This is a genomic window from Staphylococcus sp. GDX7P312P (genome assembly GCF_008385775.1).
Classification (GTDB): Bacteria; Bacillota; Bacilli; order Staphylococcales; family Staphylococcaceae; genus Staphylococcus; species Staphylococcus haemolyticus.
This window is the reverse complement of record NZ_VUKI01000002.1, coordinates 1-115,343: the sequence shown is the minus strand read 5'-3', so window position 1 is coordinate 115,343 and position 115,343 is coordinate 1. Positions and strand designations below refer to the sequence as shown.

At 33.1% G+C, this 115,343-nt stretch carries 127 protein-coding genes and 1 pseudogene (1 of these 128 running past the window's edge); 17 read left to right on the top strand and 111 right to left on the bottom strand.

Features of this window, described 5'->3' with window-relative positions:
• The 9 genes from F1592_RS01075 to F1592_RS01035 form a co-directional block, all read right to left on the bottom strand.
• A protein-coding gene (locus F1592_RS01075) for an aminoacyltransferase (protein ID WP_053017705.1) crosses the window boundary here: on the bottom strand, window positions 1–534 show its start. 726 nt of this gene lie to the left of the window's left edge; 534 of the gene's 1,260 nt are visible here — the first part of the coding sequence; it begins with the start codon at window positions 532–534; the stop codon falls past the left edge of the window.
• A gap of 272 nt (window positions 535–806) precedes the next feature.
• Window positions 807–1,538 (bottom strand): tryptophan synthase subunit alpha, encoded by a 732-nt coding sequence (trpA, locus tag F1592_RS01070; RefSeq protein WP_053017708.1) that lies wholly within the window; start codon window positions 1,536–1,538, stop codon window positions 807–809.
• A complete protein-coding gene (trpB, locus tag F1592_RS01065) occupies window positions 1,531–2,742 on the bottom strand; it encodes a tryptophan synthase subunit beta (RefSeq protein ID WP_053017709.1) in 1,212 nt (403 codons plus the stop codon). Before trpB ends, trpA begins: the two co-directional genes overlap by 8 nt.
• 1 nt (window position 2,743) lies before the next feature.
• On the bottom strand, window positions 2,744–3,370 hold the full coding sequence (locus tag F1592_RS01060; protein WP_053017710.1) for a phosphoribosylanthranilate isomerase: 627 nt from the start codon (window positions 3,368–3,370) through the stop codon (window positions 2,744–2,746).
• Window positions 3,367–4,149 (bottom strand): indole-3-glycerol phosphate synthase TrpC, encoded by a 783-nt coding sequence (gene trpC / locus F1592_RS01055; protein ID WP_053017711.1) that lies wholly within the window; start codon window positions 4,147–4,149, stop codon window positions 3,367–3,369. The genes F1592_RS01060 and trpC overlap by 4 nt, the downstream gene beginning before the upstream one ends.
• Window positions 4,133–5,149 (bottom strand): anthranilate phosphoribosyltransferase, encoded by a 1,017-nt coding sequence (trpD, locus tag F1592_RS01050; RefSeq protein ID WP_053017713.1) that lies wholly within the window; start codon window positions 5,147–5,149, stop codon window positions 4,133–4,135. Before trpD ends, trpC begins: the two co-directional genes overlap by 17 nt.
• Entirely contained in the window at window positions 5,124–5,723 is a 600-nt protein-coding gene (locus tag F1592_RS01045) for an anthranilate synthase component II (protein ID WP_053017715.1), read from the bottom strand. Before F1592_RS01045 ends, trpD begins: the two co-directional genes overlap by 26 nt.
• On the bottom strand, window positions 5,720–7,129 hold the full coding sequence (locus F1592_RS01040) for an anthranilate synthase component I (protein ID WP_053017717.1): 1,410 nt from the start codon (window positions 7,127–7,129) through the stop codon (window positions 5,720–5,722). Before F1592_RS01040 ends, F1592_RS01045 begins: the two co-directional genes overlap by 4 nt.
• Before the next feature lie 502 nt (window positions 7,130–7,631).
• Window positions 7,632–8,669 carry a M42 family metallopeptidase gene (locus F1592_RS01035; RefSeq protein WP_053017719.1) on the bottom strand — a complete coding sequence of 346 codons (1,038 nt, stop codon included), beginning with the start codon at window positions 8,667–8,669 and terminating at the stop codon, window positions 7,632–7,634.
• Window positions 8,670–8,821: 152 nt separating this feature from the next.
• On the opposite strand from F1592_RS01035, the gene F1592_RS01030 reads away from it, so the two are divergent.
• The gene (locus F1592_RS01030) at window positions 8,822–9,913 is read left to right on the top strand and encodes a prephenate dehydrogenase (RefSeq protein WP_053017720.1); all 1,092 of its coding nucleotides are present in this window, start codon (window positions 8,822–8,824) and stop codon (window positions 9,911–9,913) included.
• A gap of 73 nt (window positions 9,914–9,986) precedes the next feature.
• Here F1592_RS01030 and F1592_RS01025 read toward each other — a convergent pair whose 3' ends face one another.
• Window positions 9,987–11,249: a Y-family DNA polymerase gene (locus F1592_RS01025; protein WP_053017722.1), complete on the bottom strand. Its 1,263-nt coding sequence runs from the start codon at window positions 11,247–11,249 to the stop codon at window positions 9,987–9,989.
• Window positions 11,250–11,401: 152 nt separating this feature from the next.
• Between F1592_RS01025 and F1592_RS01020 the strand changes: the two genes are divergently transcribed.
• Window positions 11,402–11,590, top strand: coding sequence for a 2-hydroxymuconate tautomerase (locus tag F1592_RS01020; RefSeq protein WP_011275837.1), 189 nt, complete (start codon window positions 11,402–11,404; stop codon window positions 11,588–11,590).
• A gap of 88 nt (window positions 11,591–11,678) precedes the next feature.
• Here the strand turns inward: F1592_RS01020 and F1592_RS01015 are convergent, their stop codons facing one another.
• Window positions 11,679–12,656, bottom strand: coding sequence for an LCP family protein (locus tag F1592_RS01015; protein WP_011275838.1), 978 nt, complete (start codon window positions 12,654–12,656; stop codon window positions 11,679–11,681).
• A 146-nt stretch (window positions 12,657–12,802) separates the two neighbouring features.
• On the opposite strand from F1592_RS01015, the gene msrA reads away from it, so the two are divergent.
• A complete protein-coding gene (gene msrA, locus F1592_RS01010) occupies window positions 12,803–13,309 on the top strand; it encodes a peptide-methionine (S)-S-oxide reductase MsrA (RefSeq protein ID WP_037537128.1) in 507 nt (168 codons plus the stop codon).
• Window positions 13,310–13,382: 73 nt separating this feature from the next.
• Here the strand turns inward: msrA and mprF are convergent, their stop codons facing one another.
• The 6 genes from mprF to parE all read right to left on the bottom strand — a co-directional run bounded on the left by mprF (window position 13,383) and on the right by parE (window position 24,540).
• Complete coding sequence (gene mprF / locus F1592_RS01005; RefSeq protein ID WP_053017724.1) at window positions 13,383–15,905, bottom strand: bifunctional lysylphosphatidylglycerol flippase/synthetase MprF; 2,523 nt, start codon at window positions 15,903–15,905, stop codon at window positions 13,383–13,385.
• Between the two features lie 241 nt (window positions 15,906–16,146).
• A complete protein-coding gene (locus F1592_RS01000; RefSeq protein ID WP_037537130.1) occupies window positions 16,147–17,376 on the bottom strand; it encodes an AI-2E family transporter in 1,230 nt (409 codons plus the stop codon).
• Between the two features lie 77 nt (window positions 17,377–17,453).
• Window positions 17,454–18,308: a glucose PTS transporter transcription antiterminator GlcT gene (gene glcT / locus F1592_RS00995; protein ID WP_149809347.1), complete on the bottom strand. Its 855-nt coding sequence runs from the start codon at window positions 18,306–18,308 to the stop codon at window positions 17,454–17,456.
• Between the two features lie 161 nt (window positions 18,309–18,469).
• The gene (gene alsT, locus F1592_RS00990; RefSeq protein WP_011275843.1) at window positions 18,470–19,927 is read right to left on the bottom strand and encodes a glutamine transporter AlsT; all 1,458 of its coding nucleotides are present in this window, start codon (window positions 19,925–19,927) and stop codon (window positions 18,470–18,472) included.
• A gap of 216 nt (window positions 19,928–20,143) precedes the next feature.
• Window positions 20,144–22,543 (bottom strand): DNA topoisomerase IV subunit A, encoded by a 2,400-nt coding sequence (gene parC, locus F1592_RS00985; RefSeq protein ID WP_053017915.1) that lies wholly within the window; start codon window positions 22,541–22,543, stop codon window positions 20,144–20,146.
• Window positions 22,540–24,540, bottom strand: a complete 2,001-nt coding sequence (parE, locus tag F1592_RS00980) for a DNA topoisomerase IV subunit B (protein WP_053017914.1) — start codon at window positions 24,538–24,540, stop codon at window positions 22,540–22,542. Before parE ends, parC begins: the two co-directional genes overlap by 4 nt.
• A gap of 202 nt (window positions 24,541–24,742) precedes the next feature.
• On the opposite strand from parE, the gene plsY reads away from it, so the two are divergent.
• Together plsY and F1592_RS00970 are read left to right on the top strand one after the other, a co-directional pair.
• Complete coding sequence (gene plsY / locus F1592_RS00975) at window positions 24,743–25,351, top strand: glycerol-3-phosphate 1-O-acyltransferase PlsY (protein WP_011275846.1); 609 nt, start codon at window positions 24,743–24,745, stop codon at window positions 25,349–25,351.
• Between the two features lie 169 nt (window positions 25,352–25,520).
• On the top strand, window positions 25,521–25,820 hold the full coding sequence (locus tag F1592_RS00970) for a HesB/YadR/YfhF family protein (protein WP_011275847.1): 300 nt from the start codon (window positions 25,521–25,523) through the stop codon (window positions 25,818–25,820).
• 250 nt (window positions 25,821–26,070) lie between these two features.
• On the opposite strand, the gene menI is transcribed toward F1592_RS00970, so the two are convergent.
• The 3 genes from menI to F1592_RS00955 all read right to left on the bottom strand — a co-directional run bounded on the left by menI (window position 26,071) and on the right by F1592_RS00955 (window position 31,274).
• The gene (gene menI / locus F1592_RS00965) at window positions 26,071–26,541 is read right to left on the bottom strand and encodes a 1,4-dihydroxy-2-naphthoyl-CoA hydrolase MenI (RefSeq protein ID WP_011275848.1); all 471 of its coding nucleotides are present in this window, start codon (window positions 26,539–26,541) and stop codon (window positions 26,071–26,073) included.
• Window positions 26,542–26,635: 94 nt separating this feature from the next.
• A complete protein-coding gene (gene acnA, locus F1592_RS00960) occupies window positions 26,636–29,341 on the bottom strand; it encodes an aconitate hydratase AcnA (RefSeq protein ID WP_053017913.1) in 2,706 nt (901 codons plus the stop codon).
• 295 nt (window positions 29,342–29,636) lie between these two features.
• Window positions 29,637–31,274 (bottom strand): BCCT family transporter, encoded by a 1,638-nt coding sequence (locus tag F1592_RS00955; RefSeq protein ID WP_037537134.1) that lies wholly within the window; start codon window positions 31,272–31,274, stop codon window positions 29,637–29,639.
• Window positions 31,275–31,462: 188 nt separating this feature from the next.
• Here F1592_RS00955 and mscL point away from each other — a divergent pair, with 188 nt between their 5' ends.
• The gene (gene mscL, locus F1592_RS00950; protein WP_033080045.1) at window positions 31,463–31,816 is read left to right on the top strand and encodes a large conductance mechanosensitive channel protein MscL; all 354 of its coding nucleotides are present in this window, start codon (window positions 31,463–31,465) and stop codon (window positions 31,814–31,816) included.
• A gap of 54 nt (window positions 31,817–31,870) precedes the next feature.
• On the opposite strand, the gene sbcC is transcribed toward mscL, so the two are convergent.
• The 71 genes and pseudogenes from sbcC to F1592_RS00625 all read right to left on the bottom strand — a co-directional run bounded on the left by sbcC (window position 31,871) and on the right by F1592_RS00625 (window position 88,172).
• Window positions 31,871–34,906, bottom strand: a complete 3,036-nt coding sequence (gene sbcC, locus F1592_RS00945; RefSeq protein WP_149809346.1) for an exonuclease subunit SbcC — start codon at window positions 34,904–34,906, stop codon at window positions 31,871–31,873.
• A gap of 4 nt (window positions 34,907–34,910) precedes the next feature.
• Entirely contained in the window at window positions 34,911–36,035 is a 1,125-nt protein-coding gene (gene sbcD / locus F1592_RS00940) for an exonuclease subunit SbcD (protein WP_053017910.1), read from the bottom strand.
• 479 nt (window positions 36,036–36,514) lie between these two features.
• Window positions 36,515–36,982: a CcdC family protein gene (locus F1592_RS00935; RefSeq protein ID WP_053017908.1), complete on the bottom strand. Its 468-nt coding sequence runs from the start codon at window positions 36,980–36,982 to the stop codon at window positions 36,515–36,517.
• Window positions 36,983–37,657: 675 nt separating this feature from the next.
• Window positions 37,658–38,002: a hypothetical protein gene (locus tag F1592_RS00930; protein WP_149809441.1), complete on the bottom strand. Its 345-nt coding sequence runs from the start codon at window positions 38,000–38,002 to the stop codon at window positions 37,658–37,660.
• A 171-nt stretch (window positions 38,003–38,173) separates the two neighbouring features.
• Entirely contained in the window at window positions 38,174–38,434 is a 261-nt protein-coding gene (locus F1592_RS00925) for a hypothetical protein (RefSeq protein WP_149809442.1), read from the bottom strand.
• 943 nt (window positions 38,435–39,377) lie between these two features.
• Window positions 39,378–41,102, bottom strand: coding sequence for an N-acetylmuramoyl-L-alanine amidase (locus F1592_RS00920; RefSeq protein ID WP_149809443.1), 1,725 nt, complete (start codon window positions 41,100–41,102; stop codon window positions 39,378–39,380).
• Between the two features lie 14 nt (window positions 41,103–41,116).
• Window positions 41,117–41,404 carry a phage holin gene (locus tag F1592_RS00915; protein ID WP_149809444.1) on the bottom strand — a complete coding sequence of 96 codons (288 nt, stop codon included), beginning with the start codon at window positions 41,402–41,404 and terminating at the stop codon, window positions 41,117–41,119.
• A 53-nt stretch (window positions 41,405–41,457) separates the two neighbouring features.
• A complete protein-coding gene (locus F1592_RS00910) occupies window positions 41,458–41,934 on the bottom strand; it encodes a hypothetical protein (RefSeq protein ID WP_149809445.1) in 477 nt (158 codons plus the stop codon).
• Complete coding sequence (locus tag F1592_RS00905) at window positions 41,916–42,335, bottom strand: hypothetical protein (RefSeq protein WP_149809446.1); 420 nt, start codon at window positions 42,333–42,335, stop codon at window positions 41,916–41,918. The genes F1592_RS00910 and F1592_RS00905 overlap by 19 nt, the downstream gene beginning before the upstream one ends.
• 56 nt (window positions 42,336–42,391) lie before the next feature.
• The gene (locus F1592_RS00900; protein WP_149809447.1) at window positions 42,392–42,715 is read right to left on the bottom strand and encodes a hypothetical protein; all 324 of its coding nucleotides are present in this window, start codon (window positions 42,713–42,715) and stop codon (window positions 42,392–42,394) included.
• A 40-nt stretch (window positions 42,716–42,755) separates the two neighbouring features.
• Window positions 42,756–42,932, bottom strand: coding sequence for a hypothetical protein (locus tag F1592_RS13560; RefSeq protein WP_188294660.1), 177 nt, complete (start codon window positions 42,930–42,932; stop codon window positions 42,756–42,758).
• A 2-nt stretch (window positions 42,933–42,934) separates the two neighbouring features.
• Window positions 42,935–43,306, bottom strand: a complete 372-nt coding sequence (locus F1592_RS00895) for a hypothetical protein (protein WP_149809448.1) — start codon at window positions 43,304–43,306, stop codon at window positions 42,935–42,937.
• Window positions 43,299–47,969, bottom strand: coding sequence for a phage tail spike protein (locus tag F1592_RS00890; protein WP_149809449.1), 4,671 nt, complete (start codon window positions 47,967–47,969; stop codon window positions 43,299–43,301). The genes F1592_RS00895 and F1592_RS00890 overlap by 8 nt, the downstream gene beginning before the upstream one ends.
• An 18-nt stretch (window positions 47,970–47,987) precedes the next feature.
• Window positions 47,988–49,463 carry a distal tail protein Dit gene (locus F1592_RS00885; protein ID WP_149809450.1) on the bottom strand — a complete coding sequence of 492 codons (1,476 nt, stop codon included), beginning with the start codon at window positions 49,461–49,463 and terminating at the stop codon, window positions 47,988–47,990.
• Complete coding sequence (locus F1592_RS00880; protein ID WP_149809451.1) at window positions 49,464–55,403, bottom strand: peptidoglycan DD-metalloendopeptidase family protein; 5,940 nt, start codon at window positions 55,401–55,403, stop codon at window positions 49,464–49,466.
• Between the two features lie 16 nt (window positions 55,404–55,419).
• The gene (locus F1592_RS00875; RefSeq protein WP_223197194.1) at window positions 55,420–55,752 is read right to left on the bottom strand and encodes a hypothetical protein; all 333 of its coding nucleotides are present in this window, start codon (window positions 55,750–55,752) and stop codon (window positions 55,420–55,422) included.
• Window positions 55,753–55,772: 20 nt separating this feature from the next.
• Entirely contained in the window at window positions 55,773–56,300 is a 528-nt protein-coding gene (locus F1592_RS00870) for a hypothetical protein (RefSeq protein ID WP_149809452.1), read from the bottom strand.
• A 288-nt stretch (window positions 56,301–56,588) separates the two neighbouring features.
• Window positions 56,589–57,395, bottom strand: a complete 807-nt coding sequence (locus F1592_RS00865; RefSeq protein WP_188294659.1) for a hypothetical protein — start codon at window positions 57,393–57,395, stop codon at window positions 56,589–56,591.
• A gap of 42 nt (window positions 57,396–57,437) precedes the next feature.
• Complete coding sequence (locus F1592_RS00860) at window positions 57,438–57,842, bottom strand: minor capsid protein (protein ID WP_149809453.1); 405 nt, start codon at window positions 57,840–57,842, stop codon at window positions 57,438–57,440.
• Window positions 57,839–58,327 (bottom strand): HK97 gp10 family phage protein, encoded by a 489-nt coding sequence (locus F1592_RS00855; protein WP_149809454.1) that lies wholly within the window; start codon window positions 58,325–58,327, stop codon window positions 57,839–57,841. Before F1592_RS00855 ends, F1592_RS00860 begins: the two co-directional genes overlap by 4 nt.
• Complete coding sequence (locus F1592_RS00850; protein ID WP_223197193.1) at window positions 58,320–58,649, bottom strand: hypothetical protein; 330 nt, start codon at window positions 58,647–58,649, stop codon at window positions 58,320–58,322. The genes F1592_RS00855 and F1592_RS00850 overlap by 8 nt, the downstream gene beginning before the upstream one ends.
• A gap of 8 nt (window positions 58,650–58,657) precedes the next feature.
• On the bottom strand, window positions 58,658–59,023 hold the full coding sequence (locus F1592_RS00845) for a hypothetical protein (RefSeq protein ID WP_149809455.1): 366 nt from the start codon (window positions 59,021–59,023) through the stop codon (window positions 58,658–58,660).
• Between the two features lie 10 nt (window positions 59,024–59,033).
• Entirely contained in the window at window positions 59,034–59,330 is a 297-nt protein-coding gene (locus F1592_RS00840; RefSeq protein WP_149809456.1) for a hypothetical protein, read from the bottom strand.
• Window positions 59,331–59,344: 14 nt separating this feature from the next.
• Entirely contained in the window at window positions 59,345–60,406 is a 1,062-nt protein-coding gene (locus F1592_RS00835) for a major capsid protein (protein ID WP_149809457.1), read from the bottom strand.
• Between the two features lie 26 nt (window positions 60,407–60,432).
• The gene (locus tag F1592_RS00830) at window positions 60,433–60,798 is read right to left on the bottom strand and encodes a hypothetical protein (RefSeq protein WP_149809458.1); all 366 of its coding nucleotides are present in this window, start codon (window positions 60,796–60,798) and stop codon (window positions 60,433–60,435) included.
• 13 nt (window positions 60,799–60,811) lie between these two features.
• Window positions 60,812–61,459 carry a phage scaffolding protein gene (locus F1592_RS00825; RefSeq protein WP_149809459.1) on the bottom strand — a complete coding sequence of 216 codons (648 nt, stop codon included), beginning with the start codon at window positions 61,457–61,459 and terminating at the stop codon, window positions 60,812–60,814.
• A 259-nt stretch (window positions 61,460–61,718) separates the two neighbouring features.
• Window positions 61,719–61,877, bottom strand: coding sequence for a hypothetical protein (locus tag F1592_RS13555; protein WP_188294658.1), 159 nt, complete (start codon window positions 61,875–61,877; stop codon window positions 61,719–61,721).
• A gap of 2 nt (window positions 61,878–61,879) precedes the next feature.
• Window positions 61,880–63,583 carry a phage minor capsid protein gene (locus tag F1592_RS00820; protein ID WP_149809460.1) on the bottom strand — a complete coding sequence of 568 codons (1,704 nt, stop codon included), beginning with the start codon at window positions 63,581–63,583 and terminating at the stop codon, window positions 61,880–61,882.
• Window positions 63,584–63,596: 13 nt separating this feature from the next.
• Window positions 63,597–65,405 carry a hypothetical protein gene (locus tag F1592_RS00815; RefSeq protein WP_149809461.1) on the bottom strand — a complete coding sequence of 603 codons (1,809 nt, stop codon included), beginning with the start codon at window positions 65,403–65,405 and terminating at the stop codon, window positions 63,597–63,599.
• A gap of 104 nt (window positions 65,406–65,509) precedes the next feature.
• Window positions 65,510–67,954 (bottom strand): phage terminase large subunit, encoded by a 2,445-nt coding sequence (gene terL, locus F1592_RS00810; protein WP_149809462.1) that lies wholly within the window; start codon window positions 67,952–67,954, stop codon window positions 65,510–65,512.
• Complete coding sequence (locus F1592_RS00805; protein ID WP_149809463.1) at window positions 67,947–68,441, bottom strand: helix-turn-helix domain-containing protein; 495 nt, start codon at window positions 68,439–68,441, stop codon at window positions 67,947–67,949. The genes terL and F1592_RS00805 overlap by 8 nt, the downstream gene beginning before the upstream one ends.
• An 11-nt stretch (window positions 68,442–68,452) precedes the next feature.
• On the bottom strand, window positions 68,453–69,073 hold the full coding sequence (gene folE / locus F1592_RS00800) for a GTP cyclohydrolase I FolE (protein ID WP_398575149.1): 621 nt from the start codon (window positions 69,071–69,073) through the stop codon (window positions 68,453–68,455).
• A complete protein-coding gene (gene queE, locus F1592_RS00795) occupies window positions 69,063–69,791 on the bottom strand; it encodes a 7-carboxy-7-deazaguanine synthase QueE (RefSeq protein WP_149809464.1) in 729 nt (242 codons plus the stop codon). Before queE ends, folE begins: the two co-directional genes overlap by 11 nt.
• Before the next feature lie 104 nt (window positions 69,792–69,895).
• A pseudogene (gene queD / locus F1592_RS00790) lies at window positions 69,896–70,291 on the bottom strand (6-carboxytetrahydropterin synthase QueD); the annotation flags it as partial.
• A complete protein-coding gene (queC, locus tag F1592_RS00785; RefSeq protein WP_223197192.1) occupies window positions 70,291–71,007 on the bottom strand; it encodes a 7-cyano-7-deazaguanine synthase QueC in 717 nt (238 codons plus the stop codon). The gene queC and the pseudogene queD, both read right to left, overlap by 1 nt.
• Window positions 71,001–71,810, bottom strand: a complete 810-nt coding sequence (locus F1592_RS00780; protein ID WP_149809466.1) for a hypothetical protein — start codon at window positions 71,808–71,810, stop codon at window positions 71,001–71,003. Before F1592_RS00780 ends, queC begins: the two co-directional genes overlap by 7 nt.
• A complete protein-coding gene (locus F1592_RS00775; protein WP_188294657.1) occupies window positions 71,810–72,400 on the bottom strand; it encodes a ParB N-terminal domain-containing protein in 591 nt (196 codons plus the stop codon). Before F1592_RS00775 ends, F1592_RS00780 begins: the two co-directional genes overlap by 1 nt.
• A 12-nt stretch (window positions 72,401–72,412) precedes the next feature.
• Complete coding sequence (gene queF, locus F1592_RS00770) at window positions 72,413–72,913, bottom strand: preQ(1) synthase (protein WP_104948310.1); 501 nt, start codon at window positions 72,911–72,913, stop codon at window positions 72,413–72,415.
• A 15-nt stretch (window positions 72,914–72,928) separates the two neighbouring features.
• Entirely contained in the window at window positions 72,929–73,393 is a 465-nt protein-coding gene (locus tag F1592_RS00765) for a hypothetical protein (RefSeq protein ID WP_104948309.1), read from the bottom strand.
• Window positions 73,394–73,903 carry a Holliday junction resolvase RecU gene (locus F1592_RS00760; RefSeq protein ID WP_137028909.1) on the bottom strand — a complete coding sequence of 170 codons (510 nt, stop codon included), beginning with the start codon at window positions 73,901–73,903 and terminating at the stop codon, window positions 73,394–73,396.
• On the bottom strand, window positions 73,896–74,168 hold the full coding sequence (locus F1592_RS00755; RefSeq protein ID WP_149809468.1) for a hypothetical protein: 273 nt from the start codon (window positions 74,166–74,168) through the stop codon (window positions 73,896–73,898). Before F1592_RS00755 ends, F1592_RS00760 begins: the two co-directional genes overlap by 8 nt.
• A gap of 12 nt (window positions 74,169–74,180) precedes the next feature.
• Window positions 74,181–74,306 carry a hypothetical protein gene (locus tag F1592_RS13925; protein ID WP_262926627.1) on the bottom strand — a complete coding sequence of 42 codons (126 nt, stop codon included), beginning with the start codon at window positions 74,304–74,306 and terminating at the stop codon, window positions 74,181–74,183.
• Window positions 74,307–74,995: 689 nt separating this feature from the next.
• A complete protein-coding gene (locus tag F1592_RS00750; protein ID WP_149809470.1) occupies window positions 74,996–75,175 on the bottom strand; it encodes a DUF1381 domain-containing protein in 180 nt (59 codons plus the stop codon).
• 4 nt (window positions 75,176–75,179) lie between these two features.
• Window positions 75,180–75,311, bottom strand: coding sequence for a hypothetical protein (locus F1592_RS13920; protein ID WP_261793729.1), 132 nt, complete (start codon window positions 75,309–75,311; stop codon window positions 75,180–75,182).
• A gap of 72 nt (window positions 75,312–75,383) precedes the next feature.
• The gene (locus tag F1592_RS00745) at window positions 75,384–75,809 is read right to left on the bottom strand and encodes a dUTP diphosphatase (RefSeq protein WP_149809471.1); all 426 of its coding nucleotides are present in this window, start codon (window positions 75,807–75,809) and stop codon (window positions 75,384–75,386) included.
• Between the two features lie 13 nt (window positions 75,810–75,822).
• Window positions 75,823–76,047, bottom strand: coding sequence for a hypothetical protein (locus F1592_RS00740; protein WP_059748525.1), 225 nt, complete (start codon window positions 76,045–76,047; stop codon window positions 75,823–75,825).
• A 2-nt stretch (window positions 76,048–76,049) separates the two neighbouring features.
• On the bottom strand, window positions 76,050–76,274 hold the full coding sequence (locus tag F1592_RS00735; RefSeq protein ID WP_137028929.1) for a hypothetical protein: 225 nt from the start codon (window positions 76,272–76,274) through the stop codon (window positions 76,050–76,052).
• A 10-nt stretch (window positions 76,275–76,284) separates the two neighbouring features.
• Window positions 76,285–76,503 (bottom strand): hypothetical protein, encoded by a 219-nt coding sequence (locus F1592_RS00730; RefSeq protein WP_059748523.1) that lies wholly within the window; start codon window positions 76,501–76,503, stop codon window positions 76,285–76,287.
• A 13-nt stretch (window positions 76,504–76,516) separates the two neighbouring features.
• Window positions 76,517–76,888, bottom strand: a complete 372-nt coding sequence (locus tag F1592_RS00725) for a hypothetical protein (protein ID WP_149809472.1) — start codon at window positions 76,886–76,888, stop codon at window positions 76,517–76,519.
• Window positions 76,870–77,328 carry a hypothetical protein gene (locus F1592_RS00720; protein WP_149809473.1) on the bottom strand — a complete coding sequence of 153 codons (459 nt, stop codon included), beginning with the start codon at window positions 77,326–77,328 and terminating at the stop codon, window positions 76,870–76,872. The genes F1592_RS00725 and F1592_RS00720 overlap by 19 nt, the downstream gene beginning before the upstream one ends.
• Window positions 77,329–77,409: 81 nt before the next feature.
• The gene (locus tag F1592_RS00715) at window positions 77,410–77,922 is read right to left on the bottom strand and encodes a single-stranded DNA-binding protein (RefSeq protein WP_149809474.1); all 513 of its coding nucleotides are present in this window, start codon (window positions 77,920–77,922) and stop codon (window positions 77,410–77,412) included.
• 17 nt (window positions 77,923–77,939) lie between these two features.
• Window positions 77,940–78,554 carry a hypothetical protein gene (locus F1592_RS00710; protein WP_149809475.1) on the bottom strand — a complete coding sequence of 205 codons (615 nt, stop codon included), beginning with the start codon at window positions 78,552–78,554 and terminating at the stop codon, window positions 77,940–77,942.
• Window positions 78,555–79,511, bottom strand: a complete 957-nt coding sequence (locus F1592_RS13550) for a hypothetical protein (protein WP_188294656.1) — start codon at window positions 79,509–79,511, stop codon at window positions 78,555–78,557.
• Window positions 79,508–79,903, bottom strand: a complete 396-nt coding sequence (locus F1592_RS00700; RefSeq protein ID WP_149809476.1) for a hypothetical protein — start codon at window positions 79,901–79,903, stop codon at window positions 79,508–79,510. The genes F1592_RS13550 and F1592_RS00700 overlap by 4 nt, the downstream gene beginning before the upstream one ends.
• 12 nt (window positions 79,904–79,915) lie before the next feature.
• The gene (locus F1592_RS00695) at window positions 79,916–80,095 is read right to left on the bottom strand and encodes a hypothetical protein (RefSeq protein WP_137028937.1); all 180 of its coding nucleotides are present in this window, start codon (window positions 80,093–80,095) and stop codon (window positions 79,916–79,918) included.
• A 12-nt stretch (window positions 80,096–80,107) separates the two neighbouring features.
• Window positions 80,108–80,449, bottom strand: a complete 342-nt coding sequence (locus F1592_RS00690; protein WP_149809477.1) for a hypothetical protein — start codon at window positions 80,447–80,449, stop codon at window positions 80,108–80,110.
• 19 nt (window positions 80,450–80,468) lie between these two features.
• Entirely contained in the window at window positions 80,469–80,795 is a 327-nt protein-coding gene (locus F1592_RS00685) for a DUF2482 family protein (protein ID WP_149809478.1), read from the bottom strand.
• Window positions 80,796–80,945: 150 nt separating this feature from the next.
• A complete protein-coding gene (locus F1592_RS00680; protein ID WP_188294655.1) occupies window positions 80,946–81,230 on the bottom strand; it encodes a hypothetical protein in 285 nt (94 codons plus the stop codon).
• A complete protein-coding gene (locus tag F1592_RS00675; RefSeq protein ID WP_149809479.1) occupies window positions 81,169–82,437 on the bottom strand; it encodes a DnaB-like helicase C-terminal domain-containing protein in 1,269 nt (422 codons plus the stop codon). Before F1592_RS00675 ends, F1592_RS00680 begins: the two co-directional genes overlap by 62 nt.
• Window positions 82,424–82,807, bottom strand: a complete 384-nt coding sequence (locus F1592_RS00670) for a hypothetical protein (RefSeq protein WP_149809480.1) — start codon at window positions 82,805–82,807, stop codon at window positions 82,424–82,426. The genes F1592_RS00675 and F1592_RS00670 overlap by 14 nt, the downstream gene beginning before the upstream one ends.
• Window positions 82,797–83,612 carry a DnaD domain protein gene (locus tag F1592_RS00665; protein WP_149809481.1) on the bottom strand — a complete coding sequence of 272 codons (816 nt, stop codon included), beginning with the start codon at window positions 83,610–83,612 and terminating at the stop codon, window positions 82,797–82,799. Before F1592_RS00665 ends, F1592_RS00670 begins: the two co-directional genes overlap by 11 nt.
• A 2-nt stretch (window positions 83,613–83,614) precedes the next feature.
• The gene (locus F1592_RS00660) at window positions 83,615–84,112 is read right to left on the bottom strand and encodes an HNH endonuclease (RefSeq protein WP_188294654.1); all 498 of its coding nucleotides are present in this window, start codon (window positions 84,110–84,112) and stop codon (window positions 83,615–83,617) included.
• A gap of 5 nt (window positions 84,113–84,117) precedes the next feature.
• The gene (locus F1592_RS00655) at window positions 84,118–84,351 is read right to left on the bottom strand and encodes a transcriptional regulator (RefSeq protein WP_104948288.1); all 234 of its coding nucleotides are present in this window, start codon (window positions 84,349–84,351) and stop codon (window positions 84,118–84,120) included.
• A gap of 255 nt (window positions 84,352–84,606) precedes the next feature.
• Entirely contained in the window at window positions 84,607–84,888 is a 282-nt protein-coding gene (locus F1592_RS00650; RefSeq protein ID WP_149809483.1) for a DUF1108 family protein, read from the bottom strand.
• A complete protein-coding gene (locus F1592_RS00645) occupies window positions 84,888–85,700 on the bottom strand; it encodes a recombinase RecT (RefSeq protein ID WP_149809484.1) in 813 nt (270 codons plus the stop codon). The genes F1592_RS00650 and F1592_RS00645 overlap by 1 nt, the downstream gene beginning before the upstream one ends.
• 145 nt (window positions 85,701–85,845) lie before the next feature.
• The gene (locus F1592_RS00640; protein WP_059748590.1) at window positions 85,846–86,796 is read right to left on the bottom strand and encodes a YqaJ viral recombinase family nuclease; all 951 of its coding nucleotides are present in this window, start codon (window positions 86,794–86,796) and stop codon (window positions 85,846–85,848) included.
• Between the two features lie 102 nt (window positions 86,797–86,898).
• Window positions 86,899–87,033, bottom strand: a complete 135-nt coding sequence (locus tag F1592_RS13915) for a hypothetical protein (RefSeq protein ID WP_261793730.1) — start codon at window positions 87,031–87,033, stop codon at window positions 86,899–86,901.
• Window positions 87,033–87,302 (bottom strand): hypothetical protein, encoded by a 270-nt coding sequence (locus tag F1592_RS00635; RefSeq protein ID WP_149809485.1) that lies wholly within the window; start codon window positions 87,300–87,302, stop codon window positions 87,033–87,035. Before F1592_RS00635 ends, F1592_RS13915 begins: the two co-directional genes overlap by 1 nt.
• A 99-nt stretch (window positions 87,303–87,401) precedes the next feature.
• Window positions 87,402–87,578 carry a hypothetical protein gene (locus tag F1592_RS13545; RefSeq protein WP_188294653.1) on the bottom strand — a complete coding sequence of 59 codons (177 nt, stop codon included), beginning with the start codon at window positions 87,576–87,578 and terminating at the stop codon, window positions 87,402–87,404.
• A 58-nt stretch (window positions 87,579–87,636) separates the two neighbouring features.
• Window positions 87,637–87,855, bottom strand: coding sequence for a helix-turn-helix transcriptional regulator (locus tag F1592_RS00630; RefSeq protein WP_223197191.1), 219 nt, complete (start codon window positions 87,853–87,855; stop codon window positions 87,637–87,639).
• 86 nt (window positions 87,856–87,941) lie between these two features.
• The gene (locus F1592_RS00625; protein WP_107635894.1) at window positions 87,942–88,172 is read right to left on the bottom strand and encodes a helix-turn-helix domain-containing protein; all 231 of its coding nucleotides are present in this window, start codon (window positions 88,170–88,172) and stop codon (window positions 87,942–87,944) included.
• 175 nt (window positions 88,173–88,347) lie between these two features.
• Between F1592_RS00625 and F1592_RS00620 the strand changes: the two genes are divergently transcribed.
• The 4 genes from F1592_RS00620 to F1592_RS00605 are packed head-to-tail and all read left to right on the top strand — an operon-like array spanning window position 88,348 to window position 90,717.
• The gene (locus F1592_RS00620; protein ID WP_104948282.1) at window positions 88,348–88,749 is read left to right on the top strand and encodes a helix-turn-helix domain-containing protein; all 402 of its coding nucleotides are present in this window, start codon (window positions 88,348–88,350) and stop codon (window positions 88,747–88,749) included.
• A 22-nt stretch (window positions 88,750–88,771) separates the two neighbouring features.
• Entirely contained in the window at window positions 88,772–89,104 is a 333-nt protein-coding gene (locus F1592_RS00615; protein WP_107635895.1) for a helix-turn-helix domain-containing protein, read from the top strand.
• Between the two features lie 58 nt (window positions 89,105–89,162).
• Complete coding sequence (locus F1592_RS00610) at window positions 89,163–89,615, top strand: ImmA/IrrE family metallo-endopeptidase (RefSeq protein WP_149809486.1); 453 nt, start codon at window positions 89,163–89,165, stop codon at window positions 89,613–89,615.
• A gap of 1 nt (window position 89,616) precedes the next feature.
• Entirely contained in the window at window positions 89,617–90,717 is a 1,101-nt protein-coding gene (locus F1592_RS00605) for a site-specific integrase (protein ID WP_149809487.1), read from the top strand.
• Window positions 90,718–90,803: 86 nt separating this feature from the next.
• Here F1592_RS00605 and F1592_RS00600 read toward each other — a convergent pair whose 3' ends face one another.
• The 4 genes from F1592_RS00600 to sosA form a co-directional block, all read right to left on the bottom strand.
• Window positions 90,804–91,040 (bottom strand): YneF family protein, encoded by a 237-nt coding sequence (locus F1592_RS00600; RefSeq protein WP_059748503.1) that lies wholly within the window; start codon window positions 91,038–91,040, stop codon window positions 90,804–90,806.
• A gap of 220 nt (window positions 91,041–91,260) precedes the next feature.
• Window positions 91,261–93,249, bottom strand: a complete 1,989-nt coding sequence (gene tkt, locus F1592_RS00595) for a transketolase (protein ID WP_033080042.1) — start codon at window positions 93,247–93,249, stop codon at window positions 91,261–91,263.
• Window positions 93,250–93,349: 100 nt separating this feature from the next.
• Window positions 93,350–93,577: a DUF896 domain-containing protein gene (locus F1592_RS00590; RefSeq protein ID WP_149809488.1), complete on the bottom strand. Its 228-nt coding sequence runs from the start codon at window positions 93,575–93,577 to the stop codon at window positions 93,350–93,352.
• A 123-nt stretch (window positions 93,578–93,700) separates the two neighbouring features.
• Window positions 93,701–93,934: a DNA damage-induced cell division inhibitor SosA gene (gene sosA, locus F1592_RS00585; RefSeq protein WP_149809489.1), complete on the bottom strand. Its 234-nt coding sequence runs from the start codon at window positions 93,932–93,934 to the stop codon at window positions 93,701–93,703.
• 142 nt (window positions 93,935–94,076) lie between these two features.
• Between sosA and lexA the strand changes: the two genes are divergently transcribed.
• Window positions 94,077–94,700 carry a transcriptional repressor LexA gene (lexA, locus tag F1592_RS00580; RefSeq protein ID WP_053017907.1) on the top strand — a complete coding sequence of 208 codons (624 nt, stop codon included), beginning with the start codon at window positions 94,077–94,079 and terminating at the stop codon, window positions 94,698–94,700.
• 229 nt (window positions 94,701–94,929) lie between these two features.
• Here lexA and F1592_RS00575 read toward each other — a convergent pair whose 3' ends face one another.
• The 5 genes from F1592_RS00575 to F1592_RS00555 all read right to left on the bottom strand — a co-directional run bounded on the left by F1592_RS00575 (window position 94,930) and on the right by F1592_RS00555 (window position 99,297).
• The gene (locus F1592_RS00575) at window positions 94,930–95,955 is read right to left on the bottom strand and encodes a CAP domain-containing protein (RefSeq protein ID WP_053017906.1); all 1,026 of its coding nucleotides are present in this window, start codon (window positions 95,953–95,955) and stop codon (window positions 94,930–94,932) included.
• A 14-nt stretch (window positions 95,956–95,969) separates the two neighbouring features.
• Window positions 95,970–96,947: a GMP reductase gene (gene guaC, locus F1592_RS00570; protein ID WP_037537140.1), complete on the bottom strand. Its 978-nt coding sequence runs from the start codon at window positions 96,945–96,947 to the stop codon at window positions 95,970–95,972.
• Window positions 96,948–97,093: 146 nt separating this feature from the next.
• Entirely contained in the window at window positions 97,094–97,363 is a 270-nt protein-coding gene (gene rpsN, locus F1592_RS00565; protein ID WP_011275862.1) for a 30S ribosomal protein S14, read from the bottom strand.
• 180 nt (window positions 97,364–97,543) lie between these two features.
• Entirely contained in the window at window positions 97,544–97,693 is a 150-nt protein-coding gene (gene rpmG, locus F1592_RS00560; RefSeq protein WP_001265708.1) for a 50S ribosomal protein L33, read from the bottom strand.
• A gap of 89 nt (window positions 97,694–97,782) precedes the next feature.
• The gene (locus F1592_RS00555; RefSeq protein ID WP_053017904.1) at window positions 97,783–99,297 is read right to left on the bottom strand and encodes a catalase; all 1,515 of its coding nucleotides are present in this window, start codon (window positions 99,295–99,297) and stop codon (window positions 97,783–97,785) included.
• 215 nt (window positions 99,298–99,512) lie between these two features.
• On the opposite strand from F1592_RS00555, the gene F1592_RS00550 reads away from it, so the two are divergent.
• Entirely contained in the window at window positions 99,513–100,967 is a 1,455-nt protein-coding gene (locus tag F1592_RS00550) for an amino acid permease (RefSeq protein ID WP_053017903.1), read from the top strand.
• A 139-nt stretch (window positions 100,968–101,106) separates the two neighbouring features.
• Entirely contained in the window at window positions 101,107–101,421 is a 315-nt protein-coding gene (locus F1592_RS00545) for a hypothetical protein (RefSeq protein WP_011275865.1), read from the top strand.
• Window positions 101,422–101,507: 86 nt separating this feature from the next.
• On the opposite strand, the gene F1592_RS00540 is transcribed toward F1592_RS00545, so the two are convergent.
• From F1592_RS00540 to F1592_RS00525, 4 genes are read right to left on the bottom strand one after another with little or no spacing between them, the layout of a single operon-like run.
• On the bottom strand, window positions 101,508–102,311 hold the full coding sequence (locus F1592_RS00540; RefSeq protein WP_037537143.1) for a Cof-type HAD-IIB family hydrolase: 804 nt from the start codon (window positions 102,309–102,311) through the stop codon (window positions 101,508–101,510).
• A 52-nt stretch (window positions 102,312–102,363) separates the two neighbouring features.
• On the bottom strand, window positions 102,364–103,281 hold the full coding sequence (thrB, locus tag F1592_RS00535) for a homoserine kinase (RefSeq protein WP_037537144.1): 918 nt from the start codon (window positions 103,279–103,281) through the stop codon (window positions 102,364–102,366).
• Window positions 103,282–103,283: 2 nt separating this feature from the next.
• Window positions 103,284–104,345 carry a threonine synthase gene (thrC, locus tag F1592_RS00530; RefSeq protein ID WP_053017902.1) on the bottom strand — a complete coding sequence of 354 codons (1,062 nt, stop codon included), beginning with the start codon at window positions 104,343–104,345 and terminating at the stop codon, window positions 103,284–103,286.
• A 5-nt stretch (window positions 104,346–104,350) separates the two neighbouring features.
• On the bottom strand, window positions 104,351–105,628 hold the full coding sequence (locus F1592_RS00525; RefSeq protein WP_149809490.1) for a homoserine dehydrogenase: 1,278 nt from the start codon (window positions 105,626–105,628) through the stop codon (window positions 104,351–104,353).
• 198 nt (window positions 105,629–105,826) lie between these two features.
• On the opposite strand from F1592_RS00525, the gene F1592_RS00520 reads away from it, so the two are divergent.
• Window positions 105,827–107,209 carry an aspartate kinase gene (locus F1592_RS00520; RefSeq protein WP_107609987.1) on the top strand — a complete coding sequence of 461 codons (1,383 nt, stop codon included), beginning with the start codon at window positions 105,827–105,829 and terminating at the stop codon, window positions 107,207–107,209.
• A gap of 65 nt (window positions 107,210–107,274) precedes the next feature.
• Here the strand turns inward: F1592_RS00520 and F1592_RS00515 are convergent, their stop codons facing one another.
• Window positions 107,275–107,856 (bottom strand): hypothetical protein, encoded by a 582-nt coding sequence (locus F1592_RS00515; RefSeq protein WP_037537148.1) that lies wholly within the window; start codon window positions 107,854–107,856, stop codon window positions 107,275–107,277.
• A gap of 286 nt (window positions 107,857–108,142) precedes the next feature.
• On the opposite strand from F1592_RS00515, the gene F1592_RS00510 reads away from it, so the two are divergent.
• The gene (locus F1592_RS00510; RefSeq protein WP_053017899.1) at window positions 108,143–109,000 is read left to right on the top strand and encodes a hypothetical protein; all 858 of its coding nucleotides are present in this window, start codon (window positions 108,143–108,145) and stop codon (window positions 108,998–109,000) included.
• Between the two features lie 62 nt (window positions 109,001–109,062).
• Here F1592_RS00510 and nucI read toward each other — a convergent pair whose 3' ends face one another.
• Window positions 109,063–109,599 (bottom strand): thermonuclease NucI, encoded by a 537-nt coding sequence (nucI, locus tag F1592_RS00505; protein ID WP_053017898.1) that lies wholly within the window; start codon window positions 109,597–109,599, stop codon window positions 109,063–109,065.
• 167 nt (window positions 109,600–109,766) lie between these two features.
• On the opposite strand from nucI, the gene F1592_RS00500 reads away from it, so the two are divergent.
• Together F1592_RS00500 and F1592_RS00495 are read left to right on the top strand one after the other, a co-directional pair.
• Complete coding sequence (locus F1592_RS00500; protein WP_011275874.1) at window positions 109,767–109,958, top strand: hypothetical protein; 192 nt, start codon at window positions 109,767–109,769, stop codon at window positions 109,956–109,958.
• Window positions 109,959–110,198: 240 nt separating this feature from the next.
• Window positions 110,199–110,378 carry a hypothetical protein gene (locus F1592_RS00495; RefSeq protein ID WP_011275875.1) on the top strand — a complete coding sequence of 60 codons (180 nt, stop codon included), beginning with the start codon at window positions 110,199–110,201 and terminating at the stop codon, window positions 110,376–110,378.
• Window positions 110,379–110,532: 154 nt separating this feature from the next.
• Here the strand turns inward: F1592_RS00495 and F1592_RS00490 are convergent, their stop codons facing one another.
• The 5 genes from F1592_RS00490 to cls all read right to left on the bottom strand — a co-directional run.
• Window positions 110,533–111,135, bottom strand: a complete 603-nt coding sequence (locus F1592_RS00490; protein WP_149809491.1) for a response regulator transcription factor — start codon at window positions 111,133–111,135, stop codon at window positions 110,533–110,535.
• On the bottom strand, window positions 111,132–112,229 hold the full coding sequence (locus tag F1592_RS00485) for a sensor histidine kinase (protein WP_107610040.1): 1,098 nt from the start codon (window positions 112,227–112,229) through the stop codon (window positions 111,132–111,134). The genes F1592_RS00490 and F1592_RS00485 overlap by 4 nt, the downstream gene beginning before the upstream one ends.
• The gene (locus tag F1592_RS00480) at window positions 112,230–112,967 is read right to left on the bottom strand and encodes an ABC transporter permease (RefSeq protein ID WP_053017896.1); all 738 of its coding nucleotides are present in this window, start codon (window positions 112,965–112,967) and stop codon (window positions 112,230–112,232) included. It lies immediately after the preceding gene.
• 3 nt (window positions 112,968–112,970) lie between these two features.
• Window positions 112,971–113,837, bottom strand: a complete 867-nt coding sequence (locus F1592_RS00475; protein WP_107610041.1) for an ABC transporter ATP-binding protein — start codon at window positions 113,835–113,837, stop codon at window positions 112,971–112,973.
• A 188-nt stretch (window positions 113,838–114,025) separates the two neighbouring features.
• Window positions 114,026–115,343: cardiolipin synthase (gene cls / locus F1592_RS00470; protein WP_149814150.1), on the bottom strand; the 1,318-nt coding region annotated here is incomplete at its 5' end.

The window sequence follows — 115,343 nt, the reverse complement described above, 5'->3', positions numbered from 1 at the left end:
TAGACTATCCATTCCATTTAATATATCTTTAGATGTTTTATTTTTTAAATCTAAAACAGAATGATATCGGATTTGTTTAATCGGATCAAAACCTTTTGTAAAGCCTTCGTGTTTAAATCCGAGATGCTTCATCTTATCAAAGAACCAATCATTACCAGCATTACCTGTAATTTCACCATCATGATTTAAATATTGGTATGGTAAATAAGGGTCAACTCGAACATAAAGACAATTATGCTGTTTTAAATACTTTGTTAACTCATTAAAGAAAAAGTGAACAAGCTCTCTATTATCATAATCAATTACAGGTCCTCGGTTAGAATAAAAGTACTTGAAAAATTTCATGACTGGTACTGCTGTCAACATGCAGGCTGCAATGACCTCATTATCTTTATTTTTTATACCAACTAAGTGAGTTTCTGTTTTATTTGCAACTTTCATCTCATAGTTTTCAGTCATTTGTGTGAAATGACTATATGGCATCTTATCTGTATAATTGCCAAACTCTGCAGCTGTTAAATTTGTAAACTTCATTATTTATTGCTCCTACTTCAAAGAATCTTTATCTACTTTTTAGTTCGAAATTTAAATTATAATTTTCAATAATATCTTTATCTTCAACCAAAAATTTATTTATCCAGTTTCATTAAGTATACAATAGATATTAACAAAACTAAAATACAAACCATTTATTAGATTGAAATATTTTGCAAAATAAATGAATAGAGATTAAGACATCAAATATCGTCTTAATCCCTAGTAAACTTCTTCTATACATTATATATCCACCAAGGTACATCTTATACCTAAAGCGTATCTAGCGTTTCTCTTACTTGTTTCAAATAGTTAATCGTATCCTCGTTATTATCTTGACAAAAGCGTTTTACAATTTCACTACCAATGACTACGCCGTCAGCAACAGTAGCTAAATCCTTTATATGGTCTTTAGTTCTAATGCCAAAACCTGCAACTACAGGTATATCCGTATATGCTTTTAGATGTTTTAATTTATCTTTTAATTGAGGATGAAACGTTCCATTTTTGCCTGTTGTTGCATTCATAGTTACAGTGTATATAAACCCTTCAGCATGCTTTACAATTTCTTTTATACGGTCATCATTTGCAGTCATTGATATGAGAGATATCACTTTAACATCAAATTTGGATATTTTATGCTTTAATTTTTGAGTTAATTCGTAAGGCAAATCCGGAATAATCACGCCGTAAACACCTACTTTTTCACATTCTTTAAAGAATGCTTCTTCACCATAAGAAACAATGATATTGAAATACGTCATTAGTACATATTTGCAATTAATTTCATCTTTGTTTTTGGATAATTCATTAAAAATGTAATTAATGGTCACGCCTTGCTTGATAGCTCGGTTGCCTGCTTCCATTATTATGGGACCATCAGCTACTGGGTCAGAGAATGGTACACCAATTTCTATTATATCAGCACCATTCTCATCTAAGATTTTCATATTTTTAATAAATGACTTATTCCCCATAATATATGGAATAAATAATTTAGTCATGTGATTCACCTCTTGTTTGCATATAGTGTCTAATTGTTTCCATATCCTTGTCACCACGACCTGAAATAGTAACTACTAAAATTTCATCTTTATTCATTTTAGGTGCTAACTTTTCAACATAACTAAGTGCATGTGCACTTTCAATGGCAGGTATGATTCCTTCCATTTTGCTGAAGCGGATGAGCGCCTCCATTGCTTCTGTATCAGTGGCATGTTTATATTGCACACGTCCAATATCGTGATAATATGAATGTTCAGGACCTATACCTGGATAATCCAAACCTGCAGATATAGAGTGTGCTAATTCTACTTGTCCATATTCATCTTGAATTAAGTACATTTTTGAACCATGAAGTACGCCCGGACGTCCTTTTCCAATTGCAAGTGCGTGCTTAGCACTATCAATCCCTTGTCCCGCAGCCTCTACACCATATAATTTGACCTTATCTCTAATAAATGGATAAAAAGTCCCTATTGCATTAGACCCTCCACCTATACATGCAACAACTGCATCTGGTAATCGACCAGTTTTTTGAAGTAATTGTTCTTTAATTTCTTGACCTATAACACTTTGAAAATCTCTGACCATCGTTGGAAAAGGATCAGGTCCTAATGCCGAACCTAGTAAATAGTGTGTATCTTCAACATGACTTACCCAATACTGTAATGCCTTGTTTACCGCATCAGAAAGTGTTCCTTGACCTTCATCCACTGCTTCAACTTTAGCTCCTAATAATTCCATACGAAATACATTAAGCTGTTGACGTTTGATATCTTCTCTTCCCATAAATACGATTAATTCCATATCAAATAGCGCAGCTACTGTGGCACTTGCTACACCATGCTGACCCGCGCCCGTTTCAGCAACTAGTTTATTTTTGCCCATACGTTTTGCCAATAAAGCTTGCCCTATTGCATTATTAATTTTATGTGCGCCGGTATGATTCAAATCCTCACGTTTTAAATATATTTGAGCTCCACCCAACGCTTCACTATATGATTTTGCATAAGTCAATGGGGTTTCTCTACCTACATATTCTTTCAAATAATAAGTTAATTCATCTTGAAATGATTGATCTTGTTTAGCCTTGTTATACGCTTGTTTTAATTCAATAATTGCTGGCATTAATGTCTCTGGAACATATTGCCCACCATATTCTCCGAAAAAACCTAATTCATCTGCTTCAGTTTGTATATTATACATATTATAATTCTCCCTTCACTTGTTGTATCACAGTTAACATTTTATTTTTGTCTTTCATACCATTCGTTTCAATGCCGCTTGAAATGTCATAACCTAAGTGATTCAACTTCAATGGTTCAATTTGTTTTATCTTATCAACATCAATACCTCCAGCAATTAAAAACGGTATAGATTGATCTAAGCCCTTAAGCAATGTCCAATCAAAAGATTGTCCAGTCCCACCATATTGCTCTGATGGCGTATCTATAATAAATAAGTCAACATGCTCTTTGAATTGGTCGATATCATTTATTATATTTTGGGTAGCTGGTAAAGCTTTAATTATCTTAATATTCTTAAAATTTAAACGAAGCTGTTTGATAAAATCTATCGTCTCATCACCATGGAGTTGGATGGCATTAATATTAGTAGTATTAATAATTTTCTTTATTAATTGCAATGTTGGATTAACTAATACGACTACTCTATCTATTTCGTCTGGCAACAATCTAGATAGTTTGTTTATTTGTTCAATTTCCAAATGTCGTTTACTTTTGGGATAGTGTATAAATCCCACCATGTTTATATTGAGTGGTCGAATGCTTAATGCTTCTACTTTAGTTTTTATGCCGCAAAATTTTAAAATCATTGTTTCACCTTTTTTAATTTAAGTGAGGGTATAAAATGTTCTAACTCATTACAATTCATTAAGGCTCCACCAACTAATAAGCCATCGATCCCACTTTTTACTATTTGCTTAACCTCTTGTTGTGAATGAATTCCACTTTCAGATATATATAAATAGTTCTCTTTCTTACACTTAAGTATTTGATTAGTATGTTTAACATCGGTGTTGAATGATTTTAAATCACGATTGTTTACCCCAATGATTTGTGGATTTAACTGATAGGCACGTTGTAACTCAATACCATCATGTACCTCTACTAACACTTCTAGTCCCTTAGAACTTGCATATTGATAGAGTTGTCGTAACTTTTCGTCGGTAAGAATATTTACAATGAGTAAAATAATTGAAGCACCTGCTTTTTGTGCAACATCAATTTGAAGCGGATCAATGATGAAATCTTTACATAAAACAGGTAATTGTGTTGTTTCTGATATTTGCTGTAATCTTTCAAAGCTACCACCGAAATATCGTTCGTCTGTTAATACGGAGATAGCATTTGCTCCATAACGTTCATAATCACTTACTTGTTTAAATATATTTGTTTGTTGAAAAGCTTTTACAGATGGACTCTTTGATTTAATTTCAGCAATTAATGTTAAATTGTCATTTTTAATTAAAGCATCCGTTAATCGTGATTTATTTTTATGTTTGACCTCTTTCAAATTTTGTAATTTATCATGATAATAGCCGTCTTTTAATAATTGCTCTTTATAATCCACTATTTCACTTAATATCGTCACAGATATCACCTCTCATTTTCATAAATTGTTCCATCGCTCGACCACTATCAATTAAGAACGTAGCTAAATTTATTCCAGATGCTATCGTATCTACCTTTTCAGAAACGTATAACGCAAGTGCAGCATTTAATAAAACAACATCTCTTCTACAAGTTTTATCATCTCCACTTAAAATATCTAATGTAATCATTTTATTTTCTTTTGGACTGCCTCCTTGTAAATCTTGATTACTTGCAATCTTCAAACCATAATCTTTAGCATTTATAAAATAATGCGTTATGTCTCCATTTTCATTTAATTCATAAACTTCATTGTCTCCTGAAAGCGTAGCTTCATCCATACCATTTGCTCCATGTAACACTATTGCCCTTCGTCGCCCTAAATCTTTCAATGTTTGTGCTATCATGTACAATCGACTTGGGTCGTACACTCCTAACACTTGATAGGTCAATTTAAATGGATTGATAAGTGGCCCAACTATATTAAAGATGGTCGGTATAGAAATCATTTTTCTAACAGGTTGAATATATTTCATTATTGGATAAGACTCCATTGCGCTAATGAATGCCAATCCCTGTTCTTCAATTTGTAATGGGACTTCTGAAACTTTTGTCGTCTTTATTCCCAATTCATTTAACAAATCAGTACTCCCTGAATGGGATGTTATACTTCTATTTCCGTGTTTAATGACTGGAATACCAGCGCTTGCTACTACAAAAGACACTGTTGTAGAAATATTGAAACTGTTCGACTTATCCCCTCCTGTACCGCATACACACATACTTCCTTCATATGTTGGTTGATTAGGATACATGGTTTGAATTAAGCTATTGACGACATAGGTTAATTCTTGTTGTTTAATTTCCTTTTCCGTAAATCGCCTTAATAAGTCGACCTTGTCTTCCACATCAATTTCAGGATTAGTTAGATAGGTTATGAATTGTGTTGTCTCTGATTGCGTTAAAGTTATGTCATTATCCAATTGTTTTAGTAATCCCATTCAAATTCACCCTTTCTTTTACAATACGAATGAAGTTTTCAATAATTTGTGAACCAAACTCAGTAGCAAATGATTCTGGATGATACTGTATACCGAAATGAAGATATTGTTTGTCCTCGAAGGATTGTATTGAATCTGATGTTCTTCCAGTAATGATTAAATTCTTAGGGAAAGACTTCATCTCACTTACAAGTGAATGATATCTCATAATTTTGAATTGGTGCGGTATCGTCAAATAGAGTTCTGACTCGTTTTTAACTTCAAGTGTATCTACCTTTCCATGCATGACTTTCTCTCCTTGAATAACTTTGCCACCGTAGTAGCACGTTAATGCTTGAGCACCTAAACAAATACCTAAAATTGGTAAAGCATGATATTTATCGATAATTTTTACCAATTCATCGCCATCTAAAGGGTGACCAGGACCCGGAGAAATGATTACCCCATCAATTTTCTCTAAATAGTTCAATACATCTTTATCATCTGGATATTTAATTATCACTTCATCAATTTGACTAACTATATCAACCAAGTTATACGTAAACGAATCGTAATTATCTATAATTAATATCATGGTGTTACCTCCAATAAGCTTTTTGCTTTAAGTCGTGTTTCTTCAAGTTCCTTTTCAGGTATAGAATCGTACACAACACCACAGCCTGCCTCAACATTAACAGTGTCGTCATCAATCAACATGGTTCGTATTGCCAATGCAAAATCTAAATTTTGATTACAATTGATATAACCAACGCCACCGCTATAGACGCCTCTTTTATATGGATAGGATTCATATATGCGTTGAATAGCTCTTAGTTTAGGTGCTCCCGATACTGTCCCAGTTGGTAAAAGACTTGCTATGATCGTCATTGGAGATATATCTTTTCTAATTTTTCCTTTTACTTCACTAACGATATGCATGACATGTTCATATTTTTCAATCACCATTAGTTTTGATATCTCAGATGTCCCTGTAATACTCACCCTATGAATATCATTTCTACCTAAATCTACAAGCATGCTATGTTCGCTTATCTCTTTCTCATCTGTAATTAACTGGTGTGCATTACGTTCATCTATCTCTGGGGTAGTGCCACGTCTAATCGTTCCTGCAATTGGATTAGTTATCACTTCACCGTTGTGCACTGCTACAAAGCTTTCTGGTGAACTTCCAACTACAATCTCATTTTCCATGTTCATGTAATACATATATGGACTAGGGTTCTTACGTTTTAAATTTTGATAAAGCTGATAACTCAATTGGTTTTTATTTTTTCCGAAATGATGTTGGTAGCTATATATTCTAGAAGGTACAACTTGAAACATATCTCCTTCAGTAATCCGTTGTTTCATTTGAGTAACAATATCGATAAATTGTTTATCAGAAATATTTGCTTTTATCTCTGATCTCTTAGGCACCATTTTATTATTCTCTTGGTAAACTTTAATTTGAGACAATGCTTGAATTCTATGCTTCACTCTTAATTTTAATTCTGCATTACTTGCTTTTGAAAATTGATTAGAAGCAATCACGTATAATTCATCCTTGTAATGATCAAATACAAATACATCCTCTATCATGTAGAAAGACACATCTGATATTGTTTTCATACTCTTAATAGCCACTCGTTTTAAAATTGGAAATTCTTGTCGCACTAAATCAAAACTACACGTTCCCATAAAGCCAGAAATAAATGGCAGTTGCTTTAATTTTTCATCATTTATGACACAATCAAATTGATTGATGAATGTTTTTAAATAATTATATGGCTCAGTAGTTATAACTTTATCTTCTTTCAAAGTCTTAATAATTAATTCATTATCGTTTAATTTGACGGTGCCATAATAATCGAATGCAACGATAGAGTATCTGCCTTTTAATTGTTGTTGACTTGCGCTTTCAAATATAATTTTACGTTCATTCAACTGTCCTAAAGCTTCAGGCGTTATGTGAGCTTTCAATACTTCATAATAAAATTCCATTTTCTCATCCCTTTCACTAAAAAACGTCAGCCTCCTTATGTAAAGGACGCTAACGCGCGGTACCACCTTAATTAACGCAATATTCCGAATAATCGGAATATTAAGCGTTCACTCAGTCTTATTGATTTGTCTTTCAGCATAAACCCAAATTCATGATAAGGGGTGTTGATTTGCATCTACCATCAACTTTCTGTCACTACCTTACTCACCACTACTTCAATTATGCCTATTTAATTGTACATAAAAACACCACAGCATACGCGCTTTGCTCTATAAGGACGCGTTACCGTGGTGCCACCTTAGTTAACAATACTTTGTTCACTCATACTTTATTAAAGTTTAAAATTCTAGACCCAATTCAATTAATATGTTGTGCCAATTTACATCACCCATTGGCTTTCTATTTGCTACAAATCATATTATCTACTTCATTCATAGAATTGTTTGATATTTCTTATAATTCAGTATAATACAAAACTCTATTTTATTTGTCAACAATCAATTATAAATTTATTGGCGATAAACAATATGCGTATAAAAGATTTTGAGTTGCATCAATAGACTCAATATGAGTTCTTTCAAGCGCGTGAGATGATTCTATACCAGCACCAAATAAACCATGACGAATGTCTGCACCTGCTTTTAGTGCTGCTGATGCATCAGAACTATAATAAGGATAAATATCAACTTTATAAGGTATGTCATTAATTTTACATAAATTTATTAAATGTGATTTTAATTCTCTATGATAAGGACCTGATCCATCTTTAGCACAAATCGATACAGTATATTCATCTGAGGTTTGACCATCGCCTAGCGCTCCCATATCAAATGCAATAAACTCTACTATCTTATCCGATATTGATGCATTTGCACCATATCCTATTTCTTCGTTATTAGAAATATAAAACTGAGTCGTATGTGGTAATTGCGTTTCTTCTTGTTTAAGTTTCTCAAGCAGTTCTAGTATCATTGCTACACTTGCTTTATCATCTAAGTGTCTTGATTTAATAAATCCTGATGATGTAATTTCAGTTCTGGGATCAAAACTTACAAAATCTCCCACTTCAATCCCTAAATCTCTTGTCTCTTGATCAGACGTTGTTTTTTCATCGATACGAATTTCCATATGTTCCCCATCTCTAGGTATTTCATGATTATTTCTGTAAACATGGACACTTGTTTCATGCAAACAAATCGTTCCTGTATATACTTGTCCTGAATCAGTTTGTATCTCACAATACTCTCCTTCAATCGCGTTATATGTAAATCCACCTATTAAACTAATAGATAATCGACCATCTTCTTTAATTTCTTTTACCATCGCGCCTAGTGTATCTACATGGGCAGTAATGCATCTTTGTTGTTCATCATTTTCACCTTGTACTTCGATAATTAAGGCACCTTTATTTGTTGTCTTAGTATCATAACCTAACGCTTCAACTTTGTTCTTAACATAATTAATTGCTTCCGTAGCATTACCAGATGGGCTATTAATTTCTGTAAGTTCTTTTATTGTTTTCAATACTTTTTGCGTCATCATTATCTCCCCTTTTTTAAAATAATTATTGATAACATTTTATCGTATTTATAGAACTATCACTATTAATTCATTCATTTTACTATTGTTTATCTGCACACTCTACCTTACAATGTACATATTCTGAAAATTTTGAAATAAGGTGATTCATCATGAAAAATATTTTATTTATTGGACTCGGTTTGATTGGTGGCAGTTTAGCAAGTAATTTAAAATATTATCAACCTAATCTAACAATATCAGCATTCGACGCTGATAAAGATCAACTTGAAAAAGCATTATCAATAGGAATAATTGATAATAAAATTGAAGACTATAGTGAAGGCGTAAAAAATGCAGATATCATCATTTACGCTACCCCAGTACAACAAACTGAATTATACTTAAAAGAATTACCTAATTATCAAACACAATCTCATTTAATTGTAACTGATACTGGTAGCACTAAATCCAATATTCAAAGCTATGAAAAGTTTCTCTTAAACAACAACATTCATCTTGTAGGTGGCCATCCTATGGCTGGAAGTCATAAATCTGGTGTTCTTAATTCAAAAAAGCATTTATTCGAAAACGCTTATTACATTCTCGTTTATGATGATGCACGTAATGCTGAATCGGCTAAAAAGCTACAAACATTGTTATCAACTACATCGGCAAAATTTATAACAACATCGGCACAAGAGCACGATTATGTTACTGGAGTTGTGAGTCATATTCCACATATCATCGCTTCAAGCTTAGTTCATTTGAGTGAAACAAACTCAAAAAATCATAGTCTAGTAACACAATTAGCAGCTGGTGGTTTTAGAGATGTCACACGTATAGCTAGTAGTAACGCAGATATGTGGAGAGATATTTCGTTTAGCAATCAAGAAAATATATTACACCTATTAGAAATGTTGCAACAACAGTTAGATTCAATTTCATCCCATATTCGTTTAAATGATACTAACGAAGTCCATAATTTCTTTTCAAGTGCTAAAAAATTTAGGGATCAACTGCCCGTTAAACAACAAGGTGCACTAAGTATTGCGTATGATCTCTATGTAGATATTCCAGATAAATCAGGTATGATTAGCAAAGTAACTTCTATTTTGAGTTTACATAATATTTCTATAAGTAACTTAAAGATCCTTGAAATTCGTGAAGATATTTTAGGTGCTTTGCAAATTAGCTTTAAAACTCCTGAAGATCGTGAACGAGGTATTAAGGCGCTCAGTGATTTTGAAACATACATTCTATAATAATGTCCTCCTAATACAATGAAGTGCGCTCGATTTCTTTTAAATGCTCACTTCATTGATAGGAGGATATATTTTACATTTTATGCCCTGCCATTAAGCCCAAGCGACCATGCTTTGTTCCAGCATCAGTGTAAGATATCGCTTTAGATACGATTCCCTTACCATATTTATTTTGTAAGTAATCAATGGTTTTAGCTAGCTTTTCATCTCTTCTTCTTTCATATTCGTCTATAAATAAGTTAAGCTGGCGGTCTTCCTCATTAATAAGTTGAGTCAATGATACGCTCAATGTTCGATACAGTGCATTCTTATCACACAATTGATTCGCATAATAATTGACTACTTTATAGATGTCTCGTTCTAAGTTTGTCGCATCTGTTAGTGTATATTGCTTATGAACACCACCGCCTTCTGTATAACCAAATGAAAAGTGAATTGTTCTTGCCAGTTGTTTACGTGCTCTTATTCTACTAGCAACGTCTTCAATTAATTCTTGCATTACAATTTTCGACTCCTCAAACCGATAATCTCTCATCAGTATTTGGCTTTTACATATGGATGGATTAGTAACATTATATTTTTCTCTCAATTTACTTTGATCAATACCATTAGCATGTAAATGCATATCTACCCCTAATACACCAAAATCTCTTTTAAGAAATCTGTATGGATATTGAGCTAAATCTCCAACAGTTACAATCCCTTTCTTATTGAGCTTTGCTTCTGTTTTCTTGTTAATGCCCCAAAAATCACGTAATGGCGTAATTTTCCACATCTTTTGTGGGACATCATGATATCTCCATTCTGTAATACCATTGGATGTATGTTTTGCTTCAATATCCATTGCGACCTTACTTAATAACATGTTTGATCCTATACCAATAGTGCAATATATCCCTGTTTTATCTTCTATTTCCTTTTGTAATCTTTCTGCAAATGATTGTACAGTAGAGTTAAATCGATGATAGCTATCAGTCACATCTAAAAAGAATTCATCTATACTGTATTGATGTAAATCTTCTCCCGGTACATATTTAAGCGCAATTTTAGAAATTGCTATTGAAACTTCTAAATATTTTCTCATGCTAGGATTGATAATATAAATATCATTACGATGCGGAATCTCGAATAGTCTTGACCCTGTTTTGATACCAATTTCTTTTAATTTAGGTGTGGCTGCTAAAACAACCGATCCTTGTCTTTTAGTGTCTGCAACTACTGCTAACTTTGTTTCTAGAGGATCCAATCCCTTTTGGATACATGACACACTAGCAAAAAAACTCTTTTGATCGATACATAATATGTCTCTTTCTTCCAATAAATTATAATCATACATGCCAAGATACCTCCCTTATTCATTTTTATTATATACGAACACTTGTTCTATTTCAATAAAAATAAGAACTAATGTTCTCAAATTTCTTTTGGAGTACTGTCCTAAAACATGCTATACTATGGATGAAATTACTAATTCAAGGAGGAAATAAGATGCCAATCATCAATGTTAAATTGTTAGAAGGACGCTCAGATGAACAATTAAAAAATTTAGTAACAGAAGTAACAAATGCAGTTGAAAAAACTACAGGAGCTAACAGAGAGGCAATTCATGTGATTATTGAAGAAATGCAAAAAAATCACTATGGCGTTGCAGGAGTTAGAAAATCAGACGCAGAATAAAACTTTGATTAGTTTACATAATAATATTATGGTATTTATTGAAAGCGTAAAAAAAGAGTGCACCCAATTGAGTGCACTCTTTTACGTTTTAGTTATTTAGAAATTCTTTGACAGCTTTTTTATTTTTCTCCTTATCAATCTCTAAGGCACTGCCATCGTTATTTGTATTAATATTCTGGTACGAATTATTAATTGGAACCGTAAGAGATTCTACGTTCTTATCTCCTCTTATACCGTAACTAATACCTGTTTGGAAGATAGCTGAATTTGGCATACTTGTATTAATATAGCCCCTTAATATACCAGCTACTTTAGGCAATTTTATTACTGAGCTAGGTGTAACTAACTCTTTTTTCAACGTCTGCATAACTTGTTGTTGACGTCTAACTCGCCCAAAATCTCCTTCCTCATCATGTCTAAATCTCGCATATCCAAGTAATTCTTTACCGTTTAAACGATGATGACCTTTTTTAAGAGATACGCCAATATTTTCAGACATATCTTTTTCTACGTCCATAGGAACGCCATTAGGTTCTAATTCATCAATCATCTTTTCAAAGCCCGTAAAATCAATGACTGCATAATATTCAGGATTAATACCTAAATTCTTATTTAAAGTCTTTCTAAGAAGTTCAGGTCCGCCAAGTGAATAGGCTGCATTAATTTTATAATTCTGATATCCAGGTATTTCCGCATAAATATCACGCATCACTGACATCATTTTCATTTTCTTATGAATATAATCATATTGAACTACCATGATGGAATCTGAACGCGACTTACCACCGCTAGCTTTGTCAGCACCTAACACAAGTACAGAAATCTTACCGTCATTTTTTACTGGTCCATTAAACTTATGTACTTTGATATCTTTTGCATGTTTCTCAGCGTAATTAACACCACTACGATAACCATGGACAATATAGATAATAGCTGCGATTAGCAATATCAATATAATCAAAATGATAAAAGGTAATTTACGTAGTTTTTTCTTATTCCGTCGTTTAGAAGGTGTCTGTGCGTCTGCTTGTCGTCTGTATACTGTCTTATCCTTCTCTTCTGTCATATTTACCTACCTTACGTCTAGTAAAAATCTTCAAAATTGTATATCTATGTACTATAATTATATATAATTAAATTATAGAAGTTGCTTTAAAAAATCAAGTAATTTTTAAATAAATGGTACTAAGGTCCAATGAAAGGATGGCATAAATGAATATTAATACAGCATATTTTGCTGGTGGGTGTTTCTGGTGTATGACCAAACCTTTCGATCAATTCGATGGTATAGAAACAGTAACATCTGGCTATATGGGTGGTTCAACTCACAACCCTACTTATGAAGATGTGAAAAGTGGGACCACAGGACATTATGAAACTGTAAAAATTGAATATGATGTTGCATTGTTTTCTTATAATAAATTATTAGAAGTATTTTTCTCGGTTATTGATCCCATTGATGATGGTGGCCAGTTTCAAGATAGAGGTTCACAATATAGAACAGCTATATTCTACACGAATGAGGATCAAAAAAGACTTGCTGAGCAATACGTTCACCAACTCGAGCAAACAATTCATTCAGAAAAAGCAATAGCGACTAAAATATTATCCGCTTCAACTTTTTACAAAGCAGAAGAATATCATCAAGATTTTTACAAAAAGAATCCTGAGCGTTATGCTCAAGAACAACAAGACCGAGCAAACTATAAATCCAATTAAAGTTTTAAATAATTAAAGGCACCCTTCAAAGTGATTATCACCCATTCACTTGTTGGATGCCTTTTTTTAACAATTATTTATGACGAATAACTCTCATTACTTTTAACATACTATACCATAGTGAACTATCTTTTCTATAAACCAAAAATCTTGGTTCCCAATTTGGACTATATTTTTCTTTGTACTTACGTAGTCCTTGAAAGCGATATAGACCATTGAAGTGTTCAAATACACGCCCAGCTACACGCTCTCGAGGATAAGAGTAATTTAATTGACCTACATTTGATAAAGTTGCCATACCCATGTTAAATGCTTTATAGCCTTTATCTTTACCCCAAAGTAACATATGTAGATATAGGCCATCCATTAAAGGTAAATCTAAATCAGGTAACCAACGAATTAAATCTACTGAAATAGCTTCATTATAATAAGTAGGCATTAAAGTGCAAAACGCAATGACTTTACCTTCTTCATTCTTCATTATTCCAATAGGTGCTTGTTGTAAATACTCTTCTGTAAATTGACCTACTGAAAAATGCATTTCATTACGTCCATCTAGCCATTGATCACTAACTTGTTTTAATTGAAAAATGAGATCTTTCGAAAAAGGTGGCTCTAAAATTTCAAATTGAATATTTAAATCATCAAATTTATTAAGTGTTGCTCGGAAACCACGACGTTTCTTTCCTGATGTCGTAAATTGAGTTAAATCTATAATGGCCTCTTCACCAAGTTTGAAAAACTGATTACCAAAATTATGATATAGCGGCATAAAGCGATCTGACACTTGATAGAATATAATGTCATAGCCTAACTTTTCACCGTAGTTATAAAAATCAATAAGTAAAGACTGAAACGCCTTCGTATCACCGATTGGATCTCCTAACACAACAAGAGCGTTACCTTTGTAGCGATACATTAAAAAAGCTTGTTGCGCTTCATGCATAAAGACATCTTTATCTCCACTATAGATTAAATGACTTAAATAATTGCCACCATACGTTTCAATAATTGATTTACATCTCGATAAATCTTCTAATTGGTGTGGTCTAGTGTATCTAGACCCCAATAACCATGCGACGATACCTACAAGTATGACTACTACAAGAATCGTTAACCAGAAATAATATTTCAATAAAGAAGTATCCATTTCAATGTGGTAAATATCAAGTGCATATAAAGTTTCTGAAATTATAAAATGATTAATATACAACACTAGCATACTTAAAATAATTGTAAAAATTAAACGTTTTAATCTGAATGGTCGTTTCATCACTTTAGAACGACGATAAGCGAGAACAAGTAATACAAATATTAATAAAATCCATGATAAAAGAATTAAAGATGCATAAGTATATACTGTTGCACTAAATATTAAAACAAGTGAAATCATTACAAACAAAATAGCACGTCGGCTTTGTTTAAATACCCCTCTAACATTGATAAGTAATAATAAGCAAGCACTTGTATGCACAGATAACATAATATAATATGCGAAATGATGATCATCGTATAAACCATCATAAACAATTGTAATGTTATTAATAAAGAAAACAAAACTTGTTATTAGTACTAACGTAGCTAAGGCAAATGACGGAATCTTAGCAACAATATCTTTTTGATAAGAGAATAAAAAAGATGTTACATCTCTTGCAGGTACAAAATATTTAGATTCTTCGAAGTATTTTCGCGCAGATGATCCAAACTCAAATGTAGATAAAACAAGTGCAATAATAACTGGTACAAAGTAATAAGCGAAGCGATATAATAATAACGCTAATAATACTTTTTCTTCAGGAACACCTAAAGACTTAAGACCTAATAATACAACTAAATCGAAAGCACCGAAGCCACCTGGTATGAAACTAACCAATCCAGAAAGAGCAGCAATGATGAATATACCGATAACAGTCGTGAATGCTATGTTAATATCTACAATAACTGTTGATAAATAGAGTACTGTCGCAGCTGCCAGCCACTCAAAACTTGATACTAATGTGCAATAAACACCTAAATATTTATTGTTACGATCAATAGGGTTAATCATGGTATAGGCAATAAATAAAGGTAAAAATAATGCAACAACATATAAAATCCATCGAACCCAACTTACTTTATTTATTATATGAGAAGCATCAAAGATATGTAACACGACAAGGATTGATAAAAGACTCAAACCCGTTAACATAGAAATCAGTATGATTGAAATGGCATGAACTAATTTTTTTCTATCAGTTGTATAATTTTTATAAATAAATGCTCTAAATCCAGCCCCTATAAATCCACCAAAGCCAACAATGGCATTAAGTGCATTAATGATATAGCTAATTTTAAAAACCCTAATAAGCGGTATATCCAGTTTTAACCCTTTTACTAAGATAAGATCATACAAACTTAGTAAAATCATAGCTGAACCACCGCAAATGAATAAGCCAACTAGATACCAACGATTAATTTTGCTAAATGCTTCAAGTGTTTGTTTAAAATTAATGTGTGCTAATTCATGATATAGCGTTGCAACAACTGCTATAAATAAAACTGCAGCAAAAACAAATTTGAGTATTGATAATAATCTATTCTTAAGTTCTTCAGTCATGTCATACCTCTACCTTTACCTACGATTATTTAAAAATATATCATACCTTCATTTGAATGAACATATGAATATGTATAACTCATACTAACAGTATTGTAATGTGTGTAAGATTAAATACTTTTAAAAAAAGGACGGGAATGAGACAGAATCCAAAATGAATTCATTATCTCATTCCCGCTAAGGTAACTAAAACTGAGAAAGCTAGATAAACTGGCTGTTACACTTAATACTCGTTTAAAGTTTATTCAGCTTGAGTATATTCTTTAGTTTCTTCTTTTTTAATTTCATATTCTCCTGAATCATCACCATAATAGTTGTTATAACGACGTTTAAATAATAAGAATAGGTGTGAGACTAATACTTTAAGTATTGCATAACCAGGAATACCTAAAATAACACCAACAATACCTAATAAATTACCAGCACTCAATAAGATGAAAATAATCGTTAAAGGATGAATTTTCAATGTTTTACCCATAACATTAGGTGAAATGAAATGTCCCTCAATAAATTGAACAAGCGTCCATACTACAATTAATTTCAATAACATGAATGGCGATGTAATAATCGCTATAATGATGGCTGGTGAAATAGCAATCGTTGGTCCTAGGTAAGGTACAACACTAGTAACAGCAGCTATACAAGCAAGTACAAGACCGTAATCAAGACCAATAATTGAATAGCCTATAAAGAGTAAGATACCAATACAAAATGAAACAATAATTTGACCTTGGATATATGATCCAACTTGTACACTCATTTTTTCCATTAAATCATGGTAATCTTTTCTAAATTTAGGTGGCATAATCTTCGTTGAATACTCTTTAAATTTGTGACCATCTTTTAACATGAAGAATAATACAAAAGGTGTTGTGACAAGAACTACACCTACATTAACAATAGCTTCTGCAAAACTTCTAATTTTAGTTCCAAATCCATCAAAATAACTCGAAACCATAGAAGGTATCTTATTGGAAACTGAGTCTAACCAATCTTGTATTTGAGTATAAAATGATGATAAGAAAGAAAAATGTGTGACTTGATCTATTGCGTTATTAAATTTATCTACATATTTAGGGAAGTTGTTAGCTAAACGTGTGATTTGATCTCCAATAAGCGGAATTAATAAATTAATAATTAATGTCGCTCCACCAACAATAGCTAAAAATACAATAATGATTCCTAGTAATCTTGGAATATTATATCTCTCCATCAAATTAATCACTGGATTAATAAGATAAAATAAAATAAGCGATAAAATAATTGGTGCTACAATTGTATTAAATATGATAATAAATGGTTCAAAAACATAAGAAACTTTATCAAATATAAATATTACAATACCTATGAGCACTAATGAAAGCAAAGCAAATAATAAATCTTTACCGCCTAAGAATTTCATAAAACGCGTTTCTGTAAAACTAAATTTTTTTGCGTTTTTTTCTTCAACTTGCTTATTTTCAATTGCCATGTTTTTCACCATACCTTAACTTACTATTAAAACTAAAGCTATTTTACATCATAACACAAAAAATAATTAAGTGTTCCTTAGTTATGCGATGAACTTATTTGATTTTCAAAATGATAAATATGTAAAGCAAGATACACAATTTCGGAATCATCGATAAGAATATTCAAGTGCTTTTGAATCATTTTTGAAATTTTAAAAGCAGTATTATATGCATTTGGGTAATGATTTTTAACCATATCTATAAAAACATCTTGAGCATATATATATTCTTTTTTATTAAGTCGTCGAATTAAAAATTGAATATGTCTTATAAAACGTTGATATTGAACCGTATGATTATCGATTTCATGATTTAAATCATTTTCAATAATAAGTATACTTTTACTAATCAATTTATTGATCAAAGACATCTCATGTATCGTTAAATCCTCTGTGTTTGAAGCAATGTGTAATGCAATAAATCCAATTTCATCAGGTGGGAACTTAACATCTAGTCGTTGATTCAATTTATCAATAACTTGACTTGCAATAGCATACGCACCACTATATAAATGTTTGGTTTCGATAGCAAATGGATTACTAATAATTTGATTTTGTTTTAATCTTTTATATGCAAATATAATATGATCAGTCAATGCAACAACAAGGTTTTTATCATCTGTAGTATGAGTTGTACTTGTAATAAAATTGACTGCTTCAATAATCGCTTGTAGAACATCTTCATCGGCAATTTCAACTAAAGATTTGTAATATTCTTGTTGTTGTTTTTGCTCTAATTTATAAACCTTTTCTATTGAAGCACTTTCATCTAAGGTCATTCCAGCCTTTTTATTAAAGCCAATACCTTTTCCAATGAGTATGACCTCTTGATTATTATAAGTGCATATGATGACGTTATTATTTAAAGCTTTAGAAATGGTATACTCACTCATCATAATCACCTTTCTCTGTAATATATGAATTATAAATCTATTTATTAAAAATGAAAAGATTTCTAACTTAATGTAAAAACTCCTTTCAACGTTTTGAATGAAAGTTTCAACACATTGAAAGGAGTATGAATAAATTCTATTTTAATCAATCACTAAAGCGATTATTTTTTAGGTAGTTGATTTTCTCTACCCCAAGTTTCAATACCAAATAAGTTAATTTCAAGATTCTCTGGTTTAAACACAGGTTTCATACCAGCTTTACGTTGTTTTTGGTAATCTTTCATTACAGCTATCGCTATATTTGAAAGACCAATTATAGAAATCAAGTTAACAATTGCCATTAATCCCATGAATAAATCGGCAGTACTCCATACAGTTTCAGTTTTTACTACTGATCCAACAAATACTAATAAGACAACTAAACATCTAAAAACAAACATAACTACTTTGTTTTTAGATAAGAACTCTATGTTAGATTGACCATAATAATAGTTACCAACAACAGAAGAAAATGCAAATAGCGTAATTGCGATTGTTAAGAAGATACCTCCAGCTGAACCTAAATGTTCATTTAATGCTGATTGTGTAACTTGAACACCTTGAGGTGCATTTTCTCCAAATTTTAATCCTGAATATAAAAGAATCATAATCGCTGTTGCTGTACAAACTAACATTGTATCGAAAAATACACCTAGCGATTGAATTAAACCTTGTTTAACTGGATGTGGCACTGCCGCTGTTGCTGCTGCGTTTGGCGCAGAACCCATACCAGCCTCGTTAGAGAATAGACCACGTTTAATACCTTGAAGAATCGCTGCACCTACAGCGCCTCCTGTAACTTGCTCGAAACCAAATGCACTCTTAATGATTGTGCCAATCATCGGAACAATTTGATCGATATTTAATAATAAGATAACTAAAACCATACCGATATAAATAATAGCCATGATTGGAACAATCAATGAAGATAATGTCGCGATACTGCGGACACCACCAAAGATAATTGCTGCAGTAATAACAGCTAAAATAATTCCTGTTACAACTGGACTTACGTTGTACTGTGTATTTAATGATTCTGCAATCGTATTAGATTGAACAGTATTAAATACAAATGCAAATGTTATTGTAATTAATATTGAGAATAAGATACCTAACCATTTTTGGTTCAAACCTTTAGTTATGTAATATGCGGGACCCCCTCGGAATCCACCTTCTTTGTCATGAACTTTATAAATTTGAGCTAAAGTTGCCTCCATAAATGCACTTGCAGCACCGATAAAAGCAATTACCCACATCCAAAATACTGCGCCAGGACCACCTAGTACAATTGCCGTAGCTACACCTGCAATATTACCAGTACCAACACGGGAACCAGCACTAATTGCAAATGCTTGGAATGGCGATATACCTTTTTCACCACTATTCAATGTTTCAGGTTTTTCAGTTAAAGCTCTAAACATTTCCGGCAACATACGTAATTGCACGAATTTAGAACTAATAGTAAAGAAGAACCCTACAGTTAATAGCAATCCAATTAAATATTGCGACCAAATTAAATCATTACCTACCTGAACAATTGTTTTAAACCATCCAGGTATTAAATTATCAAAATCACTCATTAAATCCCTCTCATCTACAATAAATTAATATCCTAAGATATACTACAAGAGATTTATACTGTATTGAATAAACCCAATAAAATAATACTAGTACATATTACGTTTGAGTGTTATACAACATCAATATAAATCTCTTGAAAGATTAAAATTGGTTAAAATAACAAGTTCAATTTTATCATTCTCCTTTAAAATTGAAAATATAATTTTTATAATCCATTAGTCGATTGTCATATCTAAGACGTCTCCAAACTCTTTAACATCAACAACAAATGACCCATTTGTGTATTGTTCAGATAAATGAATATCAGTGATTTGTCCTTCTTCAGAGTGACTTTCAGAATATAGAGTATACATACTTTCATCTTTAACAACATAACCTGCAACAACACGATGTGGATTTTTCTTCAACTCTTTAAGTAATGTAATACCTCTTTGTGCTCTTTTAGCTTGTTGTAAAATCTTATAGCTAATTCGTTTTACAGCACCTCTTTGAGTAGCCATTATAATTGAGCTATCACTATCTACAACATCCGTCATAATGACAAAATCTTCATCTTTTAAGTTGATAGATTTCACCCCAGATGCTCGTAATCCCGTATCAGATAGTTCTTCACTTGAATACGTCAATGACATACCTTTATGTGTTAATACATTGATGAGTTGATCTTCATTTAATCGAATGACGTTTATTAATTCATCATTATCTTTAACTTTCATAGCAACTAATGGTTTATTGTAACGAGTCGTTTTAAATAAGCTAACGTTACTTTTTTTAATCATTCCATTTCGAGTCGCTAGTACATAAAATGCGTCATCTTTAAAACTTTGTTCATTGTAAACATCAACTACAGTTTCATAATCATCTAGGGGAACAATTTGAGATACATGCTGTCCAAGTTCTTTCCATCTGATATCTGCTAATTTATGAACCGGAATGAATAAATACCTTCCTTTATTTGTAAAAACAAGTACCGTATCTTGCGTGTTAACTGTTTGATATTTGAGTAAACTGTCTCCATCTTTAAGCCCTACTTCAGTGACACCACTGGCATTGAAACTACGTGTAGATGTCCGTTTAATATATCCTTGACGTGTAATACTTAAAACAACATCTTCACTTGGAACCATAACTTCTTTATCAATTTTGATTTCTGTAATTTCCGCTTCAATTGATGATAAACGCTCAGATTTAAATCGTTTTCTAATATCAGTCAATTCACTTTTAATTACTTGTAATAATGCATCATGATTATCAAGAATATGACGATATTCTTTAATCAAATTAGCTAACTCATTATGTTCATTTTCCAATGCAACGATATCTGTATTAGTTAAACGATAAAGTTGAAGCATAACAATAGCCTCTGCTTGAGCTTCCGTAAATTCAAATTCAGCAACTAAATTGTCTTTAGCATCTTTTTTATTTTTAGAGTTACGAATTAACGTGATAACCTCATCCAATATTGATAGTGCTTTCATTAAACCTTCCACAATATGCATGCGTTTTTCAGCGTGATCTAAATCATATTTCGTACGATTTGCCACAACTTCAATTTGATGATTTAAGTAACTATCAATAATTTGGCGAATACCCATTAATTTTGGACGACCGTCACTAATTGCAACCATATTAAAGTTATAGGCAATTTGTAAATCAGAGTTTTTGAATAAATAGTTTTTTATAGCTTCTGCATTTACATCCTTTTTCAGTTCGATTGCTATTCGTAATCCAGTGCGATCAGTTTCATCACGGACTTCGATAATACCATCTACTTTTTTATCTGCTCTTAACTCATCGATTCTTTTGACTAGTGAACTTTTATTCACTTCATAAGGAATCTCAGTAACGATAAGTTGTTGACGACCATTACGAAGTGTTTCTTCATCCACTTTAGAACGTACAACAATTTTACCTTTACCAGTCTCATAAGCTTTCTTAATGCCATCCACGCCTTGAATAATACCGCCAGTAGGGAAATCTGGACCTTTTATATATTTCATTAGTTGAGTGACAGTAATATCAGGATTATCGATATATTTTAATGTTGCTTGAATTACCTCTGCTAAATTATGCGGTGGGATGTCAGTCGCATAACCTGAAGAAATCCCTGTTGAACCATTAACTAATAAATTAGGAAACCTTGCTGGTAAAACCATTGGTTCTAAAGTTGTATCATCATAGTTTGGAACAAATGCAACAGTTTCCTTGTTAATATCTCTGACAAGTTCTTCCGATAATTGGCTTAACTTCGCTTCAGTATAACGCATGGCTGCAGGAGGATCATTATCGATACTTCCGTTATTACCATGCATTTCAATTAAAACATGACGTAATTTCCAATCTTGACTTAAGCGCACCATTGCATCATATACTGATGAGTCGCCATGAGGATGATATTGACCAATAACGTCACCGACTGTCTTCGCACTCTTACGGAAATTCTTATCATACGTATTCCCACTACTATGCATTGCGAAAAGAATTCTTCGTTGTACTGGCTTCAAGCCATCACGAACATCCGGTAATGCACGTTCTTGAATAATATATTTACTATATCTTCCAAAACGATCGCCTATCACATCTTCAAGTGATAAATCTTGAATTATCTCACTCAATTTGTTTCCTCCTCAGTATATTCTTCAGTTTCTAGTACTTGTACTTCAGTATTATCTAATATACTCTGATCTTCTTGCATGCCAAATTCAACGTGACTTTCAATCCATTCACGACGTGGCGCAACTTTATCACCCATTAAAGTTGTAACTCGTTTAGATGAACGCATTTCATCTTCAATTTGAACACGAATTAATGTTCTAGTTTCAGGATTCATAGTTGTTTCCCATAACTGTTCAGGGTTCATTTCACCTAGACCTTTATAACGTTGCAACATAAATCCTTTTCCTAATTTCTTCTGAAGTTTTTCAAGTTCATCATCAGTCCATGCATATTCAACTTGCTTAGATTTACCTTTTCCCTTTTCCAATTTATATAATGGCGGTAATGCGATAAATACTCTTCCAGCTTGTACAAGCGGTTTCATATACTTAAAGAAGAAGGTTAATAGTAATACTTGAATATGCGCACCATCTGTGTCGGCATCAGTCATGATAATAATTCTATTATAATTACTGTCTTCTATTTTAAAGTCGTTTCCAACACCAGCACCAATTGTATGAATGATAGTATTAATTTCTTCATTTTTAAAAATATCTTCAAGTCTTGCTTTTTCAGTATTAATAACTTTACCTCTTAAAGGTAAAATCGCTTGGAATTTTCTATCTCTTCCAAGTTTAGCTGAACCGCCTGCTGAGTCACCTTCGACTAGATATAATTCATTTTTCTCAGTATTTTTACTTTGAGCAGGTGTTAACTTTCCTGATAATAAAGTGTCTTTACGTTTATTCTTCTTACCTGAACGTGCATCTTCACGTGCTTTACGCGCAGCTTCCCTAGCTTGTTGTGCTTTAATTGCTTTCTTTACTAGAGATTTAGAAAGTTGACCTTTTTCTTCTAAATAATATGGCAATTTATCAGAAACTACTGAATCAACAGCACTACGAGCTTCTGAAGTACCCAATTTAGATTTAGTTTGCCCTTCAAATTGTAACAATTCTTCAGGTATGCGAACTGATATAACTGCTGTTAAACCTTCACGGATATCATTACCGTCTAAATTTTTGTCTTTTTCTTTCAATTCATTGATTCTTCTTGCGTAATCGTTGAACACACGTGTCATTGCAGTTTTAAATCCTACTTCATGTGTTCCGCCGTCTTTGGTACGTACGTTATTTACGAAGCTTAATATACTCTCTGAATATTGATCATTATATTGAAAAGCGACATCTACTTCTATACCATTTGAAGCACCTGTAAACATAGTTACGTCGTGAAGAACCTCTTTGCCTTCATTTACATAACTAACAAACTCTTTAATCCCCTCTTCGTAAAGATAAACATCTTCACGTTCTTTGCCATTACGTAAATCTTTCAATGTTATTTTAAGATTCTTTAATAGGAAGGCAGATTCTTGTAACCTCTCACTTAAGGTTTCAAAATTAAATGTAGTTGTAGCTTTAAATATTTCGGGATCTGGTTTAAATGTAACTTTAGTTCCTGTTTTTTTTGTTTTACCTGATTTAACTAATCCAGATGCTGGCACTCCACCATTTTTAAAGCTTTGCTTGTAAATATTCCCGTCTCTATGTATTTCTACTTCTAACCATTCGCTTAATGCGTTAACTACAGATGCACCAACCCCATGCAATCCACCTGATGTTTTATATCCGCCTTGGCCGAATTTACCACCGGCGTGCAATACCGTGAATATAACTTCTACAGTAGGTTTACCTGATGCATGCATTCCTGAAGGCATACCACGACCATTATCTTCAATAGAAATACTATTATCTTGATTTATTGTTACATTTATTTCATTACCATATCCGTTTAAAACTTCATCTACGGAGTTATCTACTACTTCATACACTAAATGATGTAGTCCTCGTTTATCAGTAGATCCTATATACATACCTGGACGCTTTCTTACAGCTTCCAATCCCTCTAATACTTGAATAGAATCATCTGAGTAATGATTTGAATTTTTTGTTGCCAATGCGTTCGCCTCCTACAAACGTACGTTCGTTTTAAAAACTATACAATAGTTATTCTTATATAAATTGGTCTAAATTGCAAGCGTGAGTTAAAAACTAATCTATTTAAAGTTCCTGTTAAGAACAAATTTTTAAAATTGGTCGTTGTTATCTATTAGATTATGGTAAAATATAGCTACGTTATTAAAGGATGTGTAAAGTTATATGATGATAGTAGTCATGCTCATATTAAGCTATCTCATCGGTGCTATTCCTAATGGATATGTTATAGGAAAGCTTTTTTTCAAAAAAGATATTAGACAATATGGCAGTGGTAATACTGGCGCAACTAATAGTTTTCGAGTTCTAGGTAAACCAGCAGGATTTATTGTAACCTTTTTAGATATATTTAAAGGATTTATTACTGTGTTCTTTCCTATTTGGTTTCCAGTGCATGCAGATGGACCGCTTAGCACGTTCTTCACACATGGGTTAATTGTAGGTTTATTCGCAATACTTGGCCATGTATATCCAATATATCTTAGATTTAAGGGTGGAAAAGCTGTAGCTACAAGTGCTGGTGTTGTCTTAGGCGTAAATCCTATCTTGCTACTTATATTGGCAATTATATTCTTTGGAGTATTATATATATTTAAATATGTTTCACTCTCAAGTATTATTGCAGCAATTTGTTGCGTTATTGGCTCTCTCATCATACAAGATTACATATTATTTGGGATGAGCTTACTCGTTTCAATAATTTTAATAGTAAGACATCGCACCAATATTGTAAGAATTTTTAAAGGCGAAGAGCCAAAAATAAAATGGATGTAAATCCAATACCGATAATAATGCATTAAGCGTATCAATTCGCTTAGTGCTTTTTTATATCTTCATTGAAATTTTATGGATTATCTCAAAATATGAATATGTTATAATTCTAAGAGTTCCATTTAAAAAATAAAATCCAAGTAATAGATAAATAAGGTAGGAGGATAATGTAATGAAAATTAAACTAACAGATCAAGCTGTAGAATGGTTTAAAGATGAACTAGACTTACCTGAAAATAACAAAGTTTTACAGTTTTACGTTCGCTATGGTGGTGAATTTCAACTTAAACAAGGTTTCAGTCCTGCCTTTCGCGTTGAACCAAGAGAAGATGTAGAAATTGGTTACGAAGAAAATTATAATGATTTGATATTAGTCGTTTCAGAAGAAGATCTATGGTATTTTGAGGACAATGAAGTCCTCGTTGAAAAAGTAGATCATGATGATGAAATTGCCTATTCTAAATTGAAGTAAGTCATAAAAACCGTTGAATTTAACTAATCATATATATAAAAGAACTGAGAAGACGCTCCCATGTAGCATTTCTCAGTTTTTTTAATACATATTAGTGATAAATCTAAACGCTTGAAATCACAATAAAAATTTTAAAGGTAAGGTAAATGATAGTCGGCCCCCCGAATAGAGAGTTTCGCCCTGAAATTCTTCAAGCAAAGTAAGCTGGGGTTAAATTAATACATTCCTCTCCCTAAGTCTTAAATATTATCTATATTTCAAGGTCGCTTGATTGTGTCACTTCAAAATCTTTTCCATCTTGATTTAATTTATCTACATGACTATAAACCTTATGCCATTCTGGGAAGTAACGGTCTAATCTTATTGGTCGAAAATTACTTGATTTCATACAAATTAATTGAGTTGAACCAGTTGTGGCAAGTTCTCCATTCTCATTATATACTTCATAACAATAAACTGATTTAAGTCTTGAATATTGCTCAACCCATGTTTTAATTGTCACTTTTTCAGGATAAAAAATTGATTTTCTATATTTTATTTGGAGGTCTACAACTGGAGAAATGATGCCCTCTTTTTCCATATCTGCATAACTAAAACCCAACTTTCGGATATAATCTGTTCGTGCAACCTCAAACCATGTTGCATAATTACCATGATAAATCACACCCATTTTATCTGTTTCTTGATATCTAGCTTCAATTTCAGTCATACTGTATATCATTCTTAAGTACCTCTTTTCCAAAATCATTCATAATTCATATTAACATAAAAAAGCCATGCCAACATAAAGTCAGCATGGCTTTAAAGTTCATATATTATTGCGCTAATTTATTTCTAAGAACCATTTGTAAAATACCACCATGACGATAGTAATCTAATTCTACTAGTGAATCAAATCGTACAATCGCTTCAAAATCAACGACTTCACCATTTTCTTTTTTAGCATGTACTTTCACAGTATCACGTGGACTTACTGTTTCGTCAATATCAACAGAAATAGCTTCTTTACCATCTAATCCTAAAGATTCTGCTGATTCATCATCTTTAAATTGTAATGGTAAAACACCCATCATAACTAAGTTAGAACGGTGAATACGTTCATAGCTTTGAGCGATGACAGTTTTCACACCTAATAAGTTTGTACCTTTTGCAGCCCAGTCACGAGAAGAACCCATACCGTAGTCGTTTCCTGCTAAAACAGCTAAACCAGTACCGTCTTCTTTATATTTCATAGCTGCATCATATATAGGCATTACTTCATCTGTAGGCCAGTAAGTAGTGAATCCGCCTTCAGTACCTGGCGCTAATTGGTTTTTAATACGAATATTAGCAAATGTACCTCTTACCATTACTTCATGGTTACCACGTCGAGAACCGTAAGAGTTAAAGTTTCTAATAGGTACATCATGATCTAATAAATATTTACCAGCTGGTGTGTCTTTACCAATTGCACCGGCTGGAGAAATATGGTCAGTCGTAACAGAATCGCCAAATTTACCCATAACTCTTAAATCTTTAAGTGGTTCAATTGTACCAGGCTCTTTTGATAAACCTTGGAAGAATGATGGATTTTGGATATATGTTGAATTAGGATCAAAGTCATATAATGGTGCATCTGTTACATCAATTTCATTCCACATTTCATTGTTATTATACACGTTTTTATATTCTTCTAAGAATAGTTCAGGTGTTACAACACTATCTACAGTATCTGCAACCTCTTGAATTGTTGGCCAGATATCGTTTAAGTAAACATCTTGACCGTCTTTACCTTTTCCAATTGGCTCATTTTGTAAATCAATATCAACTGTACCAGCTAATGCATAAGCTACTACTAATTGAGGAGAAGCTAAATAGTTTGCTTTAACTAATGGATGGATACGACCTTCAAAGTTACGGTTACCAGATAATACTGATGTCACTAGTAAATCTTCTTCAGCCACTGCTTTTTCGATTTCAGGTAATAATGGACCAGAGTTACCAATACATGTCGTACAGCCGTAACCAACTAAGTTAAATCCTAAGTCATCTAAATATTCTTGAAGACCTGAATCTCTTAAGTATCCAGTTACAACTTTTGAACCTGGTGCTAATGAAGTTTTAACAAATTCAGGAACTTTAAGACCTTTTTCAACGGCTTTTTTAGCAACTAATCCTGCACCTAACATAACATATGGGTTAGATGTATTTGTACATGATGTGATTGCTGCGATAGCAATATCACCTGTTTTCATTGTCGCAGTTGAACCGTCAGCAAAATTGATATTTGCTTTTTTATCAAATTCACTTTTATCTAGTCCATGTCCTTGGTTACCAGCAGGTGCTGTAACAGATTTTTCAAATTCTTTCTTCATATCACTTAAGAAAATTAAATCTTGTGGACGTTTTGGACCTGATAATGAAGCTTCAACAGTAGATAAATCTAAGTCGATGACATCTGTATATTCTGGGTCTTCTTTATCTACAGTGAAGAACATATTATTTTGTTCTAAATAAGCTTTAACTAATTCAACATGCTCTTCTTTACGTCCAGTTAATCTCATATATTTAAGAGATTCTTCATCAACTGGGAAGAAACCACAAGTTGCACCATATTCAGGCGCCATGTTAGCGATTGTTGCACGATCTGCTAATGGTAAGTCAGTTACACCAGGACCGAAGAATTCAACAAATTTGCCAACTACACCTTTTTTACGTAGTTCTTGAGTCACACGTAATGCTAAATCAGTAGCTGTTGAACCTTGTGGTAATGAATTAGTTAATCGAACACCAATTACTTCAGGGATTGGGAAGTAAGAAGGTTGTCCTAGCATACCCGCTTCAGCTTCAATACCACCAACACCCCAACCTAATACACCAATACCATTGATCATTGTAGTATGAGAGTCAGTTCCTACAAGTGTGTCAGGAAATGCCGTCTGTTCTCCATCAACATCGCGAACGTGTACAACATTTGCAAGATATTCTAAGTTTACTTGGTGAACAATACCAGTTGCAGGGGGAACAGCATTATAGTTATCAAATGCTTTAGTCGCCCAATTTAAAAATTGATAACGCTCATAGTTACGTTCGAATTCTAATTTCATATTTCTTTCTAATGCATCTGGATTAGCATAGCTATCAACTTGAACAGAGTGGTCAATGACTAAGTCAACTGGCACTTCTGGGTTGATTTTATTAATATCCCCACCAACATCGTTCATTGCTTTACGTAATGATGCTAAATCAACAACTGCAGGAACACCTGTGAAGTCTTGCAGAATAACACGAGATGGTTTGAAAGGTACTTCACCTTCATTTCCTTCATTGCCAAAGTTACCCAACGCTTTAATATGTTCATCAGTAATGACAAATTCATCTTCTTGTCTTAATACTGATTCTAATAAAACACGAATTGAGTAAGGTAATTTACTTATTTTTGTTAAACCTTGTTCTTCTAAACTTTTTAAATCATAGTACGTATATGACTGGCCATTTGCTTCAAATGTCTTTTTAGCTTGTTGCTTAATGTTAGAAGTCATTTATATATCCCCCTTGAATATTAAAATTCATATTTATATGCCTTTAAATAAATTGTATAATTATATGTTTTTCAAAACAACTGTATATACCTACATTTCACGTGATTTTGCTTTCGCATTTATAATCAGTGTATATAAGTTATTCTTATCATATGCGCCTACCACTATAAGTAAATATTATTAATTGAGAATGATTTTCATTAATATATAACATGATCTTTTTAAAATTCATAAAAAACCCTCAAGTACTTATAAAAGCACTTAAGGGCAATAATGTTATTATGATGACTTCATATTATTTTTCAGCGTTTCTTCTTGATTCACGCTTTTCTAAAATATCAGATTCATAATCTTGTTGTTGATATTTAACATAATCTTGAAGTCTATGTTTGTTTGGTTGAAGTGTTAATCCTAAGAATTTACGTTCTTGGTTTGCATCTTTATAGAAACTGATCATCATCATTATAACTACAAAGGAGAATGGAAACGCACTTATAATTGCCGCACTTTGAATAGCGTTTAATGCGTCAGCACCGTTTCCGCCACCTGCTAGTAATAAGATGAATGCGATTAATGATTGAGAAACACCCCATGTTACTTTCACAGCACTAGAAGGTTCAAGAGAACCAAATGTTGTTTGCATTCCCAACACAAATGTAGCTGAATCGGCAGATGTGATAAAGAATGAAGCAATTAGTACTAATGCTATAAGTGATAATGCCATTCCTAATGGAACGTGGTGGAATACACCGAACAACTGAGTTTCAGGTGTCATTTTAAATAATTCAGGGTGTTTTTTACCTGTTTCAATACCTAACACACCAAATACACTGAACCATAAGAAACTTACGATTGCTGGTACTAGTAAAACACCTGAGATAAATTCACGAATTGAACGTCCTTTAGACACACGTGCAATAAATACACCTACGAATGGACTCCAACTTAACCACCAACCCCAATAATAAAGGGTCCATGAAGACATCCATTCACGTTTTTGACCATTTAATGCTGCAGTGTCAAAACTGTTGAATAAGAATGAATTTAATAAGCTACCAGTTGAACTAGTAAACATATTTAAAATAAGTACAGTAGGTCCAATAATTAAAGCAATAATCATTAAAACAGTACCTAAACCAATATTTAAGTTACTTAAATATTGAATACCTTTACTTAAACCAGACCATGCACTAGCAATAAATAATATTGTAACTACTACAATTATAATAGATTGAACCCATACATTATTTGGAACACCAAATAAGTAATGAAGTCCACCATTAATTTGTAACGCTCCCATACCAAGTGAAACGGCTACACCTACAACAGTCGCAAATACTGAAAGAACGTCAATAATTGTTCCTATAGGTCCTTCCACTTTGTCTCCTAAAATAGGGCGTAGTGTACGAGAAATTAAACCTGGTTCATTTTTTCTAAATTGTGCGTAAGCTAAAGCTAATGCAACTACACCATATACAGCCCAAGCATGGAATCCCCAGTGGAAAAATGTAGAACGTAATGCTTCTGTATATGCTTCAGTAGTTTTAGGATCGGCATTAGGTGGCGAGGCAAAATCTGCCATAGGTTCAGCTGCACCGTAGAACACTAAACCTATTCCCATACCGGCACTAAATAACATCGCAAACCATGAAACAGTATTAAATTCAGGTTTATCATTAGGTTTACCTAGTTTAAGTTTACCGATTGGACTAAAAATTAAAAAGATACAAAAGAACACTATTACAGTAGTCAAAATCATGTAATACCAGCCAAGCTTTTCAGTAATCCAACTACTGATGTCGCCTGTAATTTTACCGAATTGCTCAGGTAAAAATGCACCGATTAATACAACAATGGCTACTACGATAGCACTGTAAATAAAAACCGATGAAAACTTCTTGTTTTGTTTTGTTTCTTCAGAAGAAGAATTCATAATTTACTTACCCCTTTCCTATATTAAATTTAAAAATTAGTTTGAAATAACTATGAAGTAATTTAAGACGCTATATTAAAGGATAACAAAGCCTTTATACAATATCAAATTTCTTTTAAATTAAACATTTACTAAAATATTTATATGTTGTATAATATATTTTATTCTTATGTGAGGGGTATTGAACTATGTTTAAAGAATTTAAAGAGTTTGCTCTTAAAGGTAACGTGCTAGATTTAGCAATCGCTGTAGTTATGGGTGCAGCATTCAATAAAATTGTTACATCATTAGTTACATACATTATCATGCCATTAATTGGTAAAATTTTCGGTTCTGTTGATTTTGCTAAAGATTGGGAATTCTGGGGTATTAAATATGGCCTATTTATCCAATCAATTATTGATTTTATAATTGTAGCAATCGCACTATTTATATTTGTTAAAATCGCAAATACTTTAGTGAAGAAAGAAGAGCCTGAAGAAGAAATCGAAGAAAATACTGTTTTATTAACAGAAATCCGCGATTTGTTAAGAGCTAAATAATCATAATTTAAGACCGTATGGCAATATTGTATTAATTTTGCCATACGGTCTTTTTTAGTTCCACTTAAATCTAGTTTGACTTTGATATTGATTTGATGTTACTTCAAGTATTAATGGAATGCGTTGTTTAAGTTCACTAACGTGAGATATGATACCAACCATCCTGCCTGAAGTTTTTAATTTAACCAAAGTATCTAGAGCAGTTTCTAATGTTTCTTGATCTAACGTACCAAAGCCTTCATCTATAAACATTGACTCAAGGGCAATACCACCAGACTCTTGTTGAACCACTTCACTCAATCCTAGCGCTAAAGCTAGAGATGCTTGGAACGTTTCACCACCTGATAATGAACTAATATGTCTAGATTTATTTGAATGAAAATCAAACACTTCAATTTCCAAACCACTATAACCATGAGATATAGATTCTCTTCTTTTTAGCTGATATCTTTCCCCACTCATACGTTCTAAACGAATATTTGCTTGATGGATGATTCGTTCTAAGTAATAAACAAGCACATAGTTTTCAAGCGTTAATTTTTTACTATTTTTTCCTGATAGTACCTCTGATAATTCAAAGATTTCTTGTTGTTCTTTTAATTCTTTCTCTAAATAATTTATATGATCCATTATACTATTAAATTTGTCTTTATTTTTCTGTACTTGATATTGAATTGTAGCACTCGCTTCAACGTACTTATTATAGTTGGATTCAATTTCAGTTTTTGTAGCTTCCAATTTTTCAACCGATTCAGGTTTATTGTCTTTTGTAAGTTGAGATAGTCGTTCAATCTCTAAAGTAAGTTTTTGATGATCATGCTCATATTGCTGAATTTTCATTTCAATTTGCTCTTTGTTGTCTAACTTAGATAATAAAATTTCAACATCTTTGTATGAATTTAGTCCAATTCGCTTCATTTCTTGATTAATTTCATCGCTATGACCACTAATTTCTTGTTCAAGTTCTTTAATAACTAATTGATTATTGTTTAGATTATTTGTTTCGATTTCAATTTGTTGTTTTGTTTGATTTATTTCTTTCTCTAATACTTCGTTCTTAGAAACATAATCAGTTACTATTTGTTCATATTGCTTAAAGCACTGTTCAAATTTATTAGTTTCATCATAATTAGTGTGGCTTTTAAATTCTTTTATTAGTGTTTCAAATTGATGCTTCAATGATAAAAGTTTTTCATGCTTAATTTGTAAGCTATGATTAACATCTTTATGCTTATCTAGTGCATTTTTAAACTTTTCACGTTGCTTAATTTGAAGTTGTAGTTTTTCTTTTTCCTTATTTTTAGTTCTTAATTGTTGTTCTATTTCGTCGATATCACTAATTTCATCATCATTTATTTCTAACTCACTCATTTGATTACTAATATAATCAGAAGTGGTTTCAAGTTTAGTTAACTCATTTATTTCTTTATTTAACTGATTATTAACTTCTTTTATTAAATTTTGATTCTTAGCTATTTCATTAAAATTAATATGTTCATTGAGAGACTCAATTTCATTACCACAAATAGGACATGTATCTCCAATATGAAGTGCATTTTTAATTTCTTGAATAAATGTTTGTTTATCATTTAAATCAATATTCGACTTGTCTATATTTTCTAATTGAAGTTTTAAATCTGAAATTTGTTCTTTAGTTTTTTTAATACTATTCTCTGTTTCGTTGTATTTTTGACTTAAAGATTGGTATTTTTTCTTGTTTTCTCTCAAATTCACTTTTTTATCAAAAGTGTTTTTTAATTGGAATATCTCCTGTGTTGTTTCGTCAATATTCTCGTTATTTACATCTATTTTAGCTATATCATTATTTAATTTATCAATTAAATTCTTATTTTCTTCTTGCTTTTGATTATTCTCTTTTAAGTATGTTTCATTTTGTTTAATTTCGTTAAAAGCTTCACGATACTTATTTATGTTTGTATAAAACTGTTTAGTTTTATCAATATATACAGACTTAATGTTAATATCTTCTGATTGTTCATTTAAAATTTCTTTTTCTTTCTTAAATTTGTCTAATTTATCATTAAGTTCATCTAACTCTTCAAGAATAGAATTTAGCTTACCCTTAGTATTTTCATATTTTTGTTCTTTTGCGTTTCTTTGATTATACAATTGACTCAAGGGTTTAATTTCCATAATTTTACGTAATTCAGCTTTTAATTTTTCAATACTATCTTTGTTTTTTTCTAGTTGCACTTTCTTATCTTTATTTCGATCAAGTTCTTTAAGTGATTCTATTAATTTATTGTTTTCTTCAATTTTTCTTTTAATAGCTTCAAGCGCATCATGGTGTTCAGATTTTAATTGTTCATATTTTTCATTTAAGTGTTGACCTACTTGTTCAAACTGAGGTATTGCATTAATAATGTCTTTGGTTTGCATACTATTCAAAGATTTAAATTGAATTAATCCATCATTCTCAAATGTTTCAATATCTTCCCAAAGTATTTGAATCTGACTATAACGTGATTCTATTTGTTTCTTCTCGTCTTTAACTTGATTTAACAATAAATTTTGCATCTCTTCAAAACGGATACTATTGAATAATGTTCTTAAAATACTTTGTTTATCGGAACTGTTAGATACTAAAAATTTCTTAAATTCTCCTTGAGGTAATATGAATAATTGTCTAAATTGTTCAGCGTTGATACCTAACAAATCTTTGATAAAACCATTACCAGAGCTGATTTTACTCTCTCGTAGTTCGTAAAGCTGACTTTCTTCATCAAATTCAAAAACATCAAGTTTACCAGGTGTTAAAGAAGTATTCCCCTCTTTAATAAATCCAGCCTGTCTAGATATTTTAAATTTTTTATCGTTAATTTTAAATTCATATTCTACACTCATCGGGGATTTACCATCTGCAAAATGACTTCGTAATTCTCCCTCATTTCTCCCCTCTGTAGAAGCCTTACCAAATAGAGCATAAACAATGCCATCAAATAACATAGTTTTTCCCGAACCAGTTTTTCCACTAATTAAAAATAACTGTTCATTATTTATTTGTTCAAAATCAATAACTTCATGTATGAAAGGTCCAAAATTATTAAGTATTAATTTAGTTGGTCTCAATTATTTAATCCTCCCTATTGATAACTTGATTTAATAATTGATGTATTTTCTTCTCTTGATAGTTTGTTAAATCTTCACCCGTAATTGTTTTGTAGAAATTTTTAATTATTGTAGGATCATCTGTAGTTTTAAAATCTGCGTACGTTGATTTATTATCATTTTCAAAAGTGATATTACTAAGCGAAAGTGTATTTGGGTATATCTGTTTAAGGTGGATGATAGGGTCCGTGACATGAGACATATTTTTAAGTTTGAAGTGAAAATAATTGTCCTTATTTTTCACAGGAACGTCTCCTTGTATAACAGCCGAGTAGTCACCTTCAATTTCTTCTAACTCTCTTAAAGGTTTTAATTGTACAAACTTAGTATTTATGTCATTTTTTGAACTAATCATTAATTTTTTGTATCCTTTGGCCTGGTTCACTTCAGAAAATGAGTATTGTAATAACGAACCACTGTAATCAACAATATTATCAGTAATACTAAATGGATGATGAAGATGCCCTAATAGTACTTTGTCAAAAATTTGGAAGTTAGCGCTTTCTACACTTTCAACTGTTCCAATTGTAAGTGGCCTTTCAGATTCTGATGTTTTACCACCTTTTATGGTTAAATGGCCAATTAAAATATTAATTTGATTAGGGTCGATAATCTTCGAAATGTGGTTAATACACTTTTGAGTTGCTTGCTCATATGTCTTGATATCATCATCATTAAAGTAAGCCTTAATTTCACTAATAGTGGCAAAAGGAAGTGTGTAAAAGTTAATGTTATTTATAGTTATAGGGGTAGACATTAATTCTAGTTGCGTTCTAATATATAGTTGTGAAAACTCAAACCATGTTGACCCATAATTTAATCTTTCTCTACCATCATGATTTCCATTGGTTATAATTGTAGGGATTTTCATATTTACATTTATAGTTTTAATCGTTTCTTCAAAAAGTCTAATGGTCTCCTTGCTAGGATAAGACGTATCGTATATATCACCCGAAATAACCAGAACATCTGGTTTCTCTTCCTTCAAATTATCAATAAATTTGTTCAATATGTAATGTTGATCTTCTAAAAATTGCTTACCATTTAAAATCTTACCTAAATGCCAATCAGCAGTGTGAATAACCTTCATAATGACCTCCCTTTAGAACGTTTGTTCGTGTATATTATATCTTGAATCATACTATTGTTCAAACTAAAAAAGATGGAACAATGATTAATTTAAATTCATTGTCCCACCTATGTTATTAAGCAGCTATTAATAACCCCAACTTGCATTGCTTGTAGAATTTCTTATTTTGAAATTCTCTTTGTTGGGGCCCCAACCCCAACTTGCTCTGCTTGTAGAATTTCTTATTTTGAAATTCTCTTTGTTGGGGCCCCAACCCCAACTTGCATTGCTTGTAGAATTTCTTATTTTGAAATTCTCTTTGTTGGGGCACCGCTCAACCCGGCAAGGTTGAATCGAATTAAAAAAGCTTGTTACAAGTGTGTTTTTAATTCATTCAACTACAATATGTAATTATAGCCTGAGATATTAATTTATGTCCCAGGCTCTACTAAAATTTTCAAAGTAATTTAAAATGCATCATTTTTTAAATCATTATTCAATTATTTGACAGTTGACCCTTTCAACTTTTTATATTTATATAACATTGCTAATCTCCAAGGAACAATCATGCTAAACGCAAGTAAGAAGAACATGCCGCCAATTTCCCCTGGATCAATTTTACTACTGATAAATATTTTAATTACAGTGCGTATAATTAATAAAGAAATTAAAATGATTGGAAATGCTTTTGAACGCTTCATATAAATTTCAGTACCGTGTACCTCAAAGTGACTTGTCCATATAAGAACAGATGAGAATAAGACACCTAGAATAATCGACTCTAAAATTTCAGTACCAGTCAATCTAAAGTACGGAATCACATACATCAATGCACCTGTAGCCATGAAAAATGGAGGTAATATAATTTTCTTTTCATTAACAGGAAAGTTTTGAGCTTTCATTCGAATAAAAATTACTACTATACCCATAAATAAAGCAAATACAACAGATAAAATTAAATACGCCAACGTTACACCTTCTTATATATTCATAAACTCTTACTCTTTATTACTCATTGTAAGTTATTTAGATTTTTAAAAATTTTTCTTTTTTAAATAACACTAAAGTTGTTTTACTACAAAAATAATGGATTGTAAACCTTAAAGGTACTACAATCCATTTAAAAATTATTTTTTTGAACTTTTCATGTTTTGATCCATGTTTTTATTCATCATTGTCATCATTTGGCTAGTATTGTCCTATTTATTGATACAATGCGTTTTTTATTGATAATAGTATCAAGACATTGATTGCGTCATGACGGGCTTTATCAATGTCTTGATAATTTTTTGGTGCCAATTTGCTGCCAGTAGCTTATACAAGCGAAAATGCAAATTGGCGTTTGTTTGTTCGATTAAACGTTTTAAACAAGAATACCAGTTCCGTTTTTAAACGTTCTAAACAGAACAAAGGCGATTGAAAATATAAAACAAGATAAGATGATTTTAATACATTTATCGTTTGTTTGCTAGTGTTCTGTATTAGACACACAGAACGTCATATTGAAAGATAATTGTACTTTCTAAATACTTTTACATTATCGCCCTATTCTTTTTAATATCAACGTTTATATTAATAAACACCTCCCCCACCCTAATATTCAAAGGATAGGGGAGATGTTTTTGTTTAAGGAAAGCGTTGCTTTAAAATGCTAACGCTTGTGCCTCAAACTCAACACGATCAAAATCTTTTATCCAATCGCTGAAATCTTCAACTTCCATATTTTCTAGCAAGAAATCTGCTATTTCAAAAACCTTTCTGTCTATTATTCTCAATGTTGCGTCATCTGTAAAATCAAAGTTAGTAGCAATTCTAGGTGCTTGTGTTAACTTTTCTCCAGCTTTGATTTGTCTAACCATGTGAATGTATTTGTCTAGTGCATCACACCCGATAACTTCATTTTCAACAGTTTCATAAACTACTGTTAAAAGCAATTCTAATTCTTTTTTGTTATTAGCTGTTTCTTGAATTTTATTAATTAATTTCATTGTTTTTACCTCTTTCGATTGTTTTTGTTTGTTTTTTTGTTGTTTGTTTACTACATTTATTATTATAAGACATTCCTATACATTTGTATAGTATTTTTAACAAAAAAATTAGAGATTTTTAGTATTTCTTTAAAAACTACCTTTATATAGGTGTTTTGTAGGCATAAAATTTTAAGGTTTTATGCCTTTAGCCTCTGCTTTATTTAAAGCTATGGTTATATCATCAAATGAAATTACTCCATAACTTTCGTAATGATCGTAACATTCTTCCAGAATTCTAGCTGTTTTCAAAGTTAAGTTTTCGATTTTTCTTTGACCGTTTCTTAATTGATAGATCATAGCTTCATATAAACCTGTATATCTACAAATATCAACCACTCTTACTTTCTTACTGAATATCAAAATGAATATTTTATCTTCCAATTTAACCATTTTTACACCTCTATAATTTTTATAAGCACGTGAGGACTTTATTTAAAGTTGAATTAATACATAAATTAAAGCGATTAATATACATAACTCTGTGACGTTAAAAATCAACTTAGCGATTTCTTTGTTTCGACTTGTCATAACATATCGCCTCCATTTATAATTAGGAAAGGGCATAAAGCCCTTATACCTCTTTATAAGAATTTAATTACTATTATTGAGTAACCAATAAGCCTAATTACGTCTATTGCCAATTTGACTAGCTTGTTGAGTTGCTCTATTTTTTATTAAATTCTTCATCTTTCCTATCTTTTCTCCTCACGTGCGCCACCCTCCTTTCTCGGAGAATGCGTAAACTGTTTTAATAGCTTACTTACTTATTATAATACCTTTAGTATACTTTTGTATAGTTTTATAAGTAAAAAAATAGACGCATTACGCGTCTACCGTGCTTATAAATTTTTAACCTTTTAGGGTATGAATTGGACTACACTCTTTTTCAAAAGAAGTAATAAAAGTATAATGACGTGGAACTATTTACTATTAGATACTTGAATTATAGCCTCAAGTAAATTCATTCTAACATAATACGTTATTTTTGCAAATAAAAAACGTACGCCTTTTAGCGTACGTCAAATAGAATATAGTATTGTTTAGCTTAGGATAATGGAAAAGTTGTACAAAAATTATTAATGAATAAAAAGCAAAGGAAATAGAAAATAGATTTAAACAAAACTTAGTCTAACACTTATAAAATGAAATATTAAAGGAAATACAAGTTATAAAGATGTTATGAATATATAATAACATATTCCGTTAGTAATGCAAATAAAAACATGCGCAACGTTATACGCTACGCATGAACAACAAAATTAATTTCTTTTAAACAAACAAAAACTGTCTATGGATATAATACCACAATTTATGTTAGGTGCAAGTATAACTATTAATAAATTTTGGTAATGCGTAATCTTTCATGCCATACCCAATAATTAGAACTTGCTGAATGAACACGACACCAACCGTCTATAATTTCATATACATAGAATAATTGACCTCTGCCATATGTGATATTTGTCTTACTCCAACTATAATTACCTTTACCACCATGACGTTTTAAAATCGTTACACCTAACGCGTCCGATCTTGCTGCAAAGTATTTATTTTTCTTCCACGATAACTTTTTAGGTGGAATTTGATTTACTGCTAATTTCGGTTTAGATTTATTAGCAATTTTCTTCATCTCTTTTGTTTGTTTAGCTGCTTTGCTACTATCTCTTGTTTCACTTGCTTTGAATGTTTTCGTAATTATTAAGCGTTCATGCCATACCCAATAATTTGAGCTTTCAGAATAAACCCTAGCCCAACCTTCACGAACTTCGTAAACATAAAACGGACTATATCCAGCTTTATAAACTAAATTAGTTTTCTTCATATAACCGTTTTTAACATCTTTACATATTGTCGCGCCTGCACTATCTGCTTTAGCGATATATTTAGGCGTTTTACTCCAAGTCATGTTGTAAGGTACGCGTTTAGTATTTTTAGTTGGTTGTGCTTTGCGTACAGTCACTTCTTTGATTTCGTTAACGTCGTAATCTTCATTTACGAATGACGGTACAATGTAATGTGTCGTTCCAGTAAAGTTGTCTACACGTAATTTCGCTGGTGTGTTTGCGTTACCGTCAAAGTTTTGTTCTAAGACTGTTTGTGTAACTGTACCACCGCTATTATCCCAAACTAAATAAATATGACCGTATTGTTGATATATGCCAGTTGTAGCAACGCCTATTGCGCCCACTGGTGGAACATAGTTGGTGGTATTCTTAACAATTTTCCAACCTTTAGGAAATACGTTTAGAATACTGTCCTTCGCATTGCCCCACATTCTGACTGTACCGTTTGTAATGTAATAAACGTAATCAACTGCTAAATCCATGCATTGAAATTTATACAGACGATCAAAGTCAACGTATTTACCTTTTAAACTGTACATGTAATTGATCGCTTTTTGATAATCTTTAGTCGTTGGTTTTGAAGTTGGTTTTTTAACTTTTTTAGCGTTGTTACCAGCTTTTTTAGAACTGATTTTAGGTGCTTTAGTAGTTTTCATATATTTAGCGACATAACCGTCGAAAATGCTTGTGCTACGACCTAAACCACATGCTGCTAATAAGTTACCCGGATCTTGTTTATCTGCTTGAATATCTTGATGTCCCGGCATTTCATTTTTGTAATTTATTTTCCAGAATTTTGTTAAATACGCCATAATTTTGGCTGCATTTTCTAATGATTTTAAACTTCGTTTTTTATTAGTAAAGTAACATGCTTCAACGCCAAATGCTGCATAGTCTGCGTCCATGCCATACCACTGATTGTCTACTGGTGTATTTAACATAACATGCCATGCGCATTCTGTTACTGGAATACAAATAATGCACTCTTTATCGTCGACAAAAATATGAGCTGACGCTACTTGCGACCAACTAATGTTGTAAGTGTTTTTGTAATAGTTAACATTATCTTGTGCTGTTGTATCTTTATTTCCTGTATCGTGTATAACGGCGAAACTAGGTTTTCCGTTTTTGGTATGAAGTTTTTCTCCATTTCGTCTTGTTCCTATCGGTAATAAATCATAACGTACTGGAACGCCATTCCAATATTCAGTCATATTTTATGACCTCCTTAATCTTTGTTTGGTTTTTTGTATTCTTTTGCCATATAACTATCTGAAACGCCTGATGTTGTTCCGTCGATCGCTGATGTATAAATACCAACTAATATTGCTATTACTGCAACTGGGTTACTTATAACGTCTATGATTGCGTTCCATAGTGCGCCCCATGTTGTTAACGTGTACCAATCAATATCTATTGACACCAACACGGGAACAATTGCGCTTACGATCAACTGAATTATCGCAATTGGGTTATTAAATCGTACATGCCAATTAATTCCTAAAAAATTACGCATAACTTACCTCCTAATAAAATAGCGACCGACATCTATGTCGATCGCAAAATAAATTAATCAAATAATAATGGTGCTACATATTGCACAAACACTTGAACGACGCCAATAAGTCCTAGTGTAATCGCTGAAAATGTTTTACCACTCATTGTATTGTCTACATCATTTTCGTCTAAACTCTTTAATGCTTGCGTATTTACTGCCTTACTGTTCACAAAGTTAGTTACTTCATTTTCAACTTTGTTAAACCGACGTTCGACTGACGCATTATAATCGTTATAGTTTTTTGTCATTATATCTATTTTGTCTACTAATTTATCAACGCTTTCAACAAGCCTATTCACGACTTCTTTTGTGTTTTTGCTATCTGTGTCTAGTTTTGCGTTAAGCCTAGATACTTCGATATAACGCTCATTTTCTTTGTCTTTTAATGTTTTTAATTCTTTTTCAAGTTGTGTTATTTTTTCTGCTTGATTTTTCGCGCGCTCGTCATGTGCGTTTAATCTATGTTCAATCAATTTTTGGTTTTCCAAACTGCAAAAACTCCCGTTATCGATACAAGTATTTGAATAAAGCCAATAAGCATATTGATATAGTAAGTTGACGCTACATTAGCCGTTTCTACACTTATCATTGCAAATGTAATGTGTATAACGCCACTTCCTAATGCGCCGATCGTTAACATTACATATCCATTAGGCGCGTTAAAAAAAGCACTTAAAAACACAATAATTGAAAAAATTAAAAGAAACCAACCTATTGTATGAATATCCATATAATAGGACATTTTTATATATAGGTCAGAAACACTTTTTAAATTGTTTGTATCTGATGTTATCCATGTAAATGATCGTAAAAAACCTAGTCCAGACAACAATAAAACAAATAATTTAACCAATATTTCGTTTTGGTGTAATTTTAGGAGTTTTTCCAAATGTTCACTCCCTTTCTTAAAAATAAAAAGGGCGTATTATTTACGCCCTAAAAATATTATGAATTAGTATCTCTTTCTGTTGTTTCGTTTTCTTTTTCAACGTTATCCGTTAGTTCTTTATCTAAAAACTTACGTTCTACTACTTCACTAACAGAATGTGCTTTGAAAACATTTCCAGTCATGCTATATAACATATTTAACATTTCCGCCAATTTGTCTGCTTTTTCTTTAGTTTCAAAGTCAGTAGCTGCTGCAACGTTTGTAGTAGGTTGGAAACCACCACCATAATCATCTTTATATAATGCACGTTCATCTCCAGTTTTTGTATTTACTTGAACTAAAATAACTCTTTCATTTCTACCTATAACTTCTTTTGCCATAAGTAAAACCTCCTATTTTTTGATATTTTAGTGCCAATGCTTACTCAACGTCGGCACTTTGATTATCTTGATCTTGTTGTTCTTGATCTTGTTGTTCTTGATATTCTCTAATGATTGCACGTAACATTGCATTTTCTTGTGAAAGTTGAGCATTTTGAGTAACTAACCCCTCGATAACATAACTTGGATTAGCTTGTAATTGATTGTTTTGTTCCATTTTTATTCATCTCCTTTTATATCTAATTCCATTTTATAACCAATATTTTTATAAATTTTACCTTCATACTCTTCTTCCGTTAAAATACATTTTATATTTTGATTTAGTTTTTCAGAATATAAATAAACCAAATATTCTTTGATACCTTTTCTAGTAGGAGTTTCCACAAATCTATGTGGTTTGATTGTTTCTTCAAAATAGTCACGTTCATTTGTTTTCACTCCACAAAATGTTACACCACTGAAATTTGGATCTTCAACATCTTTGGAAGAAATATAAACACTTCCTGTTTTATCGTCTACAAATAAAAATTCTTTATAACTGTAATCATCAAAATTATAAGTTAAAATACCTAATTTTCTTAATTTATCCATTTAATTGTCCCTCCAGTTTTTCAATCTTTTCGTTTAATTGTTGTATTGCTCTCAAGCTATAAGTAATCATGTTATAAACACTTACACCGTCTCCGTCTATAAAGTCCTCTGGTGTTTTATAACCTTCACCAATAACTAAACCTTTTCTTTTTTTACGGTCATCTTCATCGTCTTTTAATCTGTATTCATACGTTGTCATATTATTTGCTATTTCATTTAATGCATCGCCATCCCATTGAATAATATCTTTTTTAAATCTTTCCAACGAACCTGGTAAGTAATCACTTGCTCTAACTGGTTTATAACCAGTATTTCCACCATTCCAGAACAAGTTGTTTGTAACACGTAATTCGTTTGACGACACACCAATATAAAAGTCTTTGCCTGTATTTGTTCTTATCGTATTAGATTGAATGTGTTGACATTGTAAATCTGCGTAATTAGGGTTTCCGTTGTTATAGCCTTTATAATCAGTTATTCTCACACGATCATTAGCCATTAAATACAGATAACCACTTCTTGATTGGAAGTCTCCATAGAACTTTCTGGCATAGAAACTTCCTGTTCCTGCGCTTCCTGTATTATCAGTAGCATATACCATAGGCTCGTAATCTCCGGAAGTTTCTCCACGTAAACCTTTCTTTTTAAATCTAATGCCAGAACCAGCCAAACCTTTATCGTCACTCACTTCGCCAAATAAAATGGCGCCGTCAGTATCTCCAGCATTATCATTACTTTTGACATAAAAGTTAAATTCATTAATGCCGGGTCTAGTATTTACATAAGGTCTGATATATACACCATATGAATAACTTTCTATATTGGCTGTTAAATTAGAACGTACAATAGCACGACTTTGTTCAGATAACATAGCAACTGCACCATATGTTGAGTGCATTGTAATACCTCTTGACGTATCATTAAAACGTGTTGAATGAAATTCTAATGTGCCTGAAGTATCTTCGGAAAAACCGTCCATCATTGTTGATAAACCGCGTTCAGTTAAGTATAAGCGATAGCCTGTATTTTGATTTCTAATTAATACGCGGCCGTTACTAATACCTAATTCTAATTTAGCCGTATCTTCTACACCAGCCCATGAACGTTTGAAGTTGCCGTAAGATAAAAAGCCGCTATTTGCTATTTTAATATAGTTTGTACCGTCGCCGCCACGTATACCAACTTTGTTTACGTCAATGTCTAAACCTTCTGGACTTAAATTTAAACGGTTGATGATCTCGTCTTTACCGACTTTATTATCAACTCTACTTGCCATAACGTTGAAGTCTTTATTGACTGTAATATCTACCTTGTCACCTCTAAGTTGAATACCATTTTTATCCATTGTGTAAGATTGAATATTACCGTTTTCATCATAACTTAAATTTATCCCTTTAGTTGTGGCTGATATTTCTGCAATAACTTGAGATAGCGTTTTTCGACTAGCATTAAAATCTTGTTGACTAACTCTTTGTCGAATTTCTCTACCGTTTTGACTGATTGACGTTTCCATTTGACTTAAACGATAATCGTTTGAAGTTACTTTTTGATCTGCATAATGTTTTGCATCTGCTATTCCATAATTTAATTCGCTTAGCGATACTTTATCTGATATTTTATTTGATAATTGAATACGTTCACTATCTGCGTTATTTAAACGTTGAACGATATTATCTTTATCCAAAGTGTAATCTTGTTTAGACACTTTACTTTCAATTTGTGTAGGTAAAATATCAAGCGTTGCTTTATTGTTCTTTACGTCCGTTTCTAAAGGTGTAAGTCGTCCATCAACATCTCTTAATTTTTGTGCTACATCTTCACTTTTAGCCATTAAACTAATTTTTTTGTCTAATTCAGATATATTAGTTTCGTTGCTCGTTACTCTTGTTGTAATAGGCTTTAGCTGATTAATAGTGTTTTGATTTGCTGCTTCTTGCGCCTCTTGTGCTTTTTGATCTGCATATAATTTTGCTTCATCACGTTTCGCTATTGCGTCGGAAATCGCCCTTTGTTCTTCATCTGACACGATACCGTCTGCATATGCTTTCGTTTCTGTCTGTTTCAACTCATCTTGTGCTTTAGCATATGCTTTAGCTGCTGCTTCCGCGTCTGTTTTTGCTGTTCGTGCTTGTGTTAGTGCATAGCTTTGTGCTGCTTCTTGCGCTGCGTCTGCTTTTGTCTGTGCGTCTTGTTTTGCTATTTCTAACTTACTTTCTGCGTCAGCTATTGCGCGTTTTTCTTCTGCTGTGATCTTATCGTCTGCATACGCCTTAATTTTTGTTTCTTTTAATTCGTCTTGTGCGTCTGCGTAGGCTTGTGCTGCTTCTTGTGCGTCTTTCTGTGCTTGTTGCATTTGTCTTTGTAAATCTTCTGGCGCTAATGTATAAGTTGTTGGTACTGTTCCGTTTTCAATTTTAATATCAAAACGTTTAGATAACTTCTCTAATGTTTCAGCTTTATTAGGGAAATATGAAATGTAGTAATAGTTTTCTAAAGAATTATTGTTATCTAATTCGCGCAACAATTCGCCATTGTAAATTTCCCAACGATAACCACTTGAACTGTCTTTACCATTTACAGATAAGCCAAAATAAATACCAGAAATATCAACGTTATCATCTTTTTCTTTTATAGTAATTACTTTTTTAGTTTTAGTATCAGCAATTTTTCTATAACCGTATAACGCTTCATCATTATAATATGACGCGTCTTGTATAAATAAGTTTCTTCCACCGACTTCAATACCGTCTATTTTACGTTCTACGCTATTTATACTCGCGCTTATTTCGTTTTTAGCAATATTTATTTTATAATCTGTTTCTTCACCTATTGCCTCGTTAAGTGAGCCGATTTCACGTGCCATATATTGAATAATAGTGTTTTGTATTTGTGCTAATTCTTCACGACTAGGTATGTCGCCTAGAAGTTGGTTATTTTCACTATCCCAACGACCGTTAGGCAACGATTGAGCTATTTTATCCATAGCATCGTTAAACTTCTCATCTGTATATTGTGACTGTAACAATGCTAGTCTATCTTCAACCGCTACTTGTGCATTACGCATAGCTTTATATAAATCTTGTAGACGCTCACGATATTTAAGGAATAGCGCTTGTGTATCAACTAATTTACCTATTGTTGCTGTATCGCCAGTCATAGTGTCTAAATTACTTTTGATTTGATCGTATATATTTGTCGTGTTGTTTACTGCATTATTTACTGCATTACGAATATCAGTATCAACTAAATATTCGCTATTAAGTAATTGATAAACTTCTTCAAGCAACTTAGAATGTTGAATATTTAAGTTTTGGAATGTGTTAGTAAGTGAGTTATATAACACTTGTTCACGTGTCATTCCACCTAATTGTTCAACGTTTTTAGCTGTTTCATTACGCCATTCGCCGTTGTGGTATCGTTTAAGCACTGCAACATTAGGGTTGCTAGTATCGTACCAAAGCATATTTTCAACTGGGTTATCCGGTACTGTATCAGATTTAATGATTTTACGTTCGTAATATTCAAGTTCGCCTTCGATCGCGTCATTGACGATTGTATTCACGTTTGAAATATTATCGTTTAACTTTTTACGAATTTCATCAAGTCTACGATTAAATTCTTCTCTTAACGTTGTTTCTTCATATTCAACTACATTCCCGAATTTAAAAACGGTATCGTCTAGGATCATGTCATATTCACAAGAAATGACTTCCGCCTCTACATATAAAGGCGGGTTGAAATCTCTGTCTTTTACACGAACAATATCACGTAATGAAACGCGTACATCATCATAATATCTATGAATATCTAGCGCTGATATTTCGTAACTCACTGAAAGTTGTTTGCGTTTATTTAATTCTGTTGTTGCTAACGTTGTAAGACGTTCTTTTGTCATGCTGCTATCTTCACTTTCCGGCTCGTAAACGTCCCACAAATAACGACCCGGCAAACCGAATTGAGCGTGTGCCTCGTCATCTTTAACGATAACTGTCTCACGATTTCCTTTATCATCTTCTGGACCTAGCGCAATCAATGCCGTACGAACTTCGCTTGTGTCTACTGTACGCGTTAACCCTGTTAAGTCTTTGCCTTTGGTAATCTCTTTGCCATTAAATAACGGGTTAGGCTTTTTAAGTGATACATAACGATGTTCTACTGTATGACTACCTAATTCAACGTAATAATCTGATACCATTTCGTACGCTGTTTCTAACATGTTTACGACTTCGTAAGGGTTATTATATGACGTCCAAGACTTAGAACGTACACCACCATATTCTGTTTCGTCAGACACTTCCCACCCTGTATCAGCTAATGCTTTTGTTAACGCTTGTGATGTTGTCATTTTTTCAAAAGTTTGTGGTGGAAGTGGTTTAGATGTTGTTAAATCTTCTAAATAAGACGCGTTACATTGAACATCTGTTGTGCCGTCGTAATCATCTTCAACGTGTACAATTATAAATTCTCTGTATATACCGTTATGATCTTGTGTGATGACACGATTACGTTCACGCAAGTTGTCAGCGCGGTCACTTAAAATAGTGAAATCAAACGTTTCTGTCTTTTCTTCCACATCACGCTTTAAGTTAGCTGATAACAAAGCACCGTCTTCGCGATCGATAAAATCAATGATGTTATCGTTAAAATCTAAAATGTGTATCATTCAACGTTAGCCTCCTTTCTATAAGTATCTATCTTGCCAGTATATTGTCGTGTCAAAAGTATTTGCTGGTTCGATAATACATTCAGTGACACCTTTATTAATATTAAAGAAATCACTACCGAATGTTTTAAGATTTAACGCTGGTTCTTCGTTGATTGTTACTGTTTTATTTTGCATATCTATGTTGATAATATCGCCTTTTTTAATAATCATGTCGCGAGCATTTTTTGGTTTAGGTAATATTTCGTGATTGTATGAACCTAATATCGTTGTAGGCATATGATACGACTTACCATTTTTGGCTAAATAAATACCAACTGAACTTACTGGTCGTTGATAAAAATTACCTGCGTCACGCCATGTTGCGTTAGACACATCAACTGGAATTACACGTTTAGGATAATCAACTTCTTCATATTTCCATGTCTTAATATAAAATGTATCGCCAATGCGTTTAAGACGCATATATATGACTATGTGTTCCCAAGTGTAAAATTTAGGTGGGTTTGTATATCTGTATATAACTTTTTGATTGCCGTTTTGGTCGTACACACTGACATATATTGTACCTATATTCTGACTTGCTCTTGCGTTACTATAACCGATCGACGCAATAACACGATTGTCAGTATCGTAAATATACTGCGTTGCATGTGTAGCACCTTTTTTCTTTTGGTTAACGTGTATTTTTACAGTTGAACTAAAGTCTTTTACACTTTTACCAAATGAATGTGTGTACTCTGCACCATTCCAACCTGTGTCAGACGTGATTGTATCTTCGTTTAACATGAATGCGTCTTTTGACGAACTCATAACCATTGAACCGCCTACACTACCACCTGTGTAATTATCATTGGTAGTTGCATTAGTCTTTTTAGTCCAACTAAAGAACGATCGCATTTCATCGTTAAATATTGAAGGCTCATAATCTTTGACTACTTTGTTTAAATCGTCATCGCCAATCATGAAATAATCTTCATCTTCTTTTGTAATCATGAAGTAACTTGAATTTTTTAACGCTGTTGCTGTAACGATAATAGGTGTGTCTGCTGTACCAGTATTAACCAATGTATCTTGATCTGATATTGCTGTGTTCTTTGTACCTTTTAATGCGTATTTATACGGATCAGGACAAATGAATTTCACGGTTGCTTTACCAAATGTCACAAAGTAATCTTTGTCAATTTGACTTTCTAAAATAGCGTAATAAATTTTGTCCGGTTCCCTATCAAATATAAGTGGCTTTGGCTCGTCAGTAGATAACCAGTCCACGAAATCATCTGCTAATTGTTCTAGGGTTTGTGTGCTGTTGTAAGCGTCAACTAATACTGATATTTCTATCTCTCTAGGTTTTTGATTAATAGAAGTAAGGACGCCACCCGGGCGCCCTTTCACATCAGTAATTTCTACTTCTCGATTTTGTCCCCATGCGGACGTGTAATCGAGATAATCGCAATAATTTTTACGCTTACCATTAAATGAAAAGTTACTCATTTATCTACCTCCCCCTTTTCTAAATTTAGTTTTACGTGCCTCGATACGTTTAATTTCCGTATTTGTATCTTCAGCAATTTCTTTGGCAACGGCACGTCCGTTCATTTGAATTACGCTTGATTTATCAGCTTGACGTCTAGTGTTTTCATCAATGTTACGTGCATGGTAGTTGTGTTCTGCAAGTAGTTGTTCAACACGTAACAAGATTTCAGTATCATCATTAAAGCCAAGCATTTCGCCTGTACGGTCATAAATGGCTTTAGACTTAACTCTGTTAGCTGGGTCATGTGAAATAACACTCTCACTGAAACCGCCCTCTGCTAACCAAGCAAGTTGTTGACTGTTTACTATGCCACCAGTTTTATAACCGTGACCGTGACCGATAACTTGCAACATTCCTGTTCTACCATAACGTTTTTTAGCGTAATTGATAGCTGCCATTGCGTTATCTAAACCATTCATGATGTTGCCGTGACCCGGTAGTTTGTTTGCGGCGAATGTTGGTGGGATTACTTGTAGTAAACCTCTTGCAAGATTACCAGTTCTGTTATTTATATCCCCAATGTTTCCTTGAACGGCACCAGCGTTACCGCCACTTTCACTTTGTACTTGTCTTATCCATGCGTTGACATAGTTACTGCTTGTTGGTAAACCATTAGCTTTTAACGCTTTGATAATTTCCGGACGCCATTTACTTGCTGCACGTGAGCCACCAGATTTACCTCCGCCTTTTGATTGCTTTTTCAAGAAAGGCATAGGGTCAATAGGTTTACCATTTTTCTGCATTTCATAGTGTAAGTGTGGTCCTGATGAACGCCCTGTATTACCTGATACACCAAGATATGAGCCAGGGTGTACTTTTTTAGGTCCTTTGAACGCGAGTTTGCTCATGTGACCGTATATGATACGCGTTGCATTTGCTGCGTCTATCCACATACTATTACCGAAACCACCGTTCCAGCCCGATTTACCTGTTGCTGTACCACTGTGAGTTGAGTAAAGTTTGTCATATTTGTAGTTTAAATCGACGCCCATATGTGGACCGGCAAATGGATAGCCGGGTGCGTGACCGTTAGGACTGAATGGGAAGTTTATTCCTTTGGATATATCTACCCAACCACCTTCGCCACCGCCCATTTCGTCGAACCATTCTGTGAATTGTTTTTTAACTGCGTCTTTGACTTTTTTCATCATTCCAGACATTAGTTTGAACGGCATTTCAGCTTTTTTAAGGAAATCAAAGTTAACGCCAAAGCCTTCTAAGACTTTGTTAACTAATTTACCAGGCTTGTCTATCCAGTCCATGACATCGCCGATTTTATCTTTTAACCAGTCTTTACCTTTTGAGGCTTTTTCAAGCGCGTCACTTACAACTGCTTTACCACCTTCGACTACTTTACCAGCTAAGGCTTTTGTACCTTCTGCTGCTTTACCGACAACATCTCCGACAAGATTGCCGCCTTTTTTGTGTTTCTCCGGTTTCTTGCCTCCACCTAACAAGTTAGATACTTTGTTTTTCGCGCCGCTTACAAACGAACCTAAACTAAATCTAGGTAAAGTACCTTCACTAAAAGCTGCTTGCGTTTGTGCGCCGCTGCGTACTGTTGAGCCTTTAGGTAAATAAGCGAGTGTGTCAGTGTCAGGCGTTATAATTGATTTGCCGTTAGGATAAGTGATTGTCTCGTTTCTGAAGCCACCTTTACCATTGCCGCGACCTTTATCGCCTACAACTGCCATTGTGTCTTGATTAATTTTACCATTAGACACATAACGTCTCGCGTTACCTGTACCAGTAGACAACTTGATAGGTTTAATCATTTGTTTACCCATACCAAGTTTATCTCCGACCCAGTTAACGCCCTCAATAAGTTTATTTAAACCTGTTTTGACGCCTTTAACCATGCCGTTCATATGACCTTTAATTTTACCAGCATAGTTTTTAATGCCACCGCTCATAGTTGAGAACGTGCCTTTAACTTTCTTCCACATGCTACTAGCTAAGCCAGTTACACTAGATTTCATTTTCTTCCAGTGATTTACAACGCTATTTCTAGCCTTGCTAGTTAAGTTAGACACGCCATTTTTCATTGCTGTGAATGTGCCTTTAACTTTACTCCACATTGATTTAGCAAGTGAAACAACTTTATCTCTAATTTGCGTCCATACACGGTATAGGAATTTCTTAATACTGTTGTTGATTGATTTAATCGTGTTACTTAATTTTCTAAAGTAACTTGTAACAGTTTTCCAAATACCTTTTACGATCGACACAATCTTATTCTTGATGTAATTCCATGCTTTAACGATCCAGTTTCTTAACGCTGTTGTAATACTTCTAATGTTTTTAGATAACTTGCTAAAGAAACTGATTACACTTTTAACCATAATTCTTACGGCGTTAACTACTTTTGTTTTAATGTAGTTCCACGCTTTGATTAGCCAGTTTCTTAAAGCTGTTGTTATTGATCGTATGCTTGCACTTAATTTAGTAAACGCAAGTTTAACGCCAGTCCAAATTAGTCTAGCAATAGCAACAATTCTATTCTTAATAAACGTCCACGTTTTGATTAGCCAGTTTTTAAGTGTGCTTATGACAAGACGTACACCGTTAGACAATTTACGGAATGCTAATACAACTAATGTTCTAATTAAGTTAACGATTGCAACTGTTCTTGTCTTGATATAGTTCCATGTATTTACGAACCAAGTTTTTAGCGCGCCAACAACAAGTTTAACGCCATTTACTAATCGTCTAGCCGAATTGACAACGGCGTTTTTAATAGCGTTCCATAGTGTTATTGAAATTGTTTTGATGAAAGTCCAAGTTGTAACAAAGAAAGTTCGCAAGCCAGTTACTACAAACTTAATTCCATTGATTAAACTTCGTACAATAAATAAGACTGAATTTTTAATAGAAGTCCAAACAGTGATTGAAACAAACTTGATCGCATTCCATACTGCTGTAAATACTGCCTTCCACATATTTAATGACAATCTAACGCTAGCAAGCCAGCCTCTAATGATAAACATGACTGCATTTTTAATGCCGTTCCAAGCTGTAACTGAAATAAACTTGATCGCATTCCATACGGCTGTAATGACTGTTTTCCATAAACCGAAGTAGAATTTAACTCCAGTTAGCCAAGACCTAATTATGAACATAACGGCTGCTTTAATGGCGTTCCATGATAATGTAGCGCTTAATTTAATGGCATTCCAAATTGTTTGAAGTGCTAATTTTAGCGCTTGAATAGGGTGTTGAATAGCAAATTTAATACCATTCCAAGCAATCGACGCTGCTGCTTTAATATAGTTCCAACTAGCTGTCCATGCTTGTGCTATACCATTCCAAACACCTTTTAAGAACGAACCAATAGAACCGAATATCGACAACGCTGCTGACTTGATACTGTTCCAGATACTTATTACACCATTTCTGAATGTTGCGTTTGTTTTCCATAAGTGAATAACTACCGCAACTAATGCACCAATAATAGTGATGATGATACCAACTGGACCAGTCATAAATCGTAACGCCATGCCTAAACCTTTAGTGGCTGCTGCTGCTGCTTTGCTTGCTAAAGTCCACGCTCTTGATGTTAAGATTGACGCTTTCAATGTAGACATGTGAATTCTAGTCGCGATTATAACTGCGGCAATACGTGTACGCAACGCTGTCCAAACATTTCGAGACGCGCGCATTATACCGTTTTGAACAACGATATAAGCATTAAGCATTTTAGTTCTTAATGCCGCCATTTTTTGTGCTAAATCAAATGACTTAATTTTAGTAACTAAACCGGTATAAGCAAGTTTTAACGTCTTGATTATGCCATTTTGTTTAACTGCTGACGCTGTAAAGATACCACCAGCAAATGAAGCTAATTTTTGCGCACCAACTAATAACACTAATGCACGACGCAAGCCAAGAATATTATTTATAAATATTCCGATAAAGGTCATTGTTTTAAGTGCGCCACCAAATAATAATAAAGCTGCTACAACTTTACCTATCCACGGGTGCGCTTTCATCATTGCTGCCGTCCAGCCTAAGAAAGCTGTCGTATATCTTAAAACAACGGCACTTATAGGCGCTAAGGCTTTTACTAACTCAACAATGACATCGAACAAGTTTCCGATGAATTTACCGGCTACTGGTGCGTTATCTCTTGTGAATTTAATAAAGTCTTTAAAGCCTTGCGTTTTTGAAAGGTTGGCACTCCAGTTTTCGAATTTCGCTGTTAAACCGTCTAGACCTTTCATCGCCCAAGTAGTTTGTCCGCTAAACGCTCTGAATAAGTTGAAAATACCTCTAAATGTATTTCCAAATATGCTACCGACAATCGGTAAATTTGCTTTGGTGTAGTTTGTAAAATCAGCAATACCTTGTTGCGCTTGTTTACTATTTGCAAATGTTTGGAAACGTCTAGCCATGTTTTCAAGTCCGTTAGACATATAACTAATTAATGGACCTAATTGTCTGATTATAGCTGCAAGTCCGTCGCCAAACATTCCACCAGCATTTAATACATTTCTGAATGATGAAACGCCGGTAGTGTTAAGCATATTAAATACGCCTTTAGCATTGTTTGATGTTCTTAACCAATTTAGCATTTTGCCACTAGCGTTTTCGATCAAACTAGCTGTTTTAGTTAAAAACGGGTTTAATGTACCTAAAGCAAAACGTGCTGCATTAATACCATTTGTCATAGTATTAAATATAGCGCTTTGATTTTGTGCTATTAAACCTTCCCAACTACCTTTTAAAGCGTCTAATGATTGTTGGTATCGTCTAACCTCAGCTGTACTTCTTAATGTACCGTCCTCTAGCATTTGTAAGGCATAAGAACCCTGTGCGCTAAATGCTTTAATAGCACCTAATGCAATTCCGTAAGCGCCACCTAAACCGACTGCTGCGCCGCCAACAGACATTAGTCCGTTAGCAATTCCCATAATGCTTGTTGTAGCTGTACCGGCTACTGGTACTAAGTTACTTAACATTGGTATCAAGACGCCACCAAAGAAATGCTCGCCTACTTCTTGCATGTTTCGGAATACAGTACCCCAACGGTTAAATGTGTTTATTGTATCGTTAAACCGTGTTTTTAAACCGCTAGCACCTTTATTTAGAACATTTCTAAATATATTAAATCTGTTTTGTGTACGCGTCATGCTTGTATTCATTCGGTTAAACTCTGTTTCAACACTTTTAATATGTGTTCTTACGCTGTTAAACGCTTTGAAACTTTGTTTAGGTAACATACCAAAGTCTACTTGCTTAACACTGTTATTCAAGTCATAAAACGTTTTACTTGATACTGTTCCTGTATCTCTAATTTCTTTTTCAAACGCTGACATTGAACCACGTACACTAATAATAGCCTTTTTATAGTTTTCAAAGTCTTTGGTACTCATGCTTTGACGTAATTGTCTAAATGACAATTCGTTTTTTTTCATGTCATTTTGTAGCTTTGAGAACTCAAATGCAACACGTCTAATATCTTCCGGCATTTCTTCAGCGAAACGGAAGTTTTTAGCTTTATCTAACTGCTTACTTAATTTACCAAAGTCATTATTAATATGTTGAATTGACTTTGTAGCTTTAGCGTCTAGTTGAGAAAAATCAACACTATTGATCGCTGTTTCTAATTTGAGAAAACTATCTTCACTAACTTTTCCAGTTTCCGTAAATTCTTTTTGAGCAACCTGTAACTTATCTTGTAAGTGTGATAAATCGACATTATCGCCAAAGCCGCCTAATTGCTTTTCAACTTTACCTAACGACCCACTCATTAAGTCAAAACGTTTGTTCACGTTAGCTGTGTTCTTATCAGCTTGCGCCTCGAACTCGGCTAACTTACGTTGCATTTTATCTACACCGCGATTGAAGTCGCGGACGTTAGCGCCAAAGCCAACCTCGACTTTGTTAACTTCTGCCATTGCGTTTCCCCCTTTCTTATCGGTTTTCTAACGCTTTTAATTTGTCTAAACTGTCCCATTCAAGTTTTTTGTTACCAACCATTCTGTGTTGTTTAGGCGCGTTTGATGTTTTCGTGTTGTTTGGACTGATCTGCTTCATGAACTTTTCATTCTGTTTTTGTGCCTCTTTACTTTCTCGTTTAGATAACATTCTTGAAATGTGGTTTAGATATAAGCGTTGTGCCTCTTCGTTTGCTTTTTGTTCGTCTTTTTCAAACTCGGCTATCAAATAACCTAAACAATCAACAAAAGGGGTTTCTAATACTTCACGTCGTCCGCCAAGTACCGGTGCAAGTTTATATACAAGCACATCTTCAATCTCTAAAGATGTTACTTGTTGTTCACTGCTTTCGGTTGTTGTTCGTCCGTTTGAGGAATTAGGAAATTGAACGCCTTTCCCATTTGTGAAGATAAGCGTTGAATACGTTTAACAATTTTTTCGATGTCGTTAACTTCGATCACTTTTTCAACTAAGTCAAAGAACGTATCCATGTCTTGATTTTCAACAAATGTTCTATCAATACCAGACATAATTGAAACAATTTCAAATACACGTTCTGGCGTTTCTTCTAATAAGAAACCTACTGCGTCTAAAATGTTGAAAACGTTGAAGTCTTCACTACGAATTAAATCAACTAAAGTGAAACCGTCTGCGTATTCTCCAAATAAGTTTTGAACTGTTTTCTTGAAATCTTCATTTTTTTGTAAGTCTTTGATAGTTGCGTTCACTACTTTTGTTAACTTGCCGAATTGTACTGGTCGGATAGGTTTAATTGCTACCTCTGTTGATTGATTTAATACTTCGATTGATCCGTCGCGATTTTCTTGAATTGATTTGATATTGATTGTGTTAGTCATAATTGAGTAACTCCTTTTTCATTTAATATTTTTTAATCATGGTTATTTATTGCAATAAAAAAAGGCGACCTTTTAAGTCGCCTAGTTGTTGGGTATTCTGATGTGTTTGTTTCCTAAAATAAAAGGTTGAAGGAGATATATTTAATACCTCGAATGTCGTTTTAAATAAAAAGTTATTTAAAGCAACGCACAGACACGATATACATTCTAGGTATTATTTATCCTAAAATGAATTGTCGTTTCGTGTGCGTTAGCTGTGTGTTAAATAAGCGTATTTTAGACGTTTGTTTAGTCAGTTCCGTCTGTTTCTGGTAATGATTGACCGCTACCAGATAATTCGCCCATAGTTGCTTGATCGCTTTCGCCACCAACTAATTCTTCATAAGACGGAAGTACGTTGTTAGGATCGTGTTCGCCTGTGAAGAAATAGTTGCCTGGTTTGTTAGCGTCAGCGTTGTCACGCGCATATGCTACGAACTCCATTTCGAATGAACCTTGCTCGTTTGCAAAAGCTCGTTCTACGTCAGAGTTAGTCGCTACTTTGTATAAGTTGATGTCACGTGAATGATCGTTACCAGCGAAACGTGGGTGAATACGCATTGATTTAGCACGCGCACGGTTTGACGCGCCTAATGGTGCGTCTGTAACGCCTGTCACTTTTTCGCCGTCTTTAACGTCTTGTGTACCAGCAATCGCTAATTTAAGTGTGTCAATTGTTTCTTGACCTGCTACTACTGTAATAGTTACTTCGTAACCAATAACACGTTGGTCGTACGGGTTATCCCCATAGTCAGCGAATTTAATATCTTCTAGTGTAGGTTCAAACTTAACTGAACCACCCTCAACTTGTAGATAACTGTCTTTGTCTCCGTTCTTACCGTCGAATTTGATAATGTCGTCGCCACTACCGATAATAATATCAGCTAAGCCGAACATGATTTCATCTTCGCCAGAACGTGTCGCTTGTGCGAAATGTTGTAGATTTAATTTATATGCTAAGTCTGGGCGTTTAGGCATGTTAGGTTTAAAAGCATTTGCTTTCTCTTTCATGCGACCAGCCTCAACTGTAAATGGTGCAACTTGATTGAATTTCATTGCTTTTCCTCCTTATGTGTATATAAAAAAGACGCGTAATAATTACGCGTCCGTTATCCGTTTGAGTTGCGCTCTGAAATTGAGTGAATATTCCATTACGTCATCATCGTTAACGCCTAACAAAGCTGGCTCGTGTAATGATCGTATAAAGAAAACTCTTACGGGAATTGTTTTAGTTTTTAGTTGAATTTGCATAACCACATTTTGTAACTTATGCAACGTTTCTTGAATGTCATAAGCAATTTCGGTTGCCTTATCAAAGTCTGATGATTTAACGACGATTTGAAAACTATCTTCGGAAACAACGCCCTCATATATACTAGGCGCATTACTCGGAACAGAATAAACAGTCACGACATTATCTTTTTCTGTCGTGTAATTAATGCTGAACAACATTTCAAAAGGGTCATTGTTTTGTAGTAATTGCATAATGTTATATTCAATCATTTACCTAACCCCCTATATGTGTCAGCTATTGCATCTCCAATGTTATTACGCCAGTTATCTTTATTGATTTCACAAGCGTTTGAGAGATATTTTCTGCCGGGTACATAACCGCTTACTTCCGGTTTGGCTCGTGTAACTTCGCCGCGCCCATTGATATAGTAATCAGCATATTTAACGCCGTTTTCATACTTGTGATAAGTACCTTTACGTTCTTGTTCTTCATGTCTGCGCAACGCATAAACAAGATTAGAACCTACAACGCCAGATACATATCCGTCAGTGTATGTTGCTCTTGAGGCATTTATACTGTTTTCAAGTCGACCTTTATCTCTAGGAGAAAGTGATTTTGCGTCACTCTCTGCGTTTAATAAAACCTCATTAGCTGCACGTTTAACATTAGTAGCCAATTGTTTTTGACGACCGCCCATATCCAATTGCAAAGCCTTTACTTGTTTTGTATCAATGTCTATATTTCGTCTAGCCATTAATAATCAAAGTCCTAAAGTAGATTTTACTTCCAGTTAAATTAGGCGTTTCAGCTATTGCTTTGATCGTCCCTTTTTTAACTTTGCCACTTATTGTTGTGTATTCAACTTCTAAGCCTTCATCTACTGGAACATTAGGCATTACATCAATTTCATCTCGAGCGTCGTCTATACGCAACTGATTGCTTTGTCGTTCTTCGCCATGAACACGAGTACGGCATTTAAAGTCTTGCGTTGTCGTTAAGGGTTTACTGTATTTATCACGCATAACTTTGCCGTTAGTGTCTAGTTTCGGAACGCTTAATGTTAAACGCTGTTTCATAGCTGGTTTTATATCAAACGACCTACCCTTAAATTATTGTTGACTTGTTGTTCAGCTAACGCCTCTATAATCGCAAATACGCTTGGACTAATCACGTCTTTATCAAGCACTGCTTTAACATCTTTGACAGTGTAGTCAGTAATGCCTTGACGTCTCATCATAGCCGTACCTTCTTCTTCGCCTTCTAGGTTGTATATCGTTTGTAGCGCAACCATACGAGGACTTATATCAACGGTAGGGTATTTGATTAAGATGTCGTTAACTTCTTCTTGTGCATTGAATACGTGTTTTTTAGCCGTATCTATATCCATATTTTCATATGATTGTGGCGTTGGTATTAAATCGAGATAGTTCAATACATCTTCAATCTTCATTTAATCAGTCCTATTCGTCAGATTGTTCTAACGCTTTGACATAATCGGCTTTAATAGGCGAACCGTTTTTACCTGTTGCTACTACATCAAGATTGCGTTCTTCAACTAATTTTTTTAACTCGCTTGTAGTTAGTTCGTTATAATCAACTTTGGTTGGTTGTGGTTGAGGTTGTTTAGTTTTCTTGTTGATCGGTTCAATGTAACGTTTAATTCTACTAGCGTCTGCGTCAGTTAAATGTAACGTTTCGCCAGTGAAATAAACTGCACCGTCAAACAAAATATTAGCTTTCGCTATATATTCACTCATACTTACAACCCCCCTTATTGTTCTGGCGTTTCTGCTGGGTTAACTGTTGGAGTATCTTCGCCACTTACAACATCTAAGAACACTGTTCCATTGATGTTTTGTGTAACTGGTAATGCTACTTCTCCAACGATCGTTTTTTCAGTGTGTGGATCTTGTGAAATAACTGCCTCAACAAACTTGCCTTTGCCATAGTTATTTTCAACACTTGGACCACTTAACGTTTTACCTAACACTGCTGCACGTAATACAACACGTCCGTCTGGTAAATGTTTATAGACTTTATTAGTACCGTCTAATTGTTCAATAGCTGTTTCGCTATCGTCTACTTGAATAGCTGGAACACCAAACTCATTAAGTAATTGGTTGAAGTCGCTATCACGTACTAAACGTGGAGAACGGCTATCGCCATATAATTCTGTTTTGATTTGTCCAGAACGTTTGAATTTAGCAAGTGTCTTGCTGTTCATGTTGATTACTTCCGGTTTAGTATTACCGTTTGTTTTTTGGTATTGCTCAATAGCAAGTAATAAATCAGTAATAGGAGTAGCGTCTTCTGTACCCCATTCAGTAGTTGATACTAAATCATTTTCTTTAGGTCTATCTAATTCAAATGAGATATGTGTTTCAGTACGTGGGTCGTTATATTCAAACTTACCTGTGTAAGCCATTTGCGCACGCAAGAACTCTTTCGTTTTTTCAACGCCTTCACTTAAATTGTTAGTGTTGATTAATGTTTGGTTGACGATTTGTGTCAATTCGTCTTGTGAACGTGGGTTGTTAAAACGAATTAAGTCGTTTTCGTCTAAGAAATAAGCGTCTTGAATTTTAGTCAATTTAGCCATTGCTTGTTTGCCTTGACCTTTATTTCTGATTGGAGAACCAGAATTAAAACCAGTGATTGACGCTGCTACGTTTAATTGTGTTTCGATAATGTTGTAAACATTTTCAATGCTTTCAACTTGTTCAATAGGGAACGCTTGAGCTAACGGATAAACTGATACGTCGCGATCAGCGTCGCCTCTGTTGATGAATGCTTGTAAGGTAGCTTTTTGGAAAGCCTTATCTTCTAATACCATTCAATTGTTCCTCCTTTTAAATAAAATTAAATGTCATAAACGATACGACCTTTAGTCGCGTCTTTGAATGCGTCTGTAACGCCGTGAATACGTTCGGGTCTAACTGACGCTTTACGGATAGCTGATACTTCTTCGTTTTCTTTTGGGTATACAACAACGTCATTCGCTGTTAACACGCCAGCAACAATGTTTGAAGTGCTACCAGTAACTAATTCATATAAACCAGTTTCGTCATTACGTGAGATTGCTGTACCCGCTTTGACTGGTGTAGGTTCAGAAAACTTAGACGCGTCTAATACTGGGTTGCCTACTGTATATTCAACGTTTTTAGCGTCACGTAAAAACTCTGGCGTCATGTTAAACTCATTAATTACTTTAGGTTTTAAAGACATTTATATTTCCTCCTTATTGTTTATTTTTTCCAAATAATCGTTCATAGTATTCTTCGCCTAACGCGTTAGCGTCAGCCTCTCCACCTTTGTTACCTTTGCCATTGCCAGCATTGTAACCAAAGTCACTACTACCATTATTTGAGCCATTGGCACTGCTTGAATTATCGTTGTCGTTATTATCAGATTTAAACAAGTAACTATCAGATTGCTTAATATCTTCTAGTTGTTCACTCAAGCCACGCAAACCTTTTTCGCTGTCATAAGTAATGTTGTCGCGGTTGATTAACGCCATGACTGCCAATGTATTTTTGGCGCCTGCTCTGTTAAGTTCATTGTCGATCTCATATCGCAATTTAACCTCGTTCATTTCTTTTTCATGTTCAGCGTCTTTGTCTTTGTTAGCTTGTTGTAACGCGTTGATTTGTTCTTCAAGATTTTCGCCTTTACTAGCTTTAACCTTTAATTCATCAAGTTGTTCGTTTTGTTCGTTAACACGTTCTTTATATGATTTCACTTCTTGTTTGAATTGGTTCTTTTCTTGTTTATGACTTTCAATTTCGTCTTTTAAACTTTGAACATTCTTGCCATAAAGCGACATCACACTATCAACGTGTTCATCTGATATACCGATCTCTTTTAATTCATCTCTTGAAAATGCCATATATTAATCTCTCCTTACGTTTTGTTAACGATGTTCGACACCGATAGGATCGTCTGTTAACGCCAGACATACGAATATCATTCAACGTTCCAAAGCAAACAAAAAAGCTAGCCCTTTTTATTAGGACTAGCTGCGAGTTTGCGATCTGTTTAACACGAAACGTATAAATGAGTATGCACACATTATAACGGAACGCGTTACAAAACACAAACACTGTCACGCATAACGTTATTTTAGCGTCATATTAAGTCTTTATGTGTCACTTTTTATCGTTTCTTACCTTTTTTAGTTTTTTTAGTTTTTCAGAAAAATCTTCTGCCACTTGTTCGATCGTTCTATTATCGTTTTTATCTTCTATTTCTTTGTACATTTGTTTGTCTAGTTCGTAACGCTCTTTCATAGATTTTTGTTTTCTCATTTTTATTTATCTCCTATCCATTCTAATACTAATCTTCTAGTGTCTTTATCGAAACTAACTAATTTAAACGTTTGATTTATATTTAAAAGTATTTCTTTTTCTTCCGGTATATTTGATAAAGGTACTAAACTCATAGCTTTTGCACCTTTAGGCAAATGGTACTCTACTTTATTTATCGTATTGAAAAAGTCTGTCTGACTTTCGTCAATAGACGTACTTTTATATGTTTCAGTCGTATAAATAAAGTCTCCGTCTTGTTGTTTGAAGTTAGTTAAAATATATTTCAATTCCTCATCACTTATACCACGATATAACGTTGCGTCTTTTAACGTGCGTACATTGTATTTATTAAACACATCGTCAATCTTGTACGCGTCATCTTTGACATCTACGTGCCAACCTTCATCAATTCCCTTACGTTTATCAAGTAAATATTTATTTATATCGTAATAATAATCAGATGTATAAGCGTTTATTATACCTTTTTCATCTTCGGTCATATGTTTCATAATTTCTTCGGTGTATCTATTTTGAACGGTTAAATAATCTCCGTTTGTGTCAATATTTATTTTAACACGATTGTCGTTTGAATTGTTATTATCTTTAAAATTAGTATCTTCTTTTTTAGACGGCACATAAGGTTTTTGGTGTGGGTCGTACATTTTATTCATTTGTGCTACCCACTTGTGATATTGCCACTTGCTAGCATTCTTAAATTCATTAAATGATTGTGGACCGTCTTTGCCTAATTTGGCTTGCATACGGTTAAACGCTAAACGTTTGCGACGTGCTTTTTGTTTCGCTTTTTGTTCTGCGTCATATCGTTTCTTTTCGTTTTCAGTTCGTGGATCTTTGTTTGGGTCGAATTGTTTTGCTCTGTCTTTATCTTTTTGTAGCTGTTCATCACTTTTAAACTTCTTAATATAAGGTTTAAAATTACAACGACAATGAGGGTGTTTAGGAAATGTCGTAAATAAATTGATATATGGAAAGTCAGGGTCGCCTGGTTTTGTACTAAATACAATGTCGCGGTATCTGGCACACTCATGACACGTTGGTACGTTGCCTGTAACAGTTATATATCCAACCTCCAAATCAGCATAACGGTTAAGGTGTGCATGATTAGTGGCTGTCTGTATTTTAGTTTTAACCACTGTATTAGCGTAAAAGTCTAACGGCAAGTGCTTACCGTCTTTAGTAACAAATGCCGTCATTCCTTTTTCACTAAACTTTTTACCCACACGTTGTGCAATTTGTTTGTCAGTCATGCCAACGATCATGCCGTTAGCAATCTCTTGTTTAACATCATCAATTGCGTTTTGTACGTGTTTAATAGAATAGTTGTTAGCTGTTCTATAAGCTGCTTTCAAGTCGCTTAATGTATCGCTAATGATATTACTAATCGCCTCAACATGTAACGGCGCTTGTATAATATTGCCGATCGTTTCATTAGACGTTAACATGCCAATACCTAACCTACCTAATTGCTCGATCGCGTGTTGCAAACCATCAACGTATGCACTTTGTAACATCTCTGGTATTTGTTCAGTAGATACTGCGCCTAATTCATCATATATTTGTTGAATGGCTAAATACATTCTTTGAGTGTTCTTCTCGTCATATATGTTTGTTTCTTCAATGACTTGTGTTATTTGTTCAGTAGCATATCGGACAATAGCGTCTAGCTGTTCTTGTGTTAGTGCCATTCGCTACACTCCTTTATTCTTCATCACTGTTTATATCTTCGTTGTCTGTTTCTTCGCCGTCTGTTTCTTCTTGGATAGGGTCGCCATTTTCATCTCTGTTATTCATAAATTGTTGTAAGTTCATAGCGCCATTAGTTAGTGACAAACTGTCAGTGCTACTCTTTTCATCTTCAATACGTTGTATTTCTTCTTGTACCCATTCTTCTGATTTGTCCGGGTTGTTGGCGCGTACTGTTTCTTCAAGCGATTGTACTTTAGCATTATATTTAGCGATATTGTCAGTAGATAATTCTTGTTTAGGTTGTGGCAACATGTCTTTAAGCATGATATTAGGGCGTTCAATAATAACGCTGCTATCTTTTTTATTAGCGAACCACAATGCACTTTCAATAATGTCTTTCAAGAACTCAACATATTCGTTTCTAATACGTTCAGATTTAATAATAGACACGATCAAGTCATAGAATTTAGCTGTACCAGACTGCGAATTAGCTGTGTCACGTTTAACTAATTCGACTGCATTCTCTGACGTTTGTGTTTCCGCCAACATAGCACGTACAATTTCTTTAACATAAGTCATGTCGCCAATTTTAGTTGTGTCAATTTGATGTATTTCCATAGATTTACCAGTCACTTCGTCTATTTCGGTAACTTCTAATAATTCGTGATTGATTTGGTTTTCGTTACCGTATGTGTCAGCTGCTATTTGTTTTAATGTGTTCATTGTACCTTTAGGAATTGAAATGCGTGGCTTGCCGTTACGTTCAAATGTTTGTGCTGTACGTGTAAGCGTCCAGTTAACCTCTTCTTGTTTACCGTCTAAGCCTTTTAACGTACTGTTACCTAACTCATTCATGAATGTAGGGTTATTTGGTAAGTAACAAACGAATAAGCGCTGACGCCCTGCAAATGTTTTCTCAAGCACGCCATTATTAAATCGTTCGCCTAAACGTAATTTATCTTCAATGATAGCTGGCTCGATAACTAACTCCATTTCATTGTTTTTGTTACGTGAATAAAGTCTGTGATATGTTGTTACACTTTGTCCGTTTTGTCTTTCAGTGTATACATGCACATAACTAATCTTGTTTATTTCTTCTTCAACGGTTTGTGGTAATTCATACACTAGGTCAACGCCCATGTCGTCATCGTGCGGATAGTACACATTTCGTTCTTTGATGTCGATTGATATTTGATCGTTACGCATACTAGGTACTGCAACGATACCACCGTCTACTTGTAACTGTGTAATATTCATATAGTGATTTAATTTACTATTTTGAATGATTTGGTCGATCGTTGCTTGTTGCGGGTCTTGTGCTACTGAATTGAAGTCGTTTGTATCTGTTGTTTCAAATAAATCACTTTCTCCGTTTTTTTGCGTACTGTTTTCGACGTTTGTTTCATCATCTGTATTATTAGTCTCGAAATTGTTTTCGTTTGCTTGTGCGTTGTCTGTGTTGTTCTCTTTACCTTTCATTTCTTCTTGTCCGATACTGTTAACTGTGTGATTTGTTTTAACCTGTCCGATTGATCTTGATACAAACATGCTAGGCACATCTACTATTATCTTCGATACGTTTAACATGATGTAAGGTGTGCGTACGTTTTTAGGGCTGTTTATTTTATCGTCAGCGTAAACATCAACAATTTCTCCACGATTAATTAAATTAATAGCGCGTGGGAATATTTCGTGATGATTGCCTTCATATAAGTTTCTGTAATAATACATATCGCCGTGAATATCTACAATGACGTCTTTACCAAAGGTTTGCCAATCGTAATTGTTAAGGCGATACTTTGCTATATTGTTATTGTTCATCTTCTAACCTCCATTTATTTTATAGTTACATTTTAAATCATACTAACATTATGTGATAGTTATTAAATAAAAATAACCGTACCTGTTATTTAGGTACGGCTTTGTTACCAAATATTGACGCCCATAACTTGTGCTTGCGGTTGTTGTTGGAAGTAATTTAATGCTTGTGTTGTTGCGTCCACCGTATCGTCATGGCTTGCTGCTGGAAAGCCTACGATCTCCTCAACCATATCTGACAATTCTCTAATATTTCTATGAAAGAATACGTTACCAGCCTCGAATAATGGCGTAACAGAAAACGCTCTTGCCTCTTTACTTTCTTTAGGCGTAATAGGAATAATACCACTTATCCTGTTTTTAAGCGTATTTATAATTGCTGGACCGTTTGCTTTGTCCTCGATCAATATACGTCTACAACGCGGGTATTTATTCTTTAGATTGATTACTGCTTGCATACTTTGAGTGAAGTCCATTTGTCCTCTCACTTGTTCAATGCAATAATAGTTAGCTTTATCTTTCAACCAAACTTGTCCGACAACATAGTCACTTGCGTTACTGTCTTTGAATGTCATATCCCAACTAATCAACATGTCATCATATCTTGTTGGAACATAATCGACAAACTGTAACCACTCACGTTTGAATATGCTACCCTGTTCTGGTGCTGGTCTTTGTTGATACAGTGACGCCCACGTTCTTGAACCTACTTCGATTTTCTTACTTTCAGCCCAATGTTCGTCAAAGCCTAATTCACGTGATAACGGTTCGCCTAAATTACGACCTAATATATCGTTTTCATCTTCCGCGATAGCTGGCAACCTTAACCGTTCCCATTTAAAAGGACTGTTTTCTAATAAACGACCTACAAAGTCATCTTCATGCCAACGTGTCATAATAACTATGACACTGGCGCCTTTATGTAAACGTGTTGACAATGTACTTTCCCACTCTTGCCAAACACGTTCACGCATTGTTTTAGATTGTGCGTCTTGTGCGTTTTTAATAGGGTCATCTATAATCAGACAGTTGTGGACGAGTATATCGTTTGCAAAGAAATTACAATCTCTTTCCACTTGTATGTCATAGACGCTGTACGGTCGTTCGCTAGTTGTTGTAACTGACTGAACGGCGTCACGTTCGATTTGTGGTGCGTTATATGGCAACTGTTGCATAACGTTATTAAATTCGTTGCATAGTTGTTTGAAGGGTTTTCGTCTATATGGTGTATGTGCAAATTCGATCGATTGTCTTTCTGAATTTGGTTTTGTGTTTCGCATACTGCACATTTGTTTTTGTCGCGTTCTAAAATTAAAGGACGCATTTCTGAAAACCATTTTGCATAACTCATGCCATTTTTGTAACGTGAATTGTTTTTTCCTCTCATGCGTTTGCTGTGTGCTTTGTCTGCACATTCCCTCGAACAATAAACTGTTCTTGCTGATGTTGGGTAAAATGCTTTGTCGCAATTTGGGCATTGCAATTTCTGTTTCTTTTTGACGCTTTGCTTGCACTCTTGTGAACAATACTTCATCGTTCTTTTGGGTACTGGTTGATTGCATACTATACATTTTTTTCGCGATAGATAGCTTTGGTGTTTTTGAGAACAACTTTTGCTGCAATAGAAGTAAGTTCCACCATTTCGTATCTTTTTGTCGTACTCGTATTTCTTTTTCGTAAAAGCATTCCCACAATTGTCGCAAGAAAGTGAAACGTAACTGCCACGTTTTTGCTGATAACATGTTTTGCATAGTGTACCGCGTCCACTTTTCTGCTGACCACAATTCACGCATGTTTTGTTTTTTCGTGAGGTAGTCGCCTTGTTTGAAATCTTTTGCCTCTTTGTATCCTCGTCCAAACTCATAATGCCTGTGGTCTGGAGTTGAGATAAGTGTATTCCCACTTTCTGTTTTGATTGTTGTTTTTTCATTCGCCTTTATCTCCCTACTTGCTTTTATAACATTATAAGACAATTTGTTAGATAAATGCGACAGTGACAATACTTTTGGTTTATCTTTCATTTCGTGCAATTCTTTAATATCAATTAGACCCTTTTCAGTATCAATTAAAGTACCTTCTGGCAAACAGTCAGCACCTTTACCAGTGATTGATCCCCCAATACCTGTGCTTATCATTCCGCCGTTATTATCCAAGACACTCCAGTCAGCCACGCTGCCGTTGTCGTTAGCAATCTCAACGTTAAACACTTTAGGCGCATATTCGATAAATTTATTACGATTTAAACGCCCAAAGTGACGTGCTAAACCGTCGCCGTATGCTGCAACAATTACTTTTTTATTAGGGTGTTTACCCACAAAGTACGACGGAAACGTTTCTGTAACTGTGAGTGACTTACCATGTCGTGGTGGCATTTCAATAATGATATGACGTTGTTCGCCGTCTACAATACGTTGTAACTCACTAGCGATCAATTCAGTATGTGCTAAAGGTTCATAGTTGCCATGATGTACTAGACGCAAGTAATAACTATAATGCTTACGCGCTAATTCGATAGCAGCCCTCTCTTTAACTTCATTAGGAATGTTAGTCATAGCCTGCCAACTTTTTCAGTTCATCTTCTGAAAGGTTAGCATAATGATTGACGGTACTATCTACACGACCACTATGTTCCATGCGTATTTTTTCGTTCCAACGGTCTGGGTCTTTAACTTTAAGCGCGTAAATGATCGCTGATGTATCTGGTCCAACTTCTTTTTCAGTAACTTCAATGCGTTCAACTATGTTGCCGTCTTTGTCAGTTGTTTTGTATCGTTTAGTATCACGTAACGTATAACCATTAATCTTTTTCATCAGTGCATTTTCAATATATTGCACTGTGCGTTGTTGTCCTTGTTTGATCGCGTCTTCTATTTCCGGACAACGTTGTATCCACGAATATAGTGTAGTGCGATTGATGCCAATACGATTTGCTAATTCTTCGTGAGAAATGCCCTCGCCTTTCCACGACTTAATTTGATTTAACTTTTCGTCTGATAACCATTCTTTATAGTTAGTAATGCGCTGTCTACGTTTAGCCATTTTTACACCACCTATCTACTTATCAGCGACAGAAATTCATTTCGCAATTGTGCGCTATCTTTAAATTCTCCACGAACGGCACTTGTTGTCGTTGATGAAGTTGATTTCTTAATACCACGACCACACATGCACATGTGTTGCGCTTCAACAACTACCATAACTGCTTGTGGGTCTAGTTCGTTATCAATAGCGTTAGCAATTTGTGTTGTTAAATGTTCTTGTACTTGGAAACGTTTAGCAAAGCCGTCTACCATACGCCCGAACTTACTTAACCCTGTTACTTTTTTACTAGGGATATAGCCGATGTGAACTCTACCATAAAACGGTGCGAAGTGATGTTCACACATTGAGTTAAATTCAATATCCTTAACGATAACCAATTCATCATGTTCAACATCAAACGTCTTAGATAAATGTTGTTGTGGGTCTTCTCTGTACCCTTCTGTATATTCCATAAATGCTTTTACAACTCTAAACGGTGTTTCTTGTAGACCGTCACGTGTAACATCTTCGCCACATAACGCAATAACGTTCTCAATACCATTCATAGCATTTTTAATGTCGTTTACTTTTGCGCCTTTGTTATGTTTTCTAATCTTTTGTATTTGTTCTTCAGTTAAATTATACGCCACGTTTATTCCCCCAAACGATTGCATGTAATTGTGGTAGTGCTTGAACGTCGTTAAAGTCAGGTTCATTCATTACGACTTCCCATAACTCATCTAGCTTATCTATAAGTTGTTTTGTTATATCTCTATCAGTATATGGTTCAGCGTTACCTACTGAAAGATAGTATGGAATATTTTTACCTCTGTATCGTGCGAATACATCTTTTGCGTACTGTTTGTCCTCCTCGTTGAAGTAAACAATTTTAAGACTGAAATTGACGTTCGCTTGATGTAAATTATCGACGATCTTATCTAACATAGGGAAATTAGTTTTCATTGTTGAGCTAGGTGGCTTTGGACTGATTGTTAAATCGTCAATGTCATAAAACCATTCTTTCCAAATGCTACCCTGTGTTTCAAGTCCTACTTTAACGCCGTTCTTATGACAGATGTCTATAAACTCTTGCATAGCACGACCAATTAATGCTGGGTTGCCGCCACTTACTGTTACGTGACTAAAAGATTTTTCGCCCGCTGTTTCTTTTAATAAATCAAATAGTTCTTGTGGTGTTGCGCGTCGTACGTTGTCCTTTTCGCTACCGTCCCATGTGTAAGCTGTATCACACCAAACACAACCATAGTCACAACCATAAGTACGAACGAACATAGTCTTTTTACCTATAACCATTCCTTCGCCTTGTATTGTTGGTCCAAACACTTCTAAGAAAGGTATTTTTGCCATTAAAACTCACTCCAGTCGATTTGTTTACTATTAAAGTCACTGTCATTGCTTACATAAACATATGGCGATTGTTCTTTGTCATATTCATCTGACAATGGTTCACTATATGTCACATAACTTGTAGGCGTTTCTCTAACGATTACTTGTAACACTTGCGGTTTATTATCATATGCCGTTAGTGCCTCGCGTACTGATTGATAAATTGTTCTAGCGACTACTTCTGTTGACGGTTGTTCGCCATTCCAGTCGTGGTCGTTCATTAAAGTGTGATCGTATTTACCATGTGCGATACGTTTTAACTCTTGGAAGTTAACTAGAAAACCATTGTCTTGCAACTTGTTACCTACAATAGAGATGTTAACGAAATACGTGTGTCCGTGTACGTTTTGACATTTACCAGCGCTTTCATGGTCGATATAATGTGCTGCTGCAAAGTTCATATCTTTGTTCAATTCATATTTATAGTTGTGTGCTTTTACTGGATAAAATTGTTGTAACATTAGTATGCCTCCTTATTGTTTAAATACTCTTGTAGTCCTCTGTTTCTTAATTTACATGCCGGACACTTGCCACACCCAGCACCTTTGATACCGTTGTAACATGTTAGCGTGTTATCTCTGACGTAATTTAATTGTCCTAACTCATCAGCCATCGCCCATGTTTCTGCTTTGTTTAACCACATAAGTGGCGTTTCAATTTTGATTTGTTTGTCTAGTCCGATCATTAGCGCGTCATTAAGTGTAGTCACAAAGTCGTTTCTACAATCTGGGTAGCCACTAAAGTCTGTTTCACAAACGCCTGTGACAATCGCGTCAGCTTTTCTTTGATAAGCAACAATACTTGCCACAGTTAAGAATAAAATATTACGTCCAGGAACAAATGTATTAGGTAATCCTGTTTCTTTATCTGTTTCAATATCCATAGTGTTACGTGTCAATGCGTTAACAGTTAAGTCATTGATTAGTGATACATCAATAACCTTATGATCGACACCCAACTCTTTTGTAATTTGTTTTGCTACTTCAACCTCATTATCATGTCTTTGTTGATAATAAAATGTAATAGCTTCAACTTCATCATAATGTTTCATAGCCCAAAATAAACACGTTGTGCTATCTTGTCCGCCACTGAATACGACAATAGCTTTTGTCATATTTACTGCCTCCTCTTTTAATTTTTGCGCCTCGTACAATGCTTTAAGGAAGTGTACTACCATTCAAGTACACTCCCGCGATGTAATTTCTCTAAATATTTACCAAACCTTATCCAAGCCCTACCGTTATATTTGTCAGCTAAACGGTAAAAACCTTTGACTGTCTGTTTCCCTCGAGGCTTATTGTATTTATCAAATTTTTTAGTAATTGGGTTCCAGACGTTTATACTGGCGAAACGACTGCCAGACAACCAACTTGTACTGTCTACTGTATCAAAGTTATATTTCTTTAAGCCTTCAATACTCGTAAAACCTAAACCGTGTATTTTGGCATTGTTTGCATGTGCTACATCTATAAACCATTGCAAATAATGATAGTGTTGTCGTGCGTATGTCGTACCTACAAGCCCACCTACTGCCACATAATCATATTCTTCGCACATACGGTGGAAATATTTTTCTCCACGTTCTCTGTGGAATACTGGTATAACTGGTTTACCTGTTAGTCGTTCGATCGTTTTACGATATTCTTCAACTTTCTTAATACCAACGACTAGGTCTATATCCATTTCTACAAAATGTTCAATATCCCACTTATTAATAAAATCGCAATATTCACGAATGTATTGTTCAAAGTCATCATAAATTAATTTGTCACTAACTTTTGCACTTTCCATATATGTGAACGCGCCACTATCTAATATAAACGTCTTACACTTGTCAGACTTAATGTAAGACATCATTTTCTTTAGTGTGTTGTCTGACGCTTTACGCAAATAATAAAAACTATCTAAGACATGTGGTGGTTCTAATTCAAATAGTAAGTCTGGTCGTGCTGTCCAGCTAGCCAAACATAAACGCGTCATCAGTTACCCTCCAAGAAGTATTCAACACTTTGATAAAGGTCTGTCTTTTTATAATCGTCGTTAACGTCGTTTAATTTGTTATGAACTAACTCTAATAATTCAATCGCTGTGTCTAATTTACTTTCGCCGTCTTGTTCTTCACGATTAGGTTCTTTTTCTTCTTCTTCAAAGAAATCATCAATGTTTATGTCATTCATAAGACTGTCTATTTCATCTTCATCAAAACCAGTAAACATTAATCTATCTTCTTCTAATTGTTCAATAACATCTTTCAATTTATTTCTATCCCATTCGCCCTCTACTTTGTTAAGTGCGACATTTAATGCCATTTCATCTTGTTCGTTCATATCCACGACTGATACGTCTACTTTGTCATAACCTAAGTCTTTTAATACTGTGTAACGCTGATGTCCGCCTACAATGTTTCCAGTACGTTTATTCCAAATAATAGGGTCAACATAACCAAATTCTTCAATACTGTTTTTAATTTTTTTGTACTCGTCATCATTTTCGTTTAAATCAATACGTGGGTTATAGTCGGCTGGCGTAATGTCATTGATACTCATTTCTTGAATATTAATCTTTTTCATCATTTACACTCCTTATCTGTTGTCTACTTGTTCTGGATAAATGTCATGTTGCAATAATCGTTGTTCTGCCATTTTTTCGTATTTAGTGCCGGGTTTACCGTAATTAGTGTAAGGGTCGATAGAAATACCACCTCTAGGCATAAACTTGCCCCATACTTCAATATAGTTCGGATCCATTAATTCGATTAAGTCATTCAAAATAATGTTCATGCAATCTTCATGAAAGTCGCCATGATTTCGGAAACTAAATAAATATAATTTTAATGCTTTACTTTCTACCATTTTCACGTTTGGAATATATGATATATAGACAGTAGCAAAGTCGGGTTGTTCTGTAATCGGACATAATGATGTAAACTCCGGACAATTAAACTTCACGAAATAGTCGCGTCCTTGATGTTTATTTTCAAATGTTTCTAAGACACTCGGGTCATAGTCAAATTCATATTTATTATTCTTATTACCTAATAATGTAACGTCTTTCATTTCTTCTTTATTTCTACCAGTAGCCATATAATTAATCTCCTTTTAATAAATTGGGTTGATATTTTTTTTAGCACAATATAAACGATATTCTTCATCGTTCTTGCACATAAGTTGCGCCATTTCATTAATAATGTTTTGAACGCGTGTGCGTTTTACTTCAAGAATGTTTGCAATGTATTGACATGTTTCGCCTTCAAGACGTAATGCTAACGTGACAATGTGTTGGTTCTTGTGTATGCGTTTTGATCGTTCATCAATAAAATCAATCTTCGCTTGCACGCGCTCTAATGCGCCATATTGTAAAAGTAATTGTTCAGCTGCTTTTTGCGTTGGGTTACTAACTCCATTACCATGTGGCATTACACTTTCAATTCCATATTGCGCTGCGCTAACAGATGACGCGTTCCGTTCTTCTTCGTATTCGCGTTTTAATCTATCGCGCATTTTTATGTCGTCGCTGTATGTTCTCATCATGCCTATAACATCTTTAGGCGTATATTCTTTCAATTAATAGCCACCTCCTTTTACATAATGCGCCTTATTTAAGTAATCGTAATAAATACCATTTTTACTTGTGATTGGTCGCTTATGCTCTTTAAACCATGTATATGGAATTGATTTTCGGTTATTTTGCAAATAATGCTTTTTTAAGCGTTCGTATTCGTCAATGTCAATACGATATAATTCGTTATGTTGTGTAAATAAGATGATTAAGAATGCTTGTCCTTTTTGCTTATACGCGTTGATTAAATATTGTTCTTGGTGTGGTTGTACACGTGAAAAAGGAAAGTTTGTTGTTTTAACTTCTTTAGCGTCAAAGGCTATAAATGTACCTTGTGAAACGCCTGTGAAATCGACTGTACTCTTTTCTGTATAACGTGCTGTTCCTTTTCTAGTATTGATACTTGTAGGTGTTGGCACTTTATTAATTAAAGCTAACCCGCGTTCAAGATATTGCTTGTTTGATATATTGATAACTTTTTCGAGAAACATGCCTCTGTTCTTGTAATTAGTCATAAATGATACCCATTTGCTTTAATGCGTTTGTAATGACGGTCAAAAACTCGTTAGACACTCGAACGCAATTATCGTCATCATCTATGCAATCACCTTCATGTATGTACACATAAGCCTCTAAAATCGTCATATCGTCAACATCAATAAACAACTCCAGCCCATATTTATCAAGCGCATATCTGCCTATGATTGATACGTCTGGGTAGCCAAATTTATATCCATTGTTATCTTCTATCCAATGTAATTTTGAAAAATCAATATTCAAATAAAAAACTCCTTATTTATTTAGTTGTCTAGGTGTGTAAGAACGATAACCTTTTATAAATTCATGAACTGTCTTTACTGTTTCATACACTGATATAACAACGATTATCTTGATCGTTGACTTAATGATTACTTTCATTTACGTTACCACCTACTAACTTATTTTTTTATTTTCCCGTATATTTTAACACTATCCGTTAGTAAAACAAACAAAAATAACCCCATAAGCATGGAGTTATAATTGTGTTCGTTCCTGTCATAAGGACGTTTTTATTTAATTTTGAAATATTTTCGTCGTTTGTGTCGTTAAATATAAACCATTTCTGCAATATACAATACCCATACCAATACCACAATTACATATATGCTATAACGTAACATAGGGTTATCATTAGCGTGTTTCATCTCTCTTAACTCTCTAAATATGATATGTGTTTGTATAAGCATATAAACGATAAACACGATCGTTATTAAAATAAATATTGATTTTAACATGTGCTATTCACGTCCACATCATCTTGTCTGTATTTATCTTTATTTATAACGTATACGAGAAAACCACTCAGCCCTACGAGAAGAAACGGAATGGCTTTTCTTATAGTTTTATACCTCTTTTCTCTTTTTAGTTGTTTAACGTTGCTTATTCGATTATTTACGCTTTTGATTTCACTTTTGATTAGTGCATATCGCGATAAATCTTTTTCATAGTCAAGAATAGTCCTTAATGCAAGTCGTTGCGTCTTTAATATCTTTTCTTGCTTTTTTAAAGGAATACGACTAATAGGCACTTTTTTTAGTTTATTTACTTTTCGTTTAATCTTCGGCAATTTATTTACCTCGCTTTGTCATATTTTTATTTTCATAGCTTGGATATTGCTGCTTTAACTGTTCAATATCATTACTTTCGATCACTTTATAACTGACGTTGTGTTTCGCTTTAATAATTTCTCTAAACACTTCGCCTGTTTTTTCGTGTTTTGTTTCTTTGATTAAATAAATGTCGTTCATAGGACTACGACACCCACTGCCATAGCCCGTACAAACTCATTCCTAATACACCTAAAATGAAGATAGTAATTGCGATTAATATAATCGCTGTTACGATATTGATAACTGTATTCATAAAATCATCATTGTTATTCATTCGTTATCACTCTTTCGGTTTAAAATAGCTTTCACTTTATCTACAATATCGTCTAGTTGAATAATTTCTGTATTATGCGTCTGTTGAACCGAACCCGCCACGTTCTTTTTCGTGTTTTGTGTCAAAGTGTGTTACCTCCTCCGTGTCACAATAAGATACTGGCACGATAACTAATTGTGCTAGTTTCTCATGTTTAGGTATTGTGATTGGTTGATCGCTGATATTGTCACAAATAATACCTACATCTTTGTTGTATGTGTAATCAATTGTGCCTAACTGTACACGTAATTTAGTTTTCGCTGACTTACTTGATCGTGGTCGTACTTGTCCTTCATAACCATAAGGAAGTTGAATTGCGATACTTGTCGGAATGATCTTCGTTGAGTGTGCCGGGATAGTTGTTTCAAACGCTGTGAACATATCTAGTCCGCTGTCCGTCTCGTTTGCTCTCACTGGGATAATTGCGTCATCTGATAATTTTTTAATTTGTAATTTCATGTTTAAAATCTCCTTATATCATTTTTTTATGTTCTAAAATGTAATTTAGATCGTCTCGCTTATCGTACATATCCATTTCTTGAAGTAATGTACGGTAAGCCATGTCATATGCGTGTAAATACGTTTCTTCTTCTGTATCATCTTCAGTTCTTAAAAATGCTTGTCTATTATTTATAAAACGATTTATTAAATTACTTTTAAAGTCGTTCCACATGTTAAGACTTTCTTGTTCACTCATGTTTAACCTCCTAAATAGTCAAATATGCTTGTTTGTTGATTAGTGAACTCGCTTGCGTAATACAATTCAAAATCACGTTTAAATGTGTTCAGATTGTGTATGCTGCCACGTCTTTTAATATGTGATAGTTGAGTGCCTTCGACGCCTACAACGTCGTATAACCCGTTCTCTGTTTGTTTTACAGTGGCTAGATGTTCACGTTTTTCGTTGTATAATTTTGTTTGCATGTTTTCACTCCTAAAAACTACTGAACTGATTTTTTATTAATCTGTAACTATCGTCGTTGTTAACTACAACGTCATTACCTTCGACGTCTCTGCACGTATAAAATGATCCCCTATCGTCATTTACACATCTTGCTGTTCTGATAACTTTCAGCGTTATACCACCTTTATAATCTTCTCCGTCTAAGTGTGTAACTACCAAATAATCGTTTTTCTCTGGATATGTTTTCAACTTACTATCTCCCTTACTTGTATTCTATATTTGAAAACTCACTTAAAATTTCTGTAATGTTTACGTTCTCGTATCTATCGACTAATTTGTTTAATGTTTCATCTGATACGAATGGCGATTGTAGTTTGAAAAATGCTTTTAATACTGTTTTATGCGGATATTGATTTGATGTAATGTGATTAAATAGATCAACATATCCCTCGAAACCACTTTCATATTCGATCGTGTATATCAAAACTTTATGCTTAACGCCTGTTGGTTTAATATTTTCCGTTGAAGTAACGTCAATCACTTTTCCATTCGTTTTTGCTAGAAAGTCGTTAACTAATGTTTCAAGTTGTTCCATTTCGTTAGCTGTGCCTTTAATTATTTCAATTTGACGCATGATTGATATTCCTCCTCACTTATAAAATTTTTCATCATTTGTCCAAATAATAGTTTTGTATAATCAATAGACGCCTTACGTGATTGACGTCCATTTTTTTGTTTGATTTCTTCCGGCGTATAAATATCACAATCATAGTCGCCATAGTGCTTTGTACAAGCGTCTTTCATGTCTATACCGTTGTTTAATCTCGTATTAACGATTTCATAATTAAGTTTATGGCTGCGCATGTTGTAATAGTTTGTAGGCGACATTCTTAACGATTTGCCTTTCACGTAAAACGTTTTATAAATATGATCGCCAACTTTTCTAAATGTGTTATCTAAAAATAATGCGTTATCTTCATTCCACCCTAACTTGATACGTTTGTTGTAAGTTTCAACACTTACATCATTTCTTCGTAATATTTCTTTTTCAGCGTTTGATAATTGTTTGTTCATTTCCTATTCCTCCGTTATCTTTAATTCTTTTTTAACATAATGCGTTAGTTATCCACACATTTATTCACATATGTGTATAAATTAGAAAGGTAAGTCGTCATCTTCAATGTCTATTGGTCCGTTAGCATTTGCGAACGGATTGGGTTGTTGGTTGTTTTGTTGCTGCTGTTGTTGCCAACCGTTTTGCGCTTGTCCTCTTTGTTGTTGTGGTACGTTGTTTGCGTTTTGTTGATATGAACCGCGTTGTTGTGATTGTTGATCGTTTTTATTTGCTGCAAATAATGTATTTGCGTCAAAGTTTCTCACGATCAGTTGTTGTCCGTAATTTGTTGAACCGTCGTCACGTGTAAAATTGTTATTTTGCATACGTCCACTTATACAAATATAATCTCCCTTACTTGCATGATTTGCGATAAATTCAGCTGTTGTGCCACCTGCTAAACACGGTATAAAATCTGTGTCGTATTCATTTGTTTGTTTGTTTTTATAATCTCTTTGTACTGCAATATCAAAAGACAATACACTTCTCCCGCTTTGTGTTTGTTTTAACTGTAAATCTTTAGTAATACGTCCAGTATAAATTGCGTAATTCATTATAATTTCTCCTTTAATTATTTATTGATTTGTCTAACTTCATACACGCTTATATTTTTAATATAGTCTTGAATTTCATGGAACATATAATCTTGAAAATCTTCTTTTCTTTTTGCTTTAGATGTACCATAAATATCATTCATGTGTAACTTGATTAAGTACCATATACGTCGTTTGTATTTAGCAACGACCTTTTTATAATGTTTTGTTTCTTTCGCTTGATCTTCTTGTCTTTTTAGCACTTCTTCCATTGTTAAATTTCCAAATAAAATTTCGTCACTATCCATTTGGTTTGTGCCTTTCGCTGCTTTCTTTGCTTTGTTTGTAATTTCTTCTTGCAATTCTTTTAAATGAATATTAGTTATTTTTTGTTTGTTGTTAACTTCATTTAAACCATTCGCTAATTTTTGTATATTTGATTGGTTTGTTTGGTTTTGTGATTTAATATAATTGTATAAATCTTCTTGCTTTTGCATTAATTCATCGTTAGCATTTTGTGTTAGTTGATAACTAGCTTCTAATACAATTCTTACAGTATTTTCATCTGTGTTTGCTCGGTTTGCTATTGCATTGATAACGTTTGTTTCATTGTTTTTGTTTGTTCTTGTTAAAAAACTAGGTAAAATGTTCATTTAAAATTCCTCCCTAAAATTTGCGTCCTCAACAAAATTATTAGTGTTGATTTTATTTTTTATACTTTCAGCCCAGCGTATAACTTCTTCAGCACTTTCATAAATCATATTTTTGGTACGTTGTGATGATTTTGCTATCGCTGCGTCCCTAAAAGTATTTATGCTAACTTTATTTAAAAATTCATCAGTATATTCTTTAATTTCAAGCAAGTTTGTTTCTGCTAAAACGCGTTGTCTTGAGATTATTTCTTCATCAGACAAACCGTCTTGAATAAACTGTTCATTAGCTTTATCTTGTTGCTTTCTTAATTCTTCTTGCTGTTCTCTTAATTTCTTTCTGATTTCTCGATTTTCTTTTTCTTTTTGTTCTAATAACTTTTTATTATTCTCGATTTGATCGAGTTGTTTTTTTACTTTGTCGGGTATCACTTCTTTATATTCTGTTTTAGTTTCGGGTGTTTTGTTTTGTTCATCTTCTAGCTGTTTAATTGCTGTTTGTTCTGATTTACGCGCTTGTTCAAGTTGCGATTGCATTTGTGCTTTTTCTTGTTCTTGCTGTTTGAGTTGTTTTTTATATTTTTCGATTTCTGTAGTAGTAACTTCATCAATACGTTTTTTACCTTTTTTTGTTTCAACACCATGCTCAATTGCATGGTTGCGTTGTTCCTCTGGCATAGTTGCCAATTGATATAATGCTTTAATCCCCAAATGTAACACTAGTGTTGAGTTTGAATTTTGAAACTCGTCGGCTATTTTCATAAATCTATGAGCTTGCTGTCTGTGCATTCCAATATTTTCTAACCACTTACCAAACTCGCCATGCGCTAGGTCATTCTCTTTCACATGTTTCAATCTACGACCAATTTCAAATATTGATTGACCTGCAATGTTTTGATAACTTTTAATTTCTGTTTCTATCGTTGTCAAATTATTACTTAATTGAATTTCGTTACTCATTTTTTACCTCCATTTTCCCTTTGTGTTTCCATTGCTTTGTAAATATCTTCGATTGTGTTAATCTTGCCTGCATTATCTGTACGTCTGTAAAACTCTGCGTAAGTTTGTAGTGCTATATTACGTGTTATTTCTAAATTTACGCCATATTTGTTATAGAACTGATCGCGTTCATTGTTAGGCGTAACAATAGCGTTGATTAATAATTCGTAAACGCTTAATGTGTTGTTTTCGTTTACGATCGCAACGTCAATCAATGTATGCAATTCGCTAACGTCATAATGCTTAATATTTTCTAATAAAAAGCCTATGTCGTTTCTATCGCCTTTTAATTTATCTTCAAGTAATTCATGTTCAAATTGTGTTACTGCTGCGATAACTTGTTCACTTTTCAAGATCCCACTCCTTTATTTATTGTTGCTTTCTTCTTGTTTGAAAAAATGATGTTTAAAAAAGTAATAAGTCAATAACGATACGAGACCTGCATATGCTGTTGTATCAGTAATAAATACGTCGTTAAGTAATAAGATGAAAAATAAGACGTTAAACATCATTCCAGAAATTAAAATACTTATGTTGTTTTTCATTGTTTTGTCCTCCTATAAATCTTCGTCAGATAAATTGTCTAAATCTATTTCTATAACATCGTCAACCATTTCTCTTAAAATGATATGCGCAAGTTGAAATAATGCTGTCGGTTCTCCTTCGTCATCAAAAATTGATTGTTCTAACAAATTGTGTCCTGCTTTCATAGTTTGTAACGAGTGAATGCCACCACCGGTACTGTCCTCAATATTTATCGCTGTCATGTAATCAATTTTGAAACCTAATTCATTTTCTCCACGTTCAATAAAGTCTGTAACTTGTTTCATCAATTTGCGAACCATGATTGCAAATTGTTCCTCTGTTTTGTTTTCAATGTTTATGTTTTGTAAATTCATTTTTTTATTCTCCTTTTGATTAGTCATTGTCTACTGCTTGTTGTATAAAACTTTTCGGATCGTATTGTTGCATTTCGTTAAATGTGTCTATAAACGGCATTAATTTTCTGTCGCCTCTCATTGCGATTGCTAACATTTGCGGTCTACCGTCTAGCGTTGATATGCCACTTAAATCTTTTGCTTTTCTTAAATCTCTTTCGTGTATCGCGAACATAACCATGCTGCTTACTTGATATTGCGTGTTGTCATTGATTTGTTCTATTAAGTCGTACACTTCATTGAGTTGATCGTGAACCATATTTAGTAATGTGTCGCGATCGTAATTTTTTAGTTCTTCGCCATTCATGTTTTCTTTCCTCCTAATTTAACTTTTAAGGTTACTCAGCCTTCGAATTTCGTACGATATTTAACTTTCGGTATTATTTATCGTATTTTTGATTTATAAGCTAAAAACGCCTTTAAAATTAAAATTTACGTTATTTATAATAAAAAATTATCAGAAACCGTTAGTTTCAATCGAAAAATGATTAGCTTTCAACCAATCTACCTCGTTAAACACTTTGTTTTTTACTTCTTCTTTATTGAAATTGTCGTAATAACTAATTTCGTCACGCTGTATTAAACGACTGATTGCTAAGCCAAATTCAAGATAGACATAACTTAAAACTTCATCACAGTAAAATTCTTTATATAACTGTCTAACTATGTGTAATAAATCTTTAATCATTAGCACCGAAGTAGTCGTGACTATAAAACCTCTGTGTTTTCTTGTGATAGTCAAGTTTTATAACACCACCCTCGCCGTCTTTGTTTTTAGCGATATTACATTCAACAACTGAAATGCCATTTACAGTATCCACGAGTTCATCGTCGTAATAATCTTCACGATACAACATGAATATCATGTTGGCATCTTGTTCGATTGACCCGCTTTCTTTGATGTCAGAAATCATCGGGCGCTTGTCACTTCTGTTTTCAGCGCCTCTATTAAGTTGTGCGACTATAATTATTATCGCGCCTGTTTCTGTTGCGATCGTTTTAAGATCGCGTGATATTTGTTCTACTTCCATACGTCTACTTGTAGGGTTAGGCGTTACGGCTTTCATAATCTGAATGTAATCAACAAATATTACTTGCTGTCTTTCGTTTTGCTTTAACGCTTGCATTCTTATATCTTCCGTCGTTGTCATTGCGTTATACACAATATTGATAGGTAACTTATCAATTACGCCTAGCACCTTCATAATGTTGTCTATATCTTCAATATCTAACAATTCAGTGTGTTTAAATTTTTGTAGTTCGACACCACTTAAATTAGCTGTTAGACGTTGTATAACGTTTTTACCAGATGTCTCTAAGCTAAAGAATGTAGTTTCTACATCGCTTTTCGCTAATCTTATCATCATTTCGAGCGTCAAAGCTGTTTTACCGACTGACGGGCGCGCTGCAATTACATTCATCTGACCCGGCTCAAATGCACCTATTTTTTTATCAATCGACTTAATGCCTGTCTGAAACTTCTCGACTTTTTCTCCCATGATCTCGTCGATCACTTCGTTGATATAATTCTTTTTTTCATCTTCAGCCTCGATCGTTAAGCTGTTGATTTCTTCAACTGCTTTATTAAGTTCGTTGATGTCTATTTCGTCCATTTGATACTGTGCAAATGCTTTTTTAACTTCTCTATCTTTGTAACCATTCAAGATGTTTACTTGTTCTTCTCTGAAAAATACTCTGTCAGTTAAATCACTGTTAACAAGATAACCTAATTCATCATCATTCATGAAATGGTCATTACGACGAGTTTCGTTTGATATTTCATTGAGTGATATTCTATTTTTTTCTTGAACAAACTTAATAAATTCTTGATGTTCGACCGCATAAAACATATGCGGTTTTAAAGCTAATTTTTGTAGTAGGTCATTATTCTTTAGTAAATTAGCGATTAATGATTTTTCATAAGCGATTACATTTTCAACGTTCATCATCAATCACGTCTTCCTGTGTTGTTTTGTTGAATGTTTGTTGCATTGCTTTTCTTAACTCCATTTTCTTTTTTTCAACTTCTTGTCTGTACGTCGGATCATTCTTTAAACGTTCCAAATGCCTTTTTGTTTTATCGTCGTAATCATCTTGCTGGTCTATATAATGTGTTTTCTTAACAAGTATGTCAGCGATAACTGGTTTAAAACGATTTTCTTCAATGTAGCGTTCTGTTTTACGCAACGTTTTTTCATAATCGCCTTTTTCAGTTAGTTTAGTAACCCACATTTGATATTTCTTTTCGTCATTCTCGAAATTCATATCAAAACAAGTATCAAGTTTGATTAATATTTCAATAGCTTGTTTACCATTCATTACCGCTAACTCCTTTCAACTTGTTTTCCCAGAAACTATTTTTTTCTTCTGTTTTTTGTTGTTGTTTTGTCTTGCGTTGATTAGGCGATAACTTTTCTTGTGCTTGTTCAACTGTTTTAACTTTTTCTTTTGCCCAGTTGTTTAGTATTGCTTTTAGGTAATTAATGCCTTTGTTTTGTTGTTTGGTGTAATTGATTGCTAGTTGTGTTATATCGTAAGCATTTTCTCCAATATCTTCTAAACTAAATTCAATTTCACTTTTTGTTTTTTGTGAAATAGTAATAAAGTTATCAAATAAAAGCGATAGCGCTTGACCGACATTGTCTGTTGTATTTTTCTGTTGTGATGTTATGTTGTAGTCTTCTGTTAATGATTGTTTAGTTTCTTTACATTCCAAGGAATATTGAGTTTCTTTATTTTCGAATGTTGAGTTTGTTAACTGTCGATTATTAAGTTCCTTCACAATCGCTTCTCTTACCGCGTCCATGTTAACTTTATAATGTGTTACTGGCGTTCCATTAGCTTTTTTTAACGATGTTTCAACAAAACCCATTTCTTTCAATTTCTTTGTTGCTCGTCTAATTTGATAATCAGATAACAACAATTCTTCTCGCCATTCTTCGTATTTTTTATAAAAGAAACCGTCATTTCTAGAAGATTTATCCGACCAGTAAATAAGTTGATCTAAAAATGCTGCGCACGGATAATCTTTAGTTATTTCTAAATAAATACGATTGATAGTTATTTTTCTATTTTCTCCGCTAAACGTTGCTATTATGCCGTTCATCATTTCGTAGTTACTCACATTTAACCTCCTACTGTTTGACTTCTGTAATGCTCATAACTCATGGTTAAATGCGAATTTTTATATCTTTCTTTAGCAAACTGACCTTTTGAAATAACTCCCAGCTTACTGATAGGAACATTTTTCAGATTTTCTATCTCGCTAAACTTTTCATTAATTGCATTTATTAAATCATTTTTAGCGTTTATCATAATATCTATATCTTCATCAGTAATTAAACCATGTCTACGTTCGTAACTTAGAAGTTCTGTTTTTAATTTAGTAGTCATTAATTCGTTAAATTTTCTATATTGAAACCAAAAGTGATCGTCTCCAATTCTGTCACGACGTCTTGTGTTACACGTACGACAACATATTTCTAAATTCTCTATTCTGTCACTACCTCCAAATATTTTAGGTATTATATGATCGACAGAATAATTACTTTGAAACGATAATTCTTTTCCGCAAATATCGCATTTAAAGTCGTTATCTATTATCAATTTTTCTATTTTCTTCATGCTACTCATCGCTTACCAACCTCAAAAATATCTTCTACTTTTACGTCTAATTGATTAGCAATCGCTTTAGCACGTAATTCGCTAGTTGGTTGTTTGCCTCCAGCGACATTCACTATTGTTTGATAATGTGTGCTTACATCTTTCGCTAATTGTTTTAATGTCGTTTCCTTTGTTATTGTTGCAATTCTGATTGCTTTCGGTTTTGCATAGTAGCTGTTCAATCTTTTAACCACTTGCATTTTCAACTCCTTTAATTAATTTGTACTTAAATACTAACACATAAATTATATTTTTACGACATAAATAACGTAATATGTTAGTTATTTTTTTAGTAAACAAAAAAAGACGCCTTTGTATAGGCGTCTGTCGTTATAAAAAATTTTTAAGTTTTTTAATAAAATGCGTTAGAAATAAAAAAAGCGACCACTAATTTCCGTTAGCGGTCACTTAATCATGATAAAAACTATCATGCCTTATGCGATAAATACATATTATCAGATTGACGTTAGTTCTGCAAATATTCTTTCATATTCCGTTGTTTCGTTTTCGATCCAATCACTTAATGCGCAGCTCATTTCTTCAAGTGTATCGTATATAGACATTTCATCTACAACTAATTTAGTATATATCACTTGTGTAGCTGCATAATCATGTCGGTAAGGGTATAGCGTAATTCTTACGCCATAATCTTCCATTTCAACCTCTTTCACGAATTTAAAATTTTGATGTTTAATAATCGCTTTATCAATTCCAGCGCCGTTAACAGTAATATTCATTATTTGTTTTCCTCCGTTTCGTAATCTGTTACATCAATTACTTTGCTATCTTCGTTAAATTCAAAATTATTTTCATCACTTTGTACCGCCTCGCCCATTTCAACTGACTTAGGCGCATATTTAAGCACATCTTTAATCACTGTTTTTAGTGCCATAGCGTCAAAATTGTTATTCCAAACGCTGCCACGACGTGTGTATCTGTCTTTGTGCATTTGCATTTTTTGTCTACTCCAGTACACAAAGTGAACGCCGCCATTAGTCAGCTTATAAAACGCGTAATAACCGATCGGCTCGCCTTTAGTTACTTGTGCTGGTACGTGATTAAGTTTTTCATTAGTCCCGTACTGATATTCAAAATAATCATCTTTATAAACTGGCATAGCAAATATTTTTTGATACATGCCAGAACGATGTGCCAGGTCTAAAAGTCCCATATATCCAAGTTGTAAGTTAACGATCTTTTTACCAGAATTTTTGTCGTAGTAAGGAATTAGGTACGCATGACCTAAATTTGTATTAGGCTCAAGACCTAATTGCGCTGATTGCATTAAAGCGCCTAAAAACGATGTAGGGTTATTCAAGATTACTTCCGTAAGTTCCGGGTTACTGTTCACTGCACTTAACGCAATGCGTGTCATACGTTCATGCGACATATGCGCTGGTAATGCTTTTTCAATTTCCGGTTTCATTTTTGCTAAATAGTTTTGTGCGATCGTTCTAGGGTTTGTGCTTTTTGTTTGTGTTTGTGCGTTTGTATTTCCTTTATCTTCTTTTTTTGTAAGTTGATTTTTAAATTCATTTTGTGTTGCCATTTTTCTATTCCTCCATTTATTTGTTACACAGACGCCGTATAAGAAACGAAATACTTTTTAGGTATTATTTATCCTTTTTAATTATTTCGTTCGAAATATAAGCTCTGTGTGTTAAATTAAGCTATATTTTAACGTATTGCGTTAGTTATAGTTCTGATATTCTTAATACACGACTTTCGCTTGTGTTTATATATTGTTTTGCTAGTTCTGGGTTTTCTTTTTCAAAACGTTTTTTATCAAAGCGATTACTTTTTTGAGGTTTCCACGTTACCTTAAAATTTTCAGTTTCGCCTTGTTCGTTTTCTCCCATGTATTCGCGTAACTTGTTTTTGATTGCTCTTTCGTCTTTATCTAATTGTGTGCGTTGTTGTTTAATGACACTCCATTGTCTTAAAAGTTCAGCACGTTGATCGTCTAATTCAACGCTTTGTGGTTTAGTTTGTTTCCACATTTGATTAAGTGCGTTTTCTGACGCCTCTGAACCGTCTGTTTCGGGTGGAATACGTTTCTCAACGTGATTGTTCCAAAAATTGATCTCTGTTTCTAAAATACTTTGTATAACTTCCTCGTCGCGTTCTACGACTTCCCACTGGAATGTACTATTACCAAACAATACGGCTATATATACACGTTCAGCACCTGTTACTAGCATGTAATGATAACATTGTGCCATGTAGCTTCCTGGAACATTTCCGTCTATCCAGTCTTTCTTTTTAAATTCTGACGCTGTTTTACATTCTAGTATTGCATTTTCACTTACTAACACCTTATCCACGTTAGCGCTAATAAACGGATAGTCTTTGTGATACATCATATAATTATGATTTCTAACTTTCTTGCCTGTTTCTTTTTCAAATAATTTTGCGACTAAATCTTCATTCCAATTACCAAACACGACTGGTAGCTTTTCGCTTATATCTTCCTGTTCAATAATGCCTAGTTTTTTGTTATAAAGCGATAACGGACTTTCGTATTTGTTCATGCCTAATATTGCGCCACAATCACTACCACCGATTGACTTTGTTCTGATCTTCAACCAATCTTCATTGCTCATATCTTTAGTTTTTATACTTGGAATATCTTTTTTTAATGACATTTTTCTTCTCCTTTGCTATAATGCTCTTGCAACTATCTTTCATATTTTTGATACTTTTTTGGAGAACTTTTTCGTCTACACTTTTACGGTGTAGGCGTTTTTTTAATCTTCCCCCATATTACGTTCAGCGCGTAAATCTTCGTAATAATCTTCGTTATACCAATCATCATTGTCGTTATTATCTTCGCCGTAAAAGTTGTTATAATCTGTTGTGTCGCTAAAATTGTAAAAACTCATTACACTTTCGCCTCCTTTAGAAACTTTTGAAACTCTTCTTCGTTCCATTTAGTCCATTCAAGATACAATGGTGTGAATAATTCTATAAGTGCCTCACTGCTAACACTTTTAACTCCTAAAAAGTAGCTGTCTTGGTCTGGCAAACGATAAATTTCAAACCCAATATTTGATACAACATCTATATTTCTATCAATAAATTCTGACATTGTACTGTCAGCCTCAAAAATTCTACCTAAACAATTCCACGGTAATGTAACTTCTTTTTCCAAATCTTCAACATCAATTTCGATATAATTATCGTCTGTCGTATCTTCTCTAATGACAGCAACATTTCCATTACCAGTAATATATACAACTTCGTATTCTTCTCAGCTATTTGTTCTAACTAGATCAAATGGACTTAATTTAGTTAAAATTTCAATTTCTTCCATGTCATATGCTCTTTCAATTAATGTTTTGCTTATTTTTTCAAAATTGTTGTTCCACATTTTTAAAATGTTAGTCTCGTGCTTTTTATAATAATTACTTAATTTATCCCAATTCATTTTATTACTCCTTTTAAGTTGTTTTTATTAAGTTTTTAACGTTATCCGTTAGTTAAAATCAAACGTAAATTTCTTTGTCTAGTTCTTCATCTTCCCAGAATATATCGTTAAGCGTAACGTTAAATTCACGAGCGATTATAACCATTTCGTCATGTCTAAAATGTTGACGCCCTACTTCTTTATCGCTGTATGATGAACGACTAATGTGCAATAAGTTTGCCATGTCTTGTTGTGTCTTTTTGTGCTTTTGTCTTTCCATGCGTAATTTATACAACATTTCCATACCTCCAAAAATATAAAATTTTTGTTAAATTCCATAATATTTATAACGTGTTACGTTATTCTGTGTTATAAATAAAATAATTAAACAAAATTAATTTCGCGTTGACCTACAAACAAACAAAAATATTCTTCAACATTGCCACCTAAATGATGTGCAATTTTTTCTGCTGCTGATATAGACGTCTTACGACCGTTATATATTTGGCTGAAATAACTTCTTGTAATTCCAACTTTATTTGAAAACTCCGAGTGATTTAAACCTAGCTTATCTAGTTTAATCATCACTTTTTCTTTCTTAATGATTGCGTACACGTTAACGCCTCCTTTTTGTTTAATAAGTTTAAAAAGTTTAAACAAATGTTTAACTTCTTAGTAAACACTTTAAACTATTTTTTAAACATTGTAAACAGATTTTTTAAACTTTTTTAAATAATTATTTAAAATGCGTTATTTTTTAGACTATACTAACATTAGGTGATGAACAAATATGAGTAATAAAAAAGCTAGAGAACGAGCAAGTAAAGAATTGACTGATTTTTTATTAAAAACACGTAAGGATAGAAACTACACATTACAGCAAGCCGCATATAAGACTGGTTTATCACACACTTATATTTCACAGTTAGAACGTGGACTTCGTGCTACTCCAGTTCCAGAAGACTTGCGTAAAATCGCTAAAGGGTTTCGCGTTGATTATAATTTTTTGATGTCTTTAGCTGGTTACATTGATAAAGTCGATCAATCACAACATGATCCGAATGGTGTATTGATGTTTAGCGACCAAGAAAGTTTTAATGAACTGCCTAAAGAACAACAAGATATAATTTTAAATTCTTTGCGTGAACAAGCCGACTTCATGATAGAAAAATACAAACGAGGTAATAAATAATAGCGTTTAGAGGAGAATAGTTATGGACTTAGGTAAAAATATTAAATTTATGCGTAAAAGACGCGGGTTCACACAAGTAGAACTTTCAAATAAAACTGGTATTTCAGCACAAGCTATTTCTAATATTGAAAGAAGTTACTCAAAGGCAACTCAACCTCAATTAGAAAGCCTTTCAAATGCGTTGAATTGTAAAATTTCTGATCTAATCGTTGACGATAAAGAAGTAGATTACGAAAAAATTATGTTTAGTGATAAGAAAGCCTTTGACGCATTACCTTTGGAAGATCGTATGCGTATTTTAGAAAGATTACAAGAACAAGCTGATTTCATGATCGAGAGAGCAAAAAAGCAATAATTTTTTATACTCTCACTTAAAAATGAGATATAAAAAGTTCGGAAAGTGAGAGTGAACTATGTATATAGAAGAAAAAGCAAACCAACTCATAAACGAACTAACAGAAAATAATATTGATTTTAGCATAGACGGTATTTCAAGTTATTTAGGTATCTTTGTAATATACAATAAAGATATTTCTTGCTACATGGAGTACCGTAACTATCCATTTATATATATCAAAAAAGACAACCCTCGCAAGATGTGGGAAGAATTTACACATGAATTAGGTCACTACCTATTACACAATACAGATCAAAGAATAATGAATGAAATGTATAACTACAAACTTGAAAATGAAGCGAATAAATTTTCTATATTATTTAGAATGCCTCAACAAGTTATTGAAGACTTTGAACTATTTAGCGAAAGTCAATTAATGTCTTTTTTTAACGAGAAAAAACAAAACGCTAGAAAGCGAATTGATCTATTATATAACTATTACTTGTCTACAAGTGCGATAGGTGTATAACATGTCAGTATTTAAAGATAAACAAACGAATAAATGGTTTTTTCAGTTAAGATATAAAGATATTGAAGGTAAAACAAAACAAGCAAAAAGACGTGGGTTTGATAAAAAGAAAGACGCCCAAGCTGCTGAACGTGAGTTTTTAAAACAGTTAGAAATTGAACGTAATAAAAGTGCATATATTACATTCGAAGAATTAGCCAATGCTTACATGAAATATTCAATTGGTCGCAAAAAGAATACAACTATTAAAAATCAAAACAATCTAATTAAAACGGTTCTAATACCTCATTTTAAATCAATAAACATTCACAAAATTACCCCTAAAGATATTGACGATTTTTATAACTCTGTCTTAAACAAATATTCTAATACTTCAATGAAAAACATTAAGCGCTACCTTTCAGCGATAATGAATTTTGCTGTCAATTTCTATGAACTTGAAAAGAACATTGTAAATATTGTTGAATTACCTAAAAAACAAGAAACGGTTAAATTAAAATATTGGACGCTTGAACAATTTCAACAATTTGAAAATGTTTTAACGTCGATCAAGCAAAAAGCGTTATTCAATATTTTGTTTTGGAGTGGTATGCGTAAGGGGGAAGTTTTGGCTTTGCGTATATCTGATATAGATTTCAAAACCAACATGATAACAGTTGATAAAAGCTGGACTGGAGAAGAAATATCAACAGTGAAAAATACTTCATCAGAACGTTGTATCAGTGTTCCTAATCATGTTATAGACTTGATTAAAGAATTAATAAAGTATAAGAAAGACAAATATAAGTATGTTAAGAAAACTGATTACTTATTCACGGCATATAACAAGCCTAACCCTATTTCGCCAACTAGCGTTAACATATTTTTAAAACGTGGCACAGAATTGGCTAATTTGCCTCATATACGCGTTCATTACTTCAGACATTCTCATGCCTCGTTATTAATTAATGCTGGTGTGTCGTTGTATGTTGTATCACGCCATTTAGGACATAGTGATATACAAACAACGGCAAACATATACGGTCATTTATACCCGAACACTGAAAGCGAGATCGCTGACGTGTTAAATAAAGAATATGAAAAGATAAATCAAAAAATATAAAAAGTGTTTCCAATTTGCTGCCAGTAATAAAAATAGGGCATTACAGTGAAATTTCAAAATCGCTGTAATGCCCTTTATGATAGGCTTTATTTACCTTTCATATTTTGGTCCATGTTTTTATTCATCATTGTCATCATTTGATTGATTTTCTTTTGCGATGGTTTTTGACCCATTTGCATCATCATCATTCGTAACATTTCTTCATTAATAGGTGGGTTTTTTTTCAAATAATCCATCATATATTTACGTGCTAAAAAGAAACCACCAACTAGTCCACCGATAAGCGCTACAATGATTAATAAAATTGCTAACCATGTTGCCATTGTTTCACCCACTTTCTATATCCTACTGAATTTTACTAAATTACTATTCTATTTTCAAGAGCTAGTTAGTAATTCTGCATCCATTTGTTATCATAACAAATACTTAAACAAATGTAATACTTATTTTTAGCTAACTGAAAAATTATTTTGTATTGCTCATTCAAATTAAAGAAGACTTTCCAATGAAAGCCTTCTCAGTTACCTAATTTCTTATCTAATATTAAAATGTGCGAATTTGATTTAATACATTTTCTTTAGTGAAACCATATTTTTCTACTACTAAGTCACCAGGGGCACTTGCACCAAATTGGTCAATACCTATCACTTTACCTTCAGTGCCTACATATTTGTGCCAACCTAATGGAGATGCCATTTCAATTGCAACACGTTTAGTAATTTCTTTAGGAATTACAGACTCTTTATATTCTTCTGATTGTTGTTCAAAAGCAAACCAGTTAGGCATTGATACTACACGTACACCTTTACCTTGTTTATCTAAATCTTTAGCTGCTTCAATTGCTAAGCTAACTTCAGAACCAGTAGCAAGTAATAGATACTCAGGTTTAGTTTCAGTTTCGAAGACAACATAAGCACCTTTACGAACACCTTGTTCAACTGTCTCTTCATCTACATCTAAATATGGTAAATTTTGACGAGTTAATACTAAAGAAGTTGGTGTTTGTTCTGATTCAAGAGCTACTTCCCAAGCTACTCTTGTTTCATTTCCATCAGCTGGACGAATGACATTCATATTTGGTATTGATCTTAAGCCCGCTAATTGTTCAATTGGCTCATGAGTAGGTCCATCTTCACCTACAGCGATTGAATCATGTGTGAAGATAAATGTTGAATTTAATCCCATAATAGCTGATAAACGCAACGCTGGTTTTAAGTAGTCACTAAATACAAAGAATGTTGCACCATAAGGGTGTAATCCACCGTGTGCTGCCATACCATTTACAGCTGCACCCATAGCGAACTCACGTACACCAAACCATATATTTTTACCTTCAGGTGTATTTCTATCATAATCAGTCGCTTCTTTAACGTTAGATTTGTTAGAACCAGCTAAGTCAGCAGAACCACCAAAGAATGACGGAACTGATTTACTTAATGCTTGAATTACTTCACCTGAATCAGCACGTGTTGCTGCATTATGATCGCTATCAAAGCGTGGTAATTCATCTCTATAGTTTTTAGGTAATTTACCACTAATAGCTAATTTAAATTCATCTGCTAATTCTGGATATTGTTTAGAATAATTTTCTAGTAATGCTTTCCATGCATCTTCATGCTCATTTGCACGTTTTAACATAGTTGTTTGGAAAATTTCATATACTTCTTCTGGCACATTGAAACGTTTTTCAGGATCTAAACCATATGCCTCAAAAGTTAATTTTCTCTCATCTGAACCTAGTGGTGCACCATGGACACCATTAGTACCACTCACGTTTGGAGCACCATAACCGATAATTGTTTTAACTTCAATCATAGTTGGACCATTTTGAGATTTAGCTTTAGTTATTGCCTTATCGATAGCGTCTAAATCATTACCATCTTTTACTAATATGTGATTCCAACCATAACTTTCAAATCGTTTCTTAACATCTTCAGAGAAGGCTTTATTTAATTCGCCATCTAATGAAATATCGTTTGAATCATATAAAACAATTAGCTTATCTAATTGGTTATGGCCAGCAAATGAAGCAGCTTCATGAGAAATACCTTCCATTAAATCACCATCAGAAGCTAGCACATAAGTATAATGGTCAACAATATTGAAATCATCTTTATTAAATTTACCAGCTAAATGGTCTTCAGCTAGAGCCATACCTACAGACATAGCAAAGCCTTGTCCAAGAGGGCCAGTAGTAACTTCAACACCATCAGTATGTCTGAATTCTGGGTGTCCAGGTGTTTTAGAACCCCATTGTCTAAATTGCTTCAATTCTTCTAATTCAAGACTGCCTGAAACATGTAACAAGCTGTATAATAGCGCAGATCCATGTCCAGCCGACAATACAAAACGGTCTCTATTAAAATAGTCTTTAGATTGAGGATTAAAATTTAAGTGGCGTGTCCATAAAGTATAAGCCATTGGTGCAGCTCCCATAGGTAATCCAGGATGACCTGAATTAGCTTCTTCGATTGCATCAATACTTAAAGCTCTAATCGTATCAATCGCTAGTTGATCTTTCTCGTTAAACATCTCTAATACTTCCCTTCTACTTTAATCATCTTTCGTATATTATAACTTAAAAATATTGAAATTGATAATCGTTTAAACTCAACGAACTATAATCTAATTTTTATTTTTGTTCTTGTATCTTTTTTAATTTTTCAGGTGTCACATCATTACCCTCAGGATCTATCACCTTTGTGCTCTCAATTTGTTGTTTAAACCCTTTTCTAAATGCTTCGAGGTATTTCTTACGCAATTTTGATTGTTCTTTAGCTTCAGCTTCAGTTAAACCTTGTTCCTTTTTCTTTTTAGCAAGCTCATTAATTCTATCTATATTTAAATTATCATTAGACATAACTATCACTCTTTCTATATTCCCATTAATATTTTCTCTTTTACTTCATAAAATATAACAAAAAAGAGGTCTAGACAAAAGCTATTGACATTTAAATAGCTTTGACAGACCTCAAATTTATAATCATCTTACAAATGCGAACACTTTGTAGTCATTTTGTTCCCCATTTGTAGTATTTACGTTCTTATTATCATCTTTAATAATTGCCTTTTTAGAAATAGTATGATCAGTTATTTCGTACGTTTGTTCCATTTGAGCGTTATGATATAAATTCATGAAAAATACTATAAAAACAGCACAAGATATTGATACAACAGCTATATTAGTTAATAATTTATTTTTATATTTATTAAACATCACTTTCACCTCTAGAACATTTGTTTGTATACATACTGTAACAGAACATCTGTTCTTAGTCAACATAAAAACGAACAAATGTTTGTTCAATATTTAAATCAGTGCTATAATATAGTTAAATAAAATTAGGGAGTGCCTATATATGAGAGAATTAACTAAACGTCAAAGTGAAATATACGATTATATTAAACATGTAGTACAAACTAAAGGATATCCACCAAGCGTACGAGAAATTGGTGAAGCAGTAGGGTTAGCGTCAAGTTCAACTGTTCATGGTCATCTATCTAGACTGGAAGAAAAAGGATATATTAAACGAGACCCTACGAAACCGAGAGCCATTGAAATTGTTACCGAACAAACTAACGATGCAGTTAATATGGAGGAAACAATTTATGTTCCTGTAATTGGTAAAGTTACTGCCGGAATTCCGATTACTGCAGTTGAAAATATTGAGGAATATTTCCCTTTACCAGAACATTTAACATCAACTCACAATAGTGATATCTTTATTTTAAATGTTGTGGGTGAAAGTATGATTGAGGCAGGTATTTTAGATGGAGATAAAGTTATAGTTAGAAGCCAAACCATTGCTGAAAATGGGGACATCATTGTTGCGATGACAGAAGATGATGAAGCAACAGTTAAACGCTTCTATAAAGAAAAAACACGTTATAGATTACAACCTGAAAATAGTACAATGAGTCCTATTTATCTTGATAACGTTACAGTTATCGGTAAAGTTATTGGTTTATACAGAGAACTGTAGTTTTAATTTCTAAAATTTACGTTAACCTCTCTCTTATATATTTCTATACACAAAGAACTAGCAAAGTCTACAATGTAAACTTTGCTAGTTCTTTTGCTTTTCATTTTCTTTTTTATTCAAAATTTCTTTAACCTTATCTAGAATATCTAGTTTATTAACATCTTTAGTTGTCATAATATCAACTTCCTTATCAACTAAAAGATACCCTTAATAAGTCGCATTAAAACACTTAGCCCGTATAATTTTCTGTCCAATATGGTTGTCGTTTGTCATTAAAATCAACGCCTACGCCTAGAGTACTGAAATTTGTATTCAATATATTCTTTCTATGACCAAGTGAATTCATTAACCCCTCATGAGCAAATATACTATTTTGTTGCCCATACGCTAAATTTTCACCTGCCGCATTGAAATCAATGTCATCATCTTTTAATCGATCAAAAGGAGATTCACCATCTAAATTGTTATGATCAAAGTAATTTTGTTTTACCATGTCTTCACTATGATTTCTTGCTGTATTAGAGACATCTTTCGAGTAACTAAGTGTATTCAGCCCATGCTGTTTACGCTCAGAATTAACTAAATCATAATTTTGATATTCAAAGCTTTGTTCTAATGTTGAAGATGGCGCACCGTAATGTTGAGTCAACCTTTTTTCCATGGCGTCACTAACTTGAAGTAATGCAGTAACACCATTGTCCTTATGTTTATCATAAAAAACAGTTGTATAAATATTATCTTCATGGAAAACATCATACTCATCGCTACTTATATCAACACGGTATCTACCTTTAACAATTTCCTTTAAAGGTTTACCGAGTCTATCCTCAACAACATTTTTAGGGGTGTTATATTTCACCTTAGATTTAGATGTAATGACATTTTGATTACTATATAAAGCATTGACTTTATTCCCTAAATAGCTAACCATTATGAAATTATCGTAATCATTATTGTAATAGGTATACCATTTGGCGCCATATTCATTAGATGTTACTCTTTTAGGTTTCCCCAATTGATTTTCAACTTTGTCTTTAGACATATTCATCTGAATATTATTAATAGCAAAGTCCTGTTCTGTAGGTGTTTTGAGCGTATTGTTTTTTAAACTCGAATCTTGATTCATAACTTGCTGAACTTTACTTCTTACGTCATTCTGAAATTTTACTAGTGTTTGATTTTCCTTTAATGGTATGAATAAAGCTACAACTAATAACACCAAAGAAAATAAAAGGAATTTTTTAATAACATACACCTACCACTCAAGTTCTAATCCTTGTCCCCATTAAAAATTGAATTTCGCACTATAACATAATCGACAGTTGTTAATGATTTTAAATCTTTCCCACCTGCATATGAAATCGAGCTTTGTAAGTCTTGTTGCATTTCAACTAAAGTATCTTTTAATGATCCTTTATGTTCAACAAACATTTTTTTACCTTCAACATTCTTGTGTTCACCTTTTTGGAATTCAGATGCACTACCAAAATACTCTTTATAACGTTTGCCGTCTAATTCAACAGTTTCACCTGGTGATTCTTCATGAGCCGCAAATAGAGACCCTATCATTACCATGCTTGCACCAAATCGAATTGATTTAGCAATATCGCCATGTGTTCTTAAGCCACCATCAGCGATTATAGGTTTACGCGCTGCTTTACTACAAATATTTAATGCTGCTAATTGCCAACCACCAGTGCCAAAACCAGTTTTTATTTTTGTGATACAAACTCTACCTGGTCCAATACCAACTTTAGTTGCATCTGCACCTGCGTTTTCAAGTTCTCTAACACCTTCTGGCGTACCAACATTTCCAGCAATTACAAATGTTTTTGGAATATATTTTTTTATGTGTTTAATCATTTTAATAACTGAATCCGAATGACCATGAGCTATATCAATCGTAATATATTCAGGAACTAATTGTTTGTCAGCTAATTCTTCAATAAACTTAAATTCATTTGCTTTAACACCTACAGAAATAGAAGCAAACAATCCTTCTTTTTGCATGTTTTGAATAAATGGAATACGAGCTGCTTCGTCAAATCGATGCATAATATAAAAATAATCATTTTTAGCGAACCAATGCGCTAATTCTTCACTCATAACAGTTTGCATATTCGCTGGCACAACAGGTAACTTAAACGTTTTCGGTCCAAATTGAACAGTTGTATCACATTCCGAACGACTTTCAACTATACATTTATTTGGAATTAATTGAATATCTTCATAATCAAAAATTTTCATACTTTTTAGCCCCTATACAATCATATTTATTAAGTAAAAACGAACGTTTAGTATATTAAATATAAAAATCATTCATTTTCTCACCCTTATATACTTTACAATTTTTTAATTGTCTTGTAAATGGACTAAAGTACTAGATTTGTATTTTACCAACTTGATTTTTTAACGCCCGGGATTTGTCCTTTGTGTGCATGTTCTCTAAAAGCAATTCTAGACATTTCAAATTTTCTTAATACACCTCTTGGACGTCCTGTTACTTTACATCTTCGAGTTAAACGCGTTGGTGAAGAATCACGTGGCAACTTACGTAATGCTTCATAATCTCCTTTAGCTTTTAATTCTTTACGTAATTCATAATATTGATTAACTAATTTTTCTCTTTTCATTTCTTTAGCAATTTTAGATTTTTTTGCCATATATATCACTCCTGTTATTTTAAATCGTAATAATTACGTTTTATATAATAACACATGATTTTAAATTTACAAGACTGATGACTTAATTTCATTTAAATAATTAAAAAACCGAAGTATAAGATTATTATACTTCGGCAAGTTCTTACTTTATCTTTAATGTCGTATTTAAAAGATAAGAGATTATTTAGTTTCACGGTGTAGCGTGTATTTATTTAATCTTGGGCAATATTTTTTCATTTCAATACGCTCAGGATTATTACGTTTATTTTTAGTAGTAATATAATTACGATCGCCACATTCTGTGCAAGCTAATGTTACATTAACGCGCATAATTAACATCCTTTCTCATTTAACTAGGAATACTTACGATTTAAGATTTTACCATATTAAAATGCTCTACGCAATCTAATTTTATAGTACTATTTAAAATTCTCGTATGTTTCGTCGTTAGTACCTTCTAAATCAACATCATTAATATCGATTTCTAATGCTTTGGCAACACCTTTACCATATTCTGGATCAGCTTTATAACAATGACGAATGTGTCTATGTTTAACGTCTTCACTCACACCATCCATTGCATTTGCTGTGTTAGTAAAGATTCTTTCTTTGGCATCATCAGATTGTAAACGGAATAATTTACCAGGTTGTTCAAAGTAATTATCATCATCTTGTCTTTGATTGTACTCATAACCGTCTCCATCTACTGGAAATGCTGGTTTTTTATATTCAGGTTGTGATTGGTAAACACCTTTATTATTTGGATAATAATGAGGTCCACCACCTTGATTTCCATCAAGGAATCTCATTTGACCATCACGACTGAATGGACACATATTTTCAATGCCAACACCTTTAGGTTGGTTAACAGGAATTTGCCAGTGATTGACACCTAATCTATAACGTTGCGCATCACCATATGAGAATAGACGTCCTTGTAACATTTTATCTGGTGAGAAGTCTAAACCAGGAATAATGTTTGTTGGAGCGAAAGCAGCTTGTTCAACATCCATGAAATAATTCTCTGGGTTTCTATTTAGCTCAAATTCACCCACTTCAATTAATGGGTAATCACCTTTATACCAAACTTTAGTTAAATCAAACGGATTATCAGGATGATTTTTAGCTTGCTCCTCTGTCATAACTTGGATATACATTTTCCATTTTGGATAATTGCCATTTTCAATTGCATCGTATAGGTCACGTTGTGATGATTCTCTATCTTGACCTACAATTTCAGCCGCTTCATCATCTGTGTAGTTTTCGATGCCTTGTTGAGTTCTGAAATGATATTTAACCCAAACACGTTCACCCTCGTCATTGTACATAGAATACGTATGTGAACCGAAACCATGCATATGACGGAAATCTTTTGGCATACCTCTATCTGACATTAAAATTGTAACTTGGTGAAGTGCCTCTGGTACGCCAGTCCAGAAATCCCAGTTATTTTGAGGACTTCTCATATTAGTACGTGGGTCTCTTTTAACAGCACGGTTTAAACTAACAAACAACTTAGGATCTCTAAAGAAGAACACGGGTGTATTGTTACCTACTAAGTCCCAGTTACCTTCTTCCGTATAGAATTTAAGTGCAAATCCACGGATATCTCTCTCTAAGTCAGCTGCCCCACGTTCACCGGCAACTGTTGAAAATCGTGCAAACATTTCTGTTTGTTTACCTATTTCTGAAAAGATTTTAGCATTTGTATATTTCGTAATATCATTTGTTACAGTAAATGTACCAAATGCACCTGAACCTTTAGCGTGCATACGACGTTCAGGAATTACTTCACGATCAAAATGAGACATTTGTTCTAAAAAGTATGCATCTTGCATTAATAATGGACCTCTCGGACCAGCTGTCATACTATTCTCTCTATCTGAAACAGGGTGCCCAAATAAACCAGTTAATCTTTTATCATCTTTCGCCATAGTTAATTCCCCTTTCACTTATTTATAATTATTATAATTTAGAATCTACTATAATTAAACCCATAACCCCTATAATTAAAACATTTTAAAAAACCTTATAAAATGTCAGAAAATTTAAAATTTTTAAGCTAAATTGTTTAAAAGTTATTGAATACTGTCCCTAAAAGGATTAAAATGGTTTGTATATTTTAAATTTTAGAATTAGGAGACATCATATGGAAGATAACAATATGAAAAGAGGTCTTAACTCAAGACACATATCTATGATTGCTATAGGTGGCGCAATTGGTACAGGGCTCTTTGTAGCAACAGGTAGTGTTGTTGCTCAAGCTGGTCCTGGGGGCGCTATATTAGCCTATTTATTAATTGGCATAATGCTTTACTTTTTAATGTCGTCAATTGGAGAGTTGGCAACATTTTATCCAGTTTCAGGATCATTCAGTTCATACGCAACGCGATTTGTAGACCCTTCTCTAGGTTTTACAATGGGCTGGTTATATTACATTATGTGGGCACTAGTTTCCAGTGTAGATGTTATGGTTGCTTCAAACGTATTGTATTATTGGGATGTATTTAAATTCTTTAGTCCACTTACTTGGAGTTTAATCTTTATCACTATTGTATTTTTATTAAACATCTTCACGGTTAAAGCTTTTGGAGAAACTGAATTTTGGTTATCACTAATTAAGGTAGTAACTATTATTATATTTATTATTGTTGGTTTCTTGATGATCTTCGGTATATTAGGTGGCCATTCTTATGGCTTTGAAAATTATACTAAAGGTGAGGCTCCATTCGTGGGTGGTTTATCTGGTTTCTTAGGTGTCTTACTCGTTGCAGGATTCTCAGTTGGTGGTACTGAAGTTGTAGCAGTGACTGCTGGAGAATCTGATAATCCAGAAAAAACAATGCCTAAAGCTGTTAAACAAGTTTTTTGGAGAATTTTATTATTCTATGTATTATCAATTGGTGTTATTGCAGCTATCATTCCTTATACTGACCCATTATTGTTAAATGAGAATGAATCTGTTACACAAAGTCCTTTCACAATTGTATTTGATAGAATTGGTGTTGCTTTTGCCGCTTCTGTTATTAATGCTGTTATATTGACATCATTATTATCTGCGACAAACTCAGGTGTTTATACTACTAGTAGAATGTTGTTCTCTTTAAGTGATGAAAAACAGGCACCTAAATTCTTAAGTAAGCTAAACGATAAGTCTAAATTACCTTTAAGAGCATTAGTTACAACATATATTTTGATTGTAGCGATTATTATAATTGCTAATTTTTATTCAAATGCTGTTTTTAGTTTGTTAAATATTATTGGTTCATTGGTAATCATTGTTTGGGCAGCTAGTTCATGGGCACAAGTAAGATTGCGTAAAGCTATTAAACGTCAAGGTCAAGATATCAATCAACTTTTACCTTATAAATCACCATTGTACCCTCTTGGACCAATTTTAGTATTTGCAACTTTAATTTTCTTATACTTTGGTAATTCAATTGGAGATTTATTCGATGGTAATATAGGTAAATTTTTCGTTAACATTTTACCTATTATTATTTTAGGGCTCATTTTCTTAGCTCATAAATTAATAAGAAAAACGAAGTTCGTTAAATTAAATGATATGGATATCACACCACATCATTATCATAAAGATAATTAAATAATTAAATGCGAGCATTGAAAGTATAGTAAATCCTTTTTAGTGACTCGCATTTTTGATTTCAACATATTGATATTTTCGAAAAAACAGTTATCTAGTATAATAGTAGTAAAGATAATGACTTAGAGGTGAAAGCAAGATGGTTGGTCAAACAAACTTATTTGATGATGTCATTAAGAGTGAAGAACGTTTCGTTATAGTTGTACAATCTCTAGAAGAAAAAAATGGTCAATTACTAAAACGTACATTAAGAGAGTACCCTAGTCTTGAACATGACCAAATGGAAAATTTATTTACACATTTAAAAGATGTATTTAGTACTGAACCATTCAGTGAAAACCAGTCTGCATTTACAATTACAGTGTATACAAATTTAGATTATGCTGCTGATCAAGTTTACGCTTATGTAAAGCGTTCAAAAGGAAAGCACGAATGGACACATACTGCTAAATAATAAAAAGGCATGAGATCGAATGGATCATTCATCATGGTAATTATGATGAAATAAACAACATTCGTATTCTCATGCCTTATTTTGTATTACAAAAGTGTTTTTAAAGCTGCGGGAATACCATTAGAATCGTTATCTAACGTTATTTTGTCTGCAATAGCCTTCAGTTCCTCATTTGCATTTCCCATCGCGATAGCACAACCCACTACTTCAAACATTGATTGATCATTTAAACTATCACCAAAACAAATCACTTCAGATAATGATACATTTAATTTTTCACATAATGCTTTAATCGCATTACCTTTTGAAACATCCTTTGCCATAAATTCTAAAAAGAATGGTTTACTTGTTGTTACATCAATTTCTGAGTTAAAACTTCCATGCATATCATCACGTACTTTAGCAATATTTGTTGCGTAATCAACGCCCATCGCTTTTGGAACGCTATCGTTAATATAAGCTTTAATATCATCTACACGTTTCATAGGTAGCCCTGTAAGTTCTGATTCAATATCTCGATATTCATGATCACCATCATGGATAATATGACCATCTTGATATGTCAGGATTAAAAAGTTATGTTCACGACAAAAATCCACAATAAGGTCAAAATTCTTCTTAGATACACTTTGACTCACTTCTACTTCTTCAGTTGCTACTTTGATAGTTTTACCGCCGTTGTAACTGATGATATAACTATCATGAACATCTAATTGTAATTCTTTTGCAATTGGTAGCATACCTTCAGTTGGTCTTCCTGAAGCTAACACTACTTTATAGCCTTGATTTTGAATATCTATCAAGTAATTTTTAGTTTCTTTACTTACTTTATTCTCACTATTAATTAAAGTATCGTCCATGTCCATAACGATCATTTTATAATTACTCATATCTGAAGTGTACTCCTTTCGAAATTTACTCGTTTATATTTTACAATAAATTTTATGAAGGATACACAATTTCTTCAACAACGCCAATTTCATTGATTGTTGCTAATTCTGAATGACATGTTGTAACGGCTTGTCTTAACGCTCTAACTAATTGACCACTCTTCTCCTTAGGACTCATTGTTAATATGGTAGGCCCTGCACCACTAATTACTGTCGCATATGCATCATATTGTTGAGCTATAGCTTTTACCTCTTTAAATTCAGATATTAAATGTTGGCGATATGGCTCGTGGAAGCCATCCTGTGACATCATTTTCCCAGCAAGTTCATAATTATGTTGAATTAATGCACACAGCATCGTATTACTTATTGCACTACTTTGAACCGCGCGCTTATGAGAAAATTGATCAGGTAAAACGTTACGAGAATCTTCAGTCTTTAATTCATATGGAGGTATAGTTAAAATAATATCAACATCTGGCACATCAATATGTGCTACATTCGTTTCTTTAGTATCTGGATTATAGAAGCCTGCTAATAAGCCACCATAAATTGTAGGTGCAACATTATCTGGATGACCTTCTATTTCTGTAGCTAATTGAAGTAATTCATATTTAGAAAGCTGAATATTGCCAAAATAATTTGCAATGTATAAAGCGCCCACCAATGCAGACGCCGATGAACCTAAACCTCTAGCTAATGGTATATCACTTCGCATTTCAACACTTAAGCTAGGTAATTCTACATTATATTTAGATGCGACCTGCTGGGCCACTTTAAAAACATAATTGTCTTTGTTCTTAGGAAGTGAATCTAATTCGGAATTTAAATATGTAAATTCCCATTCTTCCCCTTCAATTCGTTTCACATAAAGATGTAAATATTTATCTATAGCCATACCTATCGAATCGAAACCAACGCCTAAATTAGCAGTAGACGCTGGTATCTTTAAGTGCAACTGTTCAGTCATTTTTACAAAGCCCCTTTAATGTAATCAATAATACTTGATTTATCGTTAGGAAGCGGTTGAATAGGGTTATCTAATATTGAAATAGCAGTATCAGGATCTTTTAATCCATTACCAGTTAAAATAGCTACTATTTTTTTGCCTTTAGGTAATTGTCCTGCTCGATGTAATTTAATCAGACCTGCAATTGAGGCGTTACTAGCTGGTTCGCTAAATACACCTTCTTTAGAAGTCATTAATTGATAAGCTTCTAAAATTTCATCATCAGTAACACTATCAATCAATCCATTAGATTCGTCTAACGCATTCGTAGCTTTAGTCCAACTAGCTGGATTACCAATACGAATAGCTGTAGCAATTGTTTCAGGGTTTTTAATCACTTTATTTTGAACAATTGGCGACGCACCTTCTGCTTGGAAGCCAAATAATCGAGGTAATTGACTACCCTTTTTCTCATGGTATTCTTTAAAACCTTTCCAATAAGCTGTAATATTGCCTGCGTTTCCAACTGGAATTGCGAGTACGTCTGGAGCTTGTTCCAATTGTTCAACAATTTCAAATGCACCCGTTTTTTGACCTTCAATACGATATGGATTCACTGAATTAACTAACTCAATTTCTTCATCATTTTCAGCAATTTCCTTAACAATTTCTAAAGCTTCATCAAAGTTTCCTTCAATAGAAACAATTTCAGCACCATACATAACAGCTTGCGATAATTTACCGAGTGCAATCTTACCCTCTGGAATAACTACAATTGCTTTCAATCCAGCTCGTGCAGCATATGCAGCTGCTGAGGCTGATGTATTACCAGTAGATGCACAGATAACAACTTTTTTCCCTTGTTCTTTTGCTTTAGTAACAGCCATGACCATACCTCTATCTTTAAAAGAACCTGTAGGATTTGCACCTTCATATTTTACATATAAATCAATATCCAACATCTTAGACAAGTTCTCACAATGAATTAACGGAGTATGTCCTTCATTTAATGTTAACTTTGGTGTGTCGCTGTTAACTGGTAAATATTCTTTAAACTCTTCAACTAAACCTTGCCATCTTTTCATAAACATTAAACCCCTTCAACTGGATAAATTTTCTCGATATTAAAATCAGCTTTACTTAAAACGTCCTCTGGTGACTGATCTAAACCTATAATAACTACACCATACGTTTGTTCATCACGTTGTTCAACTTGTAGTGATTTATGGAAAGGTAACGTTTCTTTCAATAATGATTCAAATTTTTCTTTTGATAAGTCACTATTAAGAACAACATAATAGTTTAACTTCTCTTGAATAGCTACGACATCTTCCGTATCCATGATTTCGCGAGTTGCATCGGTTTTCAATTCAAAATGAGGTGGTAATGTATGCGTATTTGATTCAAAGAATAATGCCACATTTAGTAAATCACTTACAACAGCACTTCCAGTAGCTAAGCTACCTGCACCTTTCCCATAGAACATTGTATCGCCCACTGCATCGCCCACGACATAGATTGCATTATATTCATCTTCAACTGTAGCTAGTTGATGGGATTTATGTATGAATGTTGGTTCAACTGATGCGTTAACTTTACTATTTTGATAAGTTCCCTTACCAATCAATTTAATTTTATAACCTAATTTGTCCGCGACATTGATATCAGATAAAGTTGTCTGACTTATACCACGAACTTTAACATCATTTAATTTAATGACTTGGTTAAATGATAAATAAGAAGTGATAACAACTTTACGTGCTGCATCAATACCTTCTACGTCATCAGTCGGATCTGCCTCAGCAAAACCTAGCCTTTGCGCTTCATCAAGAGCATCTTCAAACGTTGTTTGTTCACGTGTCATTTTAGATAAGATGAAGTTAGATGTACCATTTAGTATTCCCATAAATTTAGAAATGTTATTAGCATTTAATCCATTATTAATAGCATTTACTATAGGGATACCACCGGCAACACTCGCTTCGAATTTCAACGCAAGTCCCTTTTCCTCAGCTAAATCTTCTAGTAGCTTCAAATGTACGGCTAATAAATCTTTGTTTGCAGTAATTACATGTTTACCGTTTTTCAAAGCATCTCTTAACCAATTAACAGTAGGTTCAATGCCACCCATTACTTCAATAACGATATCGATAGAATCATCATTTAAAATTTCATTAACATCTTCAGTTAAATGATATCGACTAATATTTATAGGTCTTTTCTTAGATTTATCACGCACTAAAATATGCTTTATAACAATATCTTTGTTTAATGTATCTATAATTTGTTGTCGATTCTCTTCAATTATTTTAACTACACCTGATCCCACTGTTCCTAGACCAAGTAAAGCAATATTTAATTCTTTCATATTTTTATCTTCCCCCATTTGTATAACTGAGAAATACAATTGTTTTATTGAAATATACTTTATTTTAGTATACTATTAAACCATATTAAATTGATAGGACTTTTTAGTAAAAAATGTAAATACTTAGCTTTATATTATCATGTGGTATCAGAAAATTAAATAGAATTTTCTGATTTTTTAGAAAGGTTGATTAGGTATATGAAAGTGGCAAAATTCGGCGGTAGTTCAGTTTCAAATGCAACACAAATCAAAAAAGTCCTAGATATCGTTAATAGCGATTCAGATCGTAAAATTATTATTGTTTCTGCACCAGGCAAAAGACACAAAGATGATGTCAAAACGACCGATCTTCTAGTTCGATTATATGAAAAAGTAATGAATAATCTTAATTATCAGGATAAAAAGAAAGAAATTATTCAACGTTATACAGATATTTTACATGAACTTGATATGGATGATTCATTATTAAAAGTAATTGATGACACATTAGAAGAGATTATTTCAACTTTAAAAAATAAGCCTTTAAGATTATACGATGCAATTCTTTCTTGTGGTGAGAATTTTAATGCGCAATTAATTGCAGCTTATAATGATGCACAAGGTTTTAAAACGACATATCTTTCTCCAAAAGATGCAGGTATTCTAGTTACAGATTTACCACAACAAGCTCAAATCCTGGAAGAAGCTTATGAGAAGATTAGTAAATTAAAAGATATTGAAGGTAAAATTATTATCCCAGGATTCTTCGGTGTTTCTAAAAATGATTATGTCGTTACGTTCCCAAGAGGTGGTTCTGACATTACAGGTGCAATTATCGCTAGAGGAATTAGAGCGTCTTTATATGAAAACTTCACTGATGTATCAGGTATTTATAAGGCAAACCCTAATATAATTAACAATCCAGATCTTATTGAAGAAATTACGTATCGTGAAATGCGAGAACTTTCCTATGCTGGGTTTAGCGTTTTCCATGATGAAGCATTGCAGCCACTCTATAAACACAGAATTCCAGTGGTAATTAAAAATACAAATCGCCCTCAAGATAAAGGTACATTTATACGCCATGATAGAGATGTAAGTGATAAAAATGTCATTATAGGTATAAGCTGTGATAAAGGATTTAGTGTTATTAATATTAAAAAATATCTAATGAATAGACAGGTCGGTTTCACACGTAAAATTCTTGAAATATTAGAAGATTACAATATTTCTTTCGACCATATGCCTTCAGGTATTGATAGTATTAGTATCATCCTTCGAACACATCAATTAAAAGGTAAAGAAAAAGATGTACTTAACGCTATACGTAAACGTTGCGATGTCGATGAATTAAGTATTGAACACGACTTAGCGATTTTAATGATTGTTGGTGAAGGAATGAATAAAGCAATCGGTACTGCAAACACTATTACTCATGCGTTAGCAGAGTCTAACATCAATTTGAAAATGATCAACCAAGGCTCGTCTGAAATATCAATGATGTTCGGTATTTCAATTGAAGATGCAGACAAGGCTGTTTTATCTACATATGAATATTGTTATCATGGCATTTGTTTGAAAAATCTAAATAAGCAAGCATAGTTAAAAAGCATCTAGTATTTAAGTAGTCATGTTTTGTACATTCCACTTAAATATTAGATGCTTCTTTATAATTTGTTATGAGCTAATGCCTCATTGATACGTTGCTCCCCTACGACAACTTTTAATATAACAAATTGATAATAACTTAATGAGTCTAAAACCATTTTATAATTAGGTAATTGATGGTAATTTTGATTATCCAATAAGTCGTACATTAGCACGATTTCTGGTTTAATATAATCTACTCCCCATGTCAGCGAATGAAAATAAATACTATTCTTAGGAATTCTAATATTACTATCTAATCTAAATATCCACTCTTCATTTACGACATCATAAATAAAGATATTCATTAATAATTTCTCGTTAAAAGTAATATCTATGTGTGCAATTTCGGGTACACTTAATTGATCTCGATTCATTAACTTATTATTTTTATCATAATAATTTAAATGATACGTGGACGGAATTACTTTTAATACTTCAACTAGTTGTTTACGTTCTACGCATATGTCGACTCTAGAAGGTAGAATAAAATTATCACTTAAAAATAGCTGCATTGCGACTTCCCCATGAAATTTGAATGAAGTACGACATTCATTTTTTAATATTTTAACTAGCTCTTCTACATGTTGTTGATGTTCCATATTACTACCTCCAAAGGAAACGCTTTCATACATTAATTATACATATCCTTATTTCTGATTTCAATTTACGAATTGTGAAGTATTGCTAAATTTGATGTTAAACAAAATAATAAAATTGCTAAAATTAGGTAATATTTATTATTTTATTAATTTAACTTAATTTACATTTTGTTGAACTACGCAATTATAATAGATATAATTTATATGTTATTTCATATCGCTCATGTTATAACTTTCAAATTTATTGAGTGATATAAAATTAAAATTCGAACATAGGTGATGAATTATGACATTAACAATTATCTTAATTGTTATCATCGTTATACTTATTTTGGCGTTCATCTTAAATCAACGTTACATGCAAGATAGAGTTGATACAGAAGTGTACGCAAGAAATCAGATGGTAACTAAGAATGCGACGCTTAGCAATGAAAATTTAGAACTTAAAAATCAAATGCTTAGTTCTAATAATGATGTAAGTTCACATGCAAAGCGCAACGCGAAACACGTTTTAACTAGCATTCTTAATAAGTATAAAGACGAAGGCAAGTTAAAGTATTACGATATTATAACGACAAGTAATTTAGCTACAAAACATCCTTTCTTTGAATACGCTAGAACATTCGATTACATTGTCGTTTCAGATGTTGGCTTAATCAATATTGACGTCAAAAACTGGAAACAAAAAACGTTTTACCATTTTGATGCACCAGTAGACGACGATATGCAAATTGACACAAATGATGTAAATCAGATTGTCGGTCATTATGTAAGTAAACAATATCACAGTCAGTTTGATTCACCACGCAGTGAAATTTATACTTTCGTCGAAAAAATTCAAAATAATCGTGTGATTTATGAATTTTATGATCATGATCCATATGAACAAGCAGCGATTAATTCAAAAGTTTTAAAAGACGGAATTGAAAATCATTTTAATCATAAAGTACAAAGCATCGGAGTCGTTTACTTTAGCGATGGTAGCGTAAATATCATTGAGGGTTCAGAGGAAAGAGCTCAATATGTAGACACCGTTTCAACTAAATCATCACTTGAAGCGGTAATCAAAAATGCAATTGATTTATCTAAACATCCACTTTCTGAGGACCAAGTTACCAAAATCGTAAACAGCTTTAATAATTAATGCACATAATAAGCGATCGACAGTGAATCTAGATACAGATACACGTGTCAATCGCTTATTTTTTAACTCCATAAATTCACTTTATCTTTTTTAGCTTGTTGTTCATCTTTTTCAAAAAGATGACGATATTTGCCATTCGGTGAGAAGTACTTTTCACGTGCTAATCCATTTTTGACTAATTCTTCGTTGTACATAGTGTTCTCATCTAGCCACACATATGCAAGTGTCCGACCATATCTATCTTCTTTCTCTCTGTCATATTCTAAATACACATCTTTCCCATTTAAGTGTTGTTTACTATAATTAGATGCTTCTTTACCATATGGTTGAACTGGTGTGTTAGGTTTAACTGTTTCTGGTGTATCTATACCTATAAGTCTAACTTTAATTTCTTTTCCTTCACTATTTGTAGCAACAAAGGTATCACCATCTACTACTCGGTCTACATGTACTTTCTCTTTATCCTTAATGTTAGTACTGTTTGATGATTGAGAACCATTATTTTTAAAAGGTCCTGTATGATTTATAAATTGAAAGGCTAAAACGCCTACCACTAAAACAGCTAAAACGATGATACTTAATGATTTTTTCGAATTCAAAGATGTCACCTACGCTTTTTATTTCAATAATAAATATCATATATAAATTAAAATTAATCGTCAATGACAACTTGTTTTAGTTAGACGATGTTAGTATCTACTGTACTCGCAAAAAGTGAAATTATTAATCTTATCATGCTATAATAAATACGTTAGGAGTGACATCAATGTCTGAGAAAAATGAAAATTTAGTGACAGTTATAGCCGTAATTATAGCCATAATCGTCGGTGTAATACTACAAATTGTCTATAAGTTACCTATTATTGTCTCTGTCGTAGTAGCTGTATTATTAGGCGTCTTAGTAGGATTTATTGCTTATATCATTCAATCTATAATTCGCAAAAGAAAAAACAAGTAGCACAATTAGAAAATCTTAATAGAAATTTTACTTGCAACACTAATGGGAGTAAGACAAAGAATTCAAACTGAATTTTTTATCTTACTCCCAACTTTTTTTATATTTAAGGTTAACTTCTTAATATTGTGGTATTTATAAGAAATACCTTAAATGTATAAAATTAATTTTAAAAAATGATTAATTTATCACAATTTTAACTATTAAAAAGCCTCATCATTAAACAATTAGCGAGGTGTTATTATGGAAATCCTAGACGTAATTATAGATAATCACGGTCTAATTTATAAAGTACAAACACAAAATGGCCATGTATTCGAACACACTTTGGCGAAAGATACACCTCCAGATAAGGTTGCTCAAGTGTTACGGTTATTAGCCACTCATGTTGACAATCTAGAAACTCAAAAAAGAGATAATTAGTGATTTTATCAAGCCAAATCTCAAATTTTTACAATATAGTATTATATTTCACAAAAGTCAGGACATAGAGTTTTTTGGTTCTTGGAAACCATTCTCTTAAGAGCAAACTTATGTACTGACTCTTTTCTTCATATTTAACTACAACCATTAAATTCTATATCCAACCTTTTTCATTTGCTTTTTTCCATGCATCAAAGCGGTTCTCCGCTTCAAGTTTATCAATTATATTAGACGTGTAATTTCTTACAGTACCGTTTGAAAGATAGAGTTTATCAGCGACTTCTTTATTACTTAATCCTTCTCCTATTTCACGTAACACGACTTGTTCTTTATGCGTTAATGGATTAGCCTCTTTAAACAAAGATGTCATTAAAGACGTACTATATTCTTTTTCGCCATTTAAAACTTTATGAATGGTTGCAACTAAATCATCTACCGATCGTTCTTTTAACACATAGGCATCAACATCGTTTGCAACAGCTCTTTCAAAATAACCAGGCCTTTTAAAAGTCGTGACAATAATCACTTTTGTATTAATTTTATTTTCTCTTAATTGCGATAATACTTCTAAACCCGTCATTCCTGGTATCTCAATATCTAAAATAGCAATGTCAGGCTGTTGACTATTAATAGATTGTAATGCGTCAATACCATTATCAAAATCATCTATCACTTTTAAATCGTCGTGAAATTCAATTAATTGTATCATTGCTTTACGCAACATATTTTGATTTTCTGCAATTACGATTGAAATCATTGTACACCTTCTCTCGGAATCATAATATCGATAGTCGTACCCTGTTTAGAAGTGATATTAACTGTCCCGCTCAATAAAGCTACCCTATCGTTAATACTCTTTAATTTTACTTCGCTAGGTTGTTTCAGACCTATACCGTTGTCACTAATGATTAATTTAATACCATTGTCGTAACTTTCTATTTTCCCATTAATTTCAGAGGCTTCCGCGTGCTTAATTACATTGTTAACCGCTTCTCTAAGTATCATTGATAATATCGTCTGTTTAGTTGGGTTGAGGGAACTCGCACCTCTTATATTTTCAAAGTTAAAGTGAATATTTGCATCCTTTAAGATTTGTTCTATTGATTGAATTTCTTCTTCAAAAGTTTGAACTTTTAAATTTTCAATAATATGTCTTACTTTCTCTAATGTATCTTTCGAAATTTCGTTTATATTTAGTATTTCTTTCTTAGCTGCTATCGGATCTTTATCGATTAGTTTTGCAGCTAATTCAGATTTAACACTCAAACTTGCAAATACATGTCCTAACGTGTCATGTAAGTCTTGACCTATTCGATTACGTTCTTGTTCCGCAATCAAAATATTAATATATTTATTTTTTTCTTCAATTTGTTGACGATATTGTCTCTCTTTCATTATTTTAAAATTACCAAATAATATTGCCAAAATAACAATATAATAAATAATAATACTCACGACATAAAAGTGATTCGTTTGTATAATCGTTATGATGATACATGTAATCATTGAGCTTATTAATAACATAAACTCTATTGATTTTACTCCCCTTTTAAATAAAAATGGTATAGCAAATGCACTAAAAAAGAAAAATAAACTCAATGTTGGATTGTATGCATATACAAAGTAAATAATCGCTAAAAAATGAATAAAAAATAATATTAAATTGATACGATGGCTTAATGCTTCATGTAAAAGAATTAAACTAGCATATGCAAATGTAAAAATGATTACAATAAATAAATTTAATAAAAAGCTATCATCTTGCCATGTTAAATATAAACCATAATATGGAAATATTAAGTAAATTAAAGATGAAATCTCTCCCATTTTAGCGCCTAAACTACGCTTCATTTATTCCACCTCTTTTCTCTTATTAATTAATAATGCAATAATTAAGAAAATAATGCTATAAATACCTAAATTTATGAATGATTGTACATTAAAGCCATTACCTTTACCAAATTCAAGTGCCAAATGACGTAAATGATACGCTGGTGTTAGTTTAGCAATTGTTTGCATCCAATCAGGAAATGTACTAACAGGGAACCACAATCCACCAATAATGGCTAATACAATATTAAACAGATTAGCTACGCTACTTGCTTTCTGTGTCTCACTAAATTGCGTAATGATTAAACCTAATGTCAAAAACATGCTAGCACCTAACCATAAAGAAACACCAGATAAAATCCATTCACTTGCACTTAGATCTACCCCTTTATAGAAGTGTGCTACGCTGAATAAAAGCAATATTGAAGCTAAAAATAAAGTCATAGTTTTAATAATCTTAGCTAAATAATAATTTAATACTGTGATTGGTGTAGAAATTAATCTTTTATACCAACCACTGTTTCTTTCCTCGATTATTTCTAATGGAAATTGCATCAGACAAAATCCCATTAAACTGAATACCGTCATACTATACATATACTCTTTGTAAAATACTTTTTTCGCATCTGCTGGCATATCAATTAATGATGTAAACAATAAATAGAATGCCAAAGGGAAGATGAAAGCCATAAATGATGATAATTTGCGTCGAAATAATAGTTTATATTCAATATCAAGTAACGTTATGATGTTAGTCATAGTCTATTGCACCACTCTTTCTTCTTTTGAAAACATGAGTTCCAATAAAGATTTTTTATAAATTGTGATTTGATTTAAATCTACATTTATTTTAATTAGATTTGTAATAACTGCTTCAACATTTTCTGTTTGAATTTTTAAGTTACCATTCGTAATTTCTATATCATATGTTTCTGAAAGTATTTGATATTGTTCTTCCGTAAAGGTCATTATTTCAATAATTGAATTATTTTGACTAAATAAGATATTATGTGGTGTATCATTAATTTTGATACTTCCTTGTTCTAAATAGACAACTTTATCAGCCATTCTTTCGACTTCTTCAATATAATGAGAGGTGTAAAGTATAGTTATACCATCTTCTTTAAGTTGTTCAATTAGATTCCAAAAGTGTTCTCTTGTTTCAATATCCATTGATGTTGTTGGTTCATCTAATATTAAAAATTGAGGTTTGCCTATTAAAGTTAGAACAAAGTCTAATAATCTCTTTTGACCTCCTGATAATTTATTAGCATATTGTTCCAATTGAAGATTAGAAAATTGAGTTAATTTTTGAAACTCATTAAATGTCATAGGATCGGTATATAATTGTTGATATAAATGATATAGTTCTTTTACTTTAATGAGCTTAGGTAAATTCGTAGTTTGAAATAATATGCCCATATTATGTGAGGATATTAAATTAAATTTATCTTCGACTGTTCCACTATTCGCATGCTTATGACCAATAAGTATATCTATTAAAGTGGACTTTCCTGCACCATTTTTTCCGATTAATGCAGTACACTTTCCTTCCTCGATATCTAATGAGATATTATTCAAAACCGTCTTTTTACCAAACGATTTCTTTAATTGATTGATATATATCATAACGACCTCACATCCTTTTAATTTATATATCTACTTTATCTTTTAATCGAATTTAAAATTAGTTCAAATTGTCACGACTTTAATATGACATTTGTCATATTAACTACGACGAGGTATCAAAAAAGAGATTAAGCAACTTTAAATTGCTTAATCTCATAATTTTTAACTATTAAATTAGATTCCTTTTGCTATAAAATTGGTGATACTAATTTTGCAATATCTTCTTTAACTTTAATTGAAAGCGAACGTTTCTTGTATTCCTCTAAAGTTAATAGTTTTGATTTTTCAATGTCTTCTTCGTATGCTGCTCTGATCTTTTTAGCGATCTCTTTATCATAAATAAAAGCATTTACCTCAAAGTTTAAAGCAAAACTACGATAATCCATATTAGCTGAACCGACACTACAAATTTCATCATCAATCATCATGACTTTTGAATGAATAAAGCCATTTTGATACGTATAAATTTTCACACCACTACTTAACAATTCGGCAGCATTTGAAAATGTCGCCCAATATACAAACGGATGATCTGGTTTACATGGAATCATCAAGTGTACATCAACGCCAGCATTCGCTGCCATTTTAAGTGCATTGATATACGATTGATCTGGAATAAAGTAAGGGCTTTGCATATATATAGATTTTTTTGCACTCATAATCATTTTAGTATATCCATATTCAATCTGATGTAAATCAAATGCTGGACCACTTGAAGCAATTTGAATCGCTGATTTCCCTTTATGCTGTCTTTTTTTAGGAAAGTATTTATCATCATATTCAAATTGTGGGCGGTGCGCTTGTGAATTCCAATCTAATATAAAACGTATTTGTAATGCGTCTATAACGTCACCTTCAACACGTATATGCGTATCTCTCCAATATCCTAGTTTACCAAGTCCTAAATAATCATCGCCAATATTAAATCCTCCAATGTAACCAACTTGACCATCAATCACTATAATTTTTCTATGATTACGGTTATTCATTCTAAAATTGATAAGTGGAAACTTAGATGCAAAAAACGCTTCAACTTCGCCACCTAATGATTCAAAATGATGAAATTTCGACATTCTTACTTTTTTAGAGCCTACATCATCATATAATATTTTAACTTCTAGTCCTTCTTTGAGTTTCGTTTCTAATGCATCTAAAATACGATGACCTAAGCCATCAAGTTCAAATGTATAATACTCTAAATGTATATAGTTCTTAGCGTTATAAATGTCTTCAATCACTTTCTCATATAGCTTATGACCATCTGTAAATAAGTCAATGTGATTATCTTCGGTTAAAAATGCATCTTGTTTGTTTAATAACATTCTAATTAAATCTCTGTGTTTTGTTACTTGTTGATTATCAGTTTGATAATTGTGTGCATCAAATTGTTTAACTTGATCCTTTATAACACTTTTAAATGTATCTAATTCCTTACCATTATTTTTCTCCATTTTTCTTTTTGAAACAGTTCTGCCAAAAAATAAAGGTTCTATAATAAATTGGACT

Bases quoted from the DNA above. Each gene is read 5' to 3' on its own strand.
- trpA (WP_053017708.1), bottom strand. From the start codon at position 1,538: ATGACTAAATTATTTATTCCATATATTATGGGGAATAAGTCATTTATT.
- trpB (WP_053017709.1), bottom strand. From the start codon at position 2,742: ATGTATAATATACAAACTGAAGCAGATGAATTAGGTTTTTTCGGAGAA.
- F1592_RS01060 (WP_053017710.1), bottom strand. From the start codon at position 3,370: ATGATTTTAAAATTTTGCGGCATAAAAACTAAAGTAGAAGCATTAAGC.
- trpD (WP_053017713.1), bottom strand. From the start codon at position 5,149: ATGGGATTACTAAAACAATTGGATAATGACATAACTTTAACGCAATCA.
- F1592_RS01045 (WP_053017715.1), bottom strand. From the start codon at position 5,723: ATGATATTAATTATAGATAATTACGATTCGTTTACGTATAACTTGGTT.
- F1592_RS01040 (WP_053017717.1), bottom strand. From the start codon at position 7,129: ATGGAATTTTATTATGAAGTATTGAAAGCTCACATAACGCCTGAAGCT.
- F1592_RS01035 (WP_053017719.1), bottom strand. From the start codon at position 8,669: ATGACGCAAAAAGTATTGAAAACAATAAAAGAACTTACAGAAATTAAT.
- F1592_RS01030 (WP_053017720.1), top strand. From the start codon at position 8,822: ATGAAAAATATTTTATTTATTGGACTCGGTTTGATTGGTGGCAGTTTA.
- F1592_RS01025 (WP_053017722.1), bottom strand. From the start codon at position 11,249: ATGTATGATTATAATTTATTGGAAGAAAGAGACATATTATGTATCGAT.
- F1592_RS01020 (WP_011275837.1), top strand. From the start codon at position 11,402: ATGCCAATCATCAATGTTAAATTGTTAGAAGGACGCTCAGATGAACAA.
- F1592_RS01015 (WP_011275838.1), bottom strand. From the start codon at position 12,656: ATGACAGAAGAGAAGGATAAGACAGTATACAGACGACAAGCAGACGCA.
- msrA (WP_037537128.1), top strand. From the start codon at position 12,803: ATGAATATTAATACAGCATATTTTGCTGGTGGGTGTTTCTGGTGTATG.
- mprF (WP_053017724.1), bottom strand. From the start codon at position 15,905: ATGACTGAAGAACTTAAGAATAGATTATTATCAATACTCAAATTTGTT.
- F1592_RS01000 (WP_037537130.1), bottom strand. From the start codon at position 17,376: ATGGCAATTGAAAATAAGCAAGTTGAAGAAAAAAACGCAAAAAAATTT.
- glcT (WP_149809347.1), bottom strand. From the start codon at position 18,308: ATGAGTGAGTATACCATTTCTAAAGCTTTAAATAATAACGTCATCATA.
- alsT (WP_011275843.1), bottom strand. From the start codon at position 19,927: ATGAGTGATTTTGATAATTTAATACCTGGATGGTTTAAAACAATTGTT.
- plsY (WP_011275846.1), top strand. From the start codon at position 24,743: ATGATGATAGTAGTCATGCTCATATTAAGCTATCTCATCGGTGCTATT.
- F1592_RS00970 (WP_011275847.1), top strand. From the start codon at position 25,521: ATGAAAATTAAACTAACAGATCAAGCTGTAGAATGGTTTAAAGATGAA.
- menI (WP_011275848.1), bottom strand. From the start codon at position 26,541: ATGATATACAGTATGACTGAAATTGAAGCTAGATATCAAGAAACAGAT.
- acnA (WP_053017913.1), bottom strand. From the start codon at position 29,341: ATGACTTCTAACATTAAGCAACAAGCTAAAAAGACATTTGAAGCAAAT.
- F1592_RS00955 (WP_037537134.1), bottom strand. From the start codon at position 31,274: ATGAATTCTTCTTCTGAAGAAACAAAACAAAACAAGAAGTTTTCATCG.
- mscL (WP_033080045.1), top strand. From the start codon at position 31,463: ATGTTTAAAGAATTTAAAGAGTTTGCTCTTAAAGGTAACGTGCTAGAT.
- sbcD (WP_053017910.1), bottom strand. From the start codon at position 36,035: ATGAAGGTTATTCACACTGCTGATTGGCATTTAGGTAAGATTTTAAAT.
- F1592_RS00930 (WP_149809441.1), bottom strand. From the start codon at position 38,002: ATGAAATTAATTAATAAAATTCAAGAAACAGCTAATAACAAAAAAGAA.
- F1592_RS00925 (WP_149809442.1), bottom strand. From the start codon at position 38,434: ATGGTTAAATTGGAAGATAAAATATTCATTTTGATATTCAGTAAGAAA.
- F1592_RS00920 (WP_149809443.1), bottom strand. From the start codon at position 41,102: ATGACTGAATATTGGAATGGCGTTCCAGTACGTTATGATTTATTACCG.
- F1592_RS00915 (WP_149809444.1), bottom strand. From the start codon at position 41,404: ATGCGTAATTTTTTAGGAATTAATTGGCATGTACGATTTAATAACCCA.
- F1592_RS00900 (WP_149809447.1), bottom strand. From the start codon at position 42,715: ATGGCAAAAGAAGTTATAGGTAGAAATGAAAGAGTTATTTTAGTTCAA.
- F1592_RS13560 (WP_188294660.1), bottom strand. From the start codon at position 42,932: ATGGAACAAAACAATCAATTACAAGCTAATCCAAGTTATGTTATCGAG.
- F1592_RS00895 (WP_149809448.1), bottom strand. From the start codon at position 43,306: ATGGATAAATTAAGAAAATTAGGTATTTTAACTTATAATTTTGATGAT.
- F1592_RS00890 (WP_149809449.1), bottom strand. From the start codon at position 47,969: ATGATACACATTTTAGATTTTAACGATAACATCATTGATTTTATCGAT.
- F1592_RS00885 (WP_149809450.1), bottom strand. From the start codon at position 49,463: ATGAGTAACTTTTCATTTAATGGTAAGCGTAAAAATTATTGCGATTAT.
- F1592_RS00880 (WP_149809451.1), bottom strand. From the start codon at position 55,403: ATGGCAGAAGTTAACAAAGTCGAGGTTGGCTTTGGCGCTAACGTCCGC.
- F1592_RS00870 (WP_149809452.1), bottom strand. From the start codon at position 56,300: ATGACTAACACAATCAATATCAAATCAATTCAAGAAAATCGCGACGGA.
- F1592_RS00865 (WP_188294659.1), bottom strand. From the start codon at position 57,395: ATGAAATTCAATCAAGTTGCACCATTTACAGTTGAGGCTGGTCGCATG.
- F1592_RS00860 (WP_149809453.1), bottom strand. From the start codon at position 57,842: ATGATTGAATATAACATTATGCAATTACTACAAAACAATGACCCTTTT.
- F1592_RS00855 (WP_149809454.1), bottom strand. From the start codon at position 58,327: ATGGCTAGACGAAATATAGACATTGATACAAAACAAGTAAAGGCTTTG.
- F1592_RS00850 (WP_223197193.1), bottom strand. From the start codon at position 58,649: ATGAAACAGCGTTTAACATTAAGCGTTCCGAAACTAGACACTAACGGC.
- F1592_RS00845 (WP_149809455.1), bottom strand. From the start codon at position 59,023: ATGAAGATTGAAGATGTATTGAACTATCTCGATTTAATACCAACGCCA.
- F1592_RS00840 (WP_149809456.1), bottom strand. From the start codon at position 59,330: ATGAGTGAATATATAGCGAAAGCTAATATTTTGTTTGACGGTGCAGTT.
- F1592_RS00835 (WP_149809457.1), bottom strand. From the start codon at position 60,406: ATGGTATTAGAAGATAAGGCTTTCCAAAAAGCTACCTTACAAGCATTC.
- F1592_RS00830 (WP_149809458.1), bottom strand. From the start codon at position 60,798: ATGTCTTTAAAACCTAAAGTAATTAATGAGTTTAACATGACGCCAGAG.
- F1592_RS00825 (WP_149809459.1), bottom strand. From the start codon at position 61,459: ATGGCATTTTCAAGAGATGAATTAAAAGAGATCGGTATATCAGATGAA.
- F1592_RS13555 (WP_188294658.1), bottom strand. From the start codon at position 61,877: ATGAGAAAACAAAAATCTATGAAAGAGCGTTACGAACTAGACAAACAA.
- F1592_RS00820 (WP_149809460.1), bottom strand. From the start codon at position 63,583: ATGGCACTAACACAAGAACAGCTAGACGCTATTGTCCGATATGCTACT.
- F1592_RS00815 (WP_149809461.1), bottom strand. From the start codon at position 65,405: ATGAACAATAACAATATAGCAAAGTATCGCCTTAACAATTACGATTGG.
- terL (WP_149809462.1), bottom strand. From the start codon at position 67,954: ATGACTAACATTCCTAATGAAGTTAAAGAGAGGGCTGCTATCGAATTA.
- F1592_RS00805 (WP_149809463.1), bottom strand. From the start codon at position 68,441: ATGGCTAAACGTAGACAGCGCATTACTAACTATAAAGAATGGTTATCA.
- queE (WP_149809464.1), bottom strand. From the start codon at position 69,791: ATGGCAAAAATACCTTTCTTAGAAGTGTTTGGACCAACAATACAAGGC.
- queC (WP_223197192.1), bottom strand. From the start codon at position 71,007: ATGGTAGTACACTTCCTTAAAGCATTGTACGAGGCGCAAAAATTAAAA.
- F1592_RS00780 (WP_149809466.1), bottom strand. From the start codon at position 71,810: ATGACGCGTTTATGTTTGGCTAGCTGGACAGCACGACCAGACTTACTA.
- F1592_RS00775 (WP_188294657.1), bottom strand. From the start codon at position 72,400: ATGAAAAAGATTAATATTCAAGAAATGAGTATCAATGACATTACGCCA.
- queF (WP_104948310.1), bottom strand. From the start codon at position 72,913: ATGGCTACTGGTAGAAATAAAGAAGAAATGAAAGACGTTACATTATTA.
- F1592_RS00760 (WP_137028909.1), bottom strand. From the start codon at position 73,903: ATGACTAATTACAAGAACAGAGGCATGTTTCTCGAAAAAGTTATCAAT.
- F1592_RS13925 (WP_262926627.1), bottom strand. From the start codon at position 74,306: ATGAAAGTAATCATTAAGTCAACGATCAAGATAATCGTTGTTATATCA.
- F1592_RS00750 (WP_149809470.1), bottom strand. From the start codon at position 75,175: ATGAACGACATTTATTTAATCAAAGAAACAAAACACGAAAAAACAGGC.
- F1592_RS13920 (WP_261793729.1), bottom strand. From the start codon at position 75,311: ATGAATAACAATGATGATTTTATGAATACAGTTATCAATATCGTAACA.
- F1592_RS00745 (WP_149809471.1), bottom strand. From the start codon at position 75,809: ATGAAATTACAAATTAAAAAATTATCAGATGACGCAATTATCCCAGTG.
- F1592_RS00740 (WP_059748525.1), bottom strand. From the start codon at position 76,047: ATGAGTGAACAAGAAAGTCTTAACATGTGGAACGACTTTAAAAGTAAT.
- F1592_RS00735 (WP_137028929.1), bottom strand. From the start codon at position 76,274: ATGCAAACAAAATTATACAACGAAAAACGTGAACATCTAGCCACTGTA.
- F1592_RS00725 (WP_149809472.1), bottom strand. From the start codon at position 76,888: ATGCGTCAAATTGAAATAATTAAAGGCACAGCTAACGAAATGGAACAA.
- F1592_RS00720 (WP_149809473.1), bottom strand. From the start codon at position 77,328: ATGAACAAACAATTATCAAACGCTGAAAAAGAAATATTACGAAGAAAT.
- F1592_RS00715 (WP_149809474.1), bottom strand. From the start codon at position 77,922: ATGAATTACGCAATTTATACTGGACGTATTACTAAAGATTTACAGTTA.
- F1592_RS00710 (WP_149809475.1), bottom strand. From the start codon at position 78,554: ATGAACATTTTACCTAGTTTTTTAACAAGAACAAACAAAAACAATGAA.
- F1592_RS13550 (WP_188294656.1), bottom strand. From the start codon at position 79,511: ATGAGTAACGAAATTCAATTAAGTAATAATTTGACAACGATAGAAACA.
- F1592_RS00695 (WP_137028937.1), bottom strand. From the start codon at position 80,095: ATGAAAAACAACATAAGTATTTTAATTTCTGGAATGATGTTTAACGTC.
- F1592_RS00690 (WP_149809477.1), bottom strand. From the start codon at position 80,449: ATGAATTTACAAAACATAAACATTGAAAACAAAACAGAGGAACAATTT.
- F1592_RS00685 (WP_149809478.1), bottom strand. From the start codon at position 80,795: ATGAATGGCGAAGAACTAAAAAATTACGATCGCGACACATTACTAAAT.
- F1592_RS00675 (WP_149809479.1), bottom strand. From the start codon at position 82,437: ATGATGAACGTTGAAAATGTAATCGCTTATGAAAAATCATTAATCGCT.
- F1592_RS00670 (WP_149809480.1), bottom strand. From the start codon at position 82,807: ATGAATGGTAAACAAGCTATTGAAATATTAATCAAACTTGATACTTGT.
- F1592_RS00660 (WP_188294654.1), bottom strand. From the start codon at position 84,112: ATGAAGAAAATAGAAAAATTGATAATAGATAACGACTTTAAATGCGAT.
- F1592_RS00655 (WP_104948288.1), bottom strand. From the start codon at position 84,351: ATGCAAGTGGTTAAAAGATTGAACAGCTACTATGCAAAACCGAAAGCA.
- F1592_RS00650 (WP_149809483.1), bottom strand. From the start codon at position 84,888: ATGAATATTACTGTTAACGGCGCTGGAATTGATAAAGCGATTATTAAA.
- F1592_RS00645 (WP_149809484.1), bottom strand. From the start codon at position 85,700: ATGGCAACACAAAATGAATTTAAAAATCAACTTACAAAAAAAGAAGAT.
- F1592_RS00640 (WP_059748590.1), bottom strand. From the start codon at position 86,796: ATGTCATTAAAAAAAGATATTCCAAGTATAAAAACTAAAGATATGAGC.
- F1592_RS13915 (WP_261793730.1), bottom strand. From the start codon at position 87,033: ATGAGTTTTTACAATTTTAGCGACACAACAGATTATAACAACTTTTAC.
- F1592_RS13545 (WP_188294653.1), bottom strand. From the start codon at position 87,578: ATGAATTGGGATAAATTAAGTAATTATTATAAAAAGCACGAGACTAAC.
- F1592_RS00630 (WP_223197191.1), bottom strand. From the start codon at position 87,855: ATGTTGTATAAATTACGCATGGAAAGACAAAAGCACAAAAAGACACAA.
- F1592_RS00620 (WP_104948282.1), top strand. From the start codon at position 88,348: ATGAGTAATAAAAAAGCTAGAGAACGAGCAAGTAAAGAATTGACTGAT.
- F1592_RS00615 (WP_107635895.1), top strand. From the start codon at position 88,772: ATGGACTTAGGTAAAAATATTAAATTTATGCGTAAAAGACGCGGGTTC.
- F1592_RS00610 (WP_149809486.1), top strand. From the start codon at position 89,163: ATGTATATAGAAGAAAAAGCAAACCAACTCATAAACGAACTAACAGAA.
- F1592_RS00605 (WP_149809487.1), top strand. From the start codon at position 89,617: ATGTCAGTATTTAAAGATAAACAAACGAATAAATGGTTTTTTCAGTTA.
- F1592_RS00600 (WP_059748503.1), bottom strand. From the start codon at position 91,040: ATGGCAACATGGTTAGCAATTTTATTAATCATTGTAGCGCTTATCGGT.
- tkt (WP_033080042.1), bottom strand. From the start codon at position 93,249: ATGTTTAACGAGAAAGATCAACTAGCGATTGATACGATTAGAGCTTTA.
- F1592_RS00590 (WP_149809488.1), bottom strand. From the start codon at position 93,577: ATGTCTAATGATAATTTAAATATAGATAGAATTAATGAGCTTGCTAAA.
- sosA (WP_149809489.1), bottom strand. From the start codon at position 93,934: ATGTTTAATAAATATAAAAATAAATTATTAACTAATATAGCTGTTGTA.
- lexA (WP_053017907.1), top strand. From the start codon at position 94,077: ATGAGAGAATTAACTAAACGTCAAAGTGAAATATACGATTATATTAAA.
- guaC (WP_037537140.1), bottom strand. From the start codon at position 96,947: ATGAAAATTTTTGATTATGAAGATATTCAATTAATTCCAAATAAATGT.
- rpsN (WP_011275862.1), bottom strand. From the start codon at position 97,363: ATGGCAAAAAAATCTAAAATTGCTAAAGAAATGAAAAGAGAAAAATTA.
- rpmG (WP_001265708.1), bottom strand. From the start codon at position 97,693: ATGCGCGTTAATGTAACATTAGCTTGCACAGAATGTGGCGATCGTAAT.
- F1592_RS00555 (WP_053017904.1), bottom strand. From the start codon at position 99,297: ATGGCGAAAGATGATAAAAGATTAACTGGTTTATTTGGGCACCCTGTT.
- F1592_RS00550 (WP_053017903.1), top strand. From the start codon at position 99,513: ATGGAAGATAACAATATGAAAAGAGGTCTTAACTCAAGACACATATCT.
- F1592_RS00545 (WP_011275865.1), top strand. From the start codon at position 101,107: ATGGTTGGTCAAACAAACTTATTTGATGATGTCATTAAGAGTGAAGAA.
- F1592_RS00540 (WP_037537143.1), bottom strand. From the start codon at position 102,311: ATGAGTAATTATAAAATGATCGTTATGGACATGGACGATACTTTAATT.
- thrB (WP_037537144.1), bottom strand. From the start codon at position 103,281: ATGACTGAACAGTTGCACTTAAAGATACCAGCGTCTACTGCTAATTTA.
- thrC (WP_053017902.1), bottom strand. From the start codon at position 104,345: ATGAAAAGATGGCAAGGTTTAGTTGAAGAGTTTAAAGAATATTTACCA.
- F1592_RS00525 (WP_149809490.1), bottom strand. From the start codon at position 105,628: ATGAAAGAATTAAATATTGCTTTACTTGGTCTAGGAACAGTGGGATCA.
- F1592_RS00520 (WP_107609987.1), top strand. From the start codon at position 105,827: ATGAAAGTGGCAAAATTCGGCGGTAGTTCAGTTTCAAATGCAACACAA.
- F1592_RS00515 (WP_037537148.1), bottom strand. From the start codon at position 107,856: ATGGAACATCAACAACATGTAGAAGAGCTAGTTAAAATATTAAAAAAT.
- F1592_RS00510 (WP_053017899.1), top strand. From the start codon at position 108,143: ATGACATTAACAATTATCTTAATTGTTATCATCGTTATACTTATTTTG.
- F1592_RS00500 (WP_011275874.1), top strand. From the start codon at position 109,767: ATGTCTGAGAAAAATGAAAATTTAGTGACAGTTATAGCCGTAATTATA.
- F1592_RS00495 (WP_011275875.1), top strand. From the start codon at position 110,199: ATGGAAATCCTAGACGTAATTATAGATAATCACGGTCTAATTTATAAA.
- F1592_RS00490 (WP_149809491.1), bottom strand. From the start codon at position 111,135: ATGATTTCAATCGTAATTGCAGAAAATCAAAATATGTTGCGTAAAGCA.
- F1592_RS00485 (WP_107610040.1), bottom strand. From the start codon at position 112,229: ATGAAGCGTAGTTTAGGCGCTAAAATGGGAGAGATTTCATCTTTAATT.
- F1592_RS00480 (WP_053017896.1), bottom strand. From the start codon at position 112,967: ATGACTAACATCATAACGTTACTTGATATTGAATATAAACTATTATTT.
- F1592_RS00475 (WP_107610041.1), bottom strand. From the start codon at position 113,837: ATGATATATATCAATCAATTAAAGAAATCGTTTGGTAAAAAGACGGTT.